Below are 115,343 nucleotides of genomic sequence, written 5' to 3' on the forward strand. Positions count from 1 at the left end.
TGTGTGTCCTTTATTAATGGATTTGGACGGGTTACCACCTGACTTATCCATTATAAAGGACTTTTTCTTTGCACAAAATAAAATAAGTGAAGATTGTGAGTCTTTTTAATATTAAAATTAAATTAATGCAACACTAGTGATTTTAATATTCAAAAAAAGAACTTTGATAATCTTAATATATGACAATAGATGAAAAAATATCCTTTTCATTTACTTTAGAATTAAAACTAAAAGGAAAATCCCGCCATATAAAAAAACATATTTACGCATTTAATCCTCCTAAATATGGAGTTCATTGTACCAGATTACAGCTCGTTACATACAAGATTATAACATTAATATCTTTATAACCTTGTAATACCTATTCGTATGTAAAAATCTCAAGCTCAATCCTATAGGTAGTCTCTAACGGCAATATTTCACCTAACTCAAACGGAACCGGCTGTTTAAACAGAGGTCCGTCATATACAAACGTGTGATATTCTCCACCTTCTCCCATTGGACAAACAGGTTTCTGTTGAATATCTTGATAAAACTGTTCATTCACTTCTCTTCCAAGCCAATCTGTTCCTATCTTGTCCTTATGCACCCGTATAACTTTGGCTTTATAGCCTGATTCTACAAAATTCCGTAGGGCTTGGAGAGATTCACTTTCTTTCATCCACAATGGATACAATGCCTGAAGCTCACATTTTTCTGCTACTTTTTCTCCCCAATCCCGATGTTCTTCCAGATATAAATCGCCAAATGCTATAGCTTCTATACCATATGTATGTTTCACTTCCATTAATTTTTTCATAAAATCTTCTGTATAAGTAGAAAAAGTACATTCGATCCACTCTACTGGAATACCTAATGATTTACCCTGTGCTTCGATCGCTTCTTTTTTCTCACCGTGACCAAATGTCCTGTCGATTTCTTTTGGTATTGTCGTTAACAAACAAGTCATTTCATAGCCTTTCTCATGCAGCTTTTGCAGACACATGGCAGCATCCTTGCCACCGCTCCACGAAAGCGCCACTTTCTTTTTCATTCTACATCTCCCTCTTTTTACAATACTCTCAATCTATCATGCTCATTACATTATAAGTTATGTTTTAGTAGAGATCAGTTTTCATCATCGTTTAGGCTTTTATAAAATTCGCCGACAATGGGGAATATATCAGGCTCTGAATGGTAGTAATGATCCTTTATTTCTGTTAACGTAAATGAAAAAGTTTGTTTATTATTCTCATAAAGAGTAATAACATATATGAAACCAGTTCTTTCCACTTGATTGTCATCTGGTATGAATTTAACATCTATTAATTCATTTAGAAAACCTTGAATCTCTGTTTGATCCTTAACTGTTTTTTATAACCTGTACCACCATCTAAAATGATTATTTTTGTAACATCCTATAAATCACCTTTGTAGAATTGAGAAAGTGTTTTCGGTTCTAGCCCACAACCAACAAGGAATACAATAAAGAAAATACATGTCATAAAATGTATTTTTCGCATAAAACCTCCTAAAACTATATGTTCTTAAAAAAAATCGGATTAATTTATTTTAAAAAAGAAACAGCCGATCATTTCCCGGCTGCTTCAATAAATAGCTAGTAACACCGTGTTAAACAGGATACACCCCGTGCTTTCGATTCGTGAACATTTGTTGTTTGCTGCTATAAGCTTCAAAACGTTGGATTAGTTCATTACGAAGATCATTGGGCTGAACAATTCCGTCTACAATCATTTCAGAGGCTAAGCGGTAAATATCAATATCCTTTTTGTATTCCTCGCGCTTAAGCTGAATAAATGTATTGCGTTCTTCTGGCGGCAGCTCACGAATTTTGTTTGCATATACTGCATTGACCGCGGCTTCCGGGCCCATAACAGCAATGGAAGCTGTCGGTAAGGCTAAACAGCAATCCGGTTCAAATGCAGGGCCTGCCATAGCATATAAACCTGCACCATACGCTTTTCTAACGACAACAGAAATTTTTGGTACAGTTGCTTCACTCATGGCAGAAATCATTTTGGCTCCGTGACGAATAATCCCTGCTTGCTCAACCTTTGTTCCGATCATAAAGCCAGGAATGTCGGCTAGGAATAGCAAAGGAATATTGAAGGCATCACAAAGAGTAATGAATTTTGCGGCTTTGTCGGCTGAATCATGGAAAAGAACCCCGCCTTTTACCCGTGGCTGATTCGCAATAATCCCCACAGGCTTGCCGTTTATCCGTCCTAATCCTGTTATTAATTCAGGTGCAAATAGCTTCTTAATTTCGCAAAAACTGTCTTCATCAATCAGTCTTTCTATTAAATCATACATGTTAAACGGTGCATTTTGATTTAAAGGAATGATTTCTTCCAATGTTTTTTCAAAGTCTTTAATGGACTTAGGTTCTGCAACAGGTGGTTTTTGACTGTAGTTAGCCGGAAAATAAGAAAGATATTTGCGCGCAAACGAAATGGCTTCTTCCTCTGTTTTAACCAAGACATCTCCACAGCCTGAAACGGAGCAATGCATTTTCGCTCCACCCATTTCTTCCTCTGAAACCTTCTCACCGATGACCATTTCCGCCATACGAGGGGAGCCGAGATACATGGATGCATTTCCTTCAACCATCACAACGATATCGCAAAATGCTGGTATGTATGCTCCACCTGCTGCCGAAGGACCGAATAATAGGCAGATTTGTGGAACTTTTCCGGACAATTTAACTTGGTTATAAAAAATACGCCCTGCCCCACGACGACCAGGGAACATTTCAATTTGATCAGTTATACGCGCCCCTGCAGAATCGACTAAGTATAACATCGGAACGTTTAACTTTTCTGCAGTTTCTTGAATCCGAATGATTTTTTCAACTGTTCTTGCTCCCCAAGACCCGGCCTTGACGGTAGAATCGTTGGCCATTACACACACCGTTTGTCCATTGATTTTACCAATTCCGGTAACAACTCCATCAGCAGGCAACCCTTCACTCATACAGTTGGCAAAAAAAGCATCTTCCACCTGTACGCCTTCATCAAAAAGAAGCTCTAGGCGTTCTCTGACAAAGAGCTTTCCTTTTTCCGCATTTTTCTCATGATATTTTTTGGCTCCTCCCTGTTTAATCAGGTCAACCGTTTGAACGAATTCCTCTTTTAACGACATGCTGTTCCTAACCCCTTTCCGCTATTCACCCTTATACACAGGCTGTCTTTTTTCCCTAAAAGCAAGTAAGCCCTCTAATCGATCTTTGGTTGAAATGGTTGCAGCATAGCAAAGCTCTTCTATTTTCAAGCCAGTCTCTAAGTCCGTTTCGATTCCATGATTGATTGCCTTTTTAGCCTGTTTCAGGGCAATTGGCGCGTTTTTTGCGATTTCTTTTGCCAAATCCTTTGCTTCTAGCATCAGCTCAAAAGGAGAGGTGCTTTTAGTAATTAAACCGATCCTTTCTGCTTCATAAGCTGTTACTCTTTTTGCTGTAAAAATTAATTCTTTTGCTTTGGAAGGTCCAAGAATACGAGGAAGTCTTTGTGTACCTCCTGCACCCGGAATAATGCCGAGTGAGGTTTCTGTTAATCCCATTTTTGCAGTAGATGAAGCCATTCGGATATCACAAGCTAAAGCCAGCTCTAGCCCTCCTCCAAAAGCGGCTCCGTTGATGGCAGCAATGGTAGGCATCGGCAGCTTCTCAATAGCAGACACGGTCTCACCTATTAAGGCAACGGTTTGTTTTACCTCTGTTTCATCCATTCCAGCTCTTTCTTTTAAATCGGCTCCAGCACAAAACGATTTCTCCCCTGCTCCTGTAAAAATTACACACCTGATATTTTTTTCATAGGAAAGCTCGTGCACAAGCCCTTTAAGCTCAAGCAATAGCTGGCGTGATAAGGCATTGGCTGCTTCCGGCCGGTTTAATATAACCGTAATAATTTCATTCTCATCACGGTCATGAAGAACGAATTGCCCCATCTTGTACCTCCTTCCTGTTTTATCTATACGAATTTAAAGATCTTGCATTCCAAATCTTCATTTGATGACTACCTAACACGGTACCTATTTTGCTTTGGATACATTCTGCCGATTCAAGGAGCTTTAATTGGTTAATTCCGGTTGTGTAGCCCATCTTGTGTAGCATATAGACGAGATCGTCGGTCGCCACATTTCCTGAAGCTCCAGGTGCATAGGGACATCCGCCTAATCCGCCTAAAGATGCATCGAATGTTGTAAATCCCATCTCCAAAGCTTGTAGAATATTGGCCAAGGCCATTCCACGTGTATCGTGGAAATGAAGTGCGAGTTTAGAAGAATCATATCTTTTCATAAGCTCTGTTAATACATGTTCCACTTGCTTTGGATTCGCAATCCCTATGGTGTCCCCGAGTGATATTTCATTTACACCGTATTGAAAAAGCTCATCACACACATTCATGACAGTGTCTAAGGAAACCTCTCCTTCGTAAGGGCAACCAAATACGGTAGAAACATAGCCTCTTACACTTATGTTGTTTTGAATAGCGTTTGTAATGACTTCCTTCAAAATCGGGAATGTGTCTTCGATGCTTTTATTAATGTTTTTAAGATTATGCGTCTCGCTTGCGGACATGAAAACGGACACTTCATCGAGATCAGCCATTAATGCAGTTTCAAGTCCCTTCATATTGGGAACAAGGGCTGCATAGGTAATGCCGTCTTTTTTTGTAATGCCCTTTGCAACCTCTAAAGCGTCACTTAGTTGGGGAATCCATTTTGGATTGACAAAGGAGGTAATTTCGATGTAAGAAAGACCGGTCTGAGACAGGGTATCAATCCATTGAATTTTATCCTCTGTCGAGATCATTTTCTTTTCGTTTTGCAGACCATCTCTAGGTCCAACTTCCTTGATTAGGATATGTTTCGTAGCATCCATATCTATTACCTCCTTTGTTTTGTTTTATTCAATAATGACTAGCACATCGCCTTCGTTTACAAAGTCCCCTTCATTTACCTTAATTTCAGCTACTGTACCACTCGCCTCTGCAGGAATCGGAATTTCCATTTTCATAGATTCTAAGATGATAAGGTCCTGCCCTTCAGAGACAATATCACCTGGGGCTGCTACAATTTTCCATACACTTCCTGCCATACTTGCTTTAATCTCTGTCATGACTTAGGCCTCCCTACCGTTGTATATTATTCGGTTTTAAAAACTACACCTTATACTTCTATTAAATTTTTATCCCTAGATAATAATCGTTTACGAATGACGTCGTCGTATCTCCATTTTTAAAAGCTTCATGAGAAATAACGTCCCGAAGCATCGGAATATTCGTTTTTACACCTTGAATTTCATATTGATCTAGTGCATTTTTCAAAGCTTGGATTGCTTCATAACGGTTTTCTGCTGAGACGATCAGCTTTGCAATCATCGGGTCATAAAAATGACTAACGGTTGAGCTTCCATGAACCGCCAATTCGTGTCTTATTCTTTCACCTTCCGGAAGAGAAAGGGAAGTGATTTTTCCTGGTGAAGGGAAAAATGTTTTGGGGTCCTCGGCATATATCCTTACTTCAATGGCATGACCGTTCAACTGAACGTCTTCCTGTTTTAGTTCCAGTCTTTCACCTGAAGCTAGTCGAATTTGCTGCTCTACTAAATCCAAGCCAGTTATTTCTTCTGTTACAGGGTGTTCAACCTGCAAGCGAGTATTCATTTCTAGAAAATAGAAATTTTTATCTGAATCTACGAGAAATTCAATCGTGCCTGCATTGCTATATCCAATGGCTTTTGCTGCTTGAACGGCTGCCTCTCCCATTTTCTTGCGGGTCTCAGCATCCAAAAAGGAAGAAGGAGCTTCCTCGACCACTTTTTGGTTCCTTCGTTGGATCGAGCACTCTCTTTCCCAAAGATAAATAGTATTGCCGAACGTATCTGCCAGTACTTGAATCTCGATATGGCGGGGACTCGTAATAAATTTTTCCAAAAACATGGCACCGTCACCAAAAAACATTTCGGCACGTTTTTTGTTGCCTTCAAATGCTTTCCTCAGTTCCTCTTCATGATGAACAGCCTGCATGCCTATGCCCCCTCCACCTGAAGAAGCCTTCAGCATAACTGGATAACCCATTTTTTCAGCTAGAAGAGCCGCTTCATCCACATTAGCAAGGGGTCTTGAAATTCCGGGAACTAATGGTAACCCAGCTTTTTCCATCGTTTTTCTTGCTTCTATTTTTTTCCCCATCATGTCAATTACGTCATGTGATGGACCAATAAAAATGATGCCTTCTTCCGTGCATTTTTTGGCAAAGCTTGAGTTTTCACTCAAAAACCCATAGCCAGGATGAATGCCATCGCAACCGGAAGCCTTTGCTATACTAATAATTTTCTCAGCATCCAAGTAGCTCTCTTGGGCACGGGGGCCACCAAGCAAATACGCTTCATCTGCTTCTTTTACAAAGGGAGCATCTTCGTCTGCCTTTGAATATACAGCAACAGAAATAATATTCATTTTTTTGCAGGTTCGGATTACACGGGAAGCGATTTCTCCTCTATTTGCAATTAATATTTTCTTTAGCAATAAGGCTCCCTCCTTACTTCAAGCTTAATCGTTCCATTGATTGCTCTCGCAGCTTAAACTTTTGAATTTTACCTGATGCAGTCATCGGGTATTCTTTCGTAAATTCTATATATCTAGGAATTTTATGACGTGAAATTTTCCCTTCACAGTATGCTTTGATTTCCTCTGGTGTGGCGCTTTGACCTTCTTTTAAAATAATCCACGCCATCACTTCCTCGCCGTACTTTTCATCTGGAACGCCAACAATTTGAACATCCAAAATCTTTGGATGCTGATAGAGAAACTCTTCAATTTCACGAGGATAAATATTTTCTCCACCTCGGATGATCATATCCTTTAAACGCCCCGTGATTTTACAATATCCATTTTCATCCATAACGGCTAAATCACCTGTATGAAGCCATCCATCCTCGTCAATGGCTTCCCTTGTAGCTTCTGGATTCTTGTAATAACCCTTCATGACATGATAGCCACGTGTACAGAGCTCACCTTGAACGCCTCTAGGAACTTCTTTGTTTGAGCCCGGTTCTACAATTTTCACTTCAACATTCGGAAGCGCTTTCCCAACTGACGAGACTCGAAGCTCGATTGGATCGTCCGTTCTTGTTTGGGTGATCACTGGAGATGCCTCTGTTTGACCATAGGCAATCGTGATCTCTGTAGCACCCATTTTTTCGACGACTGCTTTCATCACTTCGATAGGACAATTCGAGCCAGCCATAATACCTGTACGAAGATGTGATAAGTTATAAGATTCAAACTCTTCTAGATTTAGTTCGGCAATAAACATGGTTGGTACTCCATGAAGAGCGGTACATTTTTCATCTTGTACGGTTTGCAAAACTCGATTCGGACTAAATTCTTGTACAGGAACCATAGTAGCTCCAACCGTAACACATGCGAGCGTTCCTAATACACATCCAAAGCAATGAAAGAAAGGAACAGGGATACACATTCGATCTTTATTCGTTAGTTTCATACAGCTTGCAATATTTAAAGCGTTGTTTACAAGATTGTAATGAGTAAGCATAACACCTTTAGGAAATCCTGTTGTGCCAGAAGTGTATTGCATATTGATGACATCATCATAATGTAAAGATTCTAAACGAAAATCTAACTCTTCTTCAGGAATACTTTCACTCATCGTCATAACATCGTCCCAGCTAAAGGTCCCAGGGAACGTTTTTTCACCTAACACGATAATATTCTTTAACTTTGGTAGTTTTTCGCATTTTAGCTTACCTGGTTCTGAGGTTTTTAACTCAGGTATGATTTCATACAACGTATCCATATAGGAATGATCTTTAAATTGCTCCATTAGTATCAAAGTAGAAGAATCTGATTGCTTCAATAAGTATTCCAGTTCAGATGCGCGGTAATTGGTATTTACGGTTACGAGGACTGCTCCCATTTTTCCTGTTGAAAACTGGGAAACTAGCCATTCAGGAGTATTAGTAGCCCAAATGGCTACATGTTCACCCTTTTCAATGCCAAGTGCCATAAATCCTCTAGCAGCTTTTCGGCACACCTCATCGAATTGCTTATAGGTGTATCGAAGATTTCGATCAGCATATACGACTGCCTCATGATCAGGTTGATTCTTTGCAACTTCATCCAAAAGCTTTCCAACAGTAATGTGTAATAACTTTGACATTTTGCTCCTCCTTCATTAGCTATAAGAGCTTGCTTGAAAAGGACGAGCGGCTAGATTTAAGTTCATTACAGTAGATGAGCCGCTTCCAATTCCAAAAAATAATTGTAGAATCTGTAAATCTAGCAGCCTAACTGTCTTGCAATAACCAGTCTTTGGATTTCAGAGGTTCCTTCGCCAATCTCTAACAGCTTCGCATCTCTTAAATAGCGCTCAACCTCATATTCTCTCATGTAGCCATAGCCGCCGTGAATTTGAATCGCTTGGTTGCAAACCCTAAACGCCATTTCAGATGCAAATAATTTTGCATAGGCAGATTCCTTCGTAAAGTTCTTACCTTGATCCTTTAACCATGCAGACTTATACACCATGTTTCGAGCTAGTTCGATTTCCATTGCCATATCTGCAAGCTTAAATTGTATAGCTTGAAAGTTTGAAATGGTTTTACCGAACTGTACCCGCTCTTTGGAATATTTCAGTGCACGCTCAAAAGCTGCCTGTGCTAAACCAACTGCTAATGCCGCGATGGAAATTCTTCCTCCGTCCAAAGTATAAAGGAATTGATTAAATCCCTTTTTCGGGTCTCCTAAAATATTCTCTTTTGGTACCCTAACATCCTCTAAAATAATTTCAGAAGTATTAGAAGCACGGACTCCCATTTTATCGTAATGACTGTTGATTGTTAGTCCAGGTGTGTCAGTTGGAACTAGAAAGGCTGAAATAATATTTTTCCCACGATGATCTTTTCCTGTCACTGCAGTAACCGTAATGGTTCTTGCATACCCTGCATTGGTAATCCAGCATTTCTCCCCATTAATGATGTATTCATCACCATCCAAAACGGCTGTCGTTCTTGTTCCTCCAGCATCGGAACCGGCATTTGGTTCAGTCAAACCGAAGGAAGCTAGTGCTTTTCCGCTAGCAAGTGGTACGAGAAATTCTTGTTTTTGTTCTTCTGTACCGAAATAATAAATCGGGCTTGCACCAAGGGATACAGCTGCTGCATAGCTTAATCCTGTTCCGCCACATGCCTTTCCGATTTCTTCTACCGCAATCGCATAGGAAATCGTATCACCACCTGAACCACCATATTTTTCAGGGAAAGGAATTCCAAGAAGTCCTAATTCTCCCATTTTCTTAAAAACTTCTTCTGGAAATTTTGAATCACGATCCAATTCAATCGCAATTGGCTTAATTTCCTTTTCAGCAAAATCACGTACCATTTCTTTAATCATTTGTTGTTCTTTCGATAAATCAAAATTCATCCCATTACCCCCTTTGTTTATAAAGCGACCGACCGGTTGGTCTGTCTTGATCAAATATAAGCGTTTAATTTTTTTTTCAAAAGCAACAATAATTTACTTCTCCAAAGCAACATTTTTTATAAGATATCTATCATATGCTTTATTTTGTCTTGCTTTGTCTGTCCACAATGACTGAAGGATAAGATCGGTGAAAATATCGGCAATTTCTTCTATCGATTTTTCTCCATCCACCCTATACCATTTATATGTCCAGTTAACCATTCCTAGAATCGACATTCCGGTTATTTCAACAGGTAGCTCACTACGGAACTCACCATGCTGAATTCCTTCTTCTACTACTTTAAAAATAATATTTCGATATTCGTCTCGTTTTGCCTTAATGATGCCAATGTAGGGAGCCTTTAAATAAATGCTTTCTTGGTAAAATACTGAGATGTGAGGTTTATAGAGGTGAAACACTTTTACAAAAGATCGAATGATGCTCTGTAATTTCTCTGTAGGACTTTGATTGGTGGTAATAACTTCTTGTGCTTTTGTTAAGACGTAGGAAATAAAATAATCGTGGATCACATACAAAAGCTCTTCCTTCGATTGAAAGTGATGGTAAAATCCGCCTTTAGACGTTCCGCTTTCTTTTACAATTTGGTGAACTGAAACCCCATGGTAACCATGTTCTTCAAACAATTTCAATGACGTTTCGATAATTTTTTCCTTAAGATCCGTGGTTCCCTCATTCCCTTCTACAAATAAAATATGAAAACTTTGTTAACATTTATGACTTGATTTTAACAAAGAATTTTTAATTGTCAAATAATTATTTATTTTCTGTCTTACCGAAATTTAACCTTGACTAGCTGCCATTTACCATTTTCATAATTCCATTTTGAAATAATGTTTCCAATTCGATCCGCATGATAAGCTCCACTGACTGCTTGTATGCCTTTGAACCCTTTTCGATCTTTCATTCTCACGATTTTAAGGCTGGAATAAGGATCAATCATTAATTCTGTCGGCTCACTTAACTTTCCATCATGATATAAGCCCAAACGATCATAATCTTTTTTCCTGTCTATCAAATCGACTATATATTTTTTTCCATTTGGCAGCTCAATGCTTGCTTTATATCCATCTATAAATTGGGCTACTGCAGTAACAGGCTGTGGAACAGTCAAATTGACTATTTTCTTATTTTTAAAAGAGTACAGATCATTTAAAACGATTGCTCCACTACCACCGGTGTTAATGGTTATAAAAACATCCTTGCATCCATCGTGATTTAAGTCTGCTAATTTCAATTTTGGGTCATATCCTCCATCTAAAGGTATTTGTACTCTTCCTCCTCCACCAAATTTCACTTCTAAGTAAATTTCTTTTAGGTAGTGTGATTGCGGATCATACGGAACCCCATAAATGGCTATTTCATCCCTGTTTTTATCTCCTTCACAAGTTACGTCGCTTTTTTTCGATTGAACCAGTTGACCTTTTGAAATAATCTCTGCTCCGATAGCGGCAGGAAACATAAAAATGAATACAAGTAAAGGGATATACAAACATTTTAATTTCATCTTGATGCACGACTCCTTACGTTCAATTTTCCTATTTATAATGTAACCAAAAAAGGAAATAAAAACCTAAAAAATAAGAGACTGTCCGAAAAGGACAACTTCATTAAAAATTGAAAATCAAAAATGGTGATAGATCTATAGAACTTAAAAAGGGGCATCCAAAAGCCGAAAATTCGACTAATTGGATCGCCCCGCTTATATTATTCTTCATGATTTAATTCAGTTGTTTGCTTTCTAATTCGTCTTAAAGAAGTTACTTCTCCAGCTTCTGCTTCATCTAACACGAAGGATCCGTTCGAATAACGGTCACTCCATTTAATCTGATCAACGGAAATAACCTCTCTCGTACCTTTCTCTGTATGAATGACTACGTCATCACCTTCAGACGCAATGACCATCCCGGCTACACTATGAGGATTGCTCTTTAATTCTCTTAACATGACTACTCCTCGTTTGGCTCTCGAAGCCAACTCGAATTCAGAAAGCTTCATCTTTTTGAGGGCACCTCGCTGAGTAACAAGTATGACAAATTCATTTTCAGGATTAGAAATGATTTGTCCACCTGCGACAAAATCTCCCTCTTTTAAATTCATTCCTTTAACGCCTGCAGCTCTTGCTCCTACGATATTCACATCTTCTTCCTTAAACCATAGTCCGTATCCAAACCTGCTGGCTAGGAAGACTTGTTGATTTCCGTCCGTTAAGTGAACATCAATCAGCTCATCATCTCCTTTAAGATTTAAAGCAACTAATGGTTTTGAATATCGTTGAGCCTGATATAGAGCCAATTCGGTTTTCTTTACCATACCTTGTTTCGTAATAAACAATAGATACTCCTGTTTAGTAAAATCCTTTACCGGCAGAGCTTTAACGATCTGCTCATCTCGATCGATCGGTATAATGTTTGCAATGTGCTGCCCGATATCCTTCCATCTAATATCAGGCAATTGATGGACTGGACAGTATAAATAATTCCCTTTATTCGTAAACAGAAGAATGACATCCTTTGTATTCATTTCATATTGATACAATAAGGAATCGGAATCCTTCATGCCAAAATCCAGTCCGCCAGAAGCTGAATAGGAGCGAAGGCTTGTACGCTTTATATAACCTTCCTTCGTTACAGTCACAATTACATCTTCACTTGCAACCATAACGTCCAAATTAATTTTTAATTCTTCAATTTCTTCTTCAATCTTGGTGAGCCTTTCATCATTATAGGACTTTTTAACTTCCTTCAATTCTTTTTTGATCACGGAAAGCAGCTTTTTATCACTTTCCAAAATGGAAAGCAGTTCTACAATCTTCTTGTCGAGCTCTTTTGCTTCCTCTTGCAGAGCCGTAATATCAGTATTGGTTAATCGATAAAGCTGCAATGATACAATCGCTTCTGCTTGGGGCTCAGAAAACCCAAACTTCTTCGTTAAATTTTCTTTCGCATCCCGTTTATCCTTGGAAGCCCTAATTGTGGAAATCACTTCATCCAATATCGATAGAGCCTTCATTAATCCTTCTACAATATGCTGTCTATCGCGGGCTTTTTGCAGTTCAAATTTTGATCGATTTGTAACCACTGCTTTTCGATGCTCAATATAGGCATCCAATAATTTTGGCAATCCCATCAACATCGGGCGTTTATTGTAAATAGCAACCATATTAAAGTTATAAGGAATTTGAAGATCGGTGTTTTTATACAGGTAATTTAATACACCTTCCGCATCTCCATCTTTTTTCAGCTCAATGACGATTCGAAGACCTGTTCGATCTGTCTCATCCCTAACCTCAGCAATTCCTTCCACTTTACGGTCAATTCTTAGCTCGTCCATTTTTTTGACAAGATTTGCTTTATTGACTTCAAATGGAATTTCAGTAATAACGATTTGCTGTTTTCCACCGCGGATCTCTTCAATTTCTGCTTTACCACGAATGATGATTTTTCCTTTTCCCGTCTCATACGCCTTTTTGATACCATCGATCCCTTGAATGATACCCCCAGTTGGAAAATCAGGTCCCTTAATCACTGTCATCAAATCATCGACTGTGCAATCTGGGTGATCAATTCTCATTATGGTAGCATCAATGACTTCTCCTAATTGATGGGGAGGAATTTCTGTAGCATATCCAGCAGAAATCCCTGTGGAACCATTAACGAGAAGATTAGGAAACATAGCCGGTAATACAACCGGTTCGTTTGATGTATCATCAAAATTCGGAACAAAATCAACGGTCCTCTTATCAATATCGCGTAGAAGCTCTGTAGAAATAGCTGACAATCTAGCTTCTGTATATCGCATCGCAGCTGGTGGATCGCCGTCTATGCTTCCGTTATTTCCGTGCATTTCGACTAGTACGTTTCGTAGCTTCCAATCCTGGCTCATCCGCACCATTGCATCATAAACAGATGAATCTCCATGCGGATGATAATTGCCGATCACGTTACCGACAGTTTTGGCGGATTTTCTAAATCCTTTGTCATGTGTATTACCTTCCACGTGCATCGCATAAAGAATTCTGCGCTGTACGGGCTTTAAGCCATCCCGTGCATCAGGAAGTGCACGATCCTGGATTATATATTTACTATAACGGCCAAATCGGTCGCCTAATACTTCTTCTAATGGAAGGTCCCGAAATTTTTCAACTGTGCTCATTTAGCTTAGACCTCCTCTGTAATCATGATATTTTCGTTATCGAGTATGTTGGACTCATCCTCCATACCGAAAGCTACATGAGTTTCAATCCATTTTCGGCGAGGCTCTACTTTATCTCCCATTAATGTCGTAACCCGACGTTCAGCTCTCGCAGCATCATCAATTCGGACCCGGATGAGCGTGCGCGTTTCGGGATTCATAGTTGTCTCCCAAAGCTGATCCGCGTTCATTTCACCTAAACCTTTGTATCTTTGGATCATATAGCCTTTGCCTACTTTTTTGATGACACTTTGAAGCTCTTCGTCGCTCCAAGCATATTCCACAATCTCTTTTTTCCCTGTCCCTTTGCTTACTTTATACAATGGAGGCAAGGCAATAAACACCTTTCCTTCTTCAATCAATGGCCTCATATAACGATAGAAAAAGGTTAGTAACAGTACTTGAATATGTGCCCCGTCTGTATCAGCATCTGTCATGATCACGACTTTGTCGTAATTGATATCTTCAATGTTAAAATCAGCACCTACTCCGCCTCCAATGGCATGGATAATGGTATTGATTTCTTCGTTTTTAAAAATATCCGCAAGCTTTGCTTTTTCTGTGTTAATAACCTTTCCGCGGAGTGGCAAGACGGCTTGGAAACGTCTATCTCGCCCTTGTTTAGCGGAACCTCCTGCTGAATCCCCCTCTACAAGATACAATTCATTTTTTTGCGGGTTCTTCGATTGGGCAGGTGTTAATTTACCAGAAAGAATCGTTTCGGATTTCTTTTTCTTTTTCCCGTTTCTAGCATCTTCCCTGGCTTTTCTTGCAGCTTCTCGTGCCTGAAAAGCTTTGATCGATTTCTTAATGAGCATGGTTGCAGTATCCGGGTTTTCTTGCAGGAAATAGGCTAGATTTTCTGACACTATTGCATCAACACTTGAACGAGCTTCGCTTGTACCTAGTTTGCTTTTCGTTTGGCCTTCAAATTGAAGGAGCTCTTCCGGAATCCGAACGGAAACAATGGCAGAAAGTCCTTCGCGTATATCAGAACCCTCCAGATTTTTATCTTTTTCTTTAAGAAGGCCATTTTTCCGTGCATATTCGTTAAACACACGCGTCATTGCGGTTTTAAATCCGACTTCGTGTGTTCCTCCGTCTTTTGTCCTAACGTTATTCACAAAGCTGAGTACATTTTCTGAATAGCCGTCATTGAATTGGAAAGCAAAATCAACCTCAATACCGTTTTGCTCCCCTTCAAAGCTGACGACTGGATGCAATGTATCTTTTTCTTCGTTTAAGTAGTGAACAAATGCTTCAATTCCATTTTCATAGTGAAAAACATCCTGTTGATCGTTTCGCTCATCAATTAACTCGATTTTCATGCCTTTTAATAAAAATGCTGATTCACGAAGACGTTCAGAAAGCGTTTCATAATTAAACACTGTTGTCGAAAAAATAGATGCATCCGGCTTGAAATGAATCGTTGTACCAGTTCGGTTTGTTGTACCAATTTTCTCAAGAGTCGTTTCCGGCTTCCCTCCGTTATGGAAACGCTGCTGATAAACATTTCCGTCTCTCTTAATCGTCACAATAAGCCATTCAGATAAAGCATTCACTACGGAAGCACCAACGCCATGAAGACCACCACTCGTTTTATAGCCACCTTGACCAAATTTTCCACCTGCGTGAAGAACAGTCAAAATGACTTCTGGTGTTGGTTTTCCAAGCTTATGCATTCCCGTTGGCATACCCCGGCCTTTATCTGTCACACTAACGCTGTTATCCTTATGTATTTTTACAATGATATGATCGCCGTACCCTGCTAACGCTTCATCGACTGAGTTATCCACGATTTCATATACTAGGTGATGAAGACCTCTAGCATCCGTACTCCCGATATACATTCCTGGCCTTTTCCGGACAGCTTCCAGTCCTTCTAAGACCTGAATAGCATCTTCATTATATTCAATTTGTTTACTATTTCTCGTCAAAGCTAATCCTCCTTCTAACAAAACCGCTAACAATAATCTATCACATAAAGAACACTTGTTCTATATTTCTTTTCTAGTAAAATAGAAACGCAGGGCTTTAAGGTCTATGACCTATTTTAACGTTTATTATTTTTTTCGCAAATAACCTTTTCAATAAATGATACAAAATATGTGAATTTTTAATAGAATGGATTGCTATATTAACGGGTAATGATAACTGAACGCTAGATGATAGAAAGTGTGGATTATGGCCGATTTACCACACTTGAATAGCCTGTTTATCTTAGAGTGATGAGTATTTTTTATGAAACGACCATTATTAGCTTAAACCGGCGAGTTTCTGATAAATCAGCAGTAAATTTCCAAATGAGCAAGGTCTTACATTGAAAAAAGGAGCTCAAAAGCGGCTCCTCTTTCAAATTTATTTTGTTAAAGCATGCTCAACCTTTATACAGCGATCCATTATAACCGTGTAGCCGTGACTTTTTAAAAATTCATAGGCTTCTTCATTTACAACTCCTAATTGTGCCCAGAAAACATCACAGTCTATTTCGTGAAATTCCTTAGCGATTTCTGGAAGGAACTCTGATCGGCGAAAGACATTTACAATATCGACACGTCCTTCAATTTCTTTTAATGAAGCTACTGCTTTTACTCCTAAAGCTTCTTTAATCGATGGATTAACAGGAATGATTTCGTAACCGTTATCCTGCATGGCTTTAGATACCATATAGGAAGTTCGTTCTGGATTATCTGATAATCCAACAACAGCTATCCTTTTAGCATTTTTTAAGATTTTTCCAATTTCTTCTCTTGATGGGTTTTCTATTGTCATTGTGTTCCCTCACTTTACTCTTTTATTAAACCTTTGCTAATAAGGAAATCTTTTGCAACTTTTTTAGCATCTTCTTTATCAATATCTACTTTTGCATTCATTTCAGCCATCTCTTTTTCAGAAATTTTCCCTGCAAGCTCTGACATTACCTTTTTAAGTTTAGGGAATTTTTCCAGCGTTTCTTGTCTGACGATTGGAACGGCATAGTATGGAGGAAAGAAGGATTTATCATCTTGTGAACTACCCACCACCTACGCTTCGCTTAGAGGTGGGGGCTTCTAAGGTAGTCGCACCTAACGGTACGAAATTCACTTAGCTATCGAGCCTGTTCCATGCTCTATTTATGATTATACTAACAGTCGCAATCCTTCACGCTTGATATTGATAGAAGCATTCCAATCACGGTCTGCTACAAAACCACAATCACAGCGAAATGTACGCTCAGAAAGAGACAGAGACTCCTTTACTTGACCACAACATGAGCAAGTTTTGGATGATGGAAACCACTTATCTATTTTGATAAGCTTTTTCCCTTGCTCCTCTAACTTGTACTGGAGAAATGTCGTGAACATATCCCATGCGTTATCAGTAACGCTTTTACCGAAGTTGAGGGCTTGTGACATTCCTTTCATGTTGAGGTCTTCGATAACCACGCAGTCGTACCGTTTCGCTAATTTGTGCGATTCCTTATGAAGAAAGTCCTTACGTTGGTTTGCAATCCTTTCATGTAGCTTCGCTACTTTCAGACGTTGTTTGTGCCAACGATTAGAGCCTTTCTTTCTGCGTGATAGAATACGCTGTTCCTTCACTAATTTCCCCAAGGCTTGGCGATAGAAACGAGGGTAATTGGCTGTCTTACCTTCTTCACTATCAACAAATAAACCGTTCATGGAAAAATCTAAGCCAACAACAGCTTGTACTTCTTTTTGTACAGGTTGATGTTCATATTCAGTAAGAATAGAAACATAGTATTTTCCTGTTTTTGTTCGGGAAATGGTGCATGACTTAATGACATGATGTGACGGAATTTCTCGATGTTGTTTGATTTTGATACATTTGAGTTTTGGTAATTTGATATAACCATCCAAAAGCATAATGTTTCCGTTGACCACGTTGGTTGTGTAGGATTGTCTTGTCTTACGTTTTTTGAACTTCGGAAATTCAGCACGACCAGAGAAGAAGTTTTTGAATGCCTTCTGCAAATTGAGTTGAGCGTTTGCCAACGCAAGGCTATCGACTTCTTTGAGCCATGCAAACTCCTTTTTGTACTTGGCAGGAGTCGGGAATTTTTGCATTTTCAAGGTTTCTTTATCGTCCTTGAACTTCTCATATGTTTCCTTTCGTTCAGCCAACATTTTATTGTAGACGAAACGAACACAACCGAAGGTTTTCACAAGAAATTGCTCTTGTTCTTGTGTTGGGTACAGACGGAACTTATATGCTTTGTTTGCCATATCGAATCACCTCACTTCATCCCTTGATTTTCTATATACTGCTTGATCACTTCAATGGGCGCACCACCCGTTGTAAGTAAGCAAAAGCTTCTTGACCAAAAATACTCTTTCCAAAGTTTTCTTTTCACTTGTGGATAATGCTTTTTGATAAGTCGAGAACTTGCACTTTTATAGGCATTGATGAACTTTGATAGTTCACTATTCGGATGTGCTTTGAACAAAATATGCACATGGTCAATATCATGATTCCATTCGACCAAGGAAATATTGTAATTTTCACCCAGTCGAACAAACATATCTTTTGCATAGTTAGATATGGTATCATCAATCACTTGTCTGCGATATTTTACGACCAGAACAAGATGATAGTATAACATGAACACTGAATGATTATTGTTGTCTAATTTCATTGATATAACAGCCTTTCATTTATATAATACTGATTATATCATATCACAAAAAAGACAACTTTAGGCTACGCCTAACCGAAATTCATCTCCCACTTTCACTGATGCTCACGCACCTTCACGTTTAGAAGTGGGAGACTTCTTTCGGAGGGAAGTTAAATTTCTCTTTATATCCCTTTTTTACTTTATCATATACGGACTCTGGTGTATCTGATGATCACGCTTTTTCCTTTAGTACCGCTTCCAAGCCTGTACCCGTATATTCGACGTACATATCAATATCTCCTTTTTCCATAGCAGGAGTTAATATACTTACTTCCCCCAGACCATCTTTCAGCTCCACATCATAATTTGTATTCGCTTGAATGAATTCGGATAAGATATGTGAAAGAATATATTGTTCGGTCCAATTTTTTCCAGAAATCACAATTTTGTCACCTGATCCACTATTACAGGCAGATAGCCATGCAATCATACATACTAATACAATTCCCAAAATCCCATTTTTAGATCTTGTCATCTACCTATCCTCCCCATCGTTTAATTTGTCTTATTTTTTTAACCCTTTAGGTGTTGCAACCATTTCAAAAGTTTTTAGATTAAATCAAAAAATATCGCCAATAGAGCAGCAGGGATTGCACCGGCCAAAACAAGCTGGTTATTCCATGATGCAAGGCCCCTATAAATCAACTCCCCCAAGCCTCCTGCTCCGACGAAAGTGGCCAAAGTTGCTACGCCAACTGTCAAAACCGTTGCAGTCCTCACTCCCGCCATAATGAATGGAAGTGACAAAGGGAGCTCTATCTTGGTCAGAATTTGTTGATTTGTCATTCCCATACCTTTACCGGCCTCAATCACAGCCTCATCTACTCCAACAATCCCTGCATATGTATTTCGCAATATGGGGAGCAATGCATATATGGTCAAAGCTATAATGGCTGTAACATTTCCAGTTCCAAAAATCGGGATTAGAAATCCAAATAATGCTAATGAAGGAATCGTTTGAAATACCGCTGTTATTCCTATAACAAAATCAGCAATCTTCCTTTTTCTAGATACAATAATTCCGAGAGGCAATGAAATGAGTAAAGCAATGAATATCGATGTAAACGATAATAACAAATGTTCGATCATCCCTATTACTATTTCATCATAACGAGATTGAACGGTATGTAAAAACATCATAAATGCATTTCCCAATATCATTACATCCCCTCCACTTCAACCTGAGCATAATGAGATAGGATGGCATCTTTTGTGACAGCTCCAATTAGCCTGCCTTCCTTGAGTACTGGCAATGCTTCTAATCTATACTTAATCATTAGTCTTGCAGCTTCTTGTATTGATGTATCTTCATTAATATATACATTTACACCAATTAGTTCTGAAGTATTTTGTTCATCCGTGCTTTTCTCATAAAAGCCTACATACTCTTCGTTCTCATTCACAATATATAAATAAGGCAAGGAGTAGCCTTCCGTTTCCATTTTATTTAGTTTACCTTGGGTCATGGATGCACTGGGAAATAAAGTAGTCATAATAGAAGAAACTGAAGCATTTGAAGGGGTTAGTCTATTTTCGCCAATGAATTCTCTAACAAAATCATTAGCTGGTGAATGCAAAATAATTTGAGGTGTATCGAATTGTATAATTTTTCCTTCTTTCATAATCGCAATCCGATCGGAAATTTTTAAAGCTTCATCTATATCATGTGTAACAAAAACAATCGTTTTTTTTATGTTTTTCTGCAATTCTTTTAATTCGTCTTGAAGTTGTTCTCTGCTTATAGGGTCAAGTGCACTAAAAGGTTCATCCATTAGTATTATAGGAGGTTCAGCAGCTAAAGCTCGAACAACTCCTACTCTTTGCTGTTGACCACCGCTCAGCTCAAGAGGGTATTTATTTCTGTATTGCCTTGAATCAAGTCTAACTATCTCCAATAATTCATCTACTCGTTTTTCGTATTTTTCTTTTTTCCAGCCTTTTAATTTTGGAATTAAGGAAATATTTTCTGCAATCGTCATATGTGGAATTAAACCAATTTGTTGAATGACATAACCAATATTCCTCCTTAATTCTACGGGGTCTTTCTTCTGAATATCCTCTCCATTGACTAAAATAGTTCCATCACTCGGTTCAATCAATTTATTAATCATTTTCAAAGCTGTTGTCTTTCCACACCCGCTTGGGCCTATGATGGTTACTAATTCACCCTTCTGTATCATGAAACTGATGCCTTTGATGGCTTCAAACCCATCCTCATATCTCTTTTTAACATTTTCAAAAACAATCATTCGTTCACCTTCCATAAAACCCTATTCTTTCTTATTGTATATTAGAAAAACATGGCAAATAAAACCCTTTCGAAAATCTTTTTCATTAATAATTGTTTCAAGTTATAGAATTGACTCTATCATATAGATTGAAATAAACAAAAATATTCAATCGGCACATGGCATTTTCTAAATCTCATGGTAAAATAATAAGACAAAATGCTAATAGAGAGGGCAATTGTATACATGATCATTGTAGTTTTGATTTTGTCATATTTACTAGGTTCTATTCCGTCCGGTCTCATAATAGGGAAGATGTTTTATGGGATCGATATTCGTGAACACGGAAGCGGAAACCTTGGGGGAACGAATACATTTAGGACACTTGGTGTCAAAGCAGGCCTTGCTGTTACCATAATGGATGTCCTAAAAGGGACTCTTGCAACGAGCTTGCCTCTTCTTTTTCATGTTGATGTACATCCGCTTGTGGCAGGAGCGTTCTCTGTTGTCGGTCATATGTACCCGGTATTTGCAGGTTTTCGCGGAGGCAAAGCTGTTGCGACTTCCGGAGGAGTACTACTAGGTTACGTACCTTTATTATTTTTGTTATTTTTCGCTGTGTTTTTTATTAGTTTATATATAAGCAAGTATGTTTCTCTTTCTTCTATGATTACGGCTTCGATTGCGTTAATTACATCATTCATTGTGAGAGACATTCCGTTAATCATTGTTGTTGCGGTTTTTACACTATTTATTTTTTACCGTCATCGGGCGAATATTATAAGAATAAAAGAAGGTACAGAACCAAAAATAAAGTGGTTATAAATCAATAAAAACCATTAAAAAAGGCCTGCTCCAGGCCTTTTTTAATGGTTTTTTCCTATTTTTCTATTCTAACTACAACCAAAAGTTACTTAAAAACGCTTAAAGAGAACTAGAGTGCATGGATGACAAAAAAGAATAAACTGCTTCGTGATCCATACTAACCTCTTGAACAAATGATATAAAGACTACTGCTAATTTCTACTGTCAAGACAATACTGTCAAGAATGTATATTGGTAAATTTTTATTTATGTAAAATTTATCAAAAAAAAGAAGTTGTTCATCTTGTCGTAGTTGTATACGCTTTTGAATCAACTTTTTTTATTCTCAATATAAAAACAAAATGTTGAAAAAATTTCAAAAATGATAAAAAAGCTCCTTTAAAATTTGAATTATAATAAATGAAAGATTGTATAAGTCTTCCATCCCCATTTTTTAGCAAGGCTGTTTTCGCAAACTTTGTTGCTTTTTAACAAGTAGTGAGGATCGGTTGATTTCCGCTCCAGGATGCTCGCTTTCCGCGGGGCGGGCGGTGAGCCTCCTCGGCGCGCAGCGCCTGTGGGGTCTCACCTGTCCCGCTGCTCCCGCAGGAGTCTAGCACCTTGCGCTCCAATCAACCAACTTTTTTTATCAAAGGTTTTCATTCCCAGAACCTATGTAAAAACAACAATTTTTTAGAAAAGAGCCTTTAGCAAAGAGAGGTCGTGCCTTAGCTGGTTATTTTCTTTTTTCAACTTAATATAAGGAGGTGTCCTCATGTCTTTAAAGACAAAGCTTATTACGGGTGTTTTACTAACCACATTCTCCATCATTATTGTTAGTTCTGTTTTTACATACATTTCTGTTCAGCTTTTCTCTGATCATGCAAAAACATTGACAGACGGTCTTTCTGCTGATGTAAAAAGGGATGTCAGCGGATTTGCCGGACATTATGCGGGAACCTTGACCTTTCATGAAAATCAGAATGTAAATAACGCCATCAATACTATTCTAGATAATGCCAAATCTTCTCTCCAAATGGCAGCGAATTTTGAAGTGGTTTTTTCTGATAATTCTGCAGAAAAGAAAGAGCTTTTCAAAAAAATCATTCATGAGAACTCTATGCTTTCATTTTTTTACTTAAGTACTTCCGATCATCAGTTGACGATGTACCCTGAAAGAAAAGACCTTCCACAGAATTCAGATCCAAAATCCCTACCATGGTATGGTCCGGCAAGTAAGTTAGAGGAAGGCAAGTTTTATATCACAGACCCCTTTTGGGATCGTACTGGAAAACAGTATCATGTAACAATCAGCATGCCGTTATACAAAAATGGGAAATTCTTTGGAGTCATTGCCACAGACCTTTCGCTAAAGCAGCTTACTGATCGAATCACCAACACAAAGGTCGGTACAAGCGGTTACGTGATATTGACGGACAAACAGGGAAATCTCCTAGCCTATAAAGATCAGAGCCTTGTAAAGCAGCATGTAAATATTTCGAAGCTGCCAATCTTTAAAGAAAAGAAAAACGAAAACATCTTTTTGGATATCGAAAAAGTTAGTTATGTAGGACAAAGGCACGAAGAAACAGGCTGGCAAATGTTTTCAGTCATTTCTCAAGAGGAAATCCAATCATTCTCAAATTCCATCTCTCAAAATATGAGCAAAAGGATTAAATCTGCGGATAGTGAATTAAGTGCCATCTTATCAAAGCTCTTTTCGACCCAAGTAGTCATCATTATCGTATTGGTCACACTATCTATTGTGATCAGCATTATGTTCTCTAGATACTTTATCAATCCAGTTAAAGAGCTTTCTTCCTTCATGAAAAGGGTAGCAAGCGGAGATTTAACAAAAACGATGAAGGTAAAAACGAAGGATGAAATAGGATTTTTATTCTCCTCTGTCAATGGTATGATTGAGAGCTTCCGTGAAATTGCTTTGAAAATGAATCACTTGGTCAAGGAAGTTGAAAAAGATGCAGAGGTCTTAAATGAACAATCACGCACCTCGTCTGCTGTGACGGAAACGGTTAGTGCTGCTATGATACAAGTAAGCAGAGGTTCTGAGCAGCTTGCTGCTGACATGGTCAATATCTCATCAAATGTCGATCAAAATGTATCAGCTGTTAGAACAATGTCAGATAATATTCAAACCATTGTCAAGCAGGCTAGAGAAACAAAAAAAATTACTTTTGAAGGCCAAACAGCAATGGCAAACCTCAACACAAAAATGGGAGATATTGTCGAACAGTCTCTCGAGTCTACCAACATCATGAAAGAGCTTGATCGTAAGCTCCAAGCCATAAATGAAATCTCAACGTTAATCCACGATATCGCTGAGCAAACGAATCTATTGTCTCTAAACGCTTCTATTGAAGCGGCAAGAGCTGGTGAACAAGGTAGAGGATTTGCCGTTGTTGCACAAGAGGTGAAAAAGCTCGCTGAACAAAGCAGTCATTCCGTTGGAGAGATTACTGAGTTAATCAATGAAATCCAAAAAGATTCAACAAAAGCCCTTCAAAATATTGAACGTGGAAAATCATTTGCTGTTGAAGGCTCTCAGATGTCCCATGAAACCGAAAAATGCCTAAATAAAACGATTGAGTTTATTGATCACCTTTCGCATGATATTGAAGAAATTGCTTCTGCTAGTGAATTGCTTTCTCAAAGTAGTGACTCCATATCCCATTCAGTAGATAGCGTAGTCGCAATTTCAGAGCAAACAAGTGCAGGTGTTCAAGAGGTATCCAGTACAACCGAAGAACAAAGGAAATCGGTAAAACAAGTTCACCAAATCTCGGAACATTTAAGAAAACTTACGATGGAACTAAAAGATTCCATCAATCGTTTTCAAATTTAGCTCTTTAAGAGTTGACATTTGTCAACTCTTTTTTACGCTATATTTTATAAACCAGCACTTCTTCCCTTTTTATTTCCAATAGATAGTATAAGTAATATAATGAAAACAAAAAAGAATCGGGTTGTTGAACATGTCTAATTGGTCGATCAATCAATTTATACATATATCACTTAGTTTTTTATTTTTAGTTGTTGTATTTCTAAGCCAACAATTGCATTATCATTCTTTGTTAGCGATCGTAATCCTTTTGGTCGTTTCCATTCCGTTCTTAAAGGAATCCTCCCGACTTCTTGTATGGATCATTATTGGCTACATATTCGGAGAATTTTTGTTCATTTACGGTGTTAAATTCATCGATTTCTTGGCACTTTCTTCAGAATGGAAAGTTATATTAGGTAGATGTTTTTTAATCCTATATATCTTCCCTTTATTCATTGTTATCAAATCATTTCGCCCAAATCTAAAGCTTCCTCTTAATAGAGTGAACTATTACGAAAAAATAAAAGTCCCCTTTATCCTTTTTGGTAAAACCGAACAATCTCTCTATTTTTTTCTCATAGTTGCCCTAGGAATTAATATTGTTTCTTTAACACCCTTAGTTATAAAAAACGCAAGCCATCTAACCGTGTTCCTCTTCATTGCAGCATTTATATTTTCATTCGTCAATTCATTGCTCGAAGAATTATTATGGAGAGGAATTTTGTTACCTTCAATGGTCGACATTACCGGAAAAAACATTGCCATTGTTATTAACTCAATAGGATTTGGCCTTGTTCATTTATCGCTTGGTTTTACGCTTTTACCATGTCTCCTTTTTATGGTAGGAGGCTATTTCTTCGGTGCTCTAACCCTGCGAACGGGAAGCATTTGGCCCTCTTTCTTTTGGCATTTTGTATTGAATTTATTGATGGTCTTAAGCGGGATCATTTTTTTATAATTGCTTCCTTTTAATAGTAATACAAAGAACATTATTCTATAATAGCTTTAAAGAGTAAAAGGGTAGGTGATTATTTTGAACATTTTTATTTCAGATGAGGCTTCTCAATGGTTTGAGGATGAGCTAGGTTTAAAAAAAGGAGATCATGTAAGGTTTTATGTTCGATATGGAGGATGCGGCTCCATTCAATCAGGCTTTTCACTGGGCATTAGTAAAGATCAGCCCGATCAAATAGGTGCTTCTTTATTAAAAAACGATATTCTATATTATGTAGAAGAAAAAGATATCTGGTATTTTGATTCACATGATTTAGAGGTTACATACAATAAGAAGCAGGATGAAGTAGAGTTTCATTATAAAAAATGAGGAAAAGTGCCAGGTTTTACTTGGCACTTTTCCTACATGTTCTTATTCGTTATCCAATAAATTAGTTTCTATACCTTCTGCCTTAAGAATCCTTTCCTGTACATCACCCAATAGATCATAATGGGAATAACCATTTTTCCGTATGTGAATCCATTCTCTTTTTAACCCATGCTTTCTTCCCCAAGCTGCGAGCTGATCTAGATCATGACAGCCAACTTTTGTAATGGTCTTACAATCTGGAAAGCGTTCATCAAACCAGTAGTGGGTAATAAAAGCAATTTCTCCTTCATCGATTTTCCGCTTCCACTCCATTAATGCTTTACGTTTAATCCCGAATGCCATTGGCTTTCACTCACTTTGACTTTTCTTGTTTAGTCTTTTTGTTTTTCTCATAAACTTCATGCCAATCTGGATATAGCCTTTTTATAGAAATCGGTCTGAAATTTTCCTTTTTAACACATACATGATCAGAGGTAGCCGTTGCACATATCTCGTTTTTTTCATTTACAATTTCATAGCCATACGTAGTACGGATCCCATCATATTTTTCAATCCAAGTTTTAATCTTGACATTTTCACCATAACGGACAGACTTCAGGTAATTTATATTTACATTCAATACAGGAGAAATAACCCCATCTTTTTCCATGTCAGTATAATTAAAGCCTAGATCTTTTACAATTTTTGTTCTCCCCAACTCCATCCATACTAAATAATTAGCATGGTATACAACCCCCATTTGATCTGTTTCTGCATATCGTACTTCTATTTCTTTTTCACTAATATACATCATTCTTTTCCCCTTTTTGTATTTTGTTCAGTGCAACTTTTACATCATCTATTAAAATAGATTGTGCATCCTCTACGCTAAGTAACGTAGAGTTTTTTAAGATCCGGTATGCTTGTGCCTGTATCGCCTCATCAACAATATTGGTTGCAAGGCGACCATTTCCTTTTAAAGGTAAACTTTCTAATCGGTCTTTGATATATGAAATAGATTCCTCAGATAAACGGTATTGGTAACGATTACTATATTTTTTCATAATTTCTATCATTTCATTTACAGAATAATCCGGGAAATGAAAGAATTTTTTAAATCGAGAACGCAATCCAGGATTACTTTCAAGCAGTACATTCATTTCGTTATGGTAACCTGCAAGAACGACAACAAGGTTTTCATTATGCTTAGTCATTTCATCAACTAATGTATCAATCACTTCTTTGCCAAAATCGTTGCTAGTACTGCTGAAAAGCGAGTACGCCTCATCAATAAATAAGACGCCTCCTAAAGCATCCCGGATTTTCTTTTTCGTCTTAATGGCTGTTTGCCCCACATACCCTGCTACAAAGTCGGCTCTGCTAGCAATAATAAGGTGGCCTCTTTTAAGCATTCCGCATTCTTTCAGCAATTCAGAATAGATCTTAGCAACCGTTGTTTTGCCTGTACCTGGATTTCCAGTGAATACAGCATGCAATTGAATGGGTACGGTTGGAAGCCCTTTTTCCTTACGAATCTTTTGCATTTTCACAAAAGAAATCAAGCCTTCAACCTCTTTTTTTATATCGTCTAATCCAACAAGCTCATTCAGCTTTTCCATTGGTCTTGATTCATTCTGGTCGATTTCTGTTGTAAAATCTTCCCCGTCTAGCACAGTGAAATTCGTTACATTTTCTTCATTTTCAAAGGTTGTAGAGGCCCCTTTTTTGAAAATGGCATTTAAAATGATGGATTCTACAGCTCTCGCATTTCCAAATGTTTCGTCTACTTTTTCCTTCTCCAGCCTATTTTTCAGCTCTCTTTTGGCCGATGCTGTTAAATAGTAATCTCTTTCATTGGCCATTTTTTCTCCAATCATAAGTAGTTCATCCATTGAATAATCCGGTAAATGAAAATGATTGGATTCTGGGAATCGGCTTCTTAAACCGGGATTTGATCTTAAGAATTGTCTCATTTCTTCTGGGTATCCGGCTAAGATCACAGAAAACTTCCCTTTATAATCCTTATGGGTCATTAAGGATACTAGAGTGTCGATTGCGGTTTGTCCAAAGTCATTCCCAGACTGACCTTCACGTTTTAATGAGTATGCCTCATCAATAAATAAAACCCCACCTAAAGCTTTCTCGACAATCATTTTAATATTTTCTTCGGTTTGACCCATATAGGCTCCAACAAGCTGACTTCTGTCAACTTCCAAAACCTCTTCTCTTTCAAGAAGCCCTAGCTGATGATAGATTTTTGCAAATAACCGAGCTAATGTTGTTTTTCCGGTTCCAGGGTTTCCAGTAAAAACCATATTCAAGCTATGGTCTTTTTTTACTTGGAATCCAAGCTTCTCTCTTTTCTTTTGATATTGGAGAAATTGATAATAGGAATTAATTCTGTTTTTTATTTGATGTAACCCGATCATATCGTTTAATTCTTCTAGAGGATTCTTGTGATCCTCTGACAAAGGCTCTTCATCTTCAAAAAGGCTTTCCCATTCTTTCTTTAAGTCTTTTATTCTCTGTAGATGGTTTTTTACATTTTCAAAATGAACAGATGTATAGAACACCCCTGTTATCGACTCTTTATATTCCTCAGAAGCCTTTAACAAATGGGAAAAATGACTTTGAAATTCTTGAAGAAGCATGAGCATTCTTTCATATAAGGAAAGCAAAACAGCATCCGGGTTGTTTTTTGTAACTCCGTAAGTTTTTTCCACATCATCCCACTCATCATCTATTATATCTAAATATTTTTTACATATCTCTATATATTCCTCTGCGATTTTCTTTTTTGCCGGCCTGTTATCTGTTTCACGTATAGATGGAAATTGAAGCTCTTCAAACAGATTCTTTTTCTCTCGGTAATTGTTTTCTGATTTTAATTGTAAGGCTAGCTTGTGAGATGGATCATGATGTAACGCCATGTTGATCCATGTTTGGAACAACCGGTCATCCAGCCCTTTATTCTTTCGATCAATAGCCAGTAAACTGAAAAGATTACCTTTTACCTGAGCCATTTCCTCTGTAGATAAAAGACCGGAGTTGTTTTCTATAAATGTCAAATAATCAAGAAGTGTTTCTGAGCTGAAATATTTACCATCTCTCAAAGCCTTCGATGTTTCTTCTTTGATTTGAGCTATTCTTTGCTGTTCGTTGACCATACTATACCTTCTTCCCCTAACAATTCATTCTTTATCTTATCATAATTTGCAAGTATACACTTATGAAGACACTCATGGCTGTTAGCTGGAACAACGAACCAAAAATTTTATTCTCAATTCATAAAAAAAGAGCTGAAGAAAATCAGCTCCTTTTTCGAAAAATTATTCTCTAAAGCCATTTTCTCTTGCATTGGCTTCGTCTTGAATTTCAGCTCGGAAAGCTTGGATGCTTTCTTCACGGCGTTGATTTTTAGCTTCAATTTGTTCTCTTTGCTCTGAAGAAGAAAAATGCAAAGATTCTTCTGCTCTTTCGATATTTTCAATTGTATTTTGAACCATATCCTGTAGCTTTTCTACATTATCTGAGCGATCGTCTTTATTTGGCTTGTTCCAAGTCATTGTTTTTTCCTCCTAGCTTAATGGTAGTGCAATACTATTTTGCATCACTATAGAAAAGATATTGGTTGAAATTATTGTTAGAATTAATTTATTGTAATTTTGTTATGTAAACTAAATGTAAGGACGGTAAAACCCGCCCTCACTCATGTTATTCGCCTTTTGTTTGGATGACAGCCGGATGGTCACCAGACTGATCCTGCATCTGGTTTCCTTTGTTTCCGCCTGCAGCTCTACTTTTTGTACCTATATGACTCGGTGTAAAATGCTTTGAATCTTTTTTCGGATTTCCCATAAAAAAATCCCTCCTTTTCATTATAGTTTGTTAAAAAAGAGGGATTAAATAAGTAGTATATTTTTGAAGCTTATTCAGCTTTTTGTAAATGTCTTTTTTCAAGACGATCTTCAATTTTTTCCATCGCTTTTACGTCACTTAGCAATTCTCTTTTGTTTTCCATTACTAATTCTTCAAAAGAACGTTTTCTTCTTCTTTTCATTTATCTTCACCTTCTCAATATTATAATACCTACTATTCTTTCCAAATTAACAAAAAATTATGACATAATTGTTACAAATAAAAAATAAAAAATGCTCCGCGTTAACGGAGCACGAAGAAATTTTATAGTTCAGCCATTTTTTCTTCCATATCTTTATACGACATGGCACCTAGGAATTTTTCTTGAATAATCCCTTTTTCATCAATAAAGTAAGTTGTTGGAATTGTTAGGATTTGATAGGTTTTACTCACTTTATCTTCTTGATCCAATACGATTGGGAAGGTAACACCCATCGACTCGGCAAATCCTTTTACGTCATTATCTGGATCTATATTCACCGCAAGGATTATTTCATCATCATCCATATTCGTGTAATATTCCTGCATTTCCGGCATTTCCGCTTTGCATGGAGGACACCATGTCGCCCAAAAATTAAGCATGACTTTTTTTCCTTTAAAATCAGAAAGTTTTACTGTTTCACCATCAAGCGTCTGTAATTCAAAATCAGGGGCTTTTACACCAACTTTTAATCCAGGCAAACGATCTTCTTTTTTCTGCTCCATCGCGTGAACCATTGCAACTGTTACTAGTAAAATCAATGCAACTGCAGCAGCAATTTTTTTAAACATAAGAACCTCCTTAACCAATAAGGTGTGAAATGAAAAAGCTGATCATGAAATACCCCACTATAAATGTAATGATCCCTATAAAATGTATGTATAAGCAAAAAGCAAATATATCCAATTCATCTTAACAAATAGATTGCCAAAATAAAAGCCCTCCAACATCATCCCTCTTTTTTAGTTTACAACAACCATAAAAAAATGGAAAGAGATACATAGTAGGGTATATTTTTTATTTAAAAATCGGCTGTTCAAAAAGGACAACTTCATTAAAAAATCAAGAATAGTGATCTATCGTTATTCATAAGCATAAAAAAGGGGCATCCAAAAGTCGAAAATTCGACTCATTGGATAGCCCCACTTATTTTGATTTAAGCCTTTTGTTTATCTTTAGTTTGAAGTTTCTCACGAAGTACCATTGGAAGGATCCCGCCATGACGATAGTAGTCAATTTCCACTTCACTATCAAAACGAACGAGTACTTCAAATTCCTTCTTGCTTCCATCCTCTGCAGTTGCAGTTACTTTCACAAGATCACGAGGTTTTACCGTTTCATCAATTTGAACTTCAATTACTTCTTTACCTGTTAAACCAAGTACATCAGCATTTTCTCCTTCTTTAAATTGAAGAGGAAGAACACCCATTAGAACTAGATTAGAACGGTGGATACGTTCGAAGCTTTCTGCAATTACAGTTTTAATGCCTAAAAGGTTTGTACCCTTGGCAGCCCAATCACGAGAGCTTCCCATACCGTAATCTTTACCAGCTAGAACAACGAGACCTGTTCCATCTTGCTTGTATTTCATACAAGCATCATAAATGGACATCACTTCGCCAGTTGGCCAATAGGTTGTGTAGCCACCTTCAGTTCCAGGTGCAACTTGGTTACGGATGCGGATGTTTGCAAATGTACCGCGCATCATCACTTCATGGTTACCACGACGAGATCCGTAAGAATTGAAATCACGAGGTTCAACACCATTTGCACGCAGATAAATACCTGCTGGAGTGTCTTTGCCAATTGATCCAGCTGGGGAAATATGGTCTGTTGTTACTGAGTCACCAAATTTACCCACTACACGTAAACCAGAAAGTGGTTTAACTTCTCCTGCATCTGGAGATAATCCTTCAAAGAATGGAGGATTTTGAATATATGTTGAGCTGCTGTCCCATGTATATAAAGGATCGTTTCCTGTTTGGATTTGGTTCCAACGCTCATTATTATTAAATACTTGCTCATACTCTCTACGGAATAACTCTGGTGTAACTGTGCTCTTCACGACCTCATTTATTTCATCTGTAGATGGCCAAATATCTTTGAAGAACACATCATTTCCGTCTTGGTCTTTTCCAATCGGTTCATGATTAAAATCAATATTTACAGTTCCCGCTAGTGCATAAGCCACTACAAGTGGAGGTGAAGCTAGATAGTTAGCTTTTACTAATGGGTGTATTCGTCCTTCAAAGTTACGGTTACCAGATAGGACGGATGTAACTAACAAATCGGATTCTGCAATAGCTTTTTCAATTTCATCAGCTAATGGACCAGAATTACCGATACAAGTCGTACAGCCATAACCGACTACGTTAAAGCCCAATTGCTCAAGGTAAGGCAGCAATCCAGAATCACGAAGATATCCAGTTACAACCTTAGATCCTGGCGCTAAAGATGTTTTAACATAAGCAGGAACTTGAAGTCCTTTTTCAACAGCTTTCTTAGCTAGAAGCCCTGCACCTACGAGAACATATGGGTTAGAAGTATTGGTACAGCTCGTAATGGCTGCAATCGCAACGGCACCTGTTTTCATTGTAGTTTCCGTACCGTTTGCAAATTGAACAGTCACTTCTTTATTGATGTCAGCTGCGTCTAATCCGAAGCCTTGGTTACCTGCAGGAGCAGTTAATGCTTCATTAAATGCTTTTTTCATCATTGAAAGCGGAATTAAATCCTGTGGACGTTTAGGTCCAGAAAGATTTGCTTCAATTTCAGATAAGTTCAGTTCCACTACATCTGTGTAAACCGGCTCAGCATTTGGATTGAAGAATAGTCCGTTTGCTTTACAGTAGACTTCTACAATCTTGATTTGCTCTTCGTCTCGGCCTGTTAATCTCATATATTCTAAAGCTTCATCGTCAACTGGGAAGAAACCGCAAGTAGCACCATATTCAGGAGCCATGTTTGCGACTGTAGCACGATCAGCAAGAGGTAAAGTTGCAACCCCAGGGCCGAAGAATTCAACAAATTTTCCTACTACACCTTTTTTACGTAGGACTTGAGTTACTTTTAATGCTAAATCCGTTGCAGTTGCACCGTTTGGAAGCTCCCCAATTAATTTAACACCGATTACTTCAGGTACTGGGAAGTAAGATGGCTGTCCAAGCATTCCAGCTTCTGCTTCAATTCCTCCAACACCCCATCCAAGTACACCGATTCCGTTAATCATCGTTGTATGGGAGTCTGTACCTACAAGAGTATCCGGATATGCTTCAAATTCGCCATTTTCACCTTCAACAGCGTGAACAACATTCGCTAAATATTCAAGGTTTACTTGGTGAACGATCCCTGTTGCTGGAGGTACTGCACGATAATTGTCAAACGCTTTTTGAGCCCAGCTTAAGAATTGATAACGTTCAGCATTTCTTTCAAATTCTAAATCCATGTTCACTCGTAAAGCGTCAGGTGTTCCTGCTTTATCAACTTGAACAGAGTGGTCAATTACTAGATCAACCGTAATTTCTGGATTGATTTTATCTGGATCTCCGCCAAGATCTGCCATAGCTTTTCTCATAGAAGCTAAGTCTACTACTGCTGGTACTCCAGTAAAGTCTTGAAGGATAACGCGTGAAGGCTTAAATGGGACATCTACATCCTTCACTTCGTTTGTTCCCCATTTTGCCAAGTTTTCTACATGTTCTTTTGTTATAACTCGACCATCTGCTTGACGAAGTACAGATTCAAGCAGAACTTTAATAGAGTATGGAAGTTTCCCAACATTTCCAACTCCTGCTTCTTCTAAAGCACTTAATCGATAGTAGTTGTAGCGCTTACCATTGACTTCGAAGGAACTTCTCGCATTAAAAAAGTCTTGTTTTGCCATTGTACTGCTTCCCCTCTTCCATTTTCAATTCATAAAAAAGTAGGCTGGTCTATTTTCCTTTATAAAATAGACTTCTAATACTTCAATATAAAAGAAAAATCCGTAAATGTCGAAAAGTTTGAATATTTACTTCTATCATAACTTTTCTTACAATTTCATCTTAATATAAGAATCAACATAAGTAAATAACAAGAAAGTTATTGTTTTTGATAAGTTTTTCTTATATTTAAAAGATTTCATTTAACTCGAACTTGATTTGTCAAGGTTTAACATTCCATGATTTTCCCTTTAAAAATGATACGAAACAAATTTTTATTATCTCACAAAAACAAATTTACTGTTTTATTCGTATAGAACCTACCCTGTCTTTTCAAACTAAAATAGGAGGTGAAAAAGTGTGGGAAAAAGAAAAGCCAATCATATTATTCAGGGTATGAATGCTGCAAGCGCCCAAGGGAAAGGCACAGGATACAATGAAGAGTTTTCTAATGAACCTCTAACAGAAGCTCAAAGACAAAACAACAAAAAACGAAAGACCAATCAATAAAAGGTAATGGAGCGAGAAGTGTCGAAACCATTAGAATCGGGTATCGCCTTTTCTGCTCTTTTTGTTACTTTTTGGCAGTCAAATACAATAACACGTCTTTATCACATGAAAAAGAGCCAACCACATGATCGGGTCAGCTCTGGATGATTAATCCAAGTTATTTATTTCGTTCACAATACTTTGCAAATCCCTTTGGTATTGCTGAAGCTGGACTCTTTGATGCTCTGAGGCAACTTCCAATGCATTTTCGATTTGTTCGTAGGCTTCTTGCACTTCTTCTTTTAAATGGGCAAGCTGTTTTCCATAGGAAGCCCCGTCTTTGACAAGCTCATTGTATACATCATCTGCCTCTGCAAATCCCTGCTGTGCTGCTTGGAAAGCTTGCTGTTTATCTTTATGGTAAGGCATGTTTGCCAACTCCTTTCAAGCATTTCTTTTCTTAATTTGGCACGATTTCATCATTGTTATACATGAATAAAACGTCAGAAAAGAAACAATATAGGAAGGAAAGGAGGTTGGCAAGTATGAACAAAAACGATGGCAAAGATATGCGCAAAAACGCACCAAAAGGGGATAACCCCAATCAACCAGCACCAATGAGCGGATCTCACAAAGCAAAAAACCAAAAACATTCACGACAAAAACACAACTCCGGTCACGACATGTAGTACATTGCCTCCACTGAGGGAAGTTTCACTTTATTTTACCCGAAGAGCAGGCGCTTGGCGGAAAGCGCCTGCTTTATGGAATATCGAAACCCCCTGCTATCCATTGACAGGGGGTTCGTTAGATTTTTTACATGTAGAAGCTTATTTACCTAAGAAGTAAGCGTATATGAGAGCCACGGCCTCTTTCCTTTATGCAGGCTCTCCTTTTTTTCTCATTCGATTAAAATAGAGGAATATTGGTAATGGAATCACAATAAAGCCTAGGCTTTTAATTATTTGATTTTTCGCGTTATTTTGCTGTCTCGCTTTCTCATCCTTCACCATTTGTTCATATTGAGAACGCAGCTCTTCTTCAGATAAATTGGTTTCATTCTGTCCGTCTTTACCTGATTGCTTCATATCCTTAAAATCTTGAAATGATTGATAATATGCTGGAGGGTTGACTAAATCAGCCGTAGCCATAAAAATTGAGATTCCACCACCAATGACCATCATCAAAGTAGCAAAAAGAACTAAATATATATATAAATGACGAAACATATTTTCTCCACCGCCTTCTTTATTTTTCACAGCAATCCCGATGATAAAAACAATGAGCACTATAGGTAATAACGTCAAAAGGATGCTAAATGCAATCAAAAAATCGCCTCCGGATTCTGTTTAGTAGATTAGACGCTCTAGATTACTTGATCGTTACCAATTAAGTAAATATTCTCTTTAATGCATCTTTAATTTCGGCCAATTCTTTCTCACGAATCGTCCTAACATCGAATATAAGTTTGTCTTTTCTAATTCTTGCGACTACTGATGGAGACTGTGTTCTTAAGCTTTTGTGAAGGCTCTCTGCTGACATTGAAAAATGATCCAATACTACAGTATAGGTTGGCATCGTTTCTTCAGGAAGTGAGCCTCCGCCAATGGTACTTTCATCTTTTTCAATTATGGCCGAAATCGATGGGACTTCATCATTTATCATGTTAGCTAATAGTTGGGCTTTCTTGTTTAACTCTTGTTCGGAAACTAATAGATCTTTTAATACCGGTATCGTTCCCGCAGCCCTTTTTTCACTTACGTATTCGGCTAAGGTTGCTTCAAGTGCAGCTAAGGTCATTTTATCCACACGCAGCACCCTTGCAAGCTGATGCTTTTTGAGCCTATCGATCAAATACTTTTTACCGGCAATGATCCCTGCCTGTGGTCCTCCAAGAAGCTTATCACCGCTAAATGACACGAGATCTGCCCCTTTTTTTATAACCTCTTGGACAAGCGGCTCCTCCCCAATCGGAAGATCATATAACACCCCGCTTCCCAAATCCTCATAGTAAATAATATGATCATGCTTACGCGATAATTCGATCAATTTCTCTGATTCCACATTCTTAGTAAAACCGATTATTTTAAAATTGGAGGTATGTACCTTCATAATCATGGAGGTATTTTCATTTATGCTATTCTCGTAATCGGATAAATGAGTTTTATTCGTCGTACCTACTTCTCTTAAAATAGCCCCACTTTCTTCCATTATTGAAGAAACTCGAAAAGAACCTCCAATTTCTACAAGCTGTCCACGTGATACGATCACTTCCTTGCCTTTTGCCAAAGCCTTTAAAATGAAATAGACGGCTGCAGCATTGTTATTTACAACCATAGCGGCTTCGGCTCCAGTCATTTCCTTAATCCACTCTTCAATGTGGCTATGTCTTGACCCTCGCTTCCCAGATTCCAAATCGTACTCCAAATTCGAGTAATTTGATGCAATGTTCATGACATGTCGGACAGCTTCATCACTTAATACAGCTCGTCCCAAATTGGTATGTAAAACCGTACCTGTCGCATTAATGACCCTTTTTAAGCGATACGAGAATTTATTATTCAAACGATTTTCTAATCTCGCAAATAACTTAGATATAAACGCTTCTGTGCCTGGGTGTTCTCCCTGCCATTTTCCCGAAAGCAAATGATGTCTAGCATCAGAAAGTGCATCTCTTAATAGGGCTGTTAATCGTTCCTCCTCTATCAGATACTTCCGTTGTAATTTTTGGAACTGCTCATGCTTCTTTAGCTCATGAACAGGAGGAATAGCACGTAGTAAACTTTTCACAAGCTGACCTCCGTAGGATTTTTTTCCATTATAGCACTCTCACAAAATTTCTGTGAATACATACAATATAAAACTAAACCTTTTATAAAATCAGGTTCGAATGTTTTTAACATAAAGTGAGGAATAGGTAATGGACAAAAGTACTTCGAATAAGAAGGGAGATTCACTTACTTTCGAACAGTGGATGGAAAAGTTTTTTTTGGACCCATTTACTAGCTACTTAGACGAGTCTGAATTCAGAATTGACGTATATGAAACAACAGAAGAATATATAGTAGAAGCTTTATTGCAGGAATATTTGCCAAAGCAATTAGAAGTAGAAGTCAATCATGATGTTTTAACCATCAAGATGGAGGCAGAAGAAATCGGAAAGACATTCAGAAAAAAAAGGAACATCCGTTTTCCTTTTTATATCTATAACCATTCTATTAACGCGTTTTATGATCATGGCATCCTTGAAGTCAAAATTAAGAAAACCAAAAACACACATACAAACCAAAAAAAACAGATCCAAGTGAAATCTATAAAATAAAGGCTGGAACACAACGATCGTTTCTTGTTGATTCCAACCTTTTGCTTTTATAATTCTTCCATTAATTTAATAATTTCTTCGTGGTCAGGAAAAACACCTGTCTCCTTTTTTGAGAAAATAAGTTTTCCATTGACTGTCACTTCAAACACTCCACCTGAACTAGGAACCATTTCAAGCTTGGTGACACTTCCACGAAAATGATGAAACAAATCTTCCGCGAAACTCGCGGCTTTTGGCGCATAGTTTCACATCATGCAAAATTCTACTAGAACCTCAAACTTTTTCATCATGAAATCCCCTTTTAATAGAAATGCGGAATTACGTGTAATTGTAATATAAGCATGTTGGTAAAGCAAATAAATTACATTACTACCCTCATTAGGCTAAGTTCATATATACTAATAAAAGGAGGTGATATACATATGACACAACAAGAAAAGATTCGACTAACTTCACTATCCACTAAAGCCGGCTGAGGATGTAAAATCGGTCCTGAAGACCTGGCGCAAGTTTTGCGTCATTTACCAAAGCAGCCTAAAACAAAAGAATTACTCGTTGGAAATGAAACCTCCGATGATGCAGGTGTATATCAACTAACAGATGAAATAGCTCTCATCCAAACAGTTGATTATTTTACCCCAATTGTGGATGATCCGTATATGTTTGGACAAATTGCCGCAGCAAATGCATTAAGTGATGTGTATGCAATGGGCGGGGAGCCAAAAACCGCATTGAATATCGTTGGGTATCCAATTAAAAAGCTGGGAAGTGAAATGCTTGCAGAAATCCTTAAAGGAGCTTCTGATAAAGTTCAAGAAGCAGGAGCCGTTACAGTAGGAGGTCATAGCATTGATGACCAGGAGCCAAAATTTGGACTTTCGGTAACAGGTATTGTTCATCCAAATAAAATTTGGAAAAATATTGGCGCCAAACCAGGAGATGCTTTAGTGTTAACGAAACCAATTGGTGTTGGAATTATAACAACTGGGATAAAAAGAGAGGCTTCCTCTGAAGAGCAGAAAAAGGCTGTTACAGAGACGATGGCAACACTGAATAGATGGGCTGCAGAGAATCTCAAGGCTTTCAATCCACATGCCGTAACAGATGTTACAGGCTTTGGCTTGCTTGGGCATGGAAGTGAAATGGCTGAAGGCAGCTTTGTTTCCTTTGAAATCGACTTTTCAAGTGTCCCCGTTTTAGAAGGAACATTTGAACTGGTTGAAAAAGGGATTGTACCTGGGGGATCGAAAGCAAACCACAAATGGCTCTTGGATCGAATCCACTATGCGGACAATATTGGCTTAGAAAAACAACTAATTTTATGTGACGCCATCACATCTGGCGGACTATTGATCAGCCTCCCACATGCGGAAGCAGAAAAGTATGTGGATCTGATGAAAAAAGAAGGCTTCCCTCAAACATCCATTATCGGAAAAGTAACGGAGCGTAAAGAGAAACTGATTTATGTATACTAAGAAAAAGCTGACGGAGAATATTTGATTCCGTCAGCTTTTTTACATGGCACCCTCAAAAAAGACCATGACTTCTAATCTATGTGATAATGTCAAACAGTGCTTATATCCAAACCCTGTTGTTGTCTTCTCTTTTTGTCCGTTTCTCATGGTCTAGCTTCTCAAGGAATGGAATGATATATTTTCTAGATAAACCTAAAATATCCTTTGCTTCTTGGACAGTGAAGGTAGCAGATGTGTTTTCTTTTAACTTCTGTACAGCTTTTTCATAGATCTCAAAATCCAAGTAATACTTTTCATTCAGAGGAGTGATTATTTTGTGTTCAACCAAAAAGTATTTCATTTCTTTCCACATACTCTCTGGAATCCCAGCCTCCTCTAAATAATTTTCTAAATACCGAACCTCCATTCCATCCTTTGAGATCTCCTTCAACATATTCTCCACCCTTTTTTCCCAATTCTTTGGAATGTGAGGAGAAAAATCACGGGTTGACAAAAACTGACCATTGCGGATCCATGCCTTTGTTCGTTCTCCTTCTTCAATCACAAATTGAATGAGCTGTTTTGGAAAGGTTTGTGAGAATTCAGAGATCAATTCAGCTTTATTCATTCCGTAGCGCATCGGATGTTGGTTATGGTAGTCATTTATAAAGTCATACAGGTCTTCTGTTATGGCTTCTACTACTTTTTTATGGGTGACAAAGCTGTCTGTAAACAGTATGAATTCATCTTCCTGTAAAATGGAAGCTACTTCTTCTTTAGGTAATGATGTATAGGTGGCTAATTCGTCTACCTTCATACATTTATGCTGGTACACCACTTCAAGAGCACGGTCTTTAGGGTTTCCCAGCTTCTTTCTTTGTAGCTCTTGAATGGTTTTCTCGCCGAAACGATATTTTTTGCCGTTTGGGTCTATTACCCAGCCGCCACCTATCGTTTCAGGAGGACTTGGTCTTCTTAATATAAAACGGTCTCCTCTTTTTGTCACAATGTCTTCATCAAGTCTTAATTGGCACAGGATTTCTTCTTTTTCTTCAGTAAGCTCATTCCTATCAAAGAACACGATCCTACCCATCACTTCTGAAGTACCGATATGACATTTGATTGGCATACGCTGTTTTACAAGATAATCAAGGTCGTCAACCATTTTCACAGCAACATCAATTATTTTCGTTACAATAAAGTGTTCAGAAGAGACGACAACGTCTCCCCTTTTCACATCATCCTTGGATAGACTTGAAAGATTAATAGCAGCTCTTTGTCCTGCATATGCTTTTGATGCAGGCTTATGATGGACTTGAATTTGCCTTGCTTTGGTAGGCAATCCTTTTGGAAGGATAATCAGTTCTTCTCCTTCAGAAATCGTACCTTCATAAACCGTTCCTCTTACAACAGTACCTTGTCCCTTTACTGTAAAAACAGAATCAATCGGAAGTCTAAAAGCGCCTCTCGTGTCCCTTCCTTCGATTTTCTTCAAATAGTTATATATTGATTCTTTCAGCTCTTCAATCCCTTTATGTGATAGGCTATCAACCATTACAATGGGAGAATCTTTAAAAATGCTGCCTTCAAGCTCGAGCGCGATCTCTTCTTTTACTAGCTCAAGAAAATCCTCTTCTACTCGGTCTATTTTGGTAATGGCCACAATACCGCCCTTCACACCTAAGAAATTCAAAATTTCCAGGTGCTCTTTTGTTTGAGGCATGACCCCTTCATCCGCTGCCACAACAAGGACCACTAGGTCAATGCCTGAGACCCCTGCAATCATCTGCCTAATAAATCGTTCATGGCCAGGAACATCTATGACAGATATCTCCATATCCTCACTCTCTAACAAGGGGGCAAATCCTAATTCAATCGAAATTTGCCTTTCCTTTTCTTCTTTTAGGCGGTCGGTGTCCACATTAGTCAAAGCTTTTGTTAACGTGGTTTTACCATGGTCGATATGACCTGCCATTCCAATCGTATAATGTTTTTTCATGTAGAATCTTACACCCTTTTTCCTTCGAGCATTCAAATTATCCTAAAAATACAAATTCTGTTTTACTACCTTTATTTGATGAAATAACCTCTAATCGTGCATCAATTCTTTCTTTTAACTCCGGTACGTGCGAGATGATTCCAACCAGTCTACCAGAGCTTTGAATATCCATTAAGGCTTCAATAGCCTGGTCAAGAGATTCTGGATCAAGCGTACCGAAACCTTCATCAATAAACATCGTTTCAAGGGATACGCCCCCGGCATGCTGCTGAACCACCGCTGCCAAACCTAATGCTAGAGCCAATGACGCTTTAAAGCTTTCTCCACCAGATAAGGTTTTTACATGACGCTCTGTACCGGTATATTGGTCAAAAACCGTCAACTCCAAACCACTTTGAGTATTCTTTCGGGTTGGATCTATTTTTCTTAAGAGCTGATAGCGGCCGCTTGTCATTTTTACGAGCCTAATGTTTGCTTCTTTCAATATATCATCAAGAAATGCTGCTAAAACAAATCGTTCAAATGTGATTTTGAACGGATTTTGACCTTTCGCTATTTCATACAGATGCCCTACTATAGCAAATTCTTGATCAATTTCTTCTTGTTTTTTTCTTAGATTTTCCATTTTCATTGCAGCGTTTTCGTTATCTCGCTTGTTAATCGTATATTCCTGTTGTTTTGAAGACGCCTCTTTCCATCTCTCGTGGATTGTATTTAGCTTCGCTTGCAAGTTCTCAATGGAAGGAATGTTTACCCCTTTTAATTTTAATTCTAATTCATGGAGCAGACTATTTACGTTTTGAACCTCTTTTACATATCTTTCGATTTGTTCTTCTAGAGCAATGATTTGATCTTCTGATTTTTTAGCGGCAACATACGCTTGATAACTTTCAAATCCTTGAACCTGAAGCTCTTTTTTGAACTCTTCTCTTACGACATTTAATTCATTGGTCAACTCTTCAAGTCTCTTCTGTGAAGATTCTAGATAGGCTCGAGTTGAAGCTTCTTGTTCTTTTGCTTTATAAAATCTTTCTCTTACATTCTCAAATCGATCAAATAACTCTTTTTTGTGACGTAATGCTTTTTCAAGTGCAGCTTCATAAGCCTCCCAACTTCTGATCTCTTCTGGAATGCTTTTTAGTAAGGAAGATAACAATGTGTTCTTCTCAGCAAAAGCAATTTGAAGTGTCATTAGCTTTTCCCTTTTTTGATTCAATAGGGCATCTATTTGCTCTTGCTGTTGCTTTATCGTCTTCCATTGATTTTCGAGCTGGACAAGCTTTTCTTTTTGCATTTTAAGATCCGTTATTTCATGTTGAATGGTCACAATCTTTTGCATTAGCTGTTGATACAACGTTTCTCTTAATTCTCTCGAATAAGAAGAAATTTCTTTGCTTAAATCCCTCTCTCTTTCTTCAAGCACCTTTTTAATGGAATCAAGATTCGAACTTGCTTGATAATATTGAGACTCAGCTTTTGATTTTTTTTCTTCAAGGTCCGCTACTCGTTGTTGTGCTTCTTTCAATTCAAGCTCGGTCGGCATATTTTCCTGAAATGGAGCTGGATTTGGATGATGAGGAGACCCACAAACCGGACACGGCTCCCCGTCCACTAAGGAAGAAGCGAGAATTCCAGAATGGGAGCTTTTCCATGAATGCTCAAGTGCTGAAAGCTCTTTTTTTGCTTCCTCAACGTTTTCTTTGGCAAATTTCCATTTTTGCGAAATGATAGTGTATTCATTTTCTGCTTCATGATATTGCTTGGTCAGCTCTTCAATTTTTTGAAAATAACCAAGAATCGTTTGGCTTTTATCTAATTCTCTTTCTTTCTCTAAAAGGAGAACGTCTGTTTTTTCACACTTCTGCATTTCCAATACGATCTTTTCTTCTTTTTCACTTAAACTACGAAAATCAGATTCTAGCTTAATGCAATCAGTCTGGTGAGATCGAATCGTTGCCTCAATGTCTGAAACTTCCTTCTGAATCATTTTAAGAGAGTATACAGCCTCTCTTAACTGTTCCAATTTCATAACCTGATTGGAAGCTTCTTCTCTTTGAATTGCTTTTGACTCTTCTTCTCTAAATTGCTTTTCAAACTCCAGCACTTGCCTTTCAATTTGCTTAAACGATTTCTCAGCCTCTGTATAGCTTTCCTGTGCTTTTTTCGTTTGGATCCCTATTTTTTCATAGTTTTGCTCGATTCCAGAAATAGAAGCAGCTTTTCTAGCATCCCGAATTTGCTTTTTCAATCCTTCTATTTCTCGTTCTTTTGCTAGCAATTCCAATTTTTGTTTTTCTAGCGCTTCCTTTTCTTTCTTTTTATTTAATAAATCCTGAGCTATAAAAATCTCTTGCTTCAGCTTTTCACTTTCTCCTTCAAATTGAAGGATCTCCGTTTGCAGAGAGGCTATTTTTTCTGACTGTAATTGAATCTCTTTTTGTAAGAGTTCTAGAACTAGAGCTTTATTTGGATTTTCTTTATTTATTTCAGTTCGCAAATCTTCCTGCACATCAGCTTTTATCGACCTAATGAGTGACTGATATTCTCTCTCCAAATCTTCTGCACGGTTTTTTAATAAGGAGGATTCTTCTTTCAGCTTTTCTTCAATTTTTTTATATTTAAAGGTATGAAATAATTTTTGAAGAATCCCTTCCTTTTCTTTACTTTCAGCAGTCAATAGCTTTCTAAATTCGCCTTGAGGGATCATGAGAATTTGTCTGAATTGATTGGCATCAAGTCCGATAATATTCTTAATTTTTTCATCTACATCACGTACATTCGAAGCTATAATATGCCTTTTTCCTTCGTTGTCTATTTCATACAGCTCAGCTCTAGCCGTTATCGTCGTAAAACCTTCCCCTGATTTTTTCGGCTTTTCTTGTTGGGGAGAGCGTTTGATTTCATAGGTTTTCCCTCTCAAATGAAACTTTAACGTAACTTCCGTTAGTTCTTCAGGATCTGCAAAATGACTTCTCATGTCCTGTCCATTTCGGTCTTCACCGCTTGCTTTCCCGTAAATCGCAAAGCTGATTCCATCAAAAATGGTTGTTTTTCCAGCACCCGTTTTTCCTGAAATAACGAACATTGTGCGGTTTTCGAGCTTCGTAAAATCAATGGTTTCTTTGCCAGCGTAGGGACCAAATGCTTGCATAGTTAATGTAAGAGGTCTCACCATTCATCACTCTCTTTTCTAACATTCTCAATGATTTTTGTCATGACGGCCTTTTTTTGCTCGTCAAACGCTTGTTGAGTCATTTGAGAATAGAACATCTCAAACAAGTCTAATTCCGACCGGTTTGTATCCTTCACGGAGCTAAAAACCTGCTTTCTTTTCTCATCCATTACATTCGTTTTTCTCTCCAAATGTAATACATTTGGATAGACCTGCCTAAGCTTATGGATCGGATCCAATACTGTACCTTCATCTAGTAAAGTAACCTTTAAAAAATCATCAACCTTTTGTGATTGATAAAATGCAGGATCGAGCAGCTCTTCTAAATATCCTTCAAGCTCTCTCATATCCCATTTTGGTTCTAAACTCTTATAAGTAACTTTGAATGATCCATCTGCCTCCATTTCAATGATTGAAACAGATTTTTTTTGTTTTGCTTCTGAAAAAGAGTATTTTAGCAGTGAGCCTGAATAGGCAATTTTTTCATGTTTAATCGCATCAGGACTATGCAAATGTCCCAGCGCGGTATAGGAAAAGGGAGCAAATACGTCAGCTGAAACACATCCTGATCCACCAACAGAAAGGATTCGTTCTGACTCCGTTTCTTTTCCTCCAAGAACAAAAGCATGACCGATGAAAACATTTGGCTCATTCATATTCATTGTTTTTTCAATCTCACCAATAATCGCTTTCATCGCATCTTGATGTGAATGAATGCTTTCATCATCAAACAAGGCTCTAACAAGACCTGGTTCAGCATATGGGACTGGATAAAAATTAACCCCTTTTATTTGGATAGGAGAGAATGATTTTTGTAATTTTCCTTCTATATAAAAGAGACTTTTCCGATACCAAGAAGAACCAAAAGACAAACGTTCTGCACTATCGTGATTTCCAGAAATTGCAATAACCGGCGTTTGCATTTCAATATTGATCGTATACAACGTTTCATTTAGTAATTCAACAGCCTCTGTAGGAGGGACCGATCGATCATATAAATCCCCTGCAATAATGACTGCGTCCGGTTTTTCCTCCTCAATAAGCTGAATAAAGTGTTGCAAAGTATGGCGCTGATTCTCTGTCATATGAACACCGTGAACAATTTTACCTAAATGCCAATCTGCTGTATGAATAAATTTCATATGATTACCCCATTTAATTTTCTTCTTTTCTTCCTCTCATTATAACAGATTTCAATACCTCATTTAGAAACATTTGTTCTTATTTTCGATTCCATTCCACATTACAGTTCGATCGTAATAGAGAACATAAAAATATAAGAGGGTAATTTTACATCTAATGTACAAAATAATTGTAGTATGGAAATTTTTTAATTTAGGGTGATGAATTTGAACTTAAGCTTTTTGGAACTCTTAACAGCTCTTACGCCAATTCTAGCTGTTTTTATTTTCCTGGTTATTATAAGGCTTCCTTCTTCCATTGCAATGCCAATTAGTTTTGTCATCACGACCATTCTTGGGATAACGGTTTGGAAGTTAGCCCCTGTTCGAATTGCAGCATCTGCTATAGAAGGGGTCATGATTGCCGTTTCTATTCTTTGGATTATTTTCGGAGCCATTACCCTTTTAAATACTCTTTCAGCAAGTGGCGCTATTCACACCATTCGTAACGGGTTTATGAAGATTACGCCGGACCGGCGTATACAAGCGATCATTATTGCATTCATGTTTGGGGCATTTATTGAAGGAGCTGCTGGTTTTGGCACACCTGCAGCAATTGCTGCACCCATTTTGGTAGCGTTAGGCTTTCCACCTCTTGCAGCTGTTGTACTGTCGCTTGTTTCCAACTCTACTCCGGTTACGTTTGCTGCAGTAGGAACACCTTTATTAATTGGTGTGGGTCAAGGCTTAAATGAAGGTCCTTCATTGGCACCTGCCGTAAAAGATTTTATCGGTCCAATGACATTTGAACAGTACTTACGGGAAATCGGACAGACTGTCTCGATCTTTGATTTGTTGATCGGGACATTCATTCCCTTCATTATTGTGATTATTCTTACAAGATTTTTCGGGAAGAATCGTTCTTGGACTGAAGGGTTAAAGGTGTGGAAATTTGCTTTAACAGCAGGTCTTAGCTATACCGTTCCTGCCTTGCTTATCGCAAACACGTTAGGTCCTGATTTCCCATCCCTATTCGGAGGATTAATCGGCCTTTCCATTGTTGTAACGTTAGCAAAAAAAGGGATATTTGTTCCAATAGAGACTTGGGATTTTGAAAATTCTCCATTGGATCGTCAATCACAACAAGAAAAAAAAGATCCATCAAAAGAGATGTCTTTACTCATGGCTTGGTTCCCTTATGTATTGGTTGTTGTTTTCCTCGTTTTGACACGCTTGAATGCCCTACCTTTTAAAAACTGGTTAACGAGCGTTAAAGTTGGAATAACAGATATACTGGGTACTGGAATATCTAGCACCTTTGAGCCACTGTATCTTCCGGGTACCATTTTTATAGTGGTTGTACTCATCACCGCATTTCTACACAAAATGGAATGGAAAACGATTGGAATAACTTTTAAAAGATCTTTATTAACGATGATTGGAAGTACGATTGCTCTCGGCACCGCACTTCCGATGGTCCGAATTTTCATTAATTCCGGTGTAAACTCTGCAAACCTCATGAGTATGCCGATGGAGCTAGCCACCTTGATATCGAACAAAGTTGGTACAGCTTGGCCGCTTGTAGCACCGTTTATTGGTACACTCGGTTCATTCATCTCAGGTAGTGCAACCTTCAGCAACATGATGTTTTCTCTGTTTCAATTCAGCGTTGCTGAGCAAATCAATGTAAATCCGACCATCATTCTTTCTCAGCAAATGATTGGAGCAAATGCCGGGAATATGGTATGTGTACTTAATGTTGTAGCTGCAGCTTCAGTAGTTGGTCTGCTAGGGAAAGAAGGGCAAATTATCAGGATGACGCTTGGGCCAATGCTTTATTACGTCATTATGGCCGGAATAATCGGTACTTTAGCCTTATACGTTTTGTAATTAGAAAAGTGGATCGCACTAAATTGTTTCTAATAAAATAGGACGAGCTCAAAAAGCTCGTCCTTTTAGCTTGTAGACAAAGTAAATTTCTCGCACATTCAGACTGATTGAAAACGCTTATCAGTCGAGGAACGAACCCGTGCGAGGAGCGGAGTTACCCTAAATGGTAATGAGCACCGGAGGTAGGGTTCGTGACGAAGAATGCGAGCGTTTGACAACAGTCTGAAAGGACGAGCTCAAAAAGCTCGTCCTTATTAAAACAAATGCTCATATGGTTTCAAATCAATACTTTTTTCTGTTAATTTTTTGCGCAAGAATTTGTGGTCCCTTTTTGGAGTAGCCATAATATAGCCCCTAATTATGAGATCCTGATCAATACGTTCGGCCCCTTCTTTTAATGCCAGCTCCCCTATTTTACCTGCAATCTTTTGACGGGCAACATCTCTAAACAATTCAGGGACAGGGCTCACCAAATCTTCTAGCAGTTCCTTTTCATTCTGACCCCATAACTGCTTTGTTTCTCTCACATAATACTCTTCCCAATCCAGATCTGATTTTCCGTCTTGTTTTGGAAGCCGCTTCAAGAATTTTCGAAACATAAAATATCCGCCGATCGCGAATGAGAAAACCAAAAATAATACCCAAAATAGGATAAACCACATAAACCAACCTTCTAGCAAAACATTCACCCCAGCTTCAAAACTATCAAGTAAGTTTCATTATAAGCTTACGATTCAATTCATGACAAGAAAGATTATTTATTCACTCAGTCATCGTTTCTTATATTGCTTTTGTGGTATCTTTTGGTTATAATATTAAACGTCTTTTATAAACGGGGTCGGAAGGGTAGCTGGTGCGCCCCACGGTCTTCAAAACCGCTTGAGAGGCGCGTGTCGTCTCTGGTGGGTTCGATTCCCACACGGTCCCGCCAATTAAATTATTTAGCCACATATGTAGCTAAAGCCTTTTGTACATCAAATATACTTTTATCTTTTTTGAATTGCTTCGTTATTGGCTGGGCAGTGCTTGAAATCCAGATTTTCAATTCAGCATCTAGATCAAACGTGCCCGCTGTCTCAACACTAAAATGTGTAATGCTCTTATAAGGAATGGAATGATATTCTACTTTTTTTCCAGTCATCCCCTGTTTATCAATTAGGATTAGTCTTGTGTTTGTAAACACTATTAAATCCCTTATTAATTTATAAGCTTTGTCTACCCGTTCATTGTCTGTAATAATAACACTTAATTCTTTTTCCACTTCCTTACTATCAACCTCAGTTACATTACCCATCAATCCATCTAAAATTCCCATACTTCATATCCTCCTTAGAAATAATATTTAATAGCATATATTATTTATTATCGTTTTATATCCCCTAATATTTATATCTTTTTAGTTTTTTAAGAGAATCAACACGTCTACTATTCATAAACATAAAAAGTGACTTATGTAGGGCAAATTTGCCTTCCATAAATCACTTTTATTAGACAGTGGTTCCAGAAATATGATTATTTATTTCGTTACATAATTTTTTGTATTGAAGGTACATAGCAATTCGCCAAGGTACGATCATTCCAAAAGCAAGGATCCAAAACATTCCGCTCAGCTCGCCGACATCAATGGAAGAACTTAAGATCAACTTAGCGACAATACGGACAATCAACAAACCAATTAAGATAAAAGCAAAGGCTTTAGAACGCTTTAAGTAGATTTGTTCCCCCCTAATCTCAAAATTAGATGTTTTAATAAGTAAAATGGAAAACAATAGCCCTACTGATAAAGCCTCTACAATTTCAGGCGGTGTAACCCGGAACATCGGATGGATGAACATTAATGCACCCGTACTCATAAAAATTGGAGGTAAAATAATTTTCTTAGCACTAACTGGTTTTTTGGAAGCTTTCATTCGAATGGTTAACACAATTAATGCCATAATAATTCCAATTGCAGTAGAAAAGTATATCAATGAAACCATTCCTTTTTAAAATATTATAAAAACACCTTATCATTATACCTTACGAGTATGAAGGAAACAACAGGACAGAAGGTAAAACTATGAAAACGAGAAGGCTCATATAATAAAAAAAAAACCGTCTAGCTGCCTAAACGGTTCATGTTTCATTCCACTTTCTTTGTTATCGAAGGACCCTGTTGATCGCTTCCGCTACTCTTAATTCATCAAATGGTTTGACGATGAAGTCTTTCGCCCCAGCCTCTATCGCTTCAACCACCATTTTTTGTTGTCCCATGGCTGAACACATAATGATTTTAGCGTCAGGAAATTCTTTTTTAATCTCCTTCACTGCATCAATTCCGCTCATAACCGGCATGGTGATGTCCATTGTAACAAGATCTGGTTTTAGCTCACGATAAAGCTTGACGGCGTCCTGACCGTTTTCTCCCTCACCAACAACTTCGTGATTTGCTTTATGTAATATATTTGAAAGGGTCAATCGCATAAATTTTGCATCATCAACAATTAGTATTCTAGCCATTTGTCGGATCCTCCTTGCATCGCAACAAGTGAAGGACGTTCAAGCTCCTTCATCAAAATCAACACAATTTAAAATATATCTTACTTTTTTACTATATTCAATTCATAGATTGCGACAAAATTCGAGTTTTTCTACCATAGATTTTCACAATATACTCCCAATGATTTATTTCTTACATGCATTCAAATATAACTATTGTAATATATCAAAATCCTTTAAATCCTCCGAATATACTAGTTGCATAAGAGATTAACAAAGTCATCCAATCAAAGAAGAGTACCACACCCATAGCAATCATAACAAAACCGCCAGCTTTAACGATTTTATTGCTATGCTTTCTAATCCACTTCATTCTTCCTATAAAGAAAGACAAAATGAAGAAAGGAATTGCAAACCCAAGGGTATACGCAATCATATACATCATACCGGAACCCGGATTTGTTGCTGCCAAGGCTATTACACTCATTAATATCGGCCCAGTGCACGGTGTCCAGCCTGCGGCAAATGCCATTCCAATCAATGCCGAACCAAGATAACCGCTCGGGCGATTCTTCATTTCAAATCGATGCTCTTTCATTAAAAATTCCGGTTTTAACCATCCAATAATTACAAAACCAAAGAAAACAATTACAATTGCTCCGATCTGTCTGATCAAGTCTTTATAATCTTGGAAAAACTCACCGATAAAAGATGTACTGAAACCTATGGCTATGAAAATAACGGAAAATCCCAGCAAAAAGAAAATGGTATGTAATAAGCTTCTTTTTTGAAGCATTGCATTTTCGATTTTAAGCTCCCCCACACTCATACCGGTAATATAAGATAAAAAGGCCGGGTATAGAGGAAGACAGCAAGGAGAAATAAAACTTAAGAAACCAGCTCCAAAGGCTAAAAATAAATTAATATCGCTCAATCATTACATCCCCTAATTCATTAATCTAATGTAATTCTAACAAAATGACCAAAAAAAAGATAATAAACGATTTATGAAAATTTTATGTCATTTTAAAACAAGCTAAGACAAAAAATAAATTTTTACAGTAAAAATATGATTATTGGAATAAAATGTAGTAAGCAAATAATTGTATTTTTTCCCAAAAAAGATTATACTAATAAAAAATATGACATATTCTGTTAAATTTTCTGAAAGGAATACGTATCGTGTCTAAAAAGGAACTTCTCCATATTATAGAATTGAAACGTCTCCAATTAAACAACTGCGTATCAGAATACGGCTTATCATCCTCCTATACATTACAGATTAGCCAGGAGCTTGATCAGCTACTAAACCAGTATAACAGCATATTATTAAAAAAGCCTTTCGGAAAGAAAAAATCACTTATTGTGCAATAATTCCTTCCCGTAGGTTCTAAACAGTCTCTTATTTTAAATGGTTTATTCATTGACCACTACATTGATTTGATCTTGTAATCCATTTTGTAGCAAATACATTTTATAATATAATCCACGCTTTGCTAGCAATTCATAGTGGTTTCCTCGTTCCACAACTTCTCCGTTATGTAGGACTAAAATCAAATCCGCATCCTGTATTGTAGATAAACGATGGGCAATGGCTATAGTCGTGCGCCCTTTTCTCATTTTTTCCAACGCTTTTTGAATCGCTTCTTCCGTTTCCGTGTCGATATTAGCAGTAGCCTCATCCAAAATCAAGATTTTCGGATTCGTTGCGATCGTCCTCGCGAAAGCTATCAGTTGTCGCTGGCCGCTTGATAATGTAGCTCCTCTTTCTACAACGGGATGCTTATATTGGTCTGGCAATTCTTCAATAAAATGATGTGCTTGAACAAACTCACTTGCCTCCCTAATATCTTGCTCTGTTATCTCTTTGTTGTAAAGCCTAATATTATCCTCGATGTTTCCGAAAAAGAGAAAAGGATCTTGAAGCACCAACCCCATTTTTTTGCGAAGTTCTTCTTTTGAATAATCTCTAATTGAGCAATCGTCTATCAATATTTCTCCTTTGTCAAACTCGTAAAATCTCATGATTAAATTTATAATTGAACTTTTTCCACTTCCGGTATGACCGACAAGGGCAATCGTCTGGCCCGGATTGGCAGTAAATGAAATGTTTTTTAATACATCTTTTCTTCCATCATAAGAGAAGGACACATTTTTGAATTCAATTTTTCCGTGTGAAATTTCTTTTACTTTTCCAGATTGCCTTGGCTCTTCGTCCTTTTCGTCCATGACTTGAAAAACCCTTGTAGCAGAAACTATAGATTGCTGATACATAGAGAGACGCATCATCACTTGATTAATCGGTTCAAAAAAACGATCTAGATAATTAATAAATGCATATAAAACTCCGATCTCCACACCATGGTCAAAAGATGAAATACCAAAAAAACTAAGGACGATCATGAGAGCTAGAAAATATACTAGGTCAATGGCCGGGCGCAAAAGCAAACCATCCAGTTTAATATTTTTCATTCCTGCTTTATAGTGCAGGTCATTAATATATCCAAACTCATCCTGTAGCCGCTTTTCCTGCCTAAACACTTGAATGATGCTCATTCCCTGAAGAGATTCGTTCATTTTAGCATTTAGCTGAGAAAGACACTCCCTCATTTCATGATAATATTTAGAGCTATATTTTCTATACGTGTATATAATCCAATAGATGATAGGAAGAATCAGCAAACAAAACATCGCAAGCTTAGGATTTAAGAAAAACATTGCAATAAATATCCCTATAAGAAGAAATATACTTTGTACAAAAGTAGCTAGTACGTTTACAAACATATCTTTAATGGCCTCTGTGTCATTCGTAATCCTTGAGACTATGCTTCCACCCGGTGTTTTATCAAAATACCTCATGCCTAGCTTATGGATTTTTGAAAAAACGTCAACACGAAGCTGCTGGATGATTTTTAGTGCTATTTCATGAAACTTAACGAGCTGTAAATAGCTGAAAAACACATGTAAAATTTGGATCGTCAAATAGCCTGCTGCAAGAGCTGCAACAGGACCATAAACTATATGGCGGGGAGTTAAATAATTATCAATAAAAATTTTTATTAATATCGGTCCGGTAATATCTCCGATCGTAGTCAACAATAAGAAAAAAAATCCTAAAAGAATTAATCTTTTATGCGGTAAAGCATATGTTAAAAGTCTTTTTAGTACAGCCGTTTGTGATGGTTTCCCTTTCATAAATTACCCTCCATGCTCCACTACGTATTGTCAAAACTTTTATAGTAAATAGGTTAGTAAATCCTATATTAGAGGGCTTTTTGAGCAAAAAAATTGCCACCCCCTGAAATTTTTAGGTAATAGTGAGGTTACCACACCGACACTAAATCCCTAAATAAAGGAAGTGACAATCTTGTACCCTCAAATTATAACCTATTTATTAAATTTTATAAACTATCAAGAACAGGTAATTCGAACATTATTGACTCTTCTTGTGGGGAAGAGTATGTTCGACAAACCTTTAGATCAACCTGTAAAGCAAGAATATCGAAAGTTACAAATCGATGATTTACCCATGATTGAAACCTTGGAAAAGCTAGATTACCGAGTTCTCCTTGCGGAGTATCTGGAGAAGAACGGCAAGCCGTTAAAACCAGTAATTCGTCGGAAAAATGCCAAGGTAACTGTCCCAGATAAGTTGTGTTGTGTGCGGTGTGGTGCACCTTCAACATATCTGTACGCCAATAACGGTGATAAAGGTCAGTATCAATGTAAGGTGTGTGAATGTTTATTTAGCAATAAAAATCGCTTTGCCAAAGAGGCGATTTTAAAATGTCCTCATTGCCATAAAACACTTGAAAAAATCAAGGAACGAAAGGATTTTCTAGTATACAAGTGCAAGAATAACAGCTGTTCTTTCTACCAAAAGAATCTTAAAGGGATGTCTCAAAAAGACAAAAAGCAATTCAAGGAAGATCCCCAATTCTTCAAGATGCGTTATATTTACCGGCAGTTTCTCATTGATTTTAAGCCATTATCAAAAGAATCCCCGAAGAAACCAAAGGTAGACTTATCCAGACTGTATGTTTCACCACATACATTAGGATTGATCCTAACCTACCATGTAAACTATGGCCTTTCGGCCCGTAGGACTGCAGCAATCATGAAGGATGTTCATGGCGTATCAGTATCTCACCAGAGTATTCTTAATTACGAAAACGGCGTTGCACTATGGCTCAAGCCTTACGTAGATTACTACCCTTACGATCTTTCTGATCAGTTCTGTGGTGATGAGACTTACATTCGTGTAAACGGTAAGTGGCATTATCTCTTCTTCTTTTTTGACGCTGTGAAGAAGATTATTTTATCCTATCCGGTGTCGGCGAATCGTGATACTGTAACTGCCATTCGAGCTATTGATGAAGTTCTAGTTAAGCTAAAGGAGATTCCGGATAACCTATCTTTCGTAGTAGATGGGAACCCCATTTACCTTTTGGCACAACATTTCTTTGCGCAAAATGATATTCACTTTGATATCAAGCAAGTCATTGGTTTGACTAACGAAGATCCTGTCTCAACTGAATACCGCCCGCTAAAGCAAATCATCGAAAGACTTAATCGAACATTTAAGGGCAATTATCGTTCCACGCATGGTTTCGGTTCTGAACAAGGCTCTGTCTCTTTTGTGACGTTATTTGTGGCCTATTTCAACTTTCTAAGGCCCCACGCTTCATTGGAAGGGAAGGTACCTGTCATGATTCCAGAACTCGAGGAAATGCCCCACATGCCCGCCCGGTGGACGAAGTTAATTGAGCTCTCACAACAGTGGATAGCCGAACAGTCTTCCTAACTTTTTGTTTAGCTGAGCCCTTGTGCTTAGCAATCGGCGAAGCGAACTCTTGACAAACCGAATGGAGAAAAAGGTTAAAATTGGTAACGTCAAGGGCTATTTGCCATGCCTAACTTTTGTTCCCTTCGCCCTTGATGGCCGTATCGCAACCTTTTTCGACTGTTTGTCAAGAGCGATTGCGGACTTGGCTATTCCTGAAATCCTGGCGGAGATGCCTAGAACTAGTTTTTCATAGAACTTTTGACACTACCTTTCGTTTCTACGAATTCTTTTGATTCTTGGTCCAAGCGGACAGACACTAGCTTTGATACTCCTGATTCCTGCATAGTAATGCCATACAGTACATCTGCTGATTCCATCGTTCCTTTACGATGGGTAATAACGATGAACTGAGTTTGTGTACTAAATCTTTTTAAGTATTGACTGAAACGATAAACGTTCGCTTCATCCAATGCTGCTTCTACCTCATCAAGCACACAAAACGGAACAGGACGAACTTTCAAAATCGAGAATAGCAATGCGATGGCTGTAAGGGCCCTTTCTCCACCAGAAAGAAGACCAAGATTTTGCAGCTTCTTACCAGGAGGCTGAGCAACGATTTCAACTCCAGTATTCAACAGGTCTGTTGGGTCGGTCAGCCTCAATTCAGCCCTGCCACCCCCAAATAACTCAACAAAAACCTGTCCAAACTGTTCTTTAATCGCAGTGAAGGATTCTTCAAACCTTCTTTTCATTTCTTCGTCCATCTCTTCAATTACCTGAAATAATGTATCTTTAGCTTCCTGTAGATCTTTACGCTGCTCAGATAGGAACTTGTATCGTTCAGAAACACGCTCATATTCATCAATTGCGCCAAGATTAACGGTACCAAGCTCGTCGATCGCTAATTTTATTAGCTTCACTTTTTTCCGTGCTTCTTCAACCGGAATCGTTAATGGATATTTTTCTTTTGCAGCTTCATAGGTTAAAAAATATTCCTCTCTTAAATGATTTAACCTATTTTCAAGTTCTACATCGAGACGATTCAACTTTACCTCTTCATCCTTTAACGCATGAACCAATCCTTTATATTGCCTTTTAATCTCTTTTACATCAAGTTCTACGTCTTCTAGTAGAGATTGAAGCTTACTTCTTTCTTCTCTTCTAGATGAAATAAGCTTAACCGTTTCATTTTTATCATGAAGCTTTTTACGTGAAGCTTCTTCAAGCATTTCTTCTCCGCTTGTACTGTCATTCATTTCAGACGTCAACAAAGATAAATCCTCTTCTATTTCCTTTGCTTTGGATGTAAAATGCTGCAAGTCTGACAAGATTCGGTCATATTTATCCTGTTGATTTTGAAGCTGTTCACGTTTTGCTGCTAATTGGATCTTAAGTTCATGGTTATAGGATATCACTGCTTCCTTGGAGTTTTGCTGAGATTGCTTTTTCTCATTCAACTCCTTTATTTGAGCATCTAAACTAGCTAATTCTTGTTCACATTCCAATAATAGCTGTTTTAATGAAACCAAGCGCTCATTTTTCTCATCCTGTTCTTCATGTAGCAGCGCTTTTTCCATGTCATAAAGAGAAAGCCTTTCGTTAACGTTCTTTTCTCTTAGCTCAACTTCTCTAATATTACTTTTTATGGCCTGTTCCTGCAAACGAAGCTGTTCTCCTTTTGTACGCAACTCTTCGAGAAGAGAGTTTTGATTTGCGACTTTCTCTTTTAACTTTTTGACGGATGACTCTAGCTCTGACGTTTTCATCTCCATCGCCTGTAATTTTTCTCTCAACTCTTCTAGTTCACCTTTTCGAGATAAAAGAGAGCTTCCTTTTTTATTGGTTGCACCACCCGTCATCGAGCCACCCGGATTGACTACATCTCCATCCAGCGTTACAAAACGATATTTATGGCCAACCATACGAGCTAGCTCGTTCGCACCTTTTAAATCATTTGTAATAATGACTGTTCCAAGTAAATTTGAGAAAACAGCCTCGTATCTTTTTTCATAATCGATGAGTTGGGAAGCTACTCCTTTAAAAGACGGATGACTTTGCATCATGGTTAGTTGACTTAAAGGAATATCTCTTCCTTTAATAACTGAAAGAGGTAAAAAAGTAGCTCTGCCGTATGAATTCTTTTTTAGATAAGCAATGGCTGAGCGAGCATTTTCTTCATGATCGACAACGATATGCTGCATCGCTCCACCTAGTGCTGTTTCAATAGCTGTCTGAAGCTCCTTAGGAACTTTAAGAAGCTCTGCTACCGCTCCTTCTATACCTTGAAGTGGTTTTCCTTTGGCCTTCAACACTTCTTTTACACCTTGAAAGAAGCCGGCATACTCTTCTTCCATTTCTTCTAGCATTTCAATTCTAGATTTTGTTTGCTGAACATATTGATACGCTTGATAGAGAGTAGATTCCTGTTTTTGATATTGATTTGACAAAGTGTCTAGCTTTTTCTGTTCTTCCCTGTAAGTGGCTACTCCACTTTCTAGCTGTGATTGAACGTGGGACAAAGTTTGCAGCAATTCTGCTTTTTTGTCTTCTACTTCTTTTCTCTCCATTAAATATTTTTCGTTCTCTTGATCTAGCTTATCGTGCTTGATTTTGTAGGAATGAACTTGCTGCTCGATGAGTTGGAATTCATTCTTTGCTGCAGCTTGTTTATTAAGCCATTCGATATAGTCGCTTTTTAATGTTTCAATCATGCTTTCTATATTTTGATTGAACATTGTAAGCTGTTTTTCATTTTCTTTTAAACTGTTTTGTAGTTCTAAACATTCACTTTTTAGTTTCTCTAAGGCGTTTTCTTCCAACTCTTTTTGCTTCGTTAGAGTTACGATGCTGTGTTTGGCTTCAGACAAGGCTTTTTCGAGCACTAGCTTGTTTTGCGCAGCATTTTTCTTTCTTTCCTTTAATACCTCTTTCCGCCCTTCTAACTTTTCCAACTCCTGACTTGTCAATAAGAGGACCTCTTGTAGATCTGTAATTGACTCATCCAACGCTGCTATTTTATCTCGATATTGCTCTACTAGTGCTTCTTTTTTTTGCAGGTCAGAGGACATCGAGAGCTCTTGGTCACGATGTGCCTCTAACTCTTTAGAAAGAAGTTCCCATTTTTCATGAAGAGACTCAATTTCATATACAATAAGGGCAACCTCACTGTTTTCTAATTCTTCCTTCTTTTCAAGATAATCTCTTGCTATGGATGCCTGAATTTTTAGAGGCTCTACCTGACCTTCTAGCTCATGCAAGATATCTTGGACGCGGTTTAAATTTTCTTGGGTCTCTAAAAGCTTTGTTTCGGCCTTCTTTTTTCGGGTTTTATACTTTAAAACGCCCGCAGCTTCTTCAAAAATCGTTCTTCTATCTTCAGCCTTACTACTTAATATTTCCTCTACTTTCCCTTGACTGATGATAGAAAATGCTTCTCTTCCTAGACCGGAATCCATAAATAAGTCAACAATATCCTTCAGTCGACAAGCTTGTTTATTGATGAAAAATTCGCTGTCACCAGAACGATACACTCTTCTTGTGATACTGACTTCCTGATAATCAATCGGCAAAAAATGCTTTTCATTATCTAATGTTAACGTTACCTCGGCAAAGTTTAGAGGCTTTCTTGAATCACTTCCGGCAAAAATAATATCTTCCATTTTTGCTCCACGAAGAGATTTGGCAGATTGTTCCCCAAGCACCCATCTAATTGCATCCGTTACATTACTTTTACCGCTACCATTTGGTCCAACTACAGCGGTTACACCTGGAACAAAATCAATTGATATCCTTTCAGCAAAGGATTTAAATCCTACTACATCCAATCGTTTGAGGAACACATTCTTTCCCCCTTATTTTTTGAATCTACTATTTCTTTTCTTCATTTTTCAGCTTTTTTAGCGCCTGCTGTGCTGCAAGCTGCTCCGCTTCTTTCTTGGACCGACCCATACCGATCCCTAAAATTTCACCATTTAAAGACACCTTCGAAACAAATTCCTTATTATGGGCCGGACCTTTTTCTTGCATAACCTCGTACTCGATCGTACCATTTCCGCCTCGCTGAACAAGTTCCTGCAGCTGGCTTTTAAAATCCATCACATGAGAAAAAGCACCGTCATTTATTTTTGGGAACACAGTTTTTTCAAGAAATTTTATCACAGCATCTAAACCATGATCTAAATAAAGTGCACCAATGAATGCTTCGAAAACATCCGCCAAGAGCGCAGGACGTTCCCTTCCTCCTGTCATTTCTTCTCCTTTTCCAAGCAATACTAATTTGCCAAAGGATAGTTCGTTAGCAAATACGACTAATGAGGGCTCACAGACAATTGCAGCACGAAGTTTTGTAAGCTCTCCTTCACTCATGGTCGGAAATTTATGATATAAATACTGAGATATCGTCAATTCCAATACAGCGTCCCCTAAAAATTCAAGCCTTTCATTGTCTTCATATGGCATTCGGCGATGCTCATTCACATAAGATGAATGGGTAAAAGCTTGCTTTAATAATTTTTCATTCTTAAACGTGAATCCTATTTGATCTTGAAAGTCTTTAAATAGTAGATCCTTTACGTTATTTCGCTTTGACCTTGCATACTTTCGCATAATTTCCTCCTGAAAAAATTACATGCAATATGTACCACTATAATAGGATTTTGTTTATAAAGGCAAGCGATCATACAAAATAGCAATAAGAAAGCCCCGTTAAATAAACGGAGCTCAGGCTGTCCAAAAAAACTCGCCTCCATCGTTACACTCCAAATTAAGACATAATATATAGATAATCCCTCTCACCTAATGGAACGATTTAGGGCTGATAAGCTTTGTCAAACAGCCTGAGTTTTTTACTAATTACACTTCTACTACAAACTAAAGCCCCGTTATCGCCATAACGGAGCTTCATTTCATGAGAACATTTCATTACATATTGCTTTGTATGTAATTCACTGCGTCTCCGACAGTGGAGATTTTCTCAGCATCATCGTCTGAAATTTCCATTCCGAATTCGTCTTCAAGTTCCATTACTAACTCAACTACATCAAGGGAATCAGCACCAAGGTCCTCTTTAAATGAAGCCTCAAGCTTTACTTCAGACTCATCTACTCCAAGACGGTCAACAATGATTTTCGTTACACGCTCTAAAACGTCTGCCACTCTAATCACCTCCCCTCAAGCCATTATAGTGTATTTTTTTAAAATAATAAACTAATTTTACGAAAAGCGGAAGGCGCCCGCCTAAACGAGATTACATGACCATACCACCATCAATGTGGAGGGTTTGACCAGTCATATAAGAGCTGTCATCCGAAGCAAGGAAGGTTACGACCTTCGCAATATCCTTCGGTTCCCCAAATCTTGCCAGTGGAATTTGAGATAACATCGCTTGTTTGACATCTTCTGTCAGCTTATCTGTCATATCTGTTGTGATAAACCCTGGGGCGACCGCATTGACGGTAATGTTTCTTGCAGCCAGTTCTTTTGCCGTTGTTTTTGTCAGACCAATGACCCCAGCCTTAGCTGCAACATAATTCGCTTGTCCCGGATTACCACTTACACCTACAATGGAAGCAACATTAATGATTCTTCCATACCGTTGTTTCATCATTTGACGGGTTACTGCTTTCGTGCAAAGGAATACCCCTTTTAAATTGGTATTGATGACATCATCCCACTCTTCCTCCTTCATTCTCATAAGGAGATTATCCCGAGTGATGCCAGCGTTATTTACAAGAATATCAAGTGCACCGAATTCTTCAATAACCTTTTTTACCATATTTGTGACGGATTCTGAATTAGACACATCACATTGAATGGCAATTGCATTCCGTCCCATTTCTTTAATTGCGTCAACGACTTCCATTGCTTTCGCTTCGCTTCCGGCATAATTGACTGCAACATCCGCTCCTTGAGCAGCCAGTTCCAATGCGATTTCTCTTCCAATCCCTCTTGAAGCTCCTGTGACAAGAGCCTTTTTACCATCAAGCTTCATTAAGATTCCCCCTTTAAGGATGTAACCGTTGCTTGGTAGGAAGCCTCATCGAAAACCGAAAACACTTGTGATTTTCGGTCGATTTTTTTAATTAATCCTGCCAAAACCTTTCCTGGTCCAATTTCTATAAAAGTGTCCACACCAAGCTCCATCATTCTTTTTACTGAATCCTCCCATAAGACAGGTGAATAGAGCTGCTCTAGAAGTCTTTGTTTGATTTCCTCCGGCTCATCCATTGGTGAAGCTGTCACATTTGAGATAACCGGAACCAGTGCTTTTTGTATGGAAATAGAATCTAATACTTCTTGAAGCTTTGTAGCAGCAGGCTTCATTAAGATCGAATGGAACGGTCCGCTAACTTCAAGAGGAATCACTCTTTTGGCACCTTTTGTTTTTGCAAGCTCTGAAGCTTCTAATACACCTTGTGCAGTACCAGAAATGACAATCTGTCCAGGGCTGTTAATGTTTGCAAGCTGTACAATATTTCCTTTTGCAGTGACTTCATCCGTCGCTTCTTTAAGTGCTTCGCGATCCATCCCAAGAACAGCTGCCATTTTACCTTGTCCGTTTGGAACTGCTTCCTCCATGAATTCGCCACGCTTCCTGACAGTGAACACACCGTCTTCAAACGGAATCGATCCAGCAGCAACTAAGGCGGTATACTCTCCTAAACTATGACCGGCCATAAAGTCCGCTTTTATACCAGATTGCTGAAATCTCTTTAACAAGGCAATGCTTGTGGTTAATAATGCCGGTTGGGCATTTATCGTGAGGGTCAATTGATCTTGGGGACCCTCAAAAATTAGTTTTGAAAGACTCTCACTTAAACGTGCGTCTGCTTGTTCAAAGACAGCTTTAACGTCGTCAAAAGAGTCGTATAAGTCTTTCCCCATTCCAACGGCTTGTGAGCCTTGCCCTGGAAAAACAAATGCAATTTTCCCCATCCATCATTCTCCTTGTCCGTTTTTCGATATACTTTCTCGAATGGTGTCAGCAACTTTATGCTCTACCATAATCTTTGCTTGCCTAATCGCATTAAAGATTGCATTGGCGTCAGAAGACCCATGCGCTTTAATGACAGGTGCCTTTAATCCAAACAAGCCTGCTCCTCCATATTCTGAGTAGTCCAACTTATTTTTGATTTTTACAAGCTCTGGTTTCAAAACTGCTGCCGCTAGCTTAGATTTGAAGTTGCTTGTTAATGCTTCTTTTAGCATTTTGAAGATTGAAAGAGCGGTTCCTTCAACTGTTTTCAAGACCATATTACCTGTGAAGCCATCCGTCACAACCACATCTGCAACGCCTTCAAGTAAATCTCTTGCTTCTACATTACCAACGAAGTTAAGATCTGCTTCTTTTAGCAAAGTAAAAGCAGCCTTTGTCAGCTCATTCCCTTTTTTATCTTCCGTTCCAATGTTCAGCAAGCCTAGCCGCGGCCGATTGATTCCACGGACCTTTTCTGCATATATCGAACCCATAATCGCAAATTGCAAAAGGTGCTCAGGTCTTGCGTCGGCATTTGCCCCAACATCTAGCAATAAAAATCCATCCCCTTCTAGAGTAGGTAGTGTAGGGGCTAACGCAGGCCGCTCAATCCCTTCGATGCGTCCAACTACAAACAATCCTGATGCCATCAATGCACCGGTATTCCCGGCAGAAATACATGCATCAGCTTGACCATCAGATACTGCTTGCGCCGCTAACACCATAGAAGCATTTTTCTTTCTTCTTACTGCTCTTACAGGCTCATCAGTGGGAAGAATGGTTTCTTCTGTATGCAAGATGGATATACGATCGTTATATTCTAAATGTTTTTTTATCTCCTGTTCATTGCCCACTAAAACAATTTCAAGATCAGGAAATGCTTTGACAGCTTTCATCGCTCCCTCAACAGGAGCCTTAGGTGCATGATCTCCGCCCATAGCGTCAATTATGATTTTCATTTTTTTCATCCTTTTTTGCTTTGTTAGATCTATACATTTCAAAAGTTCCTTTAAAGACTAGTTCTTTTCCTACGTAGCTTTCTACATCTACGAAAGTTCTATCTTGTAATTTTTCTGTCACTTTCGCTTTCGCTACGACTCTTTCATTTTCTTTTACGGAACGTGTAAATTGAATAGTCGCTTTAGCCGTTAAAGCCAGTTCGTCATCGATCACAGCTACAGCTAGAGAATTAGCCTGAGCAAACAGATGGTGTCCACGGGCTATACCGTTACGCTTAAACACATGCTCACGCTTCACATCAAAAATGGAAATGGCACTTTCATCAAGCTGTATGTCAATAATATCTCCAATGACCTCTTCAATCGGTAATGATTTGATTTCATCACTGAATTTTTTCTCAGCAACATGCTTTATTCTTTCCCTCAATTCGGGAATTGATCTTTCAAGCCTGTCTAAGCGAATGGTTTGTACACTGACAGAAAATTTTTCAGCAAGCTCCTCGTCCGTAATAAAAGGATTTTGTTCGATTGTTTCAAGTAGAAGCTGCTGCCGCTCCTTTTTGTTTCTTCGCATAACCTTTCACCATCCGTACTATTATGACTAGGTACTAATAGTAGTATATATATAAAAAAAACAGATTGCAAGAATTTGATTACATCTTGCAATCTGAAAACATTAATCCAATTTTTCTCCTTCAAGAACCCCACTGTCTTTCAAATATTTTCTGAGCGGGCTATACTCCGGTTCAGTCCAAAAGCTTTGAGAGGAAACCAATTTTGCAGCGTCATCTCTAGCTACTTCAAGAACTCTATAATCATGTACCATGTCCGCAACCTTAAATTCAGGCAGACCACTTTGCTTCTTCCCGAAAAAGTCTCCTGGCCCTCTCAGTTCCAAATCCTTCTCAGAAAGAACAAAACCATCATTTGTTTCCGTCATGATTCTCATTCTTTCCTTGCCATTTTCCGATTTAGGATCAGCAAGCAATATACAATAGGATTGATCGCTTCCACGGCCTACTCGTCCACGTAGCTGGTGAAGCTGTGATAATCCAAACCTTTCAGCATCATAAATCAGCATAAAGGTCGCATTTGGAACATTCACTCCCACTTCTACAACCGTTGTAGAAACTAAAACCTGAATTTTATTTTCACTATACTCCTTCATGACTTCCTCTTTTTCAGAAGGATGAAGCTTGCCGTGCATCAATCCAACTTTAAAGCGCCCAGAAAAATATTGGGTTAAAACGTTATGGACATCAATGGCGTTTTGAAGGTCAAGCTTTTCAGATTCTTCAATTAACGGACAAATGACATAAGCTTGCCGTCCTTTTCGCAATTCTTTTTCCATGAACGCCAATACTCTTTCAAGCATATCGTGCTTTGCCCAATATGTTTCAATCGTCTTTCTACCAGCAGGCATTTCATCAATGATTGATACATCCATTTCACCAAATACTGTGATGGCAAGAGTTCGTGGAATTGGTGTGGCAGTCATGAACAACACATCCGGACTTTCACCTTTTTCTCGTAAAATTCGTCTTTGCTCCACACCAAAGCGATGCTGTTCATCTGTAATGACCAATCCAAGCTTTTGGAAATTCACTTCATCCTGTATAAGTGCATGCGTTCCAATTATTGTATGGATCTTTCCTTGTGCCAACTCATACAGAATTTCCTTCCGTTTTTTCCCTTTCACTGAACTAGTTAATAATGCTACATTGACTCCCATTGGTTGAAGCAATTTCGACAAAGACTGAAAATGCTGTTCAGCCAAAATTTCTGTCGGAACCATTAGGGCTCCTTGAAATCCTGCCGTATGCGAGGCAAAAAGAGCAATTGATGCGACAACTGTTTTCCCTGAACCTACGTCACCTTGAAGAAGCCTGTTCATCCGATAAGGAGACTTCATGTCCGCAAGAATTTCATTCACAACCCTTTTTTGTGCAGAAGTTAACGGAAAAGGCAATGTGGCTATATATTGCTTTAACAATGGCAATTGATATTTTTGTTGAACACCCATAGAGTTTTCACGTTGTATTTTACGCAAAGCCTGCATTTTTAATTGAAACAATAAAAACTCCTCATAGATCATCCTTCTTCTTGCCTGTTTCAAGTCATTGCTGTCTTTCGGAAAATGCATGGCCTTTAAGGCTAGGTGCCGTGACAATAATTTATATTTTTGTATAAGTGAGGCTGGTAGGTTCTCCTCGATCCAGTTTCCATAGGACAGAAATGCGTTTTGTATATATTTCCTTAACGATTTTACAGTAACACTCCCTTTTATAGAGTAGACCGGTTCAAGTTCCCGTTCATGATGATGATGACCGACTTTCATTTCATTCACTGTGATCGTTTGTCGATTTCGGTCCCATTTACCAGTCACGGTAATGGTTTCATTTAATACAATTTTATTTTTTAAATACGGCTGATTAAAAAATACGGCTGATATTAAGTATCTTCCTACTAGAAGTTTTACGGTAAGGCGAGATTTCTTACGAGAATAATAGATCAGAGAAGGCTCACTATGTACAACCCCCTCCACTGTCACTCTCTCTTCATGTTGAACTTCAGCTAGATCCTTTAGCCGATAATCTTCATATCTAAAAGGTAAATACTCGATTAAATCTTGCACGGTTTCAATATTCATTTCACGTAAGCTTGCAGCTGTTTCCTCACCGATTCCTTTGATGACTGTTACTGGTTCTTGAAGAGATTGTGTCACTTCTTATTGAGCGGCAATCCGAAAATTTTCGCTTCCAACTCCCGGCCAGTCGGAGTTGCCGCTAACCCTCCCTGAGCAGTTTCTCGTAAGGCGACAGGCATAGTCTGACCTATTTTATACATCGCTTCAATCACTTCATCACAAGGAATTCGGCTCGTAATACCTGCAAGCGCCATATCAGCCGCTACCATGGCATTTGCAGCTCCCATAGCATTTCTTTTCACGCATGGGACTTCTACAAGACCTGCAACAGGGTCACAAACAAGTCCCAGCATATTTTTCAGTGTAATGGCCATCGCCTCGGCACACTGGGATGGAGTTCCACCTGCCATTTCCACAATGGCTGCAGCGGCCATTCCTGATGCAGAACCGACTTCCGCTTGGCAGCCCCCAGCAGCTCCTGAAATGGAAGCATTGTTGGCCACAACAAAACCAAACGCTCCAGCTGTAAAAAGAAACTCGACCATTTGCTGTCTTGTTGGATTCAACTTATTTTTCACAGCAAACAGTGTGCCTGGAACGACTCCGGCAGAACCAGCAGTTGGTGTTGCGCAAATCGTACCCATTGCTGCATTTACTTCATTAGTTGCCACAGCCTTGCTAACGGCATCCAGAAGTAGGTCTCCGGATAAGCTCTTCCCGCTTTTTATATAATTCTGAAGCAAAACTGCATCTCCACCTGTCAATCCCGAATGTGACTGCACACCTTTTAGACCTCTTTCTACTGCTTTTTCCATCACTTCAAGGTTGGTCTCCATTTGCTGTAAGATTGTCTCTCGGGATTTTCCTGTTACTGCCATTTCTTGCTCAATCATAATTTGTGAAATTTTAACATTTTTACTTTCAGCCAATTCAACCAGCTCTGCTACATTGCGGAACATATCGATTCCTCCCTTCAAGGTGGTAATTTTATTCCACAATTTTCGTGACACGAGTTATGTTAGGCAGTTGTGATATTTCTTTTAATATATCATCTTCTATATTTTGGTCGACTTCAATCGTCATTAAAGCCATTTTTCCTTTTTCTTTTCTAGAAACTTCCATATGCCCAATATTAATTTGATGTTTTGCCAACACATTCGATACACTTGCAATCGTACCATATTTATCATTATGAACGACCAGGATTGCCGGATGATGTCCAGATAATTTAAGTTTAAACCCGTTCAATTCAATGATTTCAATTTTTCCGCCACCAATTGAAATTCCTACGAGCTCTAAGTCACCATTTTCATCTCCCATTTTTATTCTGACTGTATTTGGATGATCTGTTATAGCATCTTCTTCAATAAAACGGACGGCAATTCCTTTTTGCTTAGCAAGTTCAAGAGATTGAATAATTCTTGTATCAAAGGTGTCAAAGTCAAGAATCCCACCCACTATCGCTACATCTGTTCCATGGCCTTTATATGTTTTTGCAAATGATCCGTATAAAGAAATTTCTACCCATTTAGGCTCTCTGCTGAACAGACTTCTTGCCACTCTTCCGATCCGAGCTGCACCGGCGGTATGCGAGCTTGAAGGACCAATCATGACTGGACCGATTATGTCAAATACGCTTTTATACTTCATAGCTTCCTCCCCAATCAATCTTAATTTCAAAATAAAGGGATAAGGCAGACAAAAAAACAGTGGAATCCATAATAAAAGGCCGACTCAGGAAAACGTCCCTCATGGTAATGATCGGCAATGTAATTTGACCATGGAGGAAGCTTTCTTTGTTTGAGTCAGCCTTATATATATTCGATTTTAGCTTAGAGTATATCTAAAGCAGGATCATTCTTATTCAATAGAAAAAATAAATGCATAGAGAGGTTGTTTTCCATTATGAACTTCTACTTCAGCATCTTCAAACTTCTCTTCGCAATAAGCCACCAGCTCTTCTACTTCTTCTTCTGTTGCATCTTCACCGTAGAGAATTGTCAAAATTTCAGAGTCATCCGTCATCATTTCATCTAATAATTGTTTAGCTGCTTGAAGCTTATCTTTGTTTTTGACTTTAATTTTACCGTCAGCTATTCCCATAAAGTCCCCATTTTCGATTTCAAGACCGTCAATGTTTGTATCCCTTACAGCAAAAGTGATTTGACCTGTTTTGACCGTATCTAAAGCACGGACCATATTGGCTTCATTGTCTTCAACAGCTGCAGCAGGGTTAAAGGCTAATAATGCGGTCATGCCTTGCGGAACCGTCTTAGATGGGATGACAATGACATTTTCTTCTACCAACTCGGCTGCTTGCTGTGCCGCCATGATAATATTTTTATTATTAGGTAGAATAATAATGTTTTTTGCATTCACTTCTTTAATGGCCTTAACAAAATCCTCCGTACTCGGATTCATCGTTTGACCGCCTTCAATCACTGCTTTTGCACCAATGCTTTTAAACAGCTCGGCAATGCCCTCACCCATCGCTACAGTTATGATTCCGTATTCTTCTTTCTTTTTAGGGGCTTTCGTTTCTGTTTGTAATGGTGTTTGGGCTTCAACAATACTTGAATGTTGTTCTCTCATATTTTCAATCTTGATTTTGATCAAACTTCCGTATTTTTGCCCATAGTTCAAGCACTCACCAGGCTGCTCTGAGTGAATGTGCACTTTCACTATTTCTTCATCGGAAATAACAAGCAGAGAATCACCGTATTGGCTTAAATCCTGACGGAATGTATCTTCATTGAAAGGATTGTTTGCAAGTTTGTCTTTTTCAAGCTTTACCATGAATTCGGTACAATATCCAAATTCGATATCTTCTGTATTGATATGACCTTGAACACTTTTATGATGCTCTGCACTTACGAGCTCGTCCATTGAAGGCAGAGACGAAGGAACATCCGAAAGCTTTTCACCTTTAAGCTCGGCTAGGAACCCTTCATATACCAATACCAATCCTTGTCCACCGCTGTCGACAACACCGACTTCCTTTAAAACAGGCAAAAGTTCAGGTGTTCTGTTAAGGGAGGCTTTTGCTTCTTTTACGATTTCCTCCATCACCTTAACGATATCATCCGTATTTTTTGCAGCTGCAAGTCCTTTTTTCGCAGCATCTTTGGCTACCGTCAAAATTGTTCCTTCTACAGGCTTCATGACGGCTTTGTAAGCTGTTTCTACACCTGCTTCAAATGCAGCAGCAAATTCCTTGCTGTTGATGGAGCTTTTTTGCTCAATTGATTTTGCGAAGCCACGGAATAGCTGGGAAAGGATTACCCCTGAGTTACCTCTGGCACCCATGAGCAAACCTTTTGCCAAAGCCGAACCAACTTTTCCGATATGCTCTTGAACATTATTTCGAACTTCCTTTGCACCGGAAGTCATAGATAAATTCATATTTGTCCCGGTATCTCCATCCGGAACTGGAAAAACGTTTAGAGCATCAACCATCTTCGCATTCACAGAAAGATGATTCGCTCCCTGTATAACCATTTCAGCAAAACGTTTTCCATCTAGAGTTTTGATCGACACTAATTCTTCCTCCTTACTAAGGGTTCGTTACACGAACTCCCTGTACAAAAATATTAACTGAATCGACCGCTAAACCGACCGTTTTGTCCAGTGTGTATTTTACTTTAGACTGTACGTTATGGGCAACCTCGGAAATTTTTGTACCGTAGCTGACAATAATGTACATATCAATATGTACTTCATCGTTTTCCTGACGAACAACGACACCCTTAGAGAAGTTTTCTCTTCTTAATATCTCCGCAATTCCATCTTTCAATTGCTTTTTTGAAGCCATTCCAACGATGCCATAGCAATCTACGGCAGCTCCACCGGCAATAGTTGCAATAACGTCATTAGATATATCAATTTGTCCGTACTTGGTTTTCAATTCGATGGACATATTTTTTCCCCCTTTGGTAATAAGCGCAAGCTAAGGTCATTTTACTATATTAAGAACTTTTTTTAAAGTCATACCTGGGTCCACCTTATTTTACACATTTCATGTCATACTATGTCAAGGCAGTATTCTTGAAAGCTAACATTAGAAGTATTGCATTCTCTCTCTAGGTGTGATAAATTATTAAGGTATTTTCTAAAGACTTAAGAACTTTGAAACTTAAGCTTGCGGTAGTTAGGAGGGAATAGATCGATGGCACGTAGATGTGTAATTACTGGAAAGCAAACTCGTTCTGGTAACAGCCGCTCTCACGCTATGAACGCTAGCAAGCGTACTTGGGGAGCAAACGTACAAAAGGTTCGTATTTTAGTGAACGGAAAACCTAAGCGTGTATACGTTTCTGCTAGAGCACTTAAATCTGGCAAAATCGAGCGCGTATAATGATTAAGCACCCATTATTTGGGTGCTTTTTTTCAAATAAAAACAGCACTTCACAAAGAAGTGCCTAGATTGTAGACAAAGTATGTTTTACCGCACATTCGGGCTGATTGAACAGCCTGAACAGCACTTCATAAAAAAGTGCCGTACCAATCCTTTTATGATTATTATCCCTTTTTAAAAGCTCCTAGCATTGCCCGAACAAGCCCCCCCAATATTCTTGGCAATTTAATCGTATAAAATCTCATAATGTCCCTCCTCATAAAAACCGATGTTATTTCATTTTCAGTTTATTCATTAGGTTTGTCTGACGTTTTCCCCAGAATAAAGCAAATTATCAATCATTGCTTCTTACAACCAATAATATGCCGGATTGAAAAGAAAAATGACCATGAGAAGAAATAAGTTCATTACTTATACATAAAGTAGAGCCTCTCTTAAGAGTATGATTGTTTAAAGGATATTTAAAACCTTGTAATGTAAGTCCTTTGACCTCATCAGAAATGGCAAAAAAAGATATATATTTTTTTGTGGTATGCTGCAATATATCATGTGTTCCTGGCGCTTTAGCAAAGATGATGTTATGACGGTCAATGATTTGGATTGATATATGGGTTCCGAGCGACATGATTCGGTCATTAATAAGGAGCTGTATTCCACCAAGAGTATGGTCCATTCTTCCCCCTGTTGCCCCAAAAATCAAAATCTCTTCTGGCTGCTGTTCAATTGCCCATAAAAAAGCAAGCTCCAAATCTGTCTCATCTTTCTCAGAAGGAAATGTGTTCATTTTCGAGGTTTGATTTGCAATCCACTTTCTTTCATCCTCTGTTATGGAATCAAAATCCCCAAAAGAAATATAAGGTTGAATTCCCGCTTTGAGTAAGGTGTGTACACCACGATCAACCCCCACCCATATAGATGTTGAATGATCATATTCTTTTAAGTTAGGAAGTAACTCATGAGGACCTCCTGCTAAAATACAGATTCTTTTCATCATAAATGCCCTTTCATTAATAAATTGAAAAAAAAGGATCACTCTTATTTTGAGTCATCCTCCACTGTTTATATAGTCTATTAGTAGGGGGCAAAATAACCCGCTACTGATGAAAGGTATTCTTTATCCTCTTATTGCATCTATCGCTTTTTTTCGATCGGCTTGATTATAAATGGCAGATCCTGCTACAAGTACATTTGCACCTGCATCAATGCATAGTTTAGCAGTCTCAGCATTTACACCACCGTCTACTTCAATCTCCAAATGTGGATTTTTCTCAAGCGCCATTTCTTTCACTTTTCGAATCTTTGGCAACACTTCAGGAATAAATTTCTGTCCACCAAAACCCGGATTAACCGACATTAATAACACCATATCAACATCAGCAATAATATGCTGAATGCTTTCCACTGGTGTAGCCGGATTCAAGACCACACCTGCCTTGACACCAAGCGATTTAATATAATGGATCGTTCTATGCAGATGCTTACATGCTTCTACATGAACCGTAATATAATCCGCTCCTGCTTTTGCGAAGGCTTCAATATAAAGATCGGGATTTTCAATCATCAGGTGAACGTCCAAAGGAAGCTTTGTAACAGGACGAATCGCCTCAACAATTAAAGGACCGATTGTTATATTCGGAACGAAATGTCCGTCCATTACATCGACGTGAATATAGTCCGCTCCCCCTGCTTCGACATCTCGAATTTCATCTGCTAGCTTTGAAAAATCAGCTGACAATATAGATGGGGCAATCTTCACCATAATTAGTACCTCGGCTTTCTATCTCGTATTTCTTCAAGAAATTCCATGTAATGATCATATCTATAATTCTTTATTGTTCCTTTTTCCACGGCTTCTTTTACCGCACATTTCGGCTCTTTATCATGCAAACAGCCTCTAAACTTGCATGAATGCCCAATTTTATATATTTCAGGAAAACAATAAGATAAATCTTCAACTTCAATACCAATAAAATCAAGTGATGAAAAGCCTGGAGTGTCAGCCACTAGACCATCTTCCAATTCAATTAATTCAACATGACGGGTTGTATGCTTACCCCTTCCGAGATGGGTAGAGATATCATTGGTTTTTAATTCAAGCTCGGGGTTTAGTGCGTTTAATAAGGAAGATTTCCCGACACCTGACTGTCCAGCAATTACACTGATTTTATTTTTTATATACGGCAACAGAAGCTCTATACCTTCATTGGTAACAGAAGACGTTGAAATAACCGGATACCCGATAGTACGATAATCTTCTATAAATGTTTGAATTCGCTTCATATTTTCTGTAGACAATAAGTCAATCTTGCTGATCACAATAACAGGATCAATTCCGTTTGCTTCTACTAAGACTAAGAAACGATCAAGCAGGAGTGTGCTAAATTCCGGTTCTACTGCTGAAAAAACCAAAATGGCCTGATCAACGTTCGCAATCGGAGGTCTTACGAGTTCATTTTTTCGTTCCTTTATTTCAAGGATATATCCGTCTGTGTCATTTTCTGCTTGATACACTACATAATCTCCAACTAATGGGGTGATTTTATTTTTTCTAAATACCCCTCTACCCCGACACTGAATGACATTTTCTCCATCCAAGACATAATAGAATCCACTAAGTGCTTTAATGATTTTACCTTCTGGCATAGCATCTCTCCTTGATTATTCATCATCTGGATAAGGAATTGCTTCGTCAATGATCACATTCTTATCCCGGATTACTTTAAATCCAGCTTTTTTTCCTTGTTGAATGGTTAACTCTATTTTTTTCTTGATTGTTTCTGTAATAAAAATAATCTCAGTCGGTTCAGTCATGCTTCTATTCATGTCTTCAATATAGATTTGTACCTCCTGAGGCTCACCTTCGATAACAGGTTCATATGGTATTGTCACTTCTCTTATGACGATCTTCGGTGGTACTTCTTCCTTTCCTTTTGAAAGAATAACCTTTATCGTGCTACCTTTTGCCACTCTGGAAAAAGGTTCAGGAGACTGAGAAATAACAAGACCTTTAGCTATTTTATCAGAAAACTCTTCCTTTTCAATTTCAATATTTAATCCCGATTCTTTTTCGTAGTCTTCTAATCCTCTCTCATTATATTCTGTGAGATTTTTTACAACCACCTTATTAGGACCTTTACTTACAATGAGCTGCAAATCTGTTTCCGAAGGTACCACCATTTCCCCTGCGTCAGGTTCTTGTTCTAGAATCACACCAGATTCTTCTTCGTCATTAAACTCTTCCTGAATATCCACACTCCTGAAACCCATACTGTCAATTAAAGTCCGAATATCTTCCATATTTCTACCTGTAAAATCCGTCAATTCAATTTGTTTTTTCCCTTTGCTAATATAAAGGTCTACAACAGTTCCTTCCTTAACCGTTCTGCCTGCTTTTGGTTCTGTAGCAATAATAAGGCCCTTGTCAACCTCTTCATCCTCAATTTCAAACGTTTTTCCGACTTTAAGATCTTTATCTAATAAGATTGAAATTCCCTCATCTAGTGTTTCATTCTTAATATCAGGTATTTTGACTTCCTCAGGAGCAAATAATCTAGGATAAACCAAAATGGCTGCTGCACCTAAAATAGTGAGGAATAAGAAAATGGATACTAGGATTTTTGTCAGTTTTTTACCGGAGTCCTTCTTTTTTTCTTTTTGTTTTTTCTTCTTGGATTTACCATTTAGATTCGGGTCTTGTTCTCCATTTACAGGTCGAACCTCCATTCCCCTCACAATCGTTTCATCCGAATTCTGAATGACTGTTTCGGAGGTAATGACGGGAATCGCTTTTGTAGCATCATCATCAAAAGGAACGACGAATGGCTTTTCATTAAGACGTTCAGGTTTTAATGCAGATCTAATATCTTCTCTCATTTCCTCGACAGAGTTATATCGATGAAAAGGGTCTTTTGCCGTAGCTTTTAGTACAATATTTTCGACACTTTGAGGGATATTGGGATACCAGCGTCTAGGGGAAGGAGTTTCGGATTGTAAATGCTTCAAAGCGATTGAAACAGCAGATTCCCCTGAAAAAGGAAGACGTCCGGTTAATAGCTCGAACATGACAATCCCTAAAGAATAAATATCAGATTTTTTGTTGGCCATTCCCCCCCGAGCTTGCTCTGGAGATAAATAATGAACCGAGCCAAGTACAGCATTCGTTTGGGTAATACTTGTAGAACTTAAAGCCATAGCAATTCCGAAATCTGTAATTTTGACATTTCCATCTTCGTCAATCAAAATATTCTGAGGTTTAATATCTCGGTGAATAATCCCATTTTGGTGAGCGTGAGAGATCGCTGACGTAATTTGACTCATGATATCGAGCGTTTTTCCTACCGGAATCGGGTGATACTTCTGTATGTATTGCTTCAAAGTTAACCCTTTTACGTATTCCATAACGATGAAATATATATTATTTTCTTCCCCAACGTCATAAATGCTGACGATATTAGGATGAGCTAAGCTCGTAGCGGATTGAGCTTCCCTATTAAACCTTTTAATGAATTCATCATCATTCGAAAAATCCATACGCAGAATTTTTAGTGCGACTTCTCGCTCCAAAATCATATCTTTTGCCAAGTATACATTGGCCATACCTCCGCCGCCAATCATATCGAGGATTTTGTAGCGGCCGTATATTCTCTTTCCAATCAGCATACCTATCACCCGCTTTCACTTTCGTCCAGATACTCTAAAAGTACAAGGGTGATATTATCTTCTCCGCCATAATGATTTGCAAGCTCAACAAATTTTTCGGATTTTTCTTTGAGATTTTCACTGCTTATTAAGATCTCGAGCATTTCGTCGGTAGTCAATTTATTTGAAAGTCCGTCTGAACATAAGAGCAAAACATCGCCTTCTTCAAAGACGATCGTCACAATATCCATTTCTACTGATTTTTCCGTACCAAGAGCTCTTAATAGAACATTTTTTCGAGGATGATGCTCAGCATCTTCCTTTGAAATTTGTCCTGACCTTACAAGCTCATTTACAAGAGAATGATCTTCCGTGATCTGTTTAAATCCATTTTCATTTAATAAATAGCAGCGGCTGTCTCCTATGTTTGCAATCGTTGCGAATCGGTTCGTACAAATTGCTGCCACAATAGTTGTACCCATCCCTTGACAATCACTGTTTTCTTCAGCATGCTTGAACAGCATTAAATTGACCTCATGAATGGTATTTCTCAACCATTCCTCAGCCTGCTCAGGAGTTTCAACATTGGCTGACTTCTCCCAAAATTCTTTCATTTTTGTAACGGTTAAGTTACTGGCAACATCTCCGGCGCGGTGGCCGCCCATGCCATCAGCAACGATGGCTAGGCGTACCCCGGCAGGATTTAAGAAGATACCTCCGCTGTCCTCATTATGTTGGCGCACTTTACCGCGGTCTGTTATAAATACAGCTTTCATGGTTTCACCTCGTCTCTTCTTTTCGCTCCTTTGCACGAAGCTGTCCGCAGGCTGCATCAATGTCATGTCCCTGCTCTCTACGAATCGTAACATTAATACCATGTTTTTTCAGAGTTTTTTCAAAAAGAAAAATTTGTTCTCGAGGTGTTCTTACGTAGTTGCGTTCCGGTACATAATTAACCGGAATTAAATTTATGTGACATTTCAATCCTTTAACAAGTTTAGCTAATTCTTCTGCATGCTCGACCTGATCGTTCACTCCTCCAAACAAGCCGTACTCGAAGGTTACCCGTCTACCTGTTTTGTTAATGTAATATTTCACAGCCTCCATTAAATCCGGAAGCTTATAGGCACGGTTTATTGGCATTAGCTTACTTCGAAGTTCTGTGTTTGGTGCGTGAAGAGAAATAGCAAAATTAATTTGCATATTTTCATCTGCAAATTGATAAATTTTCGGAATAATTCCACTTGTTGAAACTGTAATATGACGTGCTCCTATATTTAGTCCTTTTTCATGGTTTACGATTTTCAGGAAAGAAAGCATTTCATCGTAATTATCAAAAGGCTCACCGATTCCCATAATGACAATGGAGCTAACCCTTTCGTCTGTTTCATCCAATGCCTGTTGTACTTTTACGACTTGGGCAACAATTTCTCCTGCTTCGAGGTTTCTTTTTAATCCTCCTAATGTGGATGCACAAAAAGTACAGCCGATTCTGCAACCCACCTGAGTCGTAACACAAACAGAGTTTCCGTATTCATGCCTCATGAGGACTGTTTCAATTGAATAACCATCATGAAGCTCAAATAAAAACTTGATGGTTCCATCACTTGAAGTTTGTTGAATGATTGTTTTCAAAGTAGTAATCGTAAAATGTTGGGATAATTTTTCTCTTAAAGATTTTGAAAGATTTGACATATCTTCAAAGCTAACTGCTCTTTTTTTATAAAGCCAGTCGAATATTTGGTCAGCCCGGAAAGGCTTTTCTCCATGATTGCCTAACCACTGCTTTAACTCATGAAGCTCCAAAGAATAAATGGACGGCTTTTTTTCTTCTAGCTGTTGTTTAATTTCTTGCATGTTCGTTTCGTTCATTCCTATACCTTCTTTCTAAAAGCAGCAATGAAAAATCCATCACTGCCAAAATCCTGAGGAAAAATTTGAAGATAGTAACCATTCACAAAAGGCTGAATGCTTGCTGGTAAACGGTCCGCTAAATTTAGGTCTCCTTCAAACTCAGGATGATTAAGCAAAAATTCTTTCGCTACTGTTTCATTTTCTTCTTTGTCTACAGTACATGTACTATAAACTAAAGTTCCGCCTTTTTTTAATAACGGTGCTGCAGCTTTTAAAAGGTCAAGCTGAATGCCCGCTAGATTCCGAATGTCATTCTCCGACTTCGAATATTTTAAATCTGGCTTTCTTCTCATGACGCCTAATCCAGAACATGGAGCATCTACTAATATCTTATCGAAAGATTCTTTTTCAAACTCCTCCCCAACTTTTCGACTGTCGAGAGCCTTTGCTTCTATGTTTGAGAGGCCTAATCGCTCTGCTTGCTTCATGATGAGCTTTACTTTATGCTCATGTAAATCCAATGCCGTGACAGTACCGCCATTTAAACGTTCTGCTATGGCACTTGTTTTGCCCCCTGGTGCTGCACATGTATCTAATATCTTATCAAAATGGTGCGCTCCAAGTGCATAGGCCACAAGCATAGAACTTTCATCTTGGATAGAAAGATAGCCATTTTCATAGGCTTTTGAATGAGCTAAGTTCCCTTTTAAACAAATGATACTTTCTGGAATGATTGGACTTGCTTTTACTTCAAATCCTTCTTCTTCAAGCATAGAAATAACTTCATCTCTTGTTGCTTTTTTTAAATTGACCCTAGCAGTCTGAGTCGGAGCTGTTAGATTGATCTCACACATTTCCTTTGTTTTCTCGATACCGAATTGCTTTACCCATCTTTGTACAAGCCATTTAGGATGACTTGTTTCAATAGCCATTCGTTCAATAGGGTCTTCGATATTGTCCAAAGAAGGAATCCCTTTTCTTTGGATGTTTCGAAGCACTCCATTTACCATCGAAGCAATTCCTTTATGCCCGCGTTTTTTTGCAATCTCGACAGCTTCAAACAAAATGGCGTGATCCGGAATTTTTTCTAAATAAACCATTTGATAAAGGGAAATTCGCAATAAAGTCTTAACCCAGCTATCTATTTTATTGCTTGCACGTAAAAACGGACTTAGATAATAATCCAACGTATATTTCCTTTGAATCGTACCATACGTAATTTCGGTTAATAATCCGCTATCAGCCGGAGATAGTTGATATTTATTGATATAATGATTAAGGAGAAGATTGCTGTATGATTGGTTTTTTTCCACACTTTCAAGTAAATCTACAGCAAGCTCACGAACACTTACTTTCTGTTTCTTCATTTTTAATCTCCTAACACTTCCCCGGTTTTCAGCTGGCTTCCGGCTCCTCTTAAGAAGTCTTTAGCATCCATTCTTTTTTTCCCACTAGGTTGAAGCTCTGTAATTTTGATCGCAGTTTCATCTCCTGTTGAAACAACAAACCCATCTTCGTCAATTTGAATGATTGTGCCAGGTTTGGTGCTAGAAGATTGTTTCACCTTTTTTGAACTCCATACTTTTAAAATCGTTCCATTTAAAGTGGTGTAAGCAACCGGCCAAGGATTTAATCCTCGGATATGGTTATAAATTTCTATACCACTTTTTGACCAATCAATTTTTTCTTGTTCTCTTTTAATGTTAGGGGCGAATGTAGCTTTTTCTTCCTCTTGCGGAATTGGCTGTAGCTCGCCACGTATAAGCTTTGGCAAAGTATCAGATAGCAGGTCTGCTCCTACCTTACTAAGCTTATCATGAAGAGTCCCTACATTATCGTTTTCGTCAATCGGGACTTCAGCCTGTGTCAAAATATCTCCTGCATCTAGCTTTTCGGCCATATACATAATGGTAATACCTGTTTTCTCTTTCCCTTGCAAAATAGCGTAATGAATAGGTGCTCCTCCACGTAGTTCCGGCAAGAGGGATGCATGAACATTGATGCAGCCTAATGGAGGTGCATCTAATAGCTCTTTAGGAAGGATTTGGCCGAAGGCAGCAGTCACTACTAGGTCCGGTTGTAAAGCCAATATCTTTTCTAGTTCTTCCTTTTGTCTGATTTTTTCAGGCTGGTATACAGGGATACCATGCTTTAATGCTTCAACCTTCACTGGAGGTGGAGTTAATGTTTTTTTTCGTCCTACCGGTCGATCAGGCTGAGTGACGACAGCTATAACTTCATATCCATCCTCAAGAATTCTTTGTAAAATAGGAACTGAAAAATCCGGAGTCCCCATAAAAACGATTTTTGTCATTCCTCTTCATACCTTTCTAATTCTTCTTCTGACAAGTATTTCGAGATTTTTTTTGTAAATAAAATACCTTGTAAATGGTCGATTTCATGCAAAATCGCTCTCGCAAAGAAATCCTCGGCCTCGATCTCGTATTCTCTACCTTTGCGATCCTTTGCACGAACCCTTACATAATAAGGTCTTTTTACTTCACCATACACACCTGGAAAGCTTAAGCAGCCTTCTGGGCCAATTTGTTCTCCATCTGTTTCAAGAATTTCTGGATTAATCATTTCAAGTGTACCGGAATCATCCCCGATATCTACGATGGCAATTTGCTTTTTCACCCCAACTTGAGGAGCGGCAAGACCTACGCCATCCGCTTCGATCATCGTATCGTACATATTATCTAACAGTTTTGCCAATTTCTTATCAAAAACTGTCACTTTATCACATTTTTGTTCCAAAATTTCATTTGGATATGTCACAATCGGTAAAATAGCCAAGATGAACCTCCTACATCATCATTTGCGGATTTAAATCTATTGTAATTTGCAAACCCTTGGTTGCCATTTCATTTTGATAATGGTCTAAAACCTTTTTTAGAATATTTTTTAGTTCTGGTTCCCGCTTGTATTTTATCAAACATTGATATCGATATCTATTATTGATTCTAGCTATAGGCGATGCAACAGGTCCTAAAATCATTGCTTCACGGCTTAATGACTTTTGAAAGAGTCGGCTTATTTTTTCTGTTACGCTTACCGTGTACAGCAAATCTTCATGTGATACCGTTATTAATGCAATAAAAAAATACGGCGGGTATGCATTTTGTTTTCTAAGCATCATTTCGTGTAGAAAAAAAGCATCATAGTTCTGCTCTGAAGCAAGCTTGATGGCATAATTATCTGGAGTATAGGTTTGGATAATGACCTCACCAGGCAGTTGATGTCTTCCAGCCCTGCCGCTTACCTGAGTCAATAGCTGAAAGGTTTTTTCAGCAGAACGAAAATCTGGTAAATGAAGCATCGTATCAGCCGAAAGCACACCCACAAGAGTAATATTTGGAAAATCAAGACCTTTTGCAATCATTTGAGTACCTAACAAAATATCCGCTTTACCCTCCTGAAAAGCTGTTAAGAGCTTTTCATGTGAACCTTTTTTGCTTGTTGTATCAACATCCATCCGGATAACCCTTGCCTCGGGAAGTATTTTACCTAGCTCTTCCTCCACCTTTTGAGTACCTGTTCCAAAAAATCGGATCGCCTCACTGCCACAGGATGGACAAATGGAAGGCATAGGTTCTTCGTAACCACAATAATGACATTTCAGCAAATTGTTATAACGGTGATAGGTCAGGGAAATTTCGCAATTTGGACAGTTGCACACCTCACCGCAATTGCGGCACATGACAAAGCTAGAGTGGCCTCTCTTATTGAGGAATAATACAATTTGCTCTTTCTTTTCAATGCGATCTTTCATTTTTTCAAGTAGCTTTACGGAAAAAACAGAACGGTTTCCTCCTCTTAGCTCCTCGCGCATATCAACCACTTCAACAGATGGAAGCTTAGAATTGTTCATTCTATTTCTTAATGGAAGTAAGTGATACCGCTCTTTTTTTGCACGCGCAAAAGATTCTAATGTTGGTGTTGCACTACCAAGGATGACTGGACAGCTATTGCTTTGCCCTCTCTTGATTGCGACGTCCCTGGCATGATACCGAGGAGACTCTTCCTGTTTGTAGCTGGATTCATGCTCTTCATCGATAATAATAATGCCTAGTCTTTGAAAAGGTGCGAAAATAGCAGAACGGGCACCTACAACAACACTTACTTCTTGTCGATGGATTTTTCTCCATTCGTCATATTTTTCACCGATGGACAAGCCGCTGTGCAAGACAGCCACTTCATCTCCGAACCGCTCTTTGAACCTTTTTACCATTTGAGGAGTTAACGATATTTCCGGTACTAACATGATCGCTTGCTTGTTTCTTTTTAAGACCTCGTCTATGGATTGTAAATAAATTTCTGTTTTCCCGCTTCCAGTTACTCCATAAAGAAGAAAAATATCGTGTATACCATTCTCTACCGTTTTTAGGATTGGGGCTAAGGCTTTTTCCTGATCTTCTGTAAGCTTAAACGGTTTTTTCTTTTCAAAGGATCTGTTTTCATATGGATCTCGATAAATTTCTTCTTCCATTTCCTGCAATAACCCTCTGTCGATGAGTGCCTTGATGGGTGCAGTCGTAGTTGACAGCTTTTGAAGTAGGTCTTTCTGAGCAATTTTTTCATGATTAAGGAAATAAGATAGAATTTCCTTCTGCTTTTTTGCACCTTTTGACATGCTATGAATAGCTGCTTGAAGCTCCATTTTTGAAGCCCTTCGACAAATTACCTTTATTGTTTTTTTATTGTACTTGTCCTTCACTTCATAATAGACTTCTAAAGTCCCTTTTTCGATTTCTTTTTGAAAAAGCTTTAAATCATTCCTATTTGCAATTTCTTCCCATAATATACTTTCTTTTTGTTGAAATAGTTTATATATAGCACCGTCCGTGTTTTTTTCTGAAAAGCTTTTTGTTCGCCTTATTTTTTTTTCGTACTTTGCTTTCATTGCTGCTGGGAGCATGGCTTGGAAGGCTGAAATTTTATAGCAAAGCGTTTCTTCTGTAAGCCAGTCGCCAAGCTTGAGAAGCTCTTTATTTAATACGGGTTCAATATCTAGTAGCTTCGAAATGTTCTTCAACCCTTTAAATTCGGATTCAGATTTCAAATCAACAACAAATCCTTGTACCATTCTCGGACCAAAGGGAACAGCCACTCTCATTCCGGGTTTTACAAGACCTTGCCATTTTTCAGGGATCAAATAGTCAAATGGCTTGTCCGTTTGCTTTGCCGGTACATCTACAATGACTTCAGCTATTTTCATCGGCATCATCCTTACCAAGGAGATTGGCTGCTTCTTTTAGAATTACATTAGCAATTTGATGTTTTGTTTGCTTAGGCAATTCTATTTTTCTTCCGTCTCGATGAAAGATGGTCACAATATTCGTTTCTGTCCCAAATCCTGCACCTTCCTGAGAAACATTGTTGGCTACAATCATATCTGCATTTTTTCTTTCAAGTTTTCCTTTGGCGTATTCCTCTACATGTTCCGTTTCTGCAGCAAATCCAACTAAAATTTGATTCGTTTTTCTTTTTCCAAGCTCGAGTAAAATATCTTTCGTGCGTTTGAGTTCAATTACATGATCTCCGGACTGCTTTTTCATTTTTTGCTCATAAATGGTTTTAGGTGTATAGTCAGCTACAGCTGCTGTTTTTATAACAAGATGCTGATGATCAAAATGAGACATAACAGCGTTGTACATTTCTTCAGCTGACTCGACTTTAATTAAAGTAACGTTTGAAGGAGCTTGTATTTGGACAGGACCTGAAACTAAGGTAACCTCTGCACCAAGTTTTACAGCCTCTTCTGCAATTGCATATCCCATCTTTCCAGTTGAGCGATTTGTAATGTATCGAATTGGATCAATTTTTTCGCGGGTAGGTCCGGCCGTTATTAAAACCTTTTTCCCTTTCAAGGGTAGTTCCTTTACTTTAGAAAAAAACGCTTTTGTTTTTTCAACAATTCTTTCAGGCTCTTCAAGTCTTCCTTTTCCAACATAGCCGCAAGCCAGATATCCTTCACCAGGTTCTATAAAATGATATCCAAAGCTCTCTAAAGTTTTCATGTTCCGTTGAACAGCTGGATGCTCGTACATATGAACATTCATTGCTGGTGCAATCCAGACAGGTGCTGTTGAAGCAAGCAAAGTTGTCGAAATCATATCATCTGCAATACCATTTGCCAATTTTCCAATAAGGTTAGCCGTTGCAGGTGCAATTATAATTAAATCCGGCCAATCAGCTAAATCTATATGAGCTATTACTTCAGGATTTTTTTCATCAAAGGTATCCGTAAATACTTCATTTCTAGAAAGTGCTTGGAAAGTAAGAGGAGTCACAAATTTCATAGCCGACTCTGTCATCATCACTTTTACTTTTGCGCCTTCCTGTGTCAGTTTACTTGTAAGGGCAGCTGCTTTATAAACTGCGATTCCGCCTGAAACACAAAGCAATATTTTTTTGTCTTTAAGCATAAATATTCCCCCAAAACATCTGTTGGTTTCTATTATGAAGCATAACCTATCATTTTTCATCTATTACATAGAAAAGCGGATAGCGCCCTTTCTTAAATAGAAAGAGGCTGACTCAGCGATAAGTGACGGCACCTCCCTGAGTCAACCCCTTAAGAAAATGTTTTATTTTTCTTCGTTGCCGTTTGTATAGGTTAAAATTCCGGCATGAATTTCTTCCAACGCTTTCCCGACATTTTTATGGGAAACGGGCTTTTTCAATTTTGTATCATTGTTTACTTGCAGCTGTCTTGCTCTTTTTGCAGCTACAGAAACAAGGGAATACTTTGAATCAATTTTATTTAATAAAGAATCAATAGATGGATATAACATCTTATTCAACCTCCAACATTTTTTTATAACGTTTTGCAACTCTTTCTCGTCTGCAGTGCTCTGCGATCACAATTGCTTTAATTCTCTCGCACGCAAGCTCCACTTGATCATTCTCGACAACATAGTCATATAAATCCATCATTTCAAGCTCTTCTTTTGCTGTTTGAAGACGCTTGGAAATGACTTCATCCGTTTCTGTTCCTCGTGTGACGATGCGGTTCCTAAGCTCCGAAAGGCTTGGTGGAGCAAGGAAAATAAACAATCCATCAGGGAATTTTTCACGTACTTGGCGTGCTCCTTGAACCTCAATCTCTAAGAATATATCACGACCAGACTCAATCGTTTCTCTAACGTAGTCAACAGGTGTTCCGTAATAATTCCCTACAAACTCCGCATATTCCAAAAGCTTTCCTTGTTTGATTAAAGCTTCAAACTCTTCTCTTGTTTTGAAGAAATAGTCCACTCCATCCACTTCACCTTCTCTAGGTTTCCGAGTTGTCATGGAGATGGAGTATTCAAATTTAATATCATCCTGAGAAAACAAAGCCTTTCTCACAGTCCCTTTTCCCACACCGGAAGGTCCGGATAAAACAATTAACAAACCCTTTTCTTTATACATTGTGTACTCCGCCTACCCTTCTTCCACACTATCTTCTCGATCGGACAGCCTAGCTGCTACCGTTTCAGGTTGAACAGCCGATAAAATGACATGATCGCTATCCATGATTATTACCGCCCTTGTTCTCCGTCCATATGTAGCATCGATAAGAAAGCCTCTATCTCTGGCATCTTGAATAATTCTCTTTATAGGTGCAGATTCTGGACTAACGATCGATATAATCCTATTTGCTGATACTATGTTCCCAAAACCGATATTTATTAGCTTAATTGACATCTTTGTCCCCCAGTCATTCTCTTCTATTTTGGGCTGAACCAATTAGTAGTAAACATCATTATTCGATATTTTGAACCTGTTCCTTCATCTTTTCAAGGCTGCTTTTCATTTCGACTACAGAGCCGGCAATTGTAGCATCGTTAGCTTTTGATCCGATTGTATTTACTTCTCTATTCATTTCTTGCACAAGAAAATCTAGCTTTCTGCCAATTAACCCTTCATCTTCCAGTGTTTTTGCGAATTGGCGAATATGACTTTGAAGTCTTGTAAGTTCTTCATTGATATCCACTTTATCAGCAAATATAGCCACTTCATTTAATAATCTAGTTTCATCTACTAAACCAGAAGTATATTCATTCATTTTTTGCTGTAAGCGCTGCTTGTATGCTTCAATAACATTCGGTGCAAATTCTTTTACGTATTCTACAATAGTAGAAATTTTCTTTAATTGTTCTTCCAAATCAGCTTTTAATACCTGCCCTTCCTCCATTCTCATTTTTTTTACCTGAAGGGCGGCATTTCGAACAGCGTCAAGAACAACCTCTTCAAGTTCAGAGCTGTCAGTATGTTCTTCTTCAACTGTAAAAATATTTTCTATATGTACAATATCGCCTATTGAAGGTTTATCATCCAACCCATATTTTTCTTTAACCTTCTCCATCTCTGAAAAGAACTGATCAAGAAGATTCCAATCCAATTGGAGTTTTCTATTAATAAGTCCATCTCCATCAACAGTCACAAATATTTCTGCACGACCTCTTCTAAAATATTCACTCATGGTTTTCTTGATTTTTTCTTCTAATACAAGAAGCTGACGAGGCATACGAAAGTAAAATTCAGTAAAACGATGGTTTACGGTTTTAATTTCAACATTGACGTTGATTTGACCGTTCCCTATGCTGCTTCGTCCAAAACCTGTCATACTTACAACCATGACTTCACATCCATTCTGTCTCTATATTGGCCAAAATAAGCCAAAAACTAAAAAGGTAATAGAGTATAACCCCTACTACCTTTTGAATTATAACATAATTTATTTTGATTTTCTTGCTAAAAATGTCCCTGCCAATAAAAAAGTTGGAATAGATGCCATTCCGATAACTAAAAGCCAGTCTCTTAAAGCAATCGGAACGGTGTGGAACACGGTCTGTAAAGGAGGATAATAAATGACTATAATCATTAGTATTAAGGACGAAAGGACTGACCAAACCAAATATTTATTACCGAAAGGATTTCTTGAAAAAATAGAACGTTCACTGCGACAGTCAAATACATGAATAAGCTGAGCGAGAACAAGTGTTGCAAAAGCTACAGTTTGAGCATATATTAGCTGGTCAGGATGCTGTTTATAGACAATGATGAATGCCAATAATGTCGCTGCTCCTATCAAAAATCCTCTCGAGATGATTTTCCAGCCAAGCCCCCTTGCAAAAACACCTTCTTTCGGATGTCTCGGATTTCTTTTCATTACGTTTTCTTCCGGTTGATCTAGACCTAATGCCATCGCTGGTAAGCCATCTGTAACTAGGTTTACCCAAAGAATTTGAATCGGTACTAATGGGAGCGGCAATGCTAGGATCATTGCAAAGAACATGACAAGGATTTCACCTACATTTGATGCAAGCAAATACCTGATAAATTTCCGTATATTTTCATAAATATTTCTTCCTTCTTTAATCGCTGACTTTATTGTGGCAAAATTATCGTCCATTAATACGAGGGATGATGCCTCTTTTGCTACGTCAGTTCCTGAAATCCCCATTGCGATTCCGATATCGGCTGATTTAATGGCAGGTGCATCATTCACACCATCACCTGTCATCGCTACAATGTGCCCTTTATTCTGCAAGGCTTTCACGATTTTTAATTTATGTTCTGGAGAAACACGAGCAAATACTGCTACATGATCTACCACATCTTCTAGCTCCTTAACGTCCATATCTGATAAGTCTTTTCCTTCAAGAACCTTTTCTTTCCCACGGAAAATACCTAATTGTGTCGCAATGGCTTTTGCTGTAATAGCATGGTCACCCGTGATCATAATCGTTTTGATTCCTGCTTCCCGACATTCTTTTACGGCTTCCTTGACCTCTGGCCGAGGAGGGTCAATCATCCCTTGAAGTCCAATAAATGTTAAATTACTTTCTGCCTCATGTTCGTGAAGTATGATCGTGTTACTTGGGATAGGCTTGTAAGCGATCGCTATCGTTCTTAAAGCTTTTTCTGCTAGGCTATCAATAGAACTTTGTATTTTACTTCGTAGCTCCCCGTTCATGTATAGATTTTTTTCTCCCCATAAAACAGCTTCAGTCTTGGCAATTAATACATCTGGCGCACCTTTTGTTATGACAAATTGACGTCCGTTTTCATCTTTTACAATGACACTCATCATTTTTCGAGAGGAATCAAATGGAAACTCTTTCATGATTGTAAATTTTTCTAACAATTGCTCTTTTGTCAAGCCTGCTTTTAGAGCCGCGATGGCTAGTGCACCTTCTGTCGGATCTCCATCTACTACAATTTGACCCTCTTTTTCATTAATTTCAGCATGATTACACAATAATCCAAAAGTTAATATTTGCTTCAAAGCTTTTTGCTGATTTGGGTCAACCTCTGATTCATCTTTATAAAACCTACCTGTACGATCCATTCCGCTACCTGTAATATTCCAAAGGGTGCCACCATTCCAAACATGTGTGACCGTCATTTTATTTTGAGTCATGGTTCCAGTTTTATCAGAGCAAATAACCGATGCACAGCCAAGAGTTTCAACTGCGGGTAGTTTTCTAACGATCGCATTTTTCTTGATCATACGTTGGACACCAAGTGAGAGGGCAACTGTTACGATTGCAGGCAAACCTTCTGGGATCGCTGCGACAGCAAGCGAAACCCCTGCTAAAACCATCGTATATAAGTCATTTCCCTGAAATACTCCAATGACTACAACCAGCAAGGTTAGGAGTAATGCGGTAGTAATTAATATTTTCCCGAGCTGTTCTAAACGATGCTGAAGCGGAGTTATCAAAGGTTTAGCAGACTGCAGGAGATCAGCAATTTTTCCCATAGCTGTATCCATTCCTGTTGAAACAACAATTCCTTCTCCATTCCCACGTGTTACCATCGTTCCCATAAAAGCCATATTTTCCTCATCACCAATGCTTTCCGCCCCATGATAATTTGGTGCAGCATATTTGATGACAGGAACGGATTCACCTGTTAAAGCCGATTCTTCAATTTCTAAACTAGATGCATACACAATCCGGACATCTGCACCGATACGATCTCCTGCTGCAAACCTAATCACATCCCCTACGACAAGCTCTTTAGAAGGAATCTTTCGCCAGGATCCATCACGTAAAGCTTGAACTTGTGGTGCAGCCATTTCCTTTAGGGCCTCTAGAGATTTTTCGGCCTTCCTTTCTTGAAAAAAGCCAAGAAATCCATTAACAATCACTATGGCAATAATGGCAATGGCATCTACATATTCCCCTAGCAGTCCAGAAATAAGCGTAGCTGCAAGAAGAACCAATACCATAAAATCCTTAAATTGAGAAAAAAAGAGTAAAAGTGCAGACTGCTTTTCTCCTTCTTGTAATTCGTTATAGCCATTTTTTCTCAATCTGTTTTGAGCTTCTTTTTCATTTAAACCGAATTCTTTGCTTGTATGGAGAGCTTGTTCAATTTCTTCCGTTTTCATCTCCCGGAACTTTAAGTCTTGCATCTTCCTTTCCACTCCTATCATCTAAAAAGGGTCGTCTCTCTTCATTCATGCTTATTCAGACTCGTCCAAAAAAATGCTATACTTTATTGGAATTGTAAAGTTGTATGTTGTATGCTTAATAAACCGTTTTAAATAGATAGAAAGATTTTATTAAGAAAAGGAAGAAGAGGATATGTCTTTTGATGGATTATTTACAAAAGCGATGACAGAAGAGCTTTTTGAAAACCTCAACGGAGGTAGAATCAATAAAATTCACCAACCATACAAAAACGAGATCATCATGGTTATTAGGGCAAACGGAAAAAACCATAAACTTCTCCTTTCTGCCCATCCTAGCTATGCGAGAATTCAGCTTACAAATGAAAACTATGAAAACCCTTATGAGCCTCCAATGTTTTGCATGCTTTTAAGAAAACATCTAGAAGGGTACGTCATAGAAAATATTTATCAAAAGGACTTGGATAGAATCATCATAATCGAAGTAAAGGGAAGGAACGAAATTGGGGACGTTTCTTACAAACAATTAATCATTGAGATTATGGGTAAGCATAGCAACATCGTACTAGTTGATAAAGAGCGGAATATGATTCTTGACAGCATTAAACATATTTCGTTTGCAGTCAATAGCTTTAGGGCTATTTTACCTGGTCATGAATACAAGTTTCCACCGGAACAACATAAATCCAATCCGCTCACAGCAGATCGTGACGATATTATAAAGAAAATTGATTTTAACAGCGGCAAAATTGATAAGCAGCTTGTCTCCCAATTTTCCGGTTTATCTCCCTTGTTTGCCCGGGAGGTTGTTACAAGGGCAGGACTAGCAAATCGTGAAACTATACCAGAAGCGTTTCTTTCTTTAATACAAGCCTTTAAAGAAAGAACCTATATCCCGACTATAATGGAACATGATAGGAAGGAAGCATTTTACTGCATACCATTAGAGCAGTTTGGTGGAGAGCGAAAAACATTTACTTCATTAAGTGAAATGCTTGATCGCTACTATTTTGGCAAAGCAGCAAGAGACCGAATAAAGCAGCAGGCCCATGATCTGGAGCGTTTTATTATCAATGAAAAAGAAAAGAATGAAAAGAAAATTAAGAAACTTGAAAAGACGCTGGAAGAAAATAAAAATGCCGATCAATATCAGCTGTATGGCGAATTGTTGACAGCGAACATCTATCAGCTTCAACGTGGGATGAAAGAAATAGAAGTAGTCAATTATTATGATGAAGAAGAAAAAACAGTGGTGATTCCATTAGATCCGCAAAAATCTCCTTCAGAGAATGCACAAAAATATTTTTCGAAATATCAAAAGGCAAAAAATTCAATCGGGGTTATTTCTGAACAAATTGCTTTGGCAAAAGAGGAAGTACAATATTTCGATTCATTGTTACAGCAGCTTGATTCCGCATCTCCAAAGGATATCGAGGAAATACGAGAAGAGCTCGTGGAAGGCGGCTATCTTCGTCAACGCCAAAAAAGAGGACAAAAGAAAAATACCTCAGCAAAGCCACAGCTTGAGAAATACATTTCTTCTACCGGGATAGAAATTCTTGTTGGAAAAAATAATAAACAAAATGAATATCTAACGAATAAGCTTGCAAGAAGAGATGACATCTGGCTTCATACAAAAGATATTCCTGGGTCACATGTCGTGATACGAAATGAAGTTCCTGATGAACAGACATTGAAAGAAGCTGCCATCATCGCCGCTTACTTCAGTAAAGCAAGGGAATCAAGTTCTGTTCCAGTCGATTACACGAAAATTCGCCATGTCAAAAAACCTAATGGTGCAAAACCAGGGTTTGTCATTTATGAAAATCAACAAACACTTTATGTCACACCAGATCCGGATTTGGTCTTACGATTAAAAAGCTAGTTTCCATTTTTTATGACTTCCACAAATTCATCTTGATAAAAATGATGAAAGGGGGCGCACAAAATTCGGCGCCCCTTTTACATATGATAGATTTCTTTTTACTTTTAGTTTTTTCACTATTCTTCCATCCAAGCGGTATTTAAAGGATCTTGGCGCCATTTTGTAAGCTTCTTTATGTCCTTTTCCTCAATATATCCCTTTTCTTTCGCGACTTCGATTAACGTTGAATAATTACTCAAAGAGTAATTCTTAATTCTTTCTGATTCGAGCATTTGTTTTCCTTTTTCGAGTTCGTACGTGAAAATGCTGACAACTCCAAGAACGTCACATCCCTCTTCACGTAATGCTTTTACGGCGGTAATGGCACTGCCACCTGTTGATATAAGGTCTTCAACCACAACAACCTTTTGTCCTGGGACTGTCTTGCCTTCAATTTGCTTGCCTTTTCCGTGACCTTTCGCTTTTGAACGTACGTAGCACATTGGCAATTCCATAAGGTCACTTACCCAAGCAGCATGCGGGATCCCTGCCGTAGCTGTTCCTGCAATTAGCTCAGCGCCAGGGAAGTACTCTTCTATTAATTGTTTCAACCCTTTTGCAATGTCTCTTCTTACTTGAGGATAAGAAAGCGTTAATCTGTTATCACAGTAAATAGGTGATTGAATACCGGATGACCATGTAAAAGGGTTGTTCGGTTGTAAAAATACTGCTTTTATTTCAAGTAGCTGTTCTGCGATCAATCTCTTCATGCTTTTGCTCCTTCCCAGGCTGTTTTAATCGTTACATAGGCTTCTTTCGGGTTTAAAGCTCTGGTGATGGAACGTCCGACTACTATTGCGTTCGTTCCAAGCTCACTAGCCTTTTTCGGTGTCGCAATTCGTTTTTGGTCATGAACCTCATCTGAACTCAAACGGATGCCAGGAGTGACTGTTAAAAAATCATTTCCCAATAAGCTATGTATCTTTTTGACTTCATGGGTTGAGCATACGACTCCGTCAAGACCAGCTTCTTTTGTAAGTTTTGCATAATGCAATACAGACTCCTCCAAAGAAACAGAGACAAGCTGTTCAGACTGCATCTCCTGCTCTGAAGTACTTGTTAGCTGTGTAACAGCAATTAACGCAGGTCTATTTTTACCAGGAGGAGTCCCTTCAATCAACCCTTCAAGGGCAGCCTTCATCATCTTTTTACCGCCAGCAGCATGAACGTTGACTAAATCTATTTCTAATGATGCAAGTCCCTTCATTGCCTGCTTTACCGTATTTGGAATATCGTGAAGCTTTAAGTCTAAGAAAATTTTATGACCACGTGATTTTATTTCTTTAATCATTTCTGGTCCAGATTGATAAAAAAGCTCCATTCCGACTTTGACAAAAAGCTCTTCTCCATCAAAAGCGTTTAAAAACTCATTGACTTTCTCTTTGTTTGGAAAATCAAGCGCGATGATCAATACTTGATTCATGCTTCCAGCTCCTTCCTGTACATTCTGAAATATGCTCGTATCCAAGTTTTTCAAGTAGCGCCGGAAGCTCAGAGATGATTTTCGGACATACAAATGGATCGACAAAATTAGCCGTCCCAACTGCAACTGCGCTAGCTCCTGCATAGAAGAATTCAACCACGTCTTCTGCTGTCGAAATCCCGCCCATTCCGATGATCGGAATATTCACTTGCTGGCTCACCTCATAAATCATACGAATTGCAACAGGCTTGATGGCTGGACCTGAAAGCCCTCCCGTTTTGTTTGCTAGAATTGGTTTAGCTGAACGTAAATCAAGACGCATTCCTAGAAGGGTGTTAATCATTGTAAGTCCGTCTGCTCCTCCATCTTCTACCGCTTTAGCCATTTCAACAATATTTGTTACATTTGGCGATAATTTCACGTAAACTGGTACTTCAGAAACTTCTTTCACTAACTTCGTTAATCTTTTGGCTACTTCCGGATTTGTTCCAAAGGCTATACCACCTTGCTTAACGTTTGGACAGGAAATATTCAATTCAAGCGCATGTACATTGGGTGCTTTAGAGATTTCCTTGGCCACCTTTACATAATCCTCTTCTTGTGAACCTGCTACATTTGCAATGATCGGCAAATTAAATGGTTCTAGCCAAGGAAGTTTATTTTTCAGGACATTTTCTAAACCTGGGTTTTGCAATCCAATGGCATTCAGCATACCCGCATGTGTCTCAGCTACACGAGGCGTAGGATTTCCAAACCTAGGTTCAGGGGTCGTTGCCTTAATCATAATCGCGCCTAATTGGTTTAAGTCATACAACTCACTAAATTCTTTTCCAAATCCAAAACATCCGGAAGCAGGCATTATTGGATTTTTCAACTTTAAGCCAGGAAGTTCAACAGATAATTTGCTCATAGCACTATCTCCCCGGCACGGAATACAGGTCCATCACTGCATACTTTTTTGTACCGATGTCCTAAAGGATCATCTGCTGTATGACAAACACAGGCAAAGCAAGCTCCAATGCCGCAGCCCATTCTTTCTTCAAGAGATAAGAATAGCTTTTGATTTCTAAATCGCTCTTGTAATGCTTTTAGCATCGGAGTCGGTCCGCAGCTATAAACGACATCGAACCGGATTTGTTTTTCTTCGATGATATCTGTTACGAACCCTTTATAACCAGCTGAACCATCAGCTGTGGCAATGTAAGTCAGTCCTAAACCATTAAATTCCTCAGCATAAAAAATCTGATCCTTTGTTTGAAACCCTAATACATGAACGACACTCACATCGTGATCTACCAAACTTTTTGATAATTCAAAGAGAGGAGGTACACCGATTCCACCGCCTACGAGAAGTGCGGTATGTCCAGGAAGTGCTTCATTTACAGGGAAACCGTTCCCTAGCGGCCCTAGTACATCCACTTCTTGACCCGGCTTTTTCTCAGAAAGTAGCTTAGTTCCCCTACCTTCCACCCGATAAATCATGGTGAATTCCTTTTTCATACGGTTGATCGAACAAATGCTGATAGGTCTTCGTAAAAGTGGCTCAAAGCTTTCAGACACTTTAATATGAACGAATTGACCTGGATTCTTCATTTCAGAAACGAGCTCACCCTTTAGGGTAAGCTCGAAAATATGTTTGGCAATTTCTTTTTGGGATACAACGGAAAGCTTTTCATTCTTAATCATGAAAGCACCGCCTCGTTTATTTTAGCTGCTGGATTCATCGCTTCAGCGGAGAACGTCATCGATTCTATTACTCGTAAAATGGCTTCTGCTGTATCAAGTGATGTTAAACAAGGGATTCCGTTTTCGACTGATTCGCGACGAATTCGGAACCCGTCTCGCTCAGGCTGTTTTCCTTTTGTTAATGTGTTGATAACGAATTGTGCTTCTCCATTACGAATGACATCTAAAAGTGTTAGTCCCTCTGAACCGATTTTATTAACAATTTTTACAGGAATACCATGCTCTTTTAACATAGCTGCCGTACCACTTGTAGCGATTAGCTGGTATCCGATGTTATAAAAACGTTTCGCAAGCTGAAGCGCTTCCTCTTTGTCCTTATCCGCAATGGTTAAAAGGACACTTCCATATTCTTTAATTTGAATCCCGGATGCGACAAGACCTTTGTAGAGTGCTTTTTCTAAGGTCAAATCTTTCCCCATAACCTCTCCGGTTGATTTCATTTCAGGACCTAACGTGATATCCACTCTACGAAGCTTCGCAAAAGAGAACACAGGTACCTTTACATAAACGCCTTTTTTCTCTTCTATTAGGCCTGATTTATAGCCCAGCTCCTCTAGGCTTTGACCTAATATTACCCTCGTCGCTACATTTGCCATCGGAACATTCGTAATTTTACTTAAAAATGGCACCGTACGACTTGAACGAGGATTCACCTCAAGCACATACAATTCACCTTTAGAAACAACATATTGAATGTTTAATAGACCAATAATGTTTAAGCCTTTAGCTAATTTAATGGTATATTCCATGATCTTATCTTTTATATCTTGCGTTATGTTTTGTGGCGGATAGACTGCGATCGAATCTCCAGAGTGAACACCGGCGCGTTCAATATGCTCCATAATTCCAGGAATCACAACATCGTTTCCATCTGAAATAGCATCCACTTCCAATTCTTTTCCAATCAAATAACGGTCAATTAAGACTGGATGCTCAGGATTCACTTTTACCGCATGTTCCATATACAGTAACAGTTCCTCTTTTTTGTAGACGATTTCCATCGCTCTTCCACCAAGTACGTAAGAAGGACGCACGAGTACTGGATATCCAATTTCTTCAGCAATTTTTACAGCTTGATCGACAGAAGTTGCTGTTTTTCCTTTTGGCTGAGGAATGCCAAGCTCTGTCATTGTTTGCTCAAACTTATCACGATTTTCAGCACGGTCTAAATCTTCAAGGGAAGTACCGAGAATTTTTACCCCGCGGTCAACCAACTGAGCGGCAAGATTGATCGCTGTTTGTCCTCCGAACTGAACCACTACTCCTTCTGGCTGCTCTAGGTCGATAATATGCATGACATCTTCAATCGTTAGCGGCTCAAAATAGAGCTTGTCAGAAATACTGAAATCTGTTGAGACGGTCTCTGGATTGTTATTAATAATAATCGCTTCATAGCCGGATTCTTTAATCGCCCATACAGAATGAACTGTTGCGTAATCAAATTCGACTCCCTGCCCAATACGGATTGGACCAGATCCAAGTACAACCACACTCTTTTTTTCCGTTACGATGCTTTCATTTTCCTCTTCATATGTTCCATAAAAATACGGAGTTTCAGATTCAAATTCTGCCGCACACGTATCTACCATTTTGTAAACCGGTAGTAAACCATTTTCTCTTCTCCACCTATAGATCGTCTTTTCACTGTCATTCCATAATTTTGCGATCGTTTTATCAGAAAACCCTAGCTTTTTGGCTTTTCGAGCTATTTCTAGTTGAAAAGGATGAGCCGCCAAATCGCTTTCAAGTCGAATTATGTTTTCGATTTTCTTAAGGAAGAATAAGTCGATCTTGCTCCACTCATGAATGGTATGAAGTGTTACACCTCTCCTAATTGCTTCTCCGATATAAAACAGGCGCTCATCTCCTGCTTTTCGGATTCTCTTTTCTATCGTTTCATCTGAAATTTTGTCTGCTTCCTTTATTTCAATGTGATAGATTCCGCACTCTAAGGAGCGGACAGCCTTTAACAAAGATTCTTCTAATGTACGACCGATCGCCATAACTTCGCCTGTGGCTTTCATTTGTGTTCCTAGGTGTCTGTTTGCAGCTTCGAACTTATCAAAAGGCCATCTAGGTATCTTGGAAACTACATAATCCAATGCAGGTTCAAAGCTAGCATATGTTTTACCCGTAACAGGGTTCATCATTTCATCTAACGTAAGTCCGACAGCAATCTTTGCAGCTAATTTTGCGATTGGGTATCCTGTCGCTTTTGAAGCAAGAGCGGATGATCGGCTTACACGCGGATTAACCTCAATGACAAAGTAGTTGAAGCTGTATGGATCCAGTGCAAGCTGGACGTTACACCCACCTTCAATTTTCAAGGCACGAATGATTTTAAGGGATGCATTCCTTAATAATTGGTATTCACGATCACTTAATGTTTGGCTCGGAGCTACTACAATCGAATCTCCTGTATGTATCCCTACAGGATCAATGTTTTCCATGTTACACACAACGATGGCGTTATCATTTGAGTCACGCATGACTTCATACTCAATTTCTTTGAAACCAGAGATGCTTTTTTCTAAAAGGCATTGATGTACCGGGCTATTTTTCAAACCACTCGTCACAATCTCGATCAATTCTTCTTCGTTTGAGCAGATTCCTCCACCTGTTCCCCCAAGCGTGTATGCAGGTCGCACAATAATTGGATAACCAACTTGAGCAACAAATGTGTACGCTTCATCTAATGAATGTATGATTTCACTATCCGGTACAGGCTCCCCCAATTCATTCATCAAGCTTCTGAATAAATCTCTGTCTTCCGCCTGCTGGATGGCAGATAGCTTAGTACCAAGAATTTCAACCCCACATTCTTCTAATACGCCCGCTTCTGCTAACTCTACTGCTAAATTCAAACCTGTTTGCCCTCCGAGTGTAGGAAGAAGTGCATCCGGACGTTCTTTGCGGATAATTTTGCTTACAAATTCAAGTGTTAAGGGCTCGATGTATACCTTATCGGCTATCTCTGGATCTGTCATGATTGTTGCTGGATTAGAGTTTACTAGGATCACTCGATAGCCCTCTTCTTTTAAGGCGATACAGGCTTGTGTTCCTGCATAATCAAATTCTGCCGCCTGACCAATGACAATGGGTCCTGAACCGATTACTAAAATACTTTTTATATCTGTACGTTTTGGCATTTTTTTACTCCCTTCCCTTTTGCCGCTTCAATCAAGTCCATAAACTGATCAAACAGCTCATTTGCATCCTCTGGTCCTGGTGAAGCTTCAGGATGATATTGAACAGTAAAAGCAGGATATTTTTTATGTTTTAACCCTTCAACCGTACCATCATTTATTGCGATATGTGTAATTTCTAAATCCGTCTGCTTAACCGATCTTTTTTCAACAGTATAGCCATGATTTTGTGAGGTTAAAGCGACTTTTCCTGTTTGCAAATCTTTTACAGGATGGTTAGAGCCTCTATGACCAAATTTTAAGCGCTCTGTGTTTGCTCCATTTGCTAAAGCAAATAGCTGATGCCCTAAACAAATTCCAAATAAAGGAACCTCCCCTTGAACTCCTCTGATCATCTCTATTGCATGCGGCACATCCTTCGGGTCACCAGGTCCGTTTGATAGCATGATGCCGTCCGGACTTAAATTCAATATTTCTTCAGCTGTCACATGATACGGAACAACGACTACATCACAATCTCGTTTGTTCAGTTCCCGAAGAATCCCATGCTTCATTCCAAAATCTACTAATACAACTCTATATCCTCTTCCCGGACTCGGATAGGCTGTTTTCGTTGATACCCTTTTTACTTGATCATTTGGAAGGACCGTTGCTTTAAGTTGTTGCAAAATCTCTTCCACTGGTTTTTCCGTGCTACAAATGGCCCCTTTTAACGTTCCATACTTGCGAATAATGCGTGTCAACTTTCTTGTATCGATTCCTAAAATTCCTGGAATTCCTTTCATCCTAAAATACTCATCTAACGTACACTCACTTCTCCAGTTTGAAGGGAAATCTGCAACTTCTTTCACAACAAATCCGTGAATAGCTGGAGTAATGGATTCAAAATCATCCCGGTTCATACCATAGTTTCCAATCAGAGGATACGTTAATGTGACGATTTGCCCACAATATGAAGGATCTGAAAGAATTTCCTGATATCCTGTCATTCCCGTGTTAAAAACGACCTCTCCTATTTTTTCAACATCTGCTCCAAATGCTTCACCTATAAAAATTGTGCCATCTTCTAAAATCAGTTGTCTTTTCATGCTTTCACACTCCCTTTCTGCCAAACTAGTTTTCCTTCTATAAATGTTGCTACCGGCCATCCTTTACATTTCCAACCAGTAAAAGGGGTGTTTTTTCCTTTCGATGCAAATTCATTCGGGTTGATTTCTTTTTCCAATTCCAAATCTATGAGTGTTAAATCTGCAATCGAACCTTCCTCTAACTTACCAAATGGCAAGTTGAAAGCTTTCGCTGGTTTGATCGTCAAGAAGTCTATTAGTTGTTTTAAAGTGAGGATTCCTTTTTGTACAAAGTGTGTATAAAGAAGCGGGAACGCTGTTTCCAATCCTACGATCCCGAAAGGAGCAAGCTGCATGCTTTCCGCTTTTTCCTCCGCTGTGTGTGGTGCATGATCTGTTGCAATAAAATCGATGGTTCCGTCAAGTAGACCGTTTATTAAAGCTTCTTGATCTTCTTTCCCTCTTAATGGAGGGTTCATTTTAAAGTTCGGTTCAAGCCCTGGAATATCGTCCTCACATAACAGGAGATGATGTGGTGTGACTTCTGCCGTTACTTTAATTCCTGCTCTTTTGGCATCTCTTACCACCCGAACTGATTCCTTGGTAGAAATATGACAGACATGATAATGGCAATCAGCTGCTTCTGCTAGCAATACATCTCTCGCAATATGTACGGATTCGCACACGGACGGAATGCCGTTCAATCCATGTTTTCTTGAAAAATTCCCTTCATGAACGGAGCCTTTATTAATCAACGTATTTTCTTCACAATGAGCCACAATCGCCATGTTCATTTCAGCTGCCTTTTTCATCGCTTCAAGCATCATGGCTGCAGATTGAACACCTACTCCATCATCAGTAAACGCGAAGGCACCTGCATTTTTTAAGGCTTCGAAATCGGTTAACTCTTGCCCGAGCTCACGGATTGTAATGGAACCATATGGAAGGACCCTAACAAGAGCCGTTTCTTCAATTCTTTTCATTAGCCATTCCAACTGCTCTTTCCTGTCTGGAACCGGCCTAGTGTTAGGCATAGCAGCAATCGTGGTAAATCCGCCTTTTGCAGCTGCAAGCGTCCCGGTTTCAATGGTTTCTTTCTTTTCTCCTCCAGGCTCTCTTAAGTGAACATGTAAATCAATAAAACCTGGAGCGATTAGAAGTCCTGTTGCATCCATTACCTCATGGTTAGCCGCTTCGATTTGCTTGTTTATTTCAATGACCCGATTGTTTTCCACCTTTATATCGGCTTTTTTCAACGTTCCATCCTTAGTAAGCAATTGACCATTTTTTATGACGATTCCCATATCCCGTTCCTCCTTCTACGTTTTGTAGTGCTCGTTTTAAAACAGCCATTCTGACAAATACCCCATTTTGCATTTGTTTAAAAATTCTTGATCGCTCGCATTCTATGAGGTCACCGTCTATTTCCACATCTCGGTTGACTGGTCCTGGGTGCATGATAATTGCATGTGGCTTCATTGTTTTTTCTCGCTCTTTCGTTAACCCGTATGTATATAGATAATTTTCTTTTGAAAACGAAGTCTTTTCACTATGGCGCTCATTCTGAATTCTGAGCAGCATGACGACATCAGCAGTTGTTACTGCTGAATGAAGATCTTCATACTTTCCTGTCGTGATGCTTGCATCAAACCATTCTTTTGGACCTGAGAATATAACCTTTGCCCCTAATCGGGTAAGGGCATCAGCATTCGACCGGGCTACGCGGCTGTGACGAATATCTCCAATAATAGCGATTTTTAACCCTTGAAAGCTTCCAAACTCTTGTTTAATCGTAAGTAAATCAAGCAAGCTTTGAGTTGGGTGATGTCCGCAGCCGTCTCCCGCATTTATAACTGGTATACTTACCTTACCGATCAACTCATTAAAATATTGATCTTGGCTGTGTCGAATGACAACCGTATGAATCCCTATAGACTCTAAAGTTTTTACTGTATCGTAAAGAGTTTCACCCTTTTGTACGCTTGAGGTTGATGCTTCAAAAGGAATCACTTCTAGTCCTAGCTTTCTTTCTGCTATCTCGAAACTGCTTTTTGTCCGTGTACTATTCTCAAAAAAGAGATTGGCTGCGAATAATGGATTTTTTGGTCTCCAAACCTCTCCCTCCGAGAACAGTTGAGCATCATTCAAGATCTTCATGATTTCTCCTGTAGTTAGTTCGCTAGTGGTCAATAAATGCTTCATATAAGAAGCCCCCTTTACGATTATTTTTAAAGGAAACTCGCGGATTGGCGAGCCTTGCGAAGGCGAAGACAGAAGCGTAGATGCACCTATACAGATAGGAAAGTTTTATACTCTCCTATCTGCCAAAAAAACACCCTAAACCATACTGTTTAGGGTGTTTTTGAAGAAGACAGCATGACAAAGCTACCTATCTAAAAATAGGGCAAGCTGCTGTCTGATCAGTGACACCCTTTTAAGCCTCTCTGGACTTCAATTAAAAGGTGATTATGCTGAACGATTCAATTCTTTTTCTTGTTCGAATAAATCTTTAACTACTTCTTTTCCAGGTAAAACTAAGTTTAATATAACGCCGACAATCGCTGCGAGTGCCATCCCAGAAAGGGACACTGCTTCAGAAAGTTTTACAAATGCACCGCCTACACCAATCACAAGAATAACGGAGGCAATAATAAGATTTCTATTTTTTCCAAAGTCTACTTTATTATCAATTAACATTCTTAATCCGCTCGATGCGATAATACCGAAGAGAAGAATCGAGATACCTCCCATTACAGCAGAAGGGATGGATGAAATGAGTGCGGAAATTTTTCCGATAAAACCGAAGGAAATTGCGGTTACCGCTGCACCACCAATGACATAAACGCTAAATGCTCGAGTGATGGCGAGTACCCCAATGTTTTCACCGTAAGAAGTTAACGGCGGTCCTCCGATGAAAGAGCCAATTACAATTCCAGCGCCGTCTCCTAAGATGGATCGGTGTAAGCCTGGTTTTTGAATAAAATTTCTTCCTACAACTTTACTTAATACTAGTTGATGTCCGATATGTTCTGCTAAGGTCACAATAGCTACAGGAACCATGACTAACCCAACTTCCCAAGAGATGATCGGTTCATATGTTACATAAGGGATTAAAAATTCTGGCATTTGAAACCATGCTGCTTCTTTTACTCCACTTAAGTCGACAATACCAACGGCTAATCCCGTGCAATATCCAGCCATGATTCCGATTAAAATTGGAATCAGCTTCATGAAGCCTTTCATAAAGATCGAACACACAATCGTTACTCCAAGTGTAATAAGAGCTACCATAAAGTGAGTGGAGCTATATACAAGCTGATCGGCAGGTGCTCCTGGATTTTCATACATGGCCATATTCACTGCTGTTCCTGCCAATCCTAATCCGATAACAATGATAACTGGACCTACTACAACTGGAGGTAATAAATTCATTAGCCATCTTAAGCCGACTTTCTTAATCAAGAGGGCTACCACGCCATATACTAACCCAGCTAAGAAGCAACCAAACATAGCGGCTTCAGGTCCGCCTAATGCTTTTGCCGCGATAATCGGAGCAATGAAGGCGAATGATGACCCAAGATACGCAGGAATCTGCCCTTTTGTTATTAGCAGGTATGTAAGAGTTCCCAAACCGCTTGAAACAAGAGCAACTCCAGGACTTAGACCTACAAGAAATGGTACGAGCACTGTTGCCCCAAACATGGCAAATAAATGCTGTAGACTCAACGTAATCCACTGTGATACTTTCGGTACTTCTTCGACATCCAGAACGATCTCTCTTTTTTCTTGTTCCATAACTTAATTCCTCCCATTCTCTAATAAAAAAGCCCTCGACACATGCGAGGGCACAAAGAGGTGAAGCTATGGTTTCATTTCAACCATAACCTTCCCATAAAGAGCTCACTGGCTCTTCCCCCTTTGTTAGCCTCACAGGACTACTTTTAAAAAGGGCTTATTCATTTAATTCGTAAATACTAACTTGATCTTTTGAATCAACTTCTGAAAGATGCACCGCAATTTTTTCGGCTTGTGAGGTCGGTACGTTTTTCCCGACATAATCTGCTCTGATTGGTAGCTCTCGATGACCTCGGTCAACAAGCACAGCAAGCTGAATTTGGCTTGGTCTTCCCATGTCAATGAGGGCATCCATTGCAGCACGGACCGTTCTGCCTGTATACAGGACGTCATCCACTAAAATGACTTTCTTATTGTTAATCTCAACCGGAATGTCAGAACCCTTAACTAGTGGTTCGCCATCGTGTGTTTTTGTGCTTAAATCATCACGGTATAGCGTAATATCCAGCTCTCCGACTGGAATTTCCTTTCCTTCGAATTGTTTAATGCGTTCTGCAAGTCTTTTTGCCAGGAAAATCCCCCTTGTTTTAATACCAATTAATACACAGCCTTCAATGCCTTTATTTCTCTCAATGATTTCGTGAGCAATTCTCGTTAGGGCTCTTCTGATCGCTTGTTCGTCTAAAACAATGGCTTTTTCATGCATTCTTTTTCACCCTTTCTCTTTTTCTCTCTTATTGGTGGAAACGGTGGAATTCATTATAAACAAAAAATCCTCTTACCGTATGGCAAGAGGATACAATAATACAGTTTTTATACACACTCTATAAGCGTGGGTATACTAACATCCGTTTCCTTCTCAGCCTCACGGGACTGTGTTAAAGGTTCCTATTCAACTAAACTAATCTTACCTACATTTCATTTTTATGTCAACGATTATTTCGAAGTTTGTCGAGAATGTTTTCAAACTCTTCAGGAAGAGGAGCCTCAAACTCTAAATACTCCTTTGTTCTTGGATGTACAAAGCCTAAAATACCTGCATGCAAAGCTTGTCCGTTTATGTCCAGTGTTTTTCTAGGTCCGTATTTTGGATCTCCTGCAAGTGGATAACCAATATATTTCATATGAACCCTAATCTGATGGGTTCTACCTGTTTCTAGCTGACACTCAATAAATGTAAAATGATCAAATCGCTCTAATACACGAAAATGCGTGACAGCATGCTTGGAGTTTTCTTCTGTAACAGCCATGCTTTGTCTGTCTTTTTTATCACGGCCAATCGGAGCATCGATCGTTCCATAATCATGTGGAATCACTCCATGAACAATCGCTTTGTATTTGCGCTTTACTGTTTTATCAACCAACTGCTGAACAAGGCTTTCGTGGGCTAGATCATTTTTCGCCACCATAAGTAATCCGGAAGTATCTTTATCGATTCTGTGTACAATACCTGGTCTCATAACACCATTAATGCCGGATAAATCTTTGCAATGAGCCAATAATCCATTTACGAGCGTCCCTGTAGTATGACCCGGAGCTGGATGGACAACCATCCCTTTTGGTTTATTCACTACTAAAACATCACTGTCTTCATAGTAAATATCTAAATCCATTTCTTCAGGTAATACATCGAGCTCTTCTGGCTCGGGAATCTGTATTTCAATTACATCCCCTACTGAACATTTATAATTGGTTTTTACTGTTTGTCCGTTCACACGTACATGGCCATCTTTCATCCATTGCTGGATTTGCGTTCGCGACCATTCCTCATTAACCGTAGATAACAATTTATCCAATCTGCCTCCTGCCTGATGCTCATCAATGGTGTATTGCAGTTTATCCATTTCTTTTCTCCTTCAACAATTTTTCCTCAAAGAACATGTAAATCATAAGCATCGCCACTCCGATGCATAATGCAGAATCAGCTACGTTAAAAACGGGAAAATTATACCCGAAAGGATAAGTATTGACAAAGTCCACAACTTCTTTACGGAAAAGTCGATCAATAAAATTCCCGATAGCTCCTCCCAGCATCATTCCGAGGGACACACCTAGTACATAATGATTTCTTCCCATTTTTTGTATGTAATAGACAAGTCCAATAATCACGATGACTGTGATAATGTAGAAGAACCACATTTGTCCTTGGAGGATCCCCCAAGCAGCCCCTTTATTTCTGTGAGAGGTAATATATAAAAAGTTTTCAATAACCTCAATACTTTCTCCAAGTTCCATCCTTTTCACAATCAACCATTTTGTCAATTGATCCAAGGCAATGACAAATAAGGCAATCAAATAATAAATCACAAGGCTACCCCCAACTCTTTTTCAGTTCTTTCCCTATGCATTGTAGCATAAGGTGAATTTTAAAAACAATGAAGTCCTTGCGAAATGCTAGAGAATTCTAATTCAGATCATTAATTTTGACTCTTTTTGCATAGATTGTTGTTATTAGACTATAAAGTTTGCCCGTTGATTGCAGCGAGAGGCACTTGCTTTCCGCGGGGAGGGATGTCACTCCTCGGCGTTGCCGCCTGTGGGGTCTCCCACTTCCCTCTTTTTCCCGCAGGACATTGAATAAGCTTCTTCGAACAAACACCGCACGAAGGAAATGCGAATGCATTTTCGAGGAGTCAAGTACCCTCCGCTGCAATCAACTTAGATCGTATTTTTAAATTACACTAAAAAAGCAACAAACTTTACGAAAACAGACTTAATTTTTAACAATATAAAAGGTATTGTCTAGAAAGTCAGTTTTCCTGACTTTCTGGAGTCTCTTTTTTATCATTATATTTAAAAAATAAAGTTCTTTTCACATAGAATGATGTTTTTAGACTATAAAGTTTGCCCGTTGATTTCCGCTCCAGGCACTTGCTTTCCGCGGGGAGGGATGGGAGCCTCCTCGGCGTTGCCGCCTGTGGGGTCTCCCACTTCCCTCTTTTTCCCGCAGGAGTCAAGTACCTTCCGCTACAATCAACTCAGATCGTATCGTTAAATTACACTAAAAAAGTAACAAACTTTACGAAAACACCCAAAAATAAAAAAAAATCGTCCTTTCTAGTAAAATGTAAGTGACCAAACCAACATTCTAAGAAAGGACGATTTTTTTTGTGCAATCCGAAGATTACTACTGAAAATTATAACACGCAAATGACCCTTCTTCCAGAGACAGAGGAATAAAAGACTCCAAAAAGACAATTAGCCCCTACTTTTAAACCATATGATAACCGTCAAATTCAAGTTATTTTTGATATTGAAGCACTCATACCAGAACATCATGTTGCACTTGTGGTGAATGAAATGGTTGAAGCTGTGCCAAATGAGCAATTGTTTTCTCATTATAAAGGTGGTGGCAGAAGTTCCTTTCAACCCAAAATGATGCTTAAAATCATTCTATTTGGTTATTCCCAAAAGGTTTATTCCTGCCGGGGAATCGAAAAGTTGATAAGAGAAAATATCCCAGCCATGTGGTTAGCTGCGATGCAACAACCCGATTTCCGCACGATTAATGAGTTCCGTGGAGAACGGATGAAAGTCTTGATGGATGAATTATTTGAAGTCATGATTCTGAAATTGATTGACGAAAAATACATCACGATGGAAAACTACTTTTTGGATGGCACCAAGATTGAAGCCAATGCCAATAAGTATTCTTTCGTATGCAAAAAATCAAGAAAGGTTACGTTTAAAAAATACCAAAATAAAAAGAATCAGTTTGGTTATAGTAGCAGGCATCCGTCAGCTACTTTCAAAGAAAAATCCAAATAACACAAAAGCAAGTGGAGAAAAACGGATCGTTTTTCTCCACTTGCTTCATTTTAGGGACTTTTTAGACAACCCCCTAATAAATCATATTAGATTGCGTAATGCTCACTTACAACGTTTGCACAACGTGGGCAAAGTGTTGGATGATTTTCATCCTCTCCAACCTTTGTGGAAACGTTCCAGCAGCGCTCACATACCTCGCCTTCTGCTTTTGTAACCACAATCGCAGCATGCTCTAGTTTAAGGGCATTTTCAGGAGCCTCTTCCATATTTCCAGCTACTTCAAAAGCAGACACAATGAAAAGCTGCTCCATATTTTCATGGATCTTGCTTAGCAATTCTTTCGTAGAATCCTTAACATAAAGAGTCACTTTTGCATTAAGTGATTTACCAATTACTTTTTCATTGCGCGCTTCTTCAAGAGCCTTTAGAACATCGTCACGAAGCTTCATAAACGCATTCCATTTCTCCTCTAGCTCATTCGCATTCTTCAGCTCTTGATATTCAGGCATGTCTGTTAACTGTACACTAGGTTCCTTCACATTCGGAATATAAGACCATACCTCGTCAGCTGTGTGAGAAAGGATTGGAGATAACAATTTAGTTAGTGCAAGCAATGATTCGTACAGAACTGTCTGGATTGCTCTTCTTTCTTTGCTGTCAGGAGCTTCACAATAAAGAATATCTTTCGCATAATCCAGGTAGAATGCACTTAGGTCGAGTGTACAGAAATTGTTAATTTGATGGTAAATGTTTGCATACTCATAATTTTCATATGCGTTTCTAACATTTTTGATAAGCTTATTGAGTTTAACAAGCATATATTGGTCAACTTCACGTAAATCCTCATAAGCAACCTTATTTGTCTCAGGATCGAAACCATCCAGCGTTCCGAGTAAGAATCGGAATGTATTTCTAATTTTACGGTATACTTCAGCAACCTGCTTTAAAATGGCATCCGATACACGAACGTCTGATTGGTAATCTACTGAGGCAACCCATAGACGTAAAATATCTGCGCCCAACTGATCCATAACTTTAGCAGGTACCACGACGTTTCCTAATGATTTACTCATTTTTCTGCCTTCGCCATCTAAGGCAAAACCATGACTCAATACACCTTTATATGGTGCTTTTCCTGTTACTGCAACGGCTGTTGATAAGGAAGAGTTGAACCAGCCACGGTATTGGTCGGAACCTTCAAGATAAAGGTCAGCCGGACGCTGTAAGTCGTCACGTTCCTCTAATACAGCTTGGTGTGAAGAACCTGAATCAAACCAAACGTCCATGATATCCGTTTCTTTCGTGAAGATTCCGTTCGGACTGCCAGGATGTGTGAAGCCTTCCGGTAGAAGATCTTTTGCTTCACGCTCAAACCAAACGTTAGAGCCGTACTGTCTGAATAAATTGGATACATGTTCAATGGTTTCATCTGTGATAATTGGCTCACCATTTTCAGCATAAAATACTGGAATTGGAACACCCCAAGCACGCTGACGGGAAATACACCAGTCTCCACGGTCACGCACCATGTTGAAGAGACGTGTTTCACCCCAAGCAGGAACCCATTTCGTTTCTTCAATTGCTTTTAAAAGGTCTTGACGGAAATCCTTGATGGATGCAAACCATTGAGCCGTTGCACGGAAGATGGTTGGCTTTTTCGTTCTCCAGTCATGCGGATAGGAATGTGTAATAAAACTCAATTTTAATAAAGCGCCTACTTCCTTAAGCTTTTCAGTAATTGGCTTATTCGCATCATCGTAAAATAATCCTTCAAATCCAGGTGCTTCGTCTGTCATATAGCCTTTAGCATCAACTGGACAAAGGACGCCAAGATTATATTTTTGACCGACAATAAAATCATCTTCACCATGTCCAGGAGCAGTATGAACACAGCCAGTACCAGCATCTGTCGTTACATGATCGCCAAGAACAACAAGAGAATCACGATCGTAGAACGGATGCTTGGCAACCACTCTTTCAAGCTCAACTCCTTTTACAGTCTTAACGACTTTCACTTCTTCCCAGCCAACTTCTTTTGAAACAGCCTCTAGCAACTCTTTTGCTACTACATATTTTTTGTCGTTCGTTTCAACAACAACATATTCTAAATCTGGGTGTACAGCGATTCCAAGGTTTGCCGGAATGGTCCAAGGAGTTGTCGTCCAGATTACAATTTGCGTTCCTTCATCTAGAACACCTTTACCATTCGTCACTTCAAATCCGACATAAATGGAAGCCGAACGTTTATCATAATATTCAATTTCAGCTTCTGCCAAAGCAGATTCACTCGATGGAGACCAATATACTGGTTTAAGCCCCTTGTAAATATATCCTTTTTTCGCCATTTCCCCAAATACTTTAATTTGTTGGGCTTCGTATTCAGGCTTCAAAGTGATATATGGGTTTTCCCAGTCTCCACGAACACCAAGACGCTTAAATTGGGCACGTTGATTTTCGATTTGCTGGTAAGCATACTCCTCACAAAGCTTACGGAATTCAGCAACGCTCATTTCCTTACGGTTAACACCCTTGTTTTTTGTTAGAGCCGTTTCAATTGGAAGTCCGTGTGTATCCCAGCCTGGAACATAAGGAGCGTTAAATCCACTCATGGATTTATAGCGGACGATGAAATCCTTCAAAATCTTATTAAGAGCATGACCCATGTGAATGTCACCATTTGCATATGGAGGACCATCATGAAGAACAAACATTGGACGATCCTTTGTTCTTTCCTGAACCATTTTGTAAATATTCATTTCTTCCCATTTTTGCTGTATTTCAGGTTCTCTTTTAGGCAGATTTCCTCGCATCGGAAACTCTGTTTTAGGCATTAATAACGTATCTTTATAATCCATTTTCAAGCCTTCCTACCTTTCTTTATTAACATAAAAGCCTCCTCATCCCAATAAGGGACGAGAAGGCTTATTCCCGCGGTACCACCCTAATAGATTTTTCATGTATTGAAAAATCCACTTTCAGCATTCTTAACGCGAATGACACGTCCCACTTAATGAATCCTAAGATTGTTCAGCAGGAAACTCTGGGGTGATCTTCCGTTACTTTGCTTATATCGGGCTTCCACCCTCCCCGACTCGCTTCATAAGTCTATAAGTAACGTACTGTCCCCTTCATCGTTCAATAGGTATGATATATCTTTTTGAAATTATATGCGAAAAGTACTTGAAGAGTCAAGACTCCTATTTATTTTCTTCATCTAGCTGAAGTTCTGTGGCATCTACTTCAAATTCCATCAAATGATCCCAATCATCATTTTTTAATAAATCAAGCTGAGCTTCTATTAACATTTTAAAACGAGTACGGAAAACTTTTGACTGCTTTTTCAACTCTTCAATTTCAAGTGCAATTTTTCTTGCTTTAGATAGAGCTTCATTGACTATACGATCAGCATTCTTTTCAGCTTCTTTAATAATTAGTTTTGCTTCCTTTTGTGCATTACGTTTAACCTCTTCTGCAGCTTCCTGAGCAACAATAATGGATTTATTCAATGTCTCTTCAATATTCGTGAAATGTCCGAGTCTTTCATGGACATCATTCAGCTTCTCTTCAAGCTCCTTCTTTTCACGAAGGATTAGCTCGTAATCCTTAATAATCTGATCTAAAAACTCATTTACTTCATCTTCATCATAGCCGCGGAATCCTTTTGAAAATTCCTTATTATGTATATCCAGCGGAGTTAATGGCATAACGGCACCTCCAAACGAGATTCAACTTACTCTATTGTATTATACTACGTTTCGACAGGAATTTTGTAAATCCTGCAAATTCTTCAATTATTTTTGTCTTCCACCTATAATTCTCCATTTATCTTTTTTCGTTTTTCCTTCAATTGACATGATTTTATATCGACCAAAGCCCCGAAGTGATAGGATATCTCCTTCACCACATTCAAACGAACTTTGTTCAATTAACTTATGATTCACCTTAACCCTTCCACTTTCCACCAACAATTGAGATTTTTGACGGGAAAGATTAGTCATAGATGAAACCAGAACATCTAAGCGCAAAGAAGACGCAGTAAATGAGAATTCTTCCCATTTTTCTTCAGATACCAAAATATCATCATCCGTTACTTTCACTAAAGTTATACCGATCCGACCGATCTTTTCCAAATTGTTTCTTACATACGTTTCGATTTCTTCAGCAGTAACAAACTGTATTCGATCTCCGGAAAAAATTACATCGCCAAACTTTTCCCTTTTTAAACCTAATGACATAAGAGTACCCAGTACCTGACGATGTTCAATATTGACAAACTTTTTTGGATATTGGATCTCAAACACAGTGATCGCAAAGTCACGATGATCCGGTGTAAAATAATCTGGATAAATCAGTGCTCGCTTTCGTTCACTATTTTCAGCCCCACCAAAAAATTTTACCTTAACCTCTTCGTCTTTACCAATTAAAGATTGGACAATTTGTTGTTCTCTTGGGTCTAAAAAATCGGTCAACTTAGGAGCATAAGAGCTTCTTACCTGTTCCTTCCATTCCAAAACACTATCAATAAAATCTTTTTCTTCCGGTCTAAAATGTTGATATAAGCTCATTCCTCTATAATACCTCACAAAAAAATAACAATGCAATTAACATAACTTTTCCATAATCAAAAAGGACCCTATTGGATCCTTTTTGATTAATACGATTATACAATCCATTTAAATACCTCAATCAAACCGTATTGGGCAAAATTCAAAATAACGATTGCAACAATCGGTGAAACATCGATCATGCCAATGGGTGGAATGAACCTTCTGAAAATTTCAAGATACGGTTCTGTAATTCTACTTAAAAATTGTCCAATAGCTGATTCCCTTGCATTCGGAAACCAAGACATTAATATGTAAATAATCAATGCCCACGAGTAAATTTCAATTAAATTATATAAAACATCCAGAATAAAACTCATTCGGGGTTACCACCTCGTATCATCTAGTTCTTCCTCTTCTTGTACAATACCGGTAATAGAGCCAGAAACATCTACATTATCTGGTGTACACAAGAAAATTTTTGTTCCAATTCGCTGAATGTCTCCACCTATTGCATACACTGTTCCACTAAGAAAGTCGACAATTCTCTTCGCCTGGTCAGAAGAAATACGCTGGAGATTTACAACAACAGCTCTCCTATTCTTAAGATGATCTGCAATTTCTTGTGCTTCAGAATATGCACGTGGTTCCAAAAGAACAACTTTGGAGGACTTTTGTACGCTTTGCAAACTGACAACGTTTTGACTATGACTTGGTGACTTGGCAATAGTTTTCGCCACTTTGGTTTCAGGAGCTTTTTCTTCTAAAACTTCTTCTTTATACTCATATTCATCATCTAGTGCAAAAAATGATTTAAACTTTGACAACATAATAAAGTTCCCTCCTTATGATTCTTCACCAACTAATGCGGTACCTATGCGAATCATCGTTGCGCCTTCTTCTATTGCGATTGGATAATCATTTGACATCCCCATGGATAACTCACTGCAAGGCATATTGGAAAAACCAAGATCTTGAATATGCCCTTGCAGCTTTTTTAACCCTTTAAAGCAGCTTCTCAATACCTCTTCATCCTTGGTGAAGGGGGCCATCGTCATCAGACCTTGTACAATAATTTTATCGTAATTTGCTTCATGTAGCTCTTTTACAAATGGAATTAATTCATCAGGTGCGAGACCATGCTTTGATTCTTCCCCAGAAACGTTAACCTGCAGAAAGCATTTGATTGGCTTGTCCGCTCTTTTTTGAATTTCTTTAGCGAGTGATAAACGATCAAGAGAATGGATATAATCGACCTTATCGATAATATTTTTGACCTTTCTTGTTTGTAAAGAACCGATAAAATGCCAAATGGGTCTATCCCCTAATTCCTCATATTTATGTAACAACCCATCATCCCTGTTTTCTCCCAAATGAAGAATTCCTGCTTCTAAAGCTTCTTTGGCACGTTCAACAGAAACATACTTTGTTACGGCAATGATGGTTATTTCTTTCGGATCCCTTCCACACTTTCTACAGGTTTCCGTGATTTTATCTTGGATTGATGCTAAGTTGTCAATTACTTTCACCCTTTGTTAATCCTCCTTCCAGCCGATAAAGCTCATAAGCCGACCAGTTGTTCCTTTATCCCTGCGGTGGGAAAAAAACAAATCATGGTCACAGCTTGTGCAAAGGCTGGTGACACTCACATGCCTGACTCCAGCTTTTTTTAAAATTTGGGCGTTCAATAGCTTTAAGTCGAGCTTGTATTGTCCTTCACTAACTAAATTATAGGGTTTTTCTTCATTTTCTTCCACTCTATTTTGCACCAAGTTAATCACTTTATTGTCTACAATATAACAATTTCCACAAATGGAGGGACCAATGATCGTTTGCACCTCTTCTGGAGGGACTCCTTCCTCCTCCCATTTGTGGATCATTTTTTGTGCAATTCCATTTACAGTACCCTTCCATCCGGCATGTGCGATTCCGATTAATTTGCTTTTAGGATGGTAAAAATAAAGTGGCACACAGTCTGCAAAGCAAAGTGTTAGTAAAATCCCTTTTTCTGTTGTATAAAGGCCATCCACACCTTTTAAGGCAGTTTCATAATCCAATGCTCCTAATCCCTTTTGTGTAGAATCAATTTTTTTAATTTGGATATCATGAGTCTGCTCACAGCCTACCCAGGAGTTTGAATGGAAGCGAAGTTCTTTTGCTATTCGTTTCCTGTTTTCGATTACGTCATCTTTCTCATCTCCAACATGAAAACCGGTATTCAATGATTGATATGGTTTTTGACTTACTCCACCTCTTTTCGTTGTAAAGCCAGCAACAAGGTTTGGATTTTCTTTCGACCATTCTTCAATCAATAATAGCTTTTCATCTGTCTGTATAAACATTTCAGCCATACACATGTCCCTTTTTTTATTTTTTTTTCATTAGTGTATCACACATTCAGCATTGACACACATGTTTACCGATCCACAAGCTTATCTTCCAAAAAAGATTGATCCCCACTACTATACTCTACTAAAATGACATCAGCTCCAATTTTCTTTATTTTTTTCCATGGTATTGTAATAAGGTCCTCTTTATTGAAGAGACCCAATAGTTTTCCACTACTAGAAACAATAATAGCCTCTATTTTTCCTGTTTGCACGTTTATCTCTAAATCAGAAATATTCCCGAGCTTTTTTCCATCCGCCATGTTGATGATGTCCTTTACTTGAAACTCAGAGATTTTAGCCATCGCCAGCACTCCTTCTTCTTCTTTTTCTCAATATATGAAGAAATGGGCCGCTTATTTCATGATATATTTTGCTAAATTAGAGTTTAGAAAATGTGCAAATTAAAAGAACCGCATATAAGCGGTCTGTTAATGTTGAATATTCTTATTCATTTGTTTGATTGCGGCTTTTTCGAGTCTAGACACTTGCGCTTGGGATATTCCGATCTCATCAGCTACTTCCATTTGTGTCTTACCTTGGAAGAATCTTTTCCTAATAATGAGTTTTTCTCTTTCATTTAATCTTCGCATGCCCTCTTTTAGAGCAATTTCATCTATCCAGTGTGTATCTTTATTCTTTTCATCGCTCAGTTGATCCATTACATAGATCGGGTCTCCCCCATCATTATATATGGGTTCGAATAGTGAGACTGGATCCTGTATTGCATCAAGTGCAAACACGATTTCCTCATGTGAGACTTCGAGCACTTTTGCGATTTCTTCTGCTGTTGGCTCACGTGAAGTTTCACTCATCAGCTTTTCTTTAACCTGTAGCGCTTTGTAAGCAATATCACGTAAAGACCTAGAAACCCGAATTGGATTGTTATCCCGTAAATATCTTCTAATTTCACCAATGATCATAGGTACAGCATACGTTGAGAATTTCACATTTTGACTTAGATCAAAATTATCTATTGATTTCATAAGACCGATACAGCCAACCTGAAACAGGTCATCCACAAATTCTCCCCTGTTGTTAAAACGTTGGATGACGCTTAATACAAGTCTCAAATTTCCATTTACCAGCTTTTCGCGGGCTGAGATTTCTCCATTTTGCATTTCTGTAAATAATAATCTCATTTCCTCATTTTTTAATACCGGTAATTTTGATGTATCCACACCGCAGATTTCTACTTTATTTCGAGACAAAATTTTTCCCTCCTTGCAGGGCTGCTGTACAAAATACAGTATCTCCGCAGGAGGGAAAAATATGCACATCCTTCCATGGCATATAAACAGAATGAATCGCAAAATAGCGATGTTACAATCATTTTTCAGCAAAAATTTTTTACACCATTTTATTAAACTCTTTCCTTAGACGCTTAATGATTCTTTTTTCTAATCGTGAAATGTAGGATTGCGAAATTCCTAGCATATCTGCAACATCCTTTTGTGTTTTTTCTTCTCCTCCAAGTAAACCAAACCGTAGCTCCATGATTTGCTTTTCACGAACTGAGAGCTGGTGTAAAGCTTTTGTTAAGAGCTTTTTATCAACATTTGCTTCCAAGTCTTTCGTAATAATATCATCTTCTGTTCCCAACACATCTGATAGAAGCAGCTCATTTCCATCCCAATCAATATTTAACGGTTCATCAAAAGACACTTCAGAACGAATTTTATTATTTCTTCTTAAATACATTAGTATTTCGTTTTCTATGCATCTAGAGGCGTATGTAGCAAGCTTAATTTTTTTTTCAGGATTAAATGTATTAACTGCTTTAATAAGTCCAATAGTTCCAATGCTAATTAAATCTTCAATATTAATACCTGTATTTTCGAATTTACGTGCAATATATACGACGAGCCTAAGATTACGCTCAATTAACATGGTTCTAGCAGTTTCATCTCCACTAGGTAGCTTATTAATTAAGATTTCTTCTTCTTCTTTACTTAATGGAGGTGGTAATGCTTCACTTCCACCTATATAGAAAACCTCATCAGCCTTTAAACCCAACTTAATAAGTAACTTATTCCAATAAAATGTTATCTTGAAAATAATTTTTTTCATGTATATTCCTCCTTCTAATTCTGTGAAAAATGAGTATAGTTTATTAAAAGCTTGCAATGTACAGCGATTAAGATGCATTCGAATTAGGAATGGCTGTAAGCATTTGCGGATGAATAAGAGCTTCATAATGATGATCTGCCGACAATTGCTGCAAGGTTATGGAAACTAAAACTTTCTTAACAGTAATTTGTTTATTTTCAGTTGTAATGATTACGTAGTCAGGTCTGAATGCAAGCAGCATCTCTTGGTCATGCCCAACAACTTTGTATGGCACGATTCGCATTCTGTCTGACCATTGAGATTCAATAATTTCCCCCGTCTTCAGCCAGGTCTCTTTGTTTACCACTACCTTTTTTATATCCTCAGGAAAATGAATGATGTTACTTGCAGACAGGACCATTACTGGTGTGCGGGTAAACGGCTCGTATAATTGGTTGCCGCTATCCACAAGTCCTTTGCATTCGATTTCAAAATCTTTTATCTTTACCCTCACTTTGACAAGCTGGTCAAAGGAGATATTTGTCATTTCAATATTTTGAAAATTCCTCTTGGAAAAATGCCATCCAATCGGAAATCCGATGATCACAAATAACCAGCTGATCGGATCCCCATAAGTTTTCAAACCATAAAACAAATTAGAATTCAATGAAATTTCACTTTGAAATAAAAAATGAACACCTAGTAAGATGCCACCTGATAAAAAGGTGACAAAATAAAAAAGCATTAGGGTTTTCATGTATGTACTCATACGTGTATATCCGAATACAATCCAGATCATGGCTGCAGAAAATAAAACTTTGATCAAAACATTATTAGCTACTGCATAAAAAGAACTGAACGACAATATGATGATAATGGAACCAACCAAACCACCAAGGATCAATTTGTGTAGCTTGGGCCTAATTTTCATTAGAACAGATGTCCAATAAAGGAGCAGACAATCAAATAGCCAATTTAATAGCCAAATCAAATCTACATACAACCTATTGTCCTCCCTTATGGAATGATTCTTTACTTATTCACTTTATTGAAAGTATACATTACCTTCACGATAAAAAGGTGTCACTATTTGTATGGCAAAAAAGAGATTTTTTTAGTGATTTTGTCGAACGAAGTCTACATACCTTTATATGAAGATTTAGAAAATTTTATGTAAAACTTACTCGTTACTGTAAATTTTTGTATAAAAATAGTCTCTTTTAATTATTTTATGGAAAAAAAAATCTCAAGAGCTCTACTCCTGAGATTTTTGGTGAAAATTTTATCTTCTTCTATTTCTGTTACGAAGGAATGTCGGAATATCTAGAGTATCATCTGCTAAGCTTGTAGCTCTAGTAGACTCTACAGGCTCTTCTCTTCTCACTTCACGTTTTACGGAACTTACGGACTGAACTGGCCTTTGTTGACCAAAAGTCGGTCGTGTTTGACGAGGTTGAATTTCAGCTTCATTGAAGCCAGTAGCAATAACCGTAACGATAATTTCGTCCTTAAGACTTTCGTTAATAACCGATCCGAATATCATATTTACATCTTGATCTGAAGCAGAAGCTACGATATCTGCCGCTTCTTGTACCTCAAACAAGCTTAAGTTTGTTCCTCCAGTAATGTTCATTAATACGCCTTGAGCACCATCGATTGAAGTTTCGAGCAATGGACTGGAAATCGCTTTTTTGGCAGCCTCAGCTGCACGGTTTTCACCTGAAGAAACACCAATTCCCATTAAAGCAGATCCTTTGTTAGACATAATGGTTTTGACATCTGCAAAATCCAAATTGATTAATCCAGGTACTGCGATTAAATCTGAAATACCTTGAACACCTTGACGTAATACATTATCCGCTTCACGGAATGCTTCAAGCATTGGTGTGTTTTTATCTACTATTTCTAGCAATCTATCATTAGGAATAACGATTAACGTGTCAACTGCCTCTTTCATGGCTGAAATTCCGTTTTGAGCTTGGGTTGCACGCTTACGACCCTCAAATGTAAACGGACGCGTAACCACGCCAACAGTAAGTGCACCAAGATCTCTTGCAATTTGCGCTATAACAGGGGCAGCACCTGTACCTGTTCCACCACCCATTCCGGCAGTAACAAATACCATGTCTGCACCTCTTAGTGCTTCTTCGATTTGTTCCTTACTTTCTTCGGCAGCTTTTTTTCCAACCTCAGGATTCGCACCAGCTCCTAAACCTCTTGTCAGTTTTCCGCCGATTTGCATCTTTACTTCAGCTTTTGACAAATTTAGAGCCTGTGCATCTGTATTAACAGCAATAAATTCAACACCTTGAACTCCATGCTCAATCATTCGGTTTACGGCATTATTTCCACCGCCACCAACACCAATTACTTTAATAGTTGCCAATTGATCTAAATTAGAATCGAACTCTAACATGATAATCCTCCTAGTTTCACATAATCCCAATTAGGCTGTTTATTCAAAGAAATACCCGAGTATTTTTTTGAATTTCCCTTTTTCACCCGGTTTTTTCTCAACTCTTTCCCTGCTTTGTGACTGTTCATGTGGCTTCATGCTTTTCTTTTCAGGTTTTTCAG

Annotated in this window: 108 protein-coding genes, 1 tRNA gene and 1 other annotated feature (1 of these 110 running past the window's edge); of the genes, 15 read left to right on the forward strand and 94 right to left on the reverse strand. The window is 38.4% G+C overall.

Features of this window, described 5'->3' with window-relative positions; translation table 11 throughout:
• Positions 1-361 precede the first annotated feature (361 nt).
• From GD441_RS04105 to GD441_RS04195, 19 genes are all read right to left on the reverse strand, one after another.
• The gene (locus tag GD441_RS04105) at positions 362-1,033 is read right to left on the reverse strand and encodes a Dph6-related ATP pyrophosphatase (protein ID WP_153124001.1); all 672 of its coding nucleotides are present in this window, start codon (positions 1,031-1,033) and stop codon (positions 362-364) included.
• Between the two features lie 578 nt (positions 1,034-1,611).
• On the reverse strand, positions 1,612-3,141 hold the full coding sequence (locus GD441_RS04110) for an acyl-CoA carboxylase subunit beta (RefSeq protein ID WP_153124004.1): 1,530 nt from the start codon (positions 3,139-3,141) through the stop codon (positions 1,612-1,614).
• A gap of 21 nt (positions 3,142-3,162) precedes the next feature.
• Positions 3,163-3,945, reverse strand: coding sequence for an enoyl-CoA hydratase (locus GD441_RS04115; RefSeq protein WP_153124006.1), 783 nt, complete (start codon positions 3,943-3,945; stop codon positions 3,163-3,165).
• A 19-nt stretch (positions 3,946-3,964) separates the two neighbouring features.
• Positions 3,965-4,882, reverse strand: coding sequence for a hydroxymethylglutaryl-CoA lyase (locus GD441_RS04120; RefSeq protein ID WP_153124008.1), 918 nt, complete (start codon positions 4,880-4,882; stop codon positions 3,965-3,967).
• A gap of 24 nt (positions 4,883-4,906) precedes the next feature.
• On the reverse strand, positions 4,907-5,119 hold the full coding sequence (locus GD441_RS04125) for an acetyl-CoA carboxylase biotin carboxyl carrier protein subunit (protein ID WP_153124009.1): 213 nt from the start codon (positions 5,117-5,119) through the stop codon (positions 4,907-4,909).
• A 61-nt stretch (positions 5,120-5,180) separates the two neighbouring features.
• Entirely contained in the window at positions 5,181-6,530 is a 1,350-nt protein-coding gene (locus tag GD441_RS04130) for an acetyl-CoA carboxylase biotin carboxylase subunit (protein WP_153124011.1), read from the reverse strand.
• Between the two features lie 13 nt (positions 6,531-6,543).
• Positions 6,544-8,184: an AMP-binding protein gene (locus GD441_RS04135; protein ID WP_153124013.1), complete on the reverse strand. Its 1,641-nt coding sequence runs from the start codon at positions 8,182-8,184 to the stop codon at positions 6,544-6,546.
• A gap of 119 nt (positions 8,185-8,303) precedes the next feature.
• Entirely contained in the window at positions 8,304-9,446 is a 1,143-nt protein-coding gene (locus GD441_RS04140; protein ID WP_153124016.1) for an acyl-CoA dehydrogenase, read from the reverse strand.
• 93 nt (positions 9,447-9,539) lie between these two features.
• Positions 9,540-10,136: a TetR/AcrR family transcriptional regulator gene (locus GD441_RS04145; RefSeq protein WP_420849646.1), complete on the reverse strand. Its 597-nt coding sequence runs from the start codon at positions 10,134-10,136 to the stop codon at positions 9,540-9,542.
• A 140-nt stretch (positions 10,137-10,276) separates the two neighbouring features.
• A complete protein-coding gene (locus tag GD441_RS04150) occupies positions 10,277-11,011 on the reverse strand; it encodes a hypothetical protein (protein ID WP_153124020.1) in 735 nt (244 codons plus the stop codon).
• A 200-nt stretch (positions 11,012-11,211) separates the two neighbouring features.
• Positions 11,212-13,659: a DNA topoisomerase IV subunit A gene (gene parC / locus GD441_RS04155; protein ID WP_153124022.1), complete on the reverse strand. Its 2,448-nt coding sequence runs from the start codon at positions 13,657-13,659 to the stop codon at positions 11,212-11,214.
• 5 nt (positions 13,660-13,664) lie between these two features.
• Positions 13,665-15,635: a DNA topoisomerase IV subunit B gene (gene parE, locus GD441_RS04160; protein ID WP_153124023.1), complete on the reverse strand. Its 1,971-nt coding sequence runs from the start codon at positions 15,633-15,635 to the stop codon at positions 13,665-13,667.
• Between the two features lie 421 nt (positions 15,636-16,056).
• Positions 16,057-16,470, reverse strand: coding sequence for a CoA-binding protein (locus GD441_RS04165; protein ID WP_153124025.1), 414 nt, complete (start codon positions 16,468-16,470; stop codon positions 16,057-16,059).
• 14 nt (positions 16,471-16,484) lie between these two features.
• A complete protein-coding gene (locus tag GD441_RS04170) occupies positions 16,485-16,718 on the reverse strand; it encodes a glycine betaine ABC transporter substrate-binding protein (RefSeq protein WP_225434125.1) in 234 nt (77 codons plus the stop codon).
• Between the two features lie 99 nt (positions 16,719-16,817).
• Entirely contained in the window at positions 16,818-17,924 is a 1,107-nt protein-coding gene (locus GD441_RS04175; protein WP_153124029.1) for an RNA-guided endonuclease TnpB family protein, read from the reverse strand.
• An 11-nt stretch (positions 17,925-17,935) separates the two neighbouring features.
• Positions 17,936-18,334: an IS200/IS605 family transposase gene (gene tnpA, locus GD441_RS04180; RefSeq protein ID WP_153124031.1), complete on the reverse strand. Its 399-nt coding sequence runs from the start codon at positions 18,332-18,334 to the stop codon at positions 17,936-17,938.
• A gap of 214 nt (positions 18,335-18,548) precedes the next feature.
• Positions 18,549-18,851, reverse strand: a complete 303-nt coding sequence (locus GD441_RS04185; protein WP_225434126.1) for a glycine betaine ABC transporter substrate-binding protein — start codon at positions 18,849-18,851, stop codon at positions 18,549-18,551.
• A gap of 74 nt (positions 18,852-18,925) precedes the next feature.
• Complete coding sequence (locus tag GD441_RS04190; protein ID WP_276567782.1) at positions 18,926-19,537, reverse strand: ABC transporter permease; 612 nt, start codon at positions 19,535-19,537, stop codon at positions 18,926-18,928.
• The gene (locus GD441_RS04195; RefSeq protein WP_153124033.1) at positions 19,537-20,625 is read right to left on the reverse strand and encodes a betaine/proline/choline family ABC transporter ATP-binding protein; all 1,089 of its coding nucleotides are present in this window, start codon (positions 20,623-20,625) and stop codon (positions 19,537-19,539) included. The genes GD441_RS04190 and GD441_RS04195 overlap by 1 nt, the downstream gene beginning before the upstream one ends.
• A gap of 225 nt (positions 20,626-20,850) precedes the next feature.
• On the opposite strand from GD441_RS04195, the gene plsY reads away from it, so the two are divergent.
• From plsY to GD441_RS04215, 4 genes are all read left to right on the forward strand, one after another.
• Entirely contained in the window at positions 20,851-21,429 is a 579-nt protein-coding gene (plsY, locus tag GD441_RS04200) for a glycerol-3-phosphate 1-O-acyltransferase PlsY (RefSeq protein ID WP_153124036.1), read from the forward strand.
• A gap of 754 nt (positions 21,430-22,183) precedes the next feature.
• Positions 22,184-24,271, forward strand: a complete 2,088-nt coding sequence (locus tag GD441_RS04205) for a methyl-accepting chemotaxis protein (RefSeq protein WP_153124038.1) — start codon at positions 22,184-22,186, stop codon at positions 24,269-24,271.
• A gap of 130 nt (positions 24,272-24,401) precedes the next feature.
• Positions 24,402-25,208: a CPBP family intramembrane glutamic endopeptidase gene (locus GD441_RS04210; protein ID WP_153124040.1), complete on the forward strand. Its 807-nt coding sequence runs from the start codon at positions 24,402-24,404 to the stop codon at positions 25,206-25,208.
• 75 nt (positions 25,209-25,283) lie between these two features.
• Positions 25,284-25,574 carry a HesB/YadR/YfhF family protein gene (locus tag GD441_RS04215; protein WP_153124042.1) on the forward strand — a complete coding sequence of 97 codons (291 nt, stop codon included), beginning with the start codon at positions 25,284-25,286 and terminating at the stop codon, positions 25,572-25,574.
• Positions 25,575-25,616: 42 nt separating this feature from the next.
• Here GD441_RS04215 and GD441_RS04220 read toward each other — a convergent pair whose 3' ends face one another.
• The 8 genes from GD441_RS04220 to acnA all read right to left on the reverse strand — a co-directional run bounded on the left by GD441_RS04220 (position 25,617) and on the right by acnA (position 33,334).
• Positions 25,617-25,916: a hypothetical protein gene (locus tag GD441_RS04220; protein ID WP_153124044.1), complete on the reverse strand. Its 300-nt coding sequence runs from the start codon at positions 25,914-25,916 to the stop codon at positions 25,617-25,619.
• Positions 25,917-25,926: 10 nt separating this feature from the next.
• Positions 25,927-26,364, reverse strand: coding sequence for an acyl-CoA thioesterase (locus tag GD441_RS04225; protein WP_153124307.1), 438 nt, complete (start codon positions 26,362-26,364; stop codon positions 25,927-25,929).
• Positions 26,354-28,720 (reverse strand): AAA family ATPase, encoded by a 2,367-nt coding sequence (locus GD441_RS04230; protein WP_225434127.1) that lies wholly within the window; start codon positions 28,718-28,720, stop codon positions 26,354-26,356. Before GD441_RS04230 ends, GD441_RS04225 begins: the two co-directional genes overlap by 11 nt.
• A 162-nt stretch (positions 28,721-28,882) precedes the next feature.
• A complete protein-coding gene (gene tlp, locus GD441_RS04235; protein WP_153124046.1) occupies positions 28,883-29,119 on the reverse strand; it encodes a small acid-soluble spore protein Tlp in 237 nt (78 codons plus the stop codon).
• 148 nt (positions 29,120-29,267) lie between these two features.
• Positions 29,268-29,411: an acid-soluble spore protein N gene (locus tag GD441_RS04240; RefSeq protein WP_153124048.1), complete on the reverse strand. Its 144-nt coding sequence runs from the start codon at positions 29,409-29,411 to the stop codon at positions 29,268-29,270.
• 70 nt (positions 29,412-29,481) lie between these two features.
• Positions 29,482-29,613 carry an FbpB family small basic protein gene (locus tag GD441_RS04245; protein WP_153124050.1) on the reverse strand — a complete coding sequence of 44 codons (132 nt, stop codon included), beginning with the start codon at positions 29,611-29,613 and terminating at the stop codon, positions 29,482-29,484.
• A 122-nt stretch (positions 29,614-29,735) separates the two neighbouring features.
• A complete protein-coding gene (locus tag GD441_RS04250) occupies positions 29,736-30,242 on the reverse strand; it encodes a peroxiredoxin family protein (RefSeq protein WP_153124052.1) in 507 nt (168 codons plus the stop codon).
• Positions 30,243-30,607: 365 nt separating this feature from the next.
• Complete coding sequence (gene acnA, locus GD441_RS04255; protein ID WP_153124054.1) at positions 30,608-33,334, reverse strand: aconitate hydratase AcnA; 2,727 nt, start codon at positions 33,332-33,334, stop codon at positions 30,608-30,610.
• 397 nt (positions 33,335-33,731) lie between these two features.
• Between acnA and sspO the strand changes: the two genes are divergently transcribed.
• Positions 33,732-33,881 carry a small acid-soluble spore protein O gene (gene sspO, locus GD441_RS04260; protein WP_153124056.1) on the forward strand — a complete coding sequence of 50 codons (150 nt, stop codon included), beginning with the start codon at positions 33,732-33,734 and terminating at the stop codon, positions 33,879-33,881.
• Between the two features lie 147 nt (positions 33,882-34,028).
• Here sspO and GD441_RS04265 read toward each other — a convergent pair whose 3' ends face one another.
• Positions 34,029-34,289, reverse strand: coding sequence for a hypothetical protein (locus GD441_RS04265; RefSeq protein ID WP_153124059.1), 261 nt, complete (start codon positions 34,287-34,289; stop codon positions 34,029-34,031).
• Positions 34,290-34,405: 116 nt separating this feature from the next.
• Here GD441_RS04265 and GD441_RS04270 point away from each other — a divergent pair, with 116 nt between their 5' ends.
• A complete protein-coding gene (locus GD441_RS04270) occupies positions 34,406-34,549 on the forward strand; it encodes a small acid-soluble spore protein P (protein ID WP_153124061.1) in 144 nt (47 codons plus the stop codon).
• Between the two features lie 189 nt (positions 34,550-34,738).
• Here GD441_RS04270 and GD441_RS04275 read toward each other — a convergent pair whose 3' ends face one another.
• Positions 34,739-35,188 (reverse strand): hypothetical protein, encoded by a 450-nt coding sequence (locus GD441_RS04275; protein WP_153124063.1) that lies wholly within the window; start codon positions 35,186-35,188, stop codon positions 34,739-34,741.
• Between the two features lie 61 nt (positions 35,189-35,249).
• The gene (selA, locus tag GD441_RS04280; RefSeq protein WP_153124065.1) at positions 35,250-36,650 is read right to left on the reverse strand and encodes an L-seryl-tRNA(Sec) selenium transferase; all 1,401 of its coding nucleotides are present in this window, start codon (positions 36,648-36,650) and stop codon (positions 35,250-35,252) included.
• 130 nt (positions 36,651-36,780) lie between these two features.
• Between selA and GD441_RS04285 the strand changes: the two genes are divergently transcribed.
• Positions 36,781-37,182 carry an Hsp20/alpha crystallin family protein gene (locus tag GD441_RS04285; RefSeq protein ID WP_153124067.1) on the forward strand — a complete coding sequence of 134 codons (402 nt, stop codon included), beginning with the start codon at positions 36,781-36,783 and terminating at the stop codon, positions 37,180-37,182.
• A 47-nt stretch (positions 37,183-37,229) separates the two neighbouring features.
• Here the strand turns inward: GD441_RS04285 and GD441_RS04290 are convergent, their stop codons facing one another.
• The gene (locus tag GD441_RS04290; RefSeq protein ID WP_338091690.1) at positions 37,230-37,469 is read right to left on the reverse strand and encodes a SelT/SelW/SelH family (seleno)protein; all 240 of its coding nucleotides are present in this window, start codon (positions 37,467-37,469) and stop codon (positions 37,230-37,232) included.
• A gap of 135 nt (positions 37,470-37,604) precedes the next feature.
• Here GD441_RS04290 and selD point away from each other — a divergent pair, with 135 nt between their 5' ends.
• Positions 37,605-38,657, forward strand: coding sequence for a selenide, water dikinase SelD (gene selD, locus GD441_RS04295; protein ID WP_153124071.1), 1,053 nt, complete (start codon positions 37,605-37,607; stop codon positions 38,655-38,657).
• Positions 38,658-38,757: 100 nt separating this feature from the next.
• On the opposite strand, the gene selB is transcribed toward selD, so the two are convergent.
• From selB to GD441_RS04310, 3 genes are read right to left on the reverse strand one after another with little or no spacing between them, the layout of a single operon-like run.
• The gene (gene selB / locus GD441_RS04300; protein ID WP_153124074.1) at positions 38,758-40,635 is read right to left on the reverse strand and encodes a selenocysteine-specific translation elongation factor; all 1,878 of its coding nucleotides are present in this window, start codon (positions 40,633-40,635) and stop codon (positions 38,758-38,760) included.
• A gap of 37 nt (positions 40,636-40,672) precedes the next feature.
• The gene (locus tag GD441_RS04305; RefSeq protein WP_476742312.1) at positions 40,673-43,807 is read right to left on the reverse strand and encodes an AAA family ATPase; all 3,135 of its coding nucleotides are present in this window, start codon (positions 43,805-43,807) and stop codon (positions 40,673-40,675) included.
• Positions 43,804-44,949, reverse strand: coding sequence for an exonuclease SbcCD subunit D (locus tag GD441_RS04310; protein WP_153124078.1), 1,146 nt, complete (start codon positions 44,947-44,949; stop codon positions 43,804-43,806). Before GD441_RS04310 ends, GD441_RS04305 begins: the two co-directional genes overlap by 4 nt.
• A 207-nt stretch (positions 44,950-45,156) precedes the next feature.
• Here GD441_RS04310 and GD441_RS04315 point away from each other — a divergent pair, with 207 nt between their 5' ends.
• Positions 45,157-46,818, forward strand: coding sequence for an L-lactate permease (locus tag GD441_RS04315; RefSeq protein ID WP_225434128.1), 1,662 nt, complete (start codon positions 45,157-45,159; stop codon positions 46,816-46,818).
• A gap of 254 nt (positions 46,819-47,072) precedes the next feature.
• Here the strand turns inward: GD441_RS04315 and GD441_RS04320 are convergent, their stop codons facing one another.
• Positions 47,073-47,498 carry a DUF2621 domain-containing protein gene (locus tag GD441_RS04320; RefSeq protein ID WP_153124081.1) on the reverse strand — a complete coding sequence of 142 codons (426 nt, stop codon included), beginning with the start codon at positions 47,496-47,498 and terminating at the stop codon, positions 47,073-47,075.
• Between the two features lie 154 nt (positions 47,499-47,652).
• On the opposite strand from GD441_RS04320, the gene GD441_RS04325 reads away from it, so the two are divergent.
• Positions 47,653-47,749: transfer RNA gene (locus GD441_RS04325), tRNA-Sec, on the forward strand.
• 6 nt (positions 47,750-47,755) lie between these two features.
• Here GD441_RS04325 and GD441_RS04330 read toward each other — a convergent pair.
• From GD441_RS04330 to GD441_RS04345, 4 genes are all read right to left on the reverse strand, one after another.
• Complete coding sequence (locus GD441_RS04330) at positions 47,756-48,133, reverse strand: PH domain-containing protein (RefSeq protein WP_153124084.1); 378 nt, start codon at positions 48,131-48,133, stop codon at positions 47,756-47,758.
• A 172-nt stretch (positions 48,134-48,305) separates the two neighbouring features.
• Entirely contained in the window at positions 48,306-48,797 is a 492-nt protein-coding gene (locus tag GD441_RS04335; protein WP_153124086.1) for a CcdC family protein, read from the reverse strand.
• Positions 48,798-48,957: 160 nt separating this feature from the next.
• Positions 48,958-49,317, reverse strand: a complete 360-nt coding sequence (locus GD441_RS04340; RefSeq protein ID WP_153124088.1) for a response regulator — start codon at positions 49,315-49,317, stop codon at positions 48,958-48,960.
• 205 nt (positions 49,318-49,522) lie between these two features.
• Complete coding sequence (locus GD441_RS04345; protein ID WP_153124090.1) at positions 49,523-50,230, reverse strand: cytochrome c biogenesis CcdA family protein; 708 nt, start codon at positions 50,228-50,230, stop codon at positions 49,523-49,525.
• 248 nt (positions 50,231-50,478) lie between these two features.
• Between GD441_RS04345 and GD441_RS04350 the strand changes: the two genes are divergently transcribed.
• Positions 50,479-50,670: an aspartyl-phosphate phosphatase Spo0E family protein gene (locus tag GD441_RS04350; RefSeq protein ID WP_153124091.1), complete on the forward strand. Its 192-nt coding sequence runs from the start codon at positions 50,479-50,481 to the stop codon at positions 50,668-50,670.
• 42 nt (positions 50,671-50,712) lie between these two features.
• On the opposite strand, the gene GD441_RS04355 is transcribed toward GD441_RS04350, so the two are convergent.
• Positions 50,713-52,491 carry an ABC transporter ATP-binding protein gene (locus GD441_RS04355; protein ID WP_153124093.1) on the reverse strand — a complete coding sequence of 593 codons (1,779 nt, stop codon included), beginning with the start codon at positions 52,489-52,491 and terminating at the stop codon, positions 50,713-50,715.
• Between the two features lie 172 nt (positions 52,492-52,663).
• Here GD441_RS04355 and GD441_RS04360 point away from each other — a divergent pair, with 172 nt between their 5' ends.
• A complete protein-coding gene (locus GD441_RS04360; RefSeq protein WP_153124095.1) occupies positions 52,664-54,100 on the forward strand; it encodes a DDE-type integrase/transposase/recombinase in 1,437 nt (478 codons plus the stop codon).
• Between the two features lie 221 nt (positions 54,101-54,321).
• Here the strand turns inward: GD441_RS04360 and smc are convergent, their stop codons facing one another.
• From smc to GD441_RS04420, 12 genes are all read right to left on the reverse strand, one after another.
• Positions 54,322-57,921, reverse strand: a complete 3,600-nt coding sequence (gene smc, locus GD441_RS04365; protein WP_153124097.1) for a chromosome segregation protein SMC — start codon at positions 57,919-57,921, stop codon at positions 54,322-54,324.
• 28 nt (positions 57,922-57,949) lie between these two features.
• On the reverse strand, positions 57,950-58,687 hold the full coding sequence (gene rnc / locus GD441_RS04370; RefSeq protein WP_153124099.1) for a ribonuclease III: 738 nt from the start codon (positions 58,685-58,687) through the stop codon (positions 57,950-57,952).
• 315 nt (positions 58,688-59,002) lie between these two features.
• Entirely contained in the window at positions 59,003-59,236 is a 234-nt protein-coding gene (acpP, locus tag GD441_RS04375) for an acyl carrier protein (RefSeq protein ID WP_153124101.1), read from the reverse strand.
• Between the two features lie 91 nt (positions 59,237-59,327).
• The gene (gene fabG / locus GD441_RS04380) at positions 59,328-60,071 is read right to left on the reverse strand and encodes a 3-oxoacyl-[acyl-carrier-protein] reductase (protein ID WP_153124103.1); all 744 of its coding nucleotides are present in this window, start codon (positions 60,069-60,071) and stop codon (positions 59,328-59,330) included.
• Positions 60,071-61,015, reverse strand: coding sequence for an ACP S-malonyltransferase (fabD, locus tag GD441_RS04385; RefSeq protein ID WP_153124105.1), 945 nt, complete (start codon positions 61,013-61,015; stop codon positions 60,071-60,073). The genes fabG and fabD overlap by 1 nt, the downstream gene beginning before the upstream one ends.
• A gap of 3 nt (positions 61,016-61,018) precedes the next feature.
• Positions 61,019-62,014 (reverse strand): phosphate acyltransferase PlsX, encoded by a 996-nt coding sequence (gene plsX, locus GD441_RS04390; RefSeq protein ID WP_153124106.1) that lies wholly within the window; start codon positions 62,012-62,014, stop codon positions 61,019-61,021.
• Positions 61,998-62,588: a transcription factor FapR gene (gene fapR / locus GD441_RS04395; RefSeq protein WP_153124108.1), complete on the reverse strand. Its 591-nt coding sequence runs from the start codon at positions 62,586-62,588 to the stop codon at positions 61,998-62,000. The genes plsX and fapR overlap by 17 nt, the downstream gene beginning before the upstream one ends.
• A gap of 102 nt (positions 62,589-62,690) precedes the next feature.
• Positions 62,691-64,739, reverse strand: coding sequence for an ATP-dependent DNA helicase RecG (gene recG / locus GD441_RS04400; RefSeq protein WP_153124109.1), 2,049 nt, complete (start codon positions 64,737-64,739; stop codon positions 62,691-62,693).
• Positions 64,736-65,620, reverse strand: coding sequence for an L-serine ammonia-lyase, iron-sulfur-dependent, subunit alpha (gene sdaAA / locus GD441_RS04405; protein ID WP_153124111.1), 885 nt, complete (start codon positions 65,618-65,620; stop codon positions 64,736-64,738). Before sdaAA ends, recG begins: the two co-directional genes overlap by 4 nt.
• Before the next feature lie 28 nt (positions 65,621-65,648).
• Complete coding sequence (gene sdaAB / locus GD441_RS04410; protein WP_153124113.1) at positions 65,649-66,311, reverse strand: L-serine ammonia-lyase, iron-sulfur-dependent subunit beta; 663 nt, start codon at positions 66,309-66,311, stop codon at positions 65,649-65,651.
• 210 nt (positions 66,312-66,521) lie between these two features.
• On the reverse strand, positions 66,522-68,198 hold the full coding sequence (locus GD441_RS04415; protein WP_153124115.1) for a DAK2 domain-containing protein: 1,677 nt from the start codon (positions 68,196-68,198) through the stop codon (positions 66,522-66,524).
• Positions 68,199-68,214: 16 nt separating this feature from the next.
• Positions 68,215-68,577, reverse strand: a complete 363-nt coding sequence (locus GD441_RS04420; RefSeq protein WP_153124117.1) for an Asp23/Gls24 family envelope stress response protein — start codon at positions 68,575-68,577, stop codon at positions 68,215-68,217.
• 249 nt (positions 68,578-68,826) lie between these two features.
• On the opposite strand from GD441_RS04420, the gene rpmB reads away from it, so the two are divergent.
• Complete coding sequence (rpmB, locus tag GD441_RS04425; protein WP_153124119.1) at positions 68,827-69,015, forward strand: 50S ribosomal protein L28; 189 nt, start codon at positions 68,827-68,829, stop codon at positions 69,013-69,015.
• A gap of 164 nt (positions 69,016-69,179) precedes the next feature.
• Here rpmB and spoVM read toward each other — a convergent pair whose 3' ends face one another.
• From spoVM to GD441_RS04510, 17 genes are all read right to left on the reverse strand, one after another.
• Positions 69,180-69,260, reverse strand: a complete 81-nt coding sequence (spoVM, locus tag GD441_RS04430; protein WP_153124311.1) for a stage V sporulation protein SpoVM — start codon at positions 69,258-69,260, stop codon at positions 69,180-69,182.
• 89 nt (positions 69,261-69,349) lie between these two features.
• Positions 69,350-70,006: a thiamine diphosphokinase gene (locus tag GD441_RS04435; RefSeq protein WP_153124121.1), complete on the reverse strand. Its 657-nt coding sequence runs from the start codon at positions 70,004-70,006 to the stop codon at positions 69,350-69,352.
• A gap of 123 nt (positions 70,007-70,129) precedes the next feature.
• Positions 70,130-70,774 carry a ribulose-phosphate 3-epimerase gene (rpe, locus tag GD441_RS04440; RefSeq protein ID WP_153124123.1) on the reverse strand — a complete coding sequence of 215 codons (645 nt, stop codon included), beginning with the start codon at positions 70,772-70,774 and terminating at the stop codon, positions 70,130-70,132.
• Positions 70,775-70,776: 2 nt separating this feature from the next.
• A complete protein-coding gene (gene rsgA / locus GD441_RS04445) occupies positions 70,777-71,658 on the reverse strand; it encodes a ribosome small subunit-dependent GTPase A (protein ID WP_153124126.1) in 882 nt (293 codons plus the stop codon).
• A 15-nt stretch (positions 71,659-71,673) separates the two neighbouring features.
• Positions 71,674-73,674: a Stk1 family PASTA domain-containing Ser/Thr kinase gene (gene pknB, locus GD441_RS04450; protein WP_153124128.1), complete on the reverse strand. Its 2,001-nt coding sequence runs from the start codon at positions 73,672-73,674 to the stop codon at positions 71,674-71,676.
• A 5-nt stretch (positions 73,675-73,679) separates the two neighbouring features.
• Positions 73,680-74,429, reverse strand: a complete 750-nt coding sequence (locus GD441_RS04455; protein ID WP_153124131.1) for a Stp1/IreP family PP2C-type Ser/Thr phosphatase — start codon at positions 74,427-74,429, stop codon at positions 73,680-73,682.
• Positions 74,430-74,433: 4 nt separating this feature from the next.
• Positions 74,434-75,525, reverse strand: coding sequence for a dual-specificity RNA methyltransferase RlmN (rlmN, locus tag GD441_RS04460; protein WP_153124133.1), 1,092 nt, complete (start codon positions 75,523-75,525; stop codon positions 74,434-74,436).
• A gap of 2 nt (positions 75,526-75,527) precedes the next feature.
• On the reverse strand, positions 75,528-76,874 hold the full coding sequence (rsmB, locus tag GD441_RS04465) for a 16S rRNA (cytosine(967)-C(5))-methyltransferase RsmB (protein WP_153124135.1): 1,347 nt from the start codon (positions 76,872-76,874) through the stop codon (positions 75,528-75,530).
• A 2-nt stretch (positions 76,875-76,876) separates the two neighbouring features.
• Positions 76,877-77,821 carry a methionyl-tRNA formyltransferase gene (gene fmt, locus GD441_RS04470; RefSeq protein WP_153124137.1) on the reverse strand — a complete coding sequence of 315 codons (945 nt, stop codon included), beginning with the start codon at positions 77,819-77,821 and terminating at the stop codon, positions 76,877-76,879.
• Complete coding sequence (gene def, locus GD441_RS04475; RefSeq protein WP_153124139.1) at positions 77,818-78,303, reverse strand: peptide deformylase; 486 nt, start codon at positions 78,301-78,303, stop codon at positions 77,818-77,820. The genes fmt and def overlap by 4 nt, the downstream gene beginning before the upstream one ends.
• 10 nt (positions 78,304-78,313) lie before the next feature.
• Complete coding sequence (gene priA, locus GD441_RS04480) at positions 78,314-80,725, reverse strand: primosomal protein N' (RefSeq protein ID WP_153124141.1); 2,412 nt, start codon at positions 80,723-80,725, stop codon at positions 78,314-78,316.
• Positions 80,712-81,935, reverse strand: a complete 1,224-nt coding sequence (gene coaBC, locus GD441_RS04485; RefSeq protein ID WP_153124143.1) for a bifunctional phosphopantothenoylcysteine decarboxylase/phosphopantothenate--cysteine ligase CoaBC — start codon at positions 81,933-81,935, stop codon at positions 80,712-80,714. The genes priA and coaBC overlap by 14 nt, the downstream gene beginning before the upstream one ends.
• Positions 81,936-82,097: 162 nt before the next feature.
• Positions 82,098-82,304 (reverse strand): DNA-directed RNA polymerase subunit omega, encoded by a 207-nt coding sequence (rpoZ, locus tag GD441_RS04490; RefSeq protein WP_153124145.1) that lies wholly within the window; start codon positions 82,302-82,304, stop codon positions 82,098-82,100.
• A gap of 1 nt (position 82,305) precedes the next feature.
• The gene (gene gmk, locus GD441_RS04495) at positions 82,306-82,923 is read right to left on the reverse strand and encodes a guanylate kinase (RefSeq protein ID WP_153124147.1); all 618 of its coding nucleotides are present in this window, start codon (positions 82,921-82,923) and stop codon (positions 82,306-82,308) included.
• A gap of 12 nt (positions 82,924-82,935) precedes the next feature.
• Positions 82,936-83,199, reverse strand: a complete 264-nt coding sequence (gene remA, locus GD441_RS04500; protein ID WP_153124149.1) for an extracellular matrix/biofilm regulator RemA — start codon at positions 83,197-83,199, stop codon at positions 82,936-82,938.
• Between the two features lie 58 nt (positions 83,200-83,257).
• A complete protein-coding gene (locus GD441_RS04505; protein ID WP_153124151.1) occupies positions 83,258-84,133 on the reverse strand; it encodes a YicC/YloC family endoribonuclease in 876 nt (291 codons plus the stop codon).
• Positions 84,134-84,232: 99 nt separating this feature from the next.
• Positions 84,233-86,920, reverse strand: coding sequence for a calcium-translocating P-type ATPase, SERCA-type (locus GD441_RS04510; protein ID WP_153124153.1), 2,688 nt, complete (start codon positions 86,918-86,920; stop codon positions 84,233-84,235).
• A gap of 172 nt (positions 86,921-87,092) precedes the next feature.
• On the opposite strand from GD441_RS04510, the gene GD441_RS04515 reads away from it, so the two are divergent.
• Positions 87,093-88,802, forward strand: a complete 1,710-nt coding sequence (locus tag GD441_RS04515) for an Rqc2 family fibronectin-binding protein (protein WP_153124154.1) — start codon at positions 87,093-87,095, stop codon at positions 88,800-88,802.
• A 116-nt stretch (positions 88,803-88,918) separates the two neighbouring features.
• Here GD441_RS04515 and pyrE read toward each other — a convergent pair whose 3' ends face one another.
• The 12 genes from pyrE to lspA all read right to left on the reverse strand — a co-directional run bounded on the left by pyrE (position 88,919) and on the right by lspA (position 102,325).
• Positions 88,919-89,551 carry an orotate phosphoribosyltransferase gene (pyrE, locus tag GD441_RS04520; protein WP_153124157.1) on the reverse strand — a complete coding sequence of 211 codons (633 nt, stop codon included), beginning with the start codon at positions 89,549-89,551 and terminating at the stop codon, positions 88,919-88,921.
• Positions 89,548-90,264, reverse strand: coding sequence for an orotidine-5'-phosphate decarboxylase (pyrF, locus tag GD441_RS04525; protein ID WP_153124159.1), 717 nt, complete (start codon positions 90,262-90,264; stop codon positions 89,548-89,550). The genes pyrE and pyrF overlap by 4 nt, the downstream gene beginning before the upstream one ends.
• Complete coding sequence (locus GD441_RS04530; protein ID WP_153124162.1) at positions 90,236-91,174, reverse strand: dihydroorotate dehydrogenase; 939 nt, start codon at positions 91,172-91,174, stop codon at positions 90,236-90,238. Before GD441_RS04530 ends, pyrF begins: the two co-directional genes overlap by 29 nt.
• A complete protein-coding gene (locus tag GD441_RS04535; RefSeq protein WP_153124164.1) occupies positions 91,171-91,950 on the reverse strand; it encodes a dihydroorotate dehydrogenase electron transfer subunit in 780 nt (259 codons plus the stop codon). The genes GD441_RS04530 and GD441_RS04535 overlap by 4 nt, the downstream gene beginning before the upstream one ends.
• Positions 91,947-95,159, reverse strand: coding sequence for a carbamoyl-phosphate synthase large subunit (gene carB, locus GD441_RS04540; RefSeq protein ID WP_153124166.1), 3,213 nt, complete (start codon positions 95,157-95,159; stop codon positions 91,947-91,949). Before carB ends, GD441_RS04535 begins: the two co-directional genes overlap by 4 nt.
• The gene (locus tag GD441_RS04545; RefSeq protein WP_153124168.1) at positions 95,138-96,244 is read right to left on the reverse strand and encodes a carbamoyl phosphate synthase small subunit; all 1,107 of its coding nucleotides are present in this window, start codon (positions 96,242-96,244) and stop codon (positions 95,138-95,140) included. Before GD441_RS04545 ends, carB begins: the two co-directional genes overlap by 22 nt.
• Positions 96,241-97,527: a dihydroorotase gene (locus tag GD441_RS04550; protein ID WP_153124170.1), complete on the reverse strand. Its 1,287-nt coding sequence runs from the start codon at positions 97,525-97,527 to the stop codon at positions 96,241-96,243. The genes GD441_RS04545 and GD441_RS04550 overlap by 4 nt, the downstream gene beginning before the upstream one ends.
• The gene (locus tag GD441_RS04555) at positions 97,490-98,425 is read right to left on the reverse strand and encodes an aspartate carbamoyltransferase catalytic subunit (RefSeq protein ID WP_153124172.1); all 936 of its coding nucleotides are present in this window, start codon (positions 98,423-98,425) and stop codon (positions 97,490-97,492) included. Before GD441_RS04555 ends, GD441_RS04550 begins: the two co-directional genes overlap by 38 nt.
• Positions 98,426-98,689: 264 nt before the next feature.
• A complete protein-coding gene (locus GD441_RS04560; protein WP_153124174.1) occupies positions 98,690-100,018 on the reverse strand; it encodes a solute carrier family 23 protein in 1,329 nt (442 codons plus the stop codon).
• A 157-nt stretch (positions 100,019-100,175) separates the two neighbouring features.
• Positions 100,176-100,724, reverse strand: coding sequence for a bifunctional pyr operon transcriptional regulator/uracil phosphoribosyltransferase PyrR (pyrR, locus tag GD441_RS04565; protein ID WP_153124177.1), 549 nt, complete (start codon positions 100,722-100,724; stop codon positions 100,176-100,178).
• Between the two features lie 223 nt (positions 100,725-100,947).
• On the reverse strand, positions 100,948-101,862 hold the full coding sequence (locus GD441_RS04570; protein WP_153124179.1) for an RluA family pseudouridine synthase: 915 nt from the start codon (positions 101,860-101,862) through the stop codon (positions 100,948-100,950).
• The gene (lspA, locus tag GD441_RS04575) at positions 101,855-102,325 is read right to left on the reverse strand and encodes a signal peptidase II (RefSeq protein WP_153124184.1); all 471 of its coding nucleotides are present in this window, start codon (positions 102,323-102,325) and stop codon (positions 101,855-101,857) included. The genes GD441_RS04570 and lspA overlap by 8 nt, the downstream gene beginning before the upstream one ends.
• Positions 102,326-103,270: 945 nt before the next feature.
• Here lspA and GD441_RS04580 point away from each other — a divergent pair.
• Positions 103,271-103,786 (forward strand): transposase, encoded by a 516-nt coding sequence (locus GD441_RS04580; protein WP_476742313.1) that lies wholly within the window; start codon positions 103,271-103,273, stop codon positions 103,784-103,786.
• An 86-nt stretch (positions 103,787-103,872) separates the two neighbouring features.
• On the opposite strand, the gene ileS is transcribed toward GD441_RS04580, so the two are convergent.
• The 13 genes from ileS to ftsA form a co-directional block, all read right to left on the reverse strand.
• Positions 103,873-106,641 carry an isoleucine--tRNA ligase gene (gene ileS, locus GD441_RS04585; protein WP_153124188.1) on the reverse strand — a complete coding sequence of 923 codons (2,769 nt, stop codon included), beginning with the start codon at positions 106,639-106,641 and terminating at the stop codon, positions 103,873-103,875.
• A 50-nt stretch (positions 106,642-106,691) separates the two neighbouring features.
• Positions 106,692-106,927: a binding site (T-box leader), on the reverse strand.
• A gap of 56 nt (positions 106,928-106,983) precedes the next feature.
• A complete protein-coding gene (locus tag GD441_RS04590) occupies positions 106,984-107,490 on the reverse strand; it encodes a DivIVA domain-containing protein (protein ID WP_153124190.1) in 507 nt (168 codons plus the stop codon).
• An 87-nt stretch (positions 107,491-107,577) separates the two neighbouring features.
• Positions 107,578-108,351, reverse strand: coding sequence for a YlmH family RNA-binding protein (locus GD441_RS04595; RefSeq protein WP_153124192.1), 774 nt, complete (start codon positions 108,349-108,351; stop codon positions 107,578-107,580).
• A 95-nt stretch (positions 108,352-108,446) separates the two neighbouring features.
• Positions 108,447-108,710, reverse strand: coding sequence for a YggT family protein (locus GD441_RS04600; protein WP_153124194.1), 264 nt, complete (start codon positions 108,708-108,710; stop codon positions 108,447-108,449).
• 6 nt (positions 108,711-108,716) lie between these two features.
• Positions 108,717-109,160 (reverse strand): cell division protein SepF, encoded by a 444-nt coding sequence (locus tag GD441_RS04605; RefSeq protein ID WP_153124196.1) that lies wholly within the window; start codon positions 109,158-109,160, stop codon positions 108,717-108,719.
• Positions 109,161-109,175: 15 nt separating this feature from the next.
• Positions 109,176-109,859 (reverse strand): YggS family pyridoxal phosphate-dependent enzyme, encoded by a 684-nt coding sequence (locus tag GD441_RS04610; RefSeq protein WP_153124198.1) that lies wholly within the window; start codon positions 109,857-109,859, stop codon positions 109,176-109,178.
• A 6-nt stretch (positions 109,860-109,865) separates the two neighbouring features.
• Positions 109,866-110,681: a peptidoglycan editing factor PgeF gene (pgeF, locus tag GD441_RS04615; protein ID WP_153124200.1), complete on the reverse strand. Its 816-nt coding sequence runs from the start codon at positions 110,679-110,681 to the stop codon at positions 109,866-109,868.
• Between the two features lie 65 nt (positions 110,682-110,746).
• On the reverse strand, positions 110,747-111,022 hold the full coding sequence (locus GD441_RS04620) for a YlmC/YmxH family sporulation protein (protein WP_153124202.1): 276 nt from the start codon (positions 111,020-111,022) through the stop codon (positions 110,747-110,749).
• A 126-nt stretch (positions 111,023-111,148) separates the two neighbouring features.
• Positions 111,149-111,997, reverse strand: coding sequence for an RNA polymerase sporulation sigma factor SigG (sigG, locus tag GD441_RS04625; RefSeq protein WP_374721944.1), 849 nt, complete (start codon positions 111,995-111,997; stop codon positions 111,149-111,151).
• 70 nt (positions 111,998-112,067) lie between these two features.
• On the reverse strand, positions 112,068-112,787 hold the full coding sequence (gene sigE, locus GD441_RS04630) for an RNA polymerase sporulation sigma factor SigE (RefSeq protein ID WP_153124206.1): 720 nt from the start codon (positions 112,785-112,787) through the stop codon (positions 112,068-112,070).
• 67 nt (positions 112,788-112,854) lie between these two features.
• Positions 112,855-113,769 (reverse strand): sigma-E processing peptidase SpoIIGA, encoded by a 915-nt coding sequence (gene spoIIGA / locus GD441_RS04635; protein WP_191992094.1) that lies wholly within the window; start codon positions 113,767-113,769, stop codon positions 112,855-112,857.
• A gap of 279 nt (positions 113,770-114,048) precedes the next feature.
• Positions 114,049-115,182 (reverse strand): cell division protein FtsZ, encoded by a 1,134-nt coding sequence (gene ftsZ, locus GD441_RS04640; protein WP_153124210.1) that lies wholly within the window; start codon positions 115,180-115,182, stop codon positions 114,049-114,051.
• A gap of 39 nt (positions 115,183-115,221) precedes the next feature.
• Positions 115,222-115,343, reverse strand: the end of a protein-coding gene (gene ftsA / locus GD441_RS04645; protein ID WP_153124212.1) for a cell division protein FtsA. It continues 1,174 nt past the right edge of the window; only the last 122 of its 1,296 coding nucleotides appear in the window; the start codon falls outside the window, past its right edge; its stop codon occupies positions 115,222-115,224.

The organism is Peribacillus tepidiphilus, from assembly GCF_009466385.1.
GTDB lineage: Bacteria > Bacillota > Bacilli > Bacillales > DSM-1321 > Bacillus_BN > Bacillus_BN tepidiphilus.

What these genes read in the sequence shown, in the direction of transcription:
- GD441_RS04265 (WP_153124059.1), bottom strand. Translation starts at nt 34,289, where the DNA reads ATGCCTTACCATAAAGATAAACAGCAAGCTTTCCAAGCAGCACAGCAG.
- GD441_RS04505 (WP_153124151.1), bottom strand. Translation starts at nt 84,133, where the DNA reads ATGGTTGTAAGTATGACAGGTTTTGGACGAAGCAGCATAGGGAACGGT.
- GD441_RS04220 (WP_153124044.1), bottom strand. Translation starts at nt 25,916, where the DNA reads ATGGCATTCGGGATTAAACGTAAAGCATTAATGGAGTGGAAGCGGAAA.
- GD441_RS04560 (WP_153124174.1), bottom strand. Translation starts at nt 100,018, where the DNA reads ATGGAACAAGAAAAAAGAGAGATCGTTCTGGATGTCGAAGAAGTACCG.
- sigG (WP_374721944.1), bottom strand. Translation starts at nt 111,997, where the DNA reads ATGTGCATATTTTTCCCTCCTGCGGAGATACTGTATTTTGTACAGCAG.
- parC (WP_153124022.1), bottom strand. Translation starts at nt 13,659, where the DNA reads ATGAGCACAGTTGAAAAATTTCGGGACCTTCCATTAGAAGAAGTATTA.
- GD441_RS04535 (WP_153124164.1), bottom strand. Translation starts at nt 91,950, where the DNA reads ATGATTAAGAATGAAAAGCTTTCCGTTGTATCCCAAAAAGAAATTGCC.
- GD441_RS04595 (WP_153124192.1), bottom strand. Translation starts at nt 108,351, where the DNA reads ATGAGCTTATATCAACATTTTAGACCGGAAGAAAAAGATTTTATTGAT.
- GD441_RS04335 (WP_153124086.1), bottom strand. Translation starts at nt 48,797, where the DNA reads ATGGTTTCATTGATATACTTTTCTACTGCAATTGGAATTATTATGGCA.
- GD441_RS04190 (WP_276567782.1), bottom strand. Translation starts at nt 19,537, where the DNA reads ATGATATTGGGAAATGCATTTATGATGTTTTTACATACCGTTCAATCT.
- GD441_RS04550 (WP_153124170.1), bottom strand. Translation starts at nt 97,527, where the DNA reads ATGGGAATCGTCATAAAAAATGGTCAATTGCTTACTAAGGATGGAACG.
- GD441_RS04225 (WP_153124307.1), bottom strand. Translation starts at nt 26,364, where the DNA reads ATGTATATTAGTGAAAAAGAAATAGAAGTACGATATGCAGAAACAGAT.
- rpe (WP_153124123.1), bottom strand. Translation starts at nt 70,774, where the DNA reads ATGGTGAAGATTGCCCCATCTATATTGTCAGCTGATTTTTCAAAGCTA.
- GD441_RS04605 (WP_153124196.1), bottom strand. Translation starts at nt 109,160, where the DNA reads ATGTTGTCAAAGTTTAAATCATTTTTTGCACTAGATGATGAATATGAG.
- sdaAA (WP_153124111.1), bottom strand. Translation starts at nt 65,620, where the DNA reads ATGTTCCGCAATGTAGCAGAGCTGGTTGAATTGGCTGAAAGTAAAAAT.
- GD441_RS04570 (WP_153124179.1), bottom strand. Translation starts at nt 101,862, where the DNA reads ATGGATAAACTGCAATACACCATTGATGAGCATCAGGCAGGAGGCAGA.
- GD441_RS04115 (WP_153124006.1), bottom strand. Translation starts at nt 3,945, where the DNA reads ATGGGGCAATTCGTTCTTCATGACCGTGATGAGAATGAAATTATTACG.
- GD441_RS04510 (WP_153124153.1), bottom strand. Translation starts at nt 86,920, where the DNA reads ATGCAAGACTTAAAGTTCCGGGAGATGAAAACGGAAGAAATTGAACAA.
- GD441_RS04205 (WP_153124038.1), top strand. Translation starts at nt 22,184, where the DNA reads ATGTCTTTAAAGACAAAGCTTATTACGGGTGTTTTACTAACCACATTC.
- GD441_RS04105 (WP_153124001.1), bottom strand. Translation starts at nt 1,033, where the DNA reads ATGAAAAAGAAAGTGGCGCTTTCGTGGAGCGGTGGCAAGGATGCTGCC.
- GD441_RS04435 (WP_153124121.1), bottom strand. Translation starts at nt 70,006, where the DNA reads ATGAAAAGAATCTGTATTTTAGCAGGAGGTCCTCATGAGTTACTTCCT.
- fapR (WP_153124108.1), bottom strand. Translation starts at nt 62,588, where the DNA reads ATGCGAAGAAACAAAAAGGAGCGGCAGCAGCTTCTACTTGAAACAATC.
- GD441_RS04310 (WP_153124078.1), bottom strand. Translation starts at nt 44,949, where the DNA reads ATGAAATTTATTCATACAGCAGATTGGCATTTAGGTAAAATTGTTCAC.
- carB (WP_153124166.1), bottom strand. Translation starts at nt 95,159, where the DNA reads ATGCCAAAACGTACAGATATAAAAAGTATTTTAGTAATCGGTTCAGGA.
- GD441_RS04210 (WP_153124040.1), top strand. Translation starts at nt 24,402, where the DNA reads ATGTCTAATTGGTCGATCAATCAATTTATACATATATCACTTAGTTTT.
- acnA (WP_153124054.1), bottom strand. Translation starts at nt 33,334, where the DNA reads ATGGCAAAACAAGACTTTTTTAATGCGAGAAGTTCCTTCGAAGTCAAT.
- GD441_RS04110 (WP_153124004.1), bottom strand. Translation starts at nt 3,141, where the DNA reads ATGTCGTTAAAAGAGGAATTCGTTCAAACGGTTGACCTGATTAAACAG.
- tnpA (WP_153124031.1), bottom strand. Translation starts at nt 18,334, where the DNA reads ATGAAATTAGACAACAATAATCATTCAGTGTTCATGTTATACTATCAT.
- GD441_RS04285 (WP_153124067.1), top strand. Translation starts at nt 36,781, where the DNA reads ATGGACAAAAGTACTTCGAATAAGAAGGGAGATTCACTTACTTTCGAA.
- GD441_RS04185 (WP_225434126.1), bottom strand. Translation starts at nt 18,851, where the DNA reads ATGACAAGATCTAAAAATGGGATTTTGGGAATTGTATTAGTATGTATG.
- ftsZ (WP_153124210.1), bottom strand. Translation starts at nt 115,182, where the DNA reads ATGTTAGAGTTCGATTCTAATTTAGATCAATTGGCAACTATTAAAGTA.
- GD441_RS04245 (WP_153124050.1), bottom strand. Translation starts at nt 29,613, where the DNA reads ATGAAAAGAAGAAGAAAACGTTCTTTTGAAGAATTAGTAATGGAAAAC.
- GD441_RS04140 (WP_153124016.1), bottom strand. Translation starts at nt 9,446, where the DNA reads ATGAATTTTGATTTATCGAAAGAACAACAAATGATTAAAGAAATGGTA.
- ileS (WP_153124188.1), bottom strand. Translation starts at nt 106,641, where the DNA reads ATGGATTATAAAGATACGTTATTAATGCCTAAAACAGAGTTTCCGATG.
- GD441_RS04420 (WP_153124117.1), bottom strand. Translation starts at nt 68,577, where the DNA reads ATGTCCATCGAATTGAAAACCAAGTACGGACAAATTGATATATCTAAT.
- sigE (WP_153124206.1), bottom strand. Translation starts at nt 112,787, where the DNA reads ATGAAAAAAATTATTTTCAAGATAACATTTTATTGGAATAAGTTACTT.
- coaBC (WP_153124143.1), bottom strand. Translation starts at nt 81,935, where the DNA reads ATGCTTAAAGACAAAAAAATATTGCTTTGTGTTTCAGGCGGAATCGCA.
- rsgA (WP_153124126.1), bottom strand. Translation starts at nt 71,658, where the DNA reads ATGCCAGAAGGTAAAATCATTAAAGCACTTAGTGGATTCTATTATGTC.
- pknB (WP_153124128.1), bottom strand. Translation starts at nt 73,674, where the DNA reads ATGCTGATTGGAAAGAGAATATACGGCCGCTACAAAATCCTCGATATG.
- GD441_RS04135 (WP_153124013.1), bottom strand. Translation starts at nt 8,184, where the DNA reads ATGTCAAAGTTATTACACATTACTGTTGGAAAGCTTTTGGATGAAGTT.
- spoVM (WP_153124311.1), bottom strand. Translation starts at nt 69,260, where the DNA reads ATGAGATTTTATACGATTAAATTGCCAAGAATATTGGGGGGGCTTGTT.
- GD441_RS04545 (WP_153124168.1), bottom strand. Translation starts at nt 96,244, where the DNA reads ATGAAAAGACAACTGATTTTAGAAGATGGCACAATTTTTATAGGTGAA.
- GD441_RS04270 (WP_153124061.1), top strand. Translation starts at nt 34,406, where the DNA reads ATGAACAAAAACGATGGCAAAGATATGCGCAAAAACGCACCAAAAGGG.
- GD441_RS04455 (WP_153124131.1), bottom strand. Translation starts at nt 74,429, where the DNA reads ATGAAAGCTGTATTTATAACAGACCGCGGTAAAGTGCGCCAACATAAT.
- GD441_RS04195 (WP_153124033.1), bottom strand. Translation starts at nt 20,625, where the DNA reads ATGATTGTTTTTGAAAATGTTAAAAAGAGATATGAGGATGGGTTTGAA.
- GD441_RS04250 (WP_153124052.1), bottom strand. Translation starts at nt 30,242, where the DNA reads ATGTTTAAAAAAATTGCTGCTGCAGTTGCATTGATTTTACTAGTAACA.
- GD441_RS04620 (WP_153124202.1), bottom strand. Translation starts at nt 111,022, where the DNA reads ATGGCTAAAATCTCTGAGTTTCAAGTAAAGGACATCATCAACATGGCG.
- fabD (WP_153124105.1), bottom strand. Translation starts at nt 61,015, where the DNA reads ATGGGGAAAATTGCATTTGTTTTTCCAGGGCAAGGCTCACAAGCCGTT.
- GD441_RS04125 (WP_153124009.1), bottom strand. Translation starts at nt 5,119, where the DNA reads ATGACAGAGATTAAAGCAAGTATGGCAGGAAGTGTATGGAAAATTGTA.
- pyrF (WP_153124159.1), bottom strand. Translation starts at nt 90,264, where the DNA reads ATGAATCAAGTATTGATCATCGCGCTTGATTTTCCAAACAAAGAGAAA.
- gmk (WP_153124147.1), bottom strand. Translation starts at nt 82,923, where the DNA reads ATGTATAAAGAAAAGGGTTTGTTAATTGTTTTATCCGGACCTTCCGGT.
- GD441_RS04150 (WP_153124020.1), bottom strand. Translation starts at nt 11,011, where the DNA reads ATGAAATTAAAATGTTTGTATATCCCTTTACTTGTATTCATTTTTATG.
- GD441_RS04120 (WP_153124008.1), bottom strand. Translation starts at nt 4,882, where the DNA reads ATGGATGCTACGAAACATATCCTAATCAAGGAAGTTGGACCTAGAGAT.
- GD441_RS04355 (WP_153124093.1), bottom strand. Translation starts at nt 52,491, where the DNA reads ATGAAAGGGAAACCATCACAAACGGCTGTACTAAAAAGACTTTTAACA.
- plsX (WP_153124106.1), bottom strand. Translation starts at nt 62,014, where the DNA reads ATGAAAATCATAATTGACGCTATGGGCGGAGATCATGCACCTAAGGCT.
- GD441_RS04530 (WP_153124162.1), bottom strand. Translation starts at nt 91,174, where the DNA reads ATGAGCAAATTATCTGTTGAACTTCCTGGCTTAAAGTTGAAAAATCCA.
- GD441_RS04165 (WP_153124025.1), bottom strand. Translation starts at nt 16,470, where the DNA reads ATGACAATAGAAAACCCATCAAGAGAAGAAATTGGAAAAATCTTAAAA.
- selB (WP_153124074.1), bottom strand. Translation starts at nt 40,635, where the DNA reads ATGAAAAAACATTATACGATTGGAATGGCAGGTCATATCGACCATGGT.
- GD441_RS04230 (WP_225434127.1), bottom strand. Translation starts at nt 28,720, where the DNA reads ATGGTCAACGAACAGCAAAGAATAGCTCAAATCAAAGAAGAAACATCG.
- GD441_RS04240 (WP_153124048.1), bottom strand. Translation starts at nt 29,411, where the DNA reads ATGGGAAATCCGAAAAAAGATTCAAAGCATTTTACACCGAGTCATATA.
- rnc (WP_153124099.1), bottom strand. Translation starts at nt 58,687, where the DNA reads ATGCGAAAGTATGCAAGGTCAAAGCGAAATAACGTAAAGGATCTACTA.
- GD441_RS04175 (WP_153124029.1), bottom strand. Translation starts at nt 17,924, where the DNA reads ATGGCAAACAAAGCATATAAGTTCCGTCTGTACCCAACACAAGAACAA.
- GD441_RS04555 (WP_153124172.1), bottom strand. Translation starts at nt 98,425, where the DNA reads ATGAAGCATTTATTGACCACTAGCGAACTAACTACAGGAGAAATCATG.
- plsY (WP_153124036.1), top strand. Translation starts at nt 20,851, where the DNA reads ATGATCATTGTAGTTTTGATTTTGTCATATTTACTAGGTTCTATTCCG.
- pyrE (WP_153124157.1), bottom strand. Translation starts at nt 89,551, where the DNA reads ATGAAGAGATTGATCGCAGAACAGCTACTTGAAATAAAAGCAGTATTT.
- pgeF (WP_153124200.1), bottom strand. Translation starts at nt 110,681, where the DNA reads ATGGCTGAAATGTTTATACAGACAGATGAAAAGCTATTATTGATTGAA.
- GD441_RS04515 (WP_153124154.1), top strand. Translation starts at nt 87,093, where the DNA reads ATGTCTTTTGATGGATTATTTACAAAAGCGATGACAGAAGAGCTTTTT.
- GD441_RS04590 (WP_153124190.1), bottom strand. Translation starts at nt 107,490, where the DNA reads ATGCCATTAACTCCGCTGGATATACATAATAAGGAATTTTCAAAAGGA.
- GD441_RS04600 (WP_153124194.1), bottom strand. Translation starts at nt 108,710, where the DNA reads ATGAGTTTTATTCTGGATGTTTTATATAATTTAATTGAAATTTACTCG.
- GD441_RS04340 (WP_153124088.1), bottom strand. Translation starts at nt 49,317, where the DNA reads ATGGCTAGAATACTAATTGTTGATGATGCAAAATTTATGCGATTGACC.
- fabG (WP_153124103.1), bottom strand. Translation starts at nt 60,071, where the DNA reads ATGAAGCTTGATGGTAAAAAGGCTCTTGTCACAGGAGCTTCAAGAGGG.
- rpoZ (WP_153124145.1), bottom strand. Translation starts at nt 82,304, where the DNA reads ATGTTATATCCATCTATTGATTCTTTATTAAATAAAATTGATTCAAAG.
- sdaAB (WP_153124113.1), bottom strand. Translation starts at nt 66,311, where the DNA reads ATGAAGTATAAAAGCGTATTTGACATAATCGGTCCAGTCATGATTGGT.
- pyrR (WP_153124177.1), bottom strand. Translation starts at nt 100,724, where the DNA reads ATGCATGAAAAAGCCATTGTTTTAGACGAACAAGCGATCAGAAGAGCC.
- rsmB (WP_153124135.1), bottom strand. Translation starts at nt 76,874, where the DNA reads ATGAAGAAACAGAAAGTAAGTGTTCGTGAGCTTGCTGTAGATTTACTT.
- priA (WP_153124141.1), bottom strand. Translation starts at nt 80,725, where the DNA reads ATGAAAATAGCTGAAGTCATTGTAGATGTACCGGCAAAGCAAACGGAC.
- fmt (WP_153124137.1), bottom strand. Translation starts at nt 77,821, where the DNA reads ATGACAAAAATCGTTTTTATGGGGACTCCGGATTTTTCAGTTCCTATT.
- rpmB (WP_153124119.1), top strand. Translation starts at nt 68,827, where the DNA reads ATGGCACGTAGATGTGTAATTACTGGAAAGCAAACTCGTTCTGGTAAC.
- tlp (WP_153124046.1), bottom strand. Translation starts at nt 29,119, where the DNA reads ATGACTTGGAACAAGCCAAATAAAGACGATCGCTCAGATAATGTAGAA.
- remA (WP_153124149.1), bottom strand. Translation starts at nt 83,199, where the DNA reads ATGTCAATTAAGCTAATAAATATCGGTTTTGGGAACATAGTATCAGCA.
- GD441_RS04330 (WP_153124084.1), bottom strand. Translation starts at nt 48,133, where the DNA reads ATGGGAATTTTAGATGGATTGATGGGTAATGTAACTGAGGTTGATAGT.
- rlmN (WP_153124133.1), bottom strand. Translation starts at nt 75,525, where the DNA reads ATGAACGAAACGAACATGCAAGAAATTAAACAACAGCTAGAAGAAAAA.